Genomic DNA, 113,401 nt, shown 5'->3' with positions numbered 1-113,401 from the left:
ACGCCCGGCGCGATGCCCATGGCCTGCTGCAGGTAGAACGGGGAGATGACCGTGATGCCCGAGAGGGCGAGGAACACGCACACGGCCGTGAGCAGGCAGGCGTCAAAGCCGAGGTTCTTGAAGACGTCCATGTTGATGAGCGGGTCGGACTCGCGGCGCTCCACGACGACGAAGAGGACGAGCAGGACCGCAGCCGCGGCGAGCATGATCGCGTGCAGGGGCGAGAAGCCCTTCTGCATGAGGGTGATGGCGGCAAAGAAGAGCAGGATGGCGGGGGAGAGCAGGACGGCGCCCTTGACGTCGAAGCGCTTCCTCTCTGCGGGGCGGCGGTTGGGCAGGACCCTGAGGCCGACGAGGAACGAGACGACGCCGATGGGCACGTTGATGAGGAAGATGACGCGCCAGGGGGCCATGGAGACGAGGGCGCCTCCGATGGTGGGGCCGGACATGGCGCCGAGGGCGGTGAAGGTGGCCAGAAGCCCGAGGGCGCGGCCTCGGCTGTCGGCGAACATCTCGGTGATGATGCCCTGGTTGTTGGCCATGCTGGCAGCGATGCCGAGGCCCTGGACGGCGCGCGCGGCGATGAGGATGGGCAGGCTCGGCGCAAGCGCGCTCAGGAGCGACCCCACGGTGAAGGTGACGACGCCGAACTGGAAGACGCGAACCTTGCCGATCATGTCGCCGAGACGGCCGAAGGTGAGCAGGAACGCGCAGCTCACCACCAGCAGTGTGCTCGAGACCCACTGGACGAGGGCCATGTCCACCTCGAACGCGGTCTGCAGGGTGGGGAGTGCCACGTTGGCAATCGTGGTGTCGAGCATTTCCATGAGCGTCATGCACAGGATGACGATGAGGGCGAGGTTCTTCTGCCCCTTGGAGAGCTCTGCCGGGGACGAGGGCGATGTGCTCTGCTTGTTCACGCTGGTTCCTTTCGGTCTTGCCGTCGGGGGACTGACTTGGCGTACACGAATGTACGCCACGCGCAGCCATAAAATGACCAGATTAAGAAAATCGGTCACGTTTATTCGGTCAAAATGGAGGAGGGAGACGAGCGGGAGGTGATCATGCCGGCGATTTTTTCCGAGGAGGAGCGCAGGGGGCTGCGCCTTCGCATGCTGGACATCGGCTGGGAGCTGCTGCGCGACAAGGGCTTCCGCGCGCTGCGCGTGGAGGACGTGGCCCGGCGGGCGGGTCTCGCCAAGGGCACCTTCTACCACTTCTTCCCGTCCAAGGACGCCTTCCTTCAGGAGATGGTCGCAGAGAACCGGCGCGAGCTCTCCTCGGAGGTCGAGGGGCTGCTCTCCGACGAGGGCCGTCCCGACGAGGCGCGCGTCCGGGCGTGCCTGCACGAGGTGTGGAACAGCGATCGGCTGGTGTTTCGCTGTGTCGGGCTGGAGGATTACCGCAGGGTGTGCCTTACGCTGCCCGAGGGGTTCCAGCTGGGGCCCGTCGCGGGGAGCGGCATCATAGGCGGCCTGCTCGAGCGCGTTGCCCCCGGGCGCGACGCGGAGGCGCATGAGGTGGCGATGGCGCTGCAGCGCGTCGCGGCGCTCGCGCTCATGACCGAGGGGGTCTCCGACCGCGCCACACTCGACCGCGTCGTTGACATCTTGATTGACGATGCGGTCGACGTGCTCTTTGGGAGGCGGGATGCGTCCGGCGGGCCCGTGCGTGAGGGGGCGGGGCGCTCCTAGCCGTCGAGCGCCGAGCGCACCTCCTCGACATAGTCCTCCACGAGCTTGGGGACGCCCTGCGCGTCAAACTCGACCGCCGTGTCGCCGAGCAGGTCGTAGAGCTTCCCGTTGATCGCGTCGACCAGGAGGTCCGCTCCGGTGACGTCTGATGCACGCCCATCGATCAGGTCACGGAGAAATGCGAGCTCGTCCGCAGTGAGTGCCAGGGTATCGTTCTTCTCGTCTCGTGACGGCGCCACGGGCTCCGGTGCCAGGGGCTCTTCCTCGCGCTCCTCGTCGACGAGCAGGGCCTCGCGGGTCTCGGCGGCGCTTGCACGGATATTCGCGAGCTTGGCGAGGTCGATCTCTATGTGACGAGGGGCGTGCCTCTTGCGCCACGCAAGGTAGTCGCCAATCTCTCGGTCGATGATCTGCGTGAGGTACTTGGGATCGCCGCGCTCCTTGAGCTGGTGGGGATAATCGAGCGCCTGCCTGAGCCGCTGGTCGACGGCATGGAGGATCTGCCCGAGCTTTGCGCTGCGCGCACCGCCGTCATGGAGCGCGTCGAGCGACCAGATGCCGTTCTGGCAGAGGTAGCGGCAGGTCTCGTCGAGCTCGATGACGCAGTCCTCGTGCCTGTGGCTCGGGTAGAACACAGCCGAGGCAAACATCAGGTGAGGCATGGTGTGGCGTGTGCCAAAAAGGCTTGCGGAGAGGCCTTGGGTACGGCTTCTGTGGTAATAGCGCGCGAGCTGGCAAAAGACGCCGCAGGTGACGGCGACAAGTGCGTCCGGGTCGTCCTGGTGGAGCCGCGACTCCCGGAGGCGGTACGTCGAGAGTTCGTCAAGGGCGGAGAAGAGCGTGGGGTCCGTCCTGTCCACATACGGGTTGGTGCGCCGACTCCGTCCCTGCGCTGACGCGATCGCCGCAGACTCGGCGTGGGCGAGCGTGGCAACTGCACGGTCATGCGTGGTATTGAGGTAGGGTTCGGCAAGCTCGGCGGAGAGCCCGTGGTAGATGACGTAGTCCACGAGCCAGGGGCGCACGTAGCGGTCCGTGGTCGGCTCAAAGGTACGATACGTCTGCCAGAACGACTCGATGGCGCGAAAGGCGGGCTCACCGGGCTCCACGCCGATTCCGTTTATGAGCTCGTAGAGGTAGACGTATGCGAATGAGGCCGAGGTCCGCTCGATGTGGCCGGCGCGTACGCGCGAGCGCCAGGTGAAATAGCCGCGCAGCTGGGGATTGGTCATCGACTCGTAGGTTGGGAAGTACGTCTTGAACTCGCCCTCGTAGGGGAAGTCGTCCTCGTAGTCGACCATGAGGCGCGCCTGCTCGACGAAGAGCCGGGCGTCCGACCAGGAGCGCGCCTCGGGACGTCGGGCGAGCGCGCGCATCTCGCGGATGGGGTCGGGGAGGTAGCTCGAGAGCTGGGAGCCGCGCAGGAGGATGGGCTCGTCGGCATAGGTGCGCGCGGTCGCGAACGCGCGGCCGCCCTTGACGCGGGTCGCGGCGAGGATCTGCTCTATGATCGCGTCGACGTCCGGCATCGCACCTCCCTTGCCTCGATTTCCATCATACCCGGCCTTGGCGGGGCGTCCGAGCCATGCAAAACGAGCGCTCGTGTGATATCCGCGCGCGCTCGGGCGCAAAACGGCCGTTCGTGTGATGGGATTTTCGCCCCTACCGGGGAGCCCGAGCCGCAAATCCCCTGTTGAGTTATAGAATCTACAACTATATATTGAACTGGAGGCTCGTTCGGACCCGTTTTGCTATCACACGAGTGACCGTTTTGCGTCCGGTGGGGCGGATTCATCACACGAAGGGCAGTTTTGCATCGCGCACGAACACGAGGGAGTCGTCGGAGGAGCGCTCGGCGCTCAGCTCGTACCCGCGCTCGCGAAAGTCGCGCAGCTCGTTGACGGTCCTCACGCCGCGTTCGGCGCACCAGCGGATGAAGGTGCCGCGCGCCGCCTTTGCCTCGGTCGCCGGCTGGCGGAGCCGGCCGTCGCGCATTACGCCAAAGATGCAGGTCGTGACCTGAGGGCCGTCCGAGCGCACCCAGGGTGTGACGGCGCGCGCGTACTCGACGGAGGCGACGTTGACGATGGCGTCGCAGCCCTCGGCGGCGAGTGTCTCGTAGAGGGCGTCCCCCCAGAACTCGTAGAGGTTGCGAGCGCCGTCCACCGCAAGGCGCGCCTGCATCTCCAGGCGATACGGCACCACGCCGTCGAGCGGGCGCAGCATGCCGTAGAGGCCCGAGAGGATGCGCAGGTGCTCATCGAGCCATGCGAGCTCGCGCTCACTCATGACATGCGGCGCGAGGTGCGTGTATTGGATTCCCTCGTAGGCGACGACGGCGGCCGTCGTGTCGCGGGAGAGGTCCATGGTGCGGAACCGCTCGTAGTTGAGGTCCGCCAGACGGTCGCTGCATCCCCAGAGCGCCTGGGCCTCGTCGCGGGACAGCGCCCGCACGGCGCGCATCAGGGTCTCGGCGCGCTCCAGAAACGCCGGCTCGTGCACGGGCCAGGGCGGCGCGTCCTGCGCCCGCATCTTCTTTGCCGGGGAGATGATGAATCTCAGTGACATGACGCTCCTTTCGGGGACAATCCTAGCAGGCACCTAGGTCGGATGCCGGGGGAGGGACATGGCGCTCGGAGGAAAGAGGCTCGTGGCGGCCGCGCTGGCGGGCGGCTCGCTCGCTGCGGCGGCGGGCGGCTGGCTCTGGCGCACGCGCCCGCACGTCGTCTTGACCATGAGCGGGGTCGCGCTCGTCCAGACCGTGAGGGGCGAGGACGGCGAGCCCGTGCGCGTCCTGCGCACGGGCGCCGTCTATCAGTCCGCGACCTACCTCGACGCGCGCAGGATGGAGCCGGTCTTCGCGTACTATCGGGCCTTCGGCCGCCTCTTCGACCTGCGGCCCGACGCCCGTCGCGTGCTGGCGGTCGGGGGCGGCGGGTTCGCCTTCCCCAAGCTCGTCGCGGCGGAGCATCCCGGCGTGCGCACGGATGTGGTGGAGATCGACTCGGCGGTCATCCGCGCCGCGCGCCGCTGGTTCTTCCTCGACGAGGCCGTCGACCTGGCCCGAGCGCGCGGCGGCGACCTGCGCGTCATCTGCGACGACGGCCGCGCCTACCTCGAGCGCGCGGTCGGTCCCTATGATGCCGTGGTCCTCGACGCCTTCGTCGGCGCTCGGCCCGTGCGCTCGCTCGCCACGGTGGAGGCGCTGCGGCTCGTCCGCCGCGCGCTCGTGCCGGGCGGCGTCTGCCTCATGAACGTCGTCTCGCGCGCAAGCGGCTCCGATGTGGGCTTCCTGCGCTCGGTCACGGCCACCGCCCTCGAGGTCTTCCCTCACGTCGAGGTGACCCTCGCCACCGACGAGACGCACGCCGCAGAGGACAACTACCTCCTCGTGGCCTCCGACGCCCCGATCGGCCTGCCCGACGCCATCCCGTTCGACGAGGACTTTCTCGGGGACGTCCTGTTCGATATCTAAGCGTTGGCGACTAAGATTTTCTTAAGTCGGGTACACTACCCCACGTTCAACAACCTGCACGGAAAGGGGCGCGCCGCATGCGCAAGTTCAAGACAGAGAGCAAGAAGCTGCTCGACCTCATGATCAACTCGATCTACACCAACCGCGAGATCTTCCTCCGCGAGCTCATCTCCAACGCCTCGGACGCCATCGACAAGCTCTACCTCAAGAGCCTCACGGACAGCTCCGTGCAGGTCGACCAGGCCAACCTCGCCATCAACGTGGCCTTTGACAAGGACGCGCGCACCATCACCGTCTCGGACAACGGCATCGGCATGACGGCCGACGAGCTGGAGAAGAACCTCGGCACCATCGCCCACTCCGGCTCCGAGGAGTTCAAGGCCGCCAACGCCGAGGCCCAGGGTGACGCCGTGGACATCATCGGCCGCTTTGGCGTGGGCTTCTACTCCGCCTTCATGGTCGCGCGCGAGGTCACCGTGGTCACGCGCGCCTACGGCTCGGACGAGTGCAACCGCTGGACCTCGGACGGCATCGAGGGCTACACGATCGAGCCCGTCGCCGCCGACGACCCGGCCTATCGCGCCACCTGCGGCACCACGATCGTCCTCACCCTCAAGGAGAACGCCGAGGAGGCCAACTACGACGAGTTCCTCAGCGAGTGGAAGCTCAAGGAGCTCATCAAGAAGTACAGCAACTACGTGCGTCACCCCGTGCAGATGCTCGTGACCAAGAGCCGCCAGAAGGAGAAGCCCGCCGACGCCGGCGACGACTACAAGCCCGAGTGGGAGGACTACACCGAGCTCGAGACCATAAACTCCATGACCCCGATCTGGAAGAAGCGCTCCTCCGAGGTCACGGACGAGGAGTACGCCGAGTTCTACAAGTCCACCTTCCACGACTGGACCGACCCTGCGCGCACCTTCAGCCTCCACGCCGAGGGCACGCTCGAGTACGACGCCCTGCTCTTCATCCCCGGCCAGGCGCCCTTCGACCTCTACAGCCGCGACTACGAGAAGGGCCTCGAGCTCTACAGCTCCAACGTCCTCATCATGGAGAAGTGCGCCGACCTGCTGCCCGACTACTACAACTTCGTCCGCGGCGTCGTCGACTCCGCCGACGTCTCCCTCAACATCTCGCGCGAGACCCTGCAGCAGACCCGCCAGCTCCAGGCCATGGCCCGCCGCATCGAGAAGAAGATCACGGGCGAGCTCGAGGCGATGCGCGACAACGACCGCGAGGACTACGAGAAGTTCTTCGAGAACTTCGGGCGCGGCCTCAAGTACGGCATCTACTCCAGCTACGGCATGAAGAAGGACGAGCTCGCCGGGCTGCTCCTGTTCTGGAGCGCGCGCGAGCAGAAGATGGTTACGCTCCAGGAGTACGTGGCCGCCATGGCGGACGGCCAGAAGGCGATCTACTATGCCGCCGGCGACGACCGCGAGCGCCTGGCCAAGATGCCCGTCGTGGAGGCGGTGCTCGCCAAGGGCTACGACGTGCTGCTCTGCACGCAGGACGTGGACGAGTTCTGCTTCCAGGCCATGCGCGACTTCACGGCCACGGGCCTGCCCAAGACCTACGAGGACGACGCCGCGCGCGAGGCGGCGGAGAAGGCCGTGGCCGACGGCGCCGAGCCCGAGGTCGAGGACCGCACCGTCGAGCTCAAGAACGTGACCTCCGGGGACCTGGACCTTGCCTCCGACGAGGAGAAGAAGGAGGCCGAGGAGGCCACGAAGGCCAACGAGGGCCTGTTCGGCGCCATGAAGGACGCGCTGGGCGAGAAGGTCGAGAAGGTCGCGGTGTCCACACGCCTCGCCGCCGACGGCGCGCCGGCCGTGATCACCTCCGAGGGCCCGCTCAGCCTTGAGATGGAGAAGGTCCTCGCGGCCGGCCCCGAGTCCGGCGAGGCCCCCAAGGCCGTCCGCGTGCTCGAGGTCAACGCCAAGCATCCGGTCTTCGAGAAGCTCCGTGCGGCTCAGGACGCGGGCGACAAGGACAAGGTGGCGCTCTACGCCGGGCTGCTCTACAACCAGGCGCTGCTCGTCGAGGGCATCCTGCCCGAGGACCCCGTGGCCTTTGCGTCGCAGGTCTGCGAGCTGATGTAGCGATCGCTTCAGCGCGGGGGTGGCCCCGGCATAGGTCCGGCGCTCGGACAGCTTCTCCGCACCTTTGGTGCGGAGAAGAACTCGCGGCGGGCCTATGCCGGGGCCCGCGTTGTTGCGGCGTTTGGCGACGGAGACTTACTCGGTGCGCTTTCTTAGGGCTCTGGTGATTTCGCGGAGTGGCGGTGGCGTAAAGGGGACGGGCTTCTCTCCGTAGCGCTCCTGGCAGGCGTTGCGGGAGATGCGGTGGACCTCGGCGGCGAGGGCTTCGTCGCGCATGCGCGCGCAGATAAGCCCCGCAACCTGGTTCTCGGTGGCGCTGGGCTCCCAGCGGACGCCGGCGTGCCGGGCGGCGCGGCAGACGCGGGCCCAGGCAGCCCGCCAGGTCGTGACGCGTTGCCGCCGGGCGAGAAGGACGGCCGCAGCGCCGCCCGCTGCCACCAGGGCCAGGGCGAGAAGGGTGGGCGTAAGCCACGGCGTCGACGTGGCCTCGACCTCGTCGTTCTTCTCGGCAGGCTCGTTTTCCGCAGGTTCCTCCTCGGGCTGCGTGGGCGTCTGATCGGGGGCGTCCGGCGTATCGGCGGGCTCCTCCGGTTCCGGCTCGGGCGTCGGCGTTGCCGCGCCGTCGCCTGCGGACGGCGTCACGTCCACGCCCACCCAGCCGATGCCGTCGAGCCAGACCTCGGCCCAGGCGTGGAGCTGGCGCATCGTGACCAGGCGCTCCCCGTCCGCGTCCGTGCCGTCGCCCGGCGAAAAGCCCAGGGCCACGCGCGCCGGGACGCCCGCCTCGCGCGCGAGCAGGGCGAACGCCGTGGCGTAGTGCGTGCAGTAGCCGCTCCGCGCCTCGAGGAAGCTGCCGATCGCGTCAAGGTTGCCCTCGTCGCCGCCCGGCGCGTCGAGCGAGTAGGAGAAGCTGCCGTCCGTGAAGAAGCTGACGAGCCAGCGGACGACCTCCACCTGGTCGGAGAGGGTCTGCGGCGCGGCGTCGCCACGCGAGAAGGGGAGCTGGTCCACGACCTCGGCGACCTCGGGCGGGAGCTGCGCGGGCGCCCAGAGCATCCGCTCGTCGGGGGCCGCCGTCGCGGTGTCGTTGCGGCCGAGGTCCCGCGCGAGGTTTTCCAGGGAGGCCAGGTCCCGGACGGTCGTGATCGGCGCGACGTAGCAGCCCGCCGTCTCGTGGGCGGAGCCGTCGCCGCTCACGAGCGCGGTGCCCGGGGGCACGGGGCCGTCCGTTGCCGCTCCCTCCTCCAGCCGGAGCTCCGTCGTGACGAGCGGGGCGGCCGCCGGCGGGTCCGAGCGGACGCCGGCCCAGTAGAGGGGCGAGCTGTCCTCGAGCCCCGTGCCCGCGTCGCCGCCGAAGGACCACGTCTCCCCGTCAAAGCTGTCGAGGACGCTCAGGCGCAGGTAGAGAGGTTCGTCCGCCGTGGTCTCATAGGTGAGGACGCGCGCGCTCGACCGGTTGCGCAGGTCGCGCGAGAGCTCGACGAGCGGGTTCACGCGCGTCCCGCCCGAGTCCGAGGCCGACCAGGCCGTGAAGCTTCCCGAGGGAGCCAGCGCGCCCGAGGCCCAGCCCAGCGCCGCCGCGAGCAGCGCGACGGTGACGCCCCGTACAAGGCGTGGACGCACGGTCACGGAGATCCAGACGAGCAGGAGGCCCAGCGCGACGGCCGCGCCAACCCAGCCGGTCCGCGCGGCCGGACCCATGACGGACTGGTCCGCGGCGGAGAGCAGAAGCGGCACGAGCGCGACGGCCCCGCGCAGCGCGCGCGAGGAGGAAAGTGCGGCGAGAAGGGCCGCGAGGCCGGCGCCCATGAGGATGACGAGCAGGTCCCAGGTCTCGTCCGCGGCGCTCGAGGCGGCGCCGCCGAGCTGGTCCGCGCCCGTCTCGACGATGAGCCGGAGGGCGGCGAGGGGGTCCTCGAACGCGGTCGGCGCCTCGGGGCCTCCCCTGGCCAGGGGGCCGTGCCGCCCGTCGAGGATGCCCAGCGCGACGACCGCGCCCACGGCCAGGATCGCCGCGACGAGAAGTCCCGTGAGGGCGACCCGGGCGCCCCGGCCCGCGCCGCGCGCCCGCAGGTGCGCGCCGAGAAGCGAGCCGGCCGCCGCCCCGGCGACAAGGAGCGCGGGCACGCAGTCCTGCCAGGCCCCCTCGTAGAAGATGCTCCCGAAGGGAACCGTCGCGATCGCCGCGAGCGCGCAGCAGGCGAGAAGCGCCAGCAGCTCGCCGGCCGCGCGCGGGCGGGCGCGGCCCGTCGGTCCCGCAGGCGCCGTCGGGGCGGCGCCGTCCTTCTCGGCAGCCCCCTCGCGCGCCGGGCCGGCCGCCGCGTCGCCCTCGGCGCGCACCACGGTGACGGAGCGGCCGAGCGGGCCCCGGGACAGGGCGCGTGCCAGCGCGCCATCCGGGTCGCAGGTGACGAGCACGACGCGCCGGCGAGCGGAGCCGCCTCCGGCCAGGCGCGCCACCTCGCTCGCCCGCTGCGTGGCCTCACGCCCGTCCGCGCGCTCGCCCGTGACGGCGGCGCAGAAGCGCTCCTGCTGGACGGGCGTGCGCAGCGCCCGGACGCCGTCGGTGAGCAGGACGTCCGGCATGCGCTCCAGGCCCCGGAGCAGGGCGGCCGTCGTGGCGGCGAGCGCGTCGCCGTCCTCCGCGCCGAGCGTGTCGGCGACCACGAGCACCGGGGGTGCCTCCCGGCCCGAGCCCTCGAAGGACATGAGCTCGCCGTGGTGGGCGGACTGCCGCCAGGAGATCTGTCGGATGCCGTCGCCCCGCTCGTAGGGGCGCACGCTCGCCATGTCCGGCTCGGGGCTAGCGTCCACGAGCCGCGCCAGGGGCCGGTCGGCCGCGTGGCGCAGCAGCTCGGGGCTCACCGCGGGCGGGACGCGCAGCTCGCGACCGGTCGCCTCCACTCGCGTGGCGCGCCAGAAGCCGAGGGCGTCCGTCCAGGTAAGGCGCACGCTCTGCTGGCGGTAGAGGCCGCGCCGCCCGTCGGGGCGCGCCAGGCTCTCGAGGACCTTGCCGCGCTGGTCCACGCGCACCCAGGACTCCGTGCGCTCGCTCGCCTCCACGAGCCGCGCCGCCCGGCCGCACGCCCCCGCGCGCCGCGCGAGCAGGACCTCGGCTAGGCCCGTGAGGCAGCCGGCGAGCAGCGCCATGCCCCCGGCCGCCGGCGCGTGCCACCCGCCGACGAGCCCCGCCGCGAGCAGGGCCGCGCCGAGGGCGAGCTGGACGGCCCCGCGCCCCGTGAGGGCCAGCGTGCGGGCGTTCTTCTCGCCCCGGCGGCTCATCTGCGCCCGGAGCCCGGCGCGCTCACCTGCGAGATCAGCCGCGCGAGCACGGCGCGCTGCTGCTCGGCCTGCGGGGTGCCCGGCACGGCGTCGCGCAGCACGAGGCGGTGGGCGAGCACGGCGGGCGCGAGCGTGCGGACGTCCTCGGGGAAGACGGCGGTGCGCCCGTCGAGCAGGGCGTGCGTGCGGCTCATGGCCACGAGGGCGAGGCCCGCGCGCGGGGAGGCGCCGAGGCGCACCTCCGGGGCGCGGCGCGTGGCGTCGAGGATGGCCAGCGCGTAGGCGGCCACCTCCCCGCTCACGTGCACCTGGGCGGCCAGTGCCCGGAACGCCCGGACGTCGGCCAGCTCGCAGACGGGCCGCACGCGGGAGACGGGGTCCGTGCCCGAGGCGCCCGCGAGCATGGCCCGCTCGGCGGCGGCGTCCGGGTAGCCCAGGCTTGCGCGCACCATGAAGCGGTCGAGCTGGGCCTCCGGCAGCGGGTAGGTGCCCTCCATCTCCACGGGGTTCTGCGTGGCCATGACGAAGTAGGGGTCGGGCAGGTCGTAGGTGGTGCCGTCCACGGAGACGCGATGCTCCTCCATGGCCTCGAGCAGGGCCGACTGCGTCTTGGGGTTGGCGCGGTTGATCTCGTCGGCGAGCACCACGTCCGAGAAGAGTGGGCCGGGGTGGAAGGTGAACGAGCGCGCCTGCGGGTCCCACACGCTCACGCCCGTGAGGTCGCTCGGGAGCATGTCGGGCGTGAACTGGACGCGCGTGACGCGGGCGCGCACCACGCGCGCGAGGGCGCGGGCGAGCGTGGTCTTGCCCACGCCGGGGACGTCCTCGAGCAGCAGGTGGCCGCCCGAGAGCAGGCACATCACGGAGAGCGCGATCGTCTCCTGCCGGGCGCTGAGCGCGTCGGCGAGCTGCTCGGCCATCGCGTGGCCGAGGCGCGCGGCGGAACCGACGTCCATGCCTCACCTCCCCGCCGAATGCCTAAAAGGGGTCAGACCCCTTTTAGGCAAGTTTCAAGCGTGTGGCCGCTCCCCGAGGCCGCGATTCGGCGAACGGCGAATTGCTATGCTAGGGATTCGTGGGTTGACCGACCACAAGGGACGGGGGAGACATGGTCAAGACGCTGGTTCTCGTTCGGCACGGCGCTCCCGAGGCGACCTCGCCCTCCGGAAGCGACCTCGACCGCAGGCTCACGGAGTCGGGCGCCCGCTCGCTCAGGGCCGCCTACCCCCGCACGTTCGCCCTGCTCGGCGACGCCCCGCACGTCCGCGTCTGGAGCAGCCCCGCCGTCCGCGCGCTCGAGACGGCCGACGTCGTGGCCGCCGTCACCGGGGCCGAGGACATCGAGGTCCACCAGTCCCTCTACGCCCAGGACGGCGCCGCGTTTCTCGCCGAGCTCGAGGCGGCGGACGCGCCGTGCGTGATCGCCGTGGGGCACGCGCCCTTCGTGGACGTGCTCGCCTCCCGCCTCGTCGGCTCGTGCCCGTCCTTCGGCAAGGGCACCGCTGCCGCGATCGACCTGCCCGAGGGGCCGTCCGGTCGGGGCGTGCTGCGCTGGTACGTGGCCGGGCCGGAGTGCGCCTCCTGGGAGGAGCTCGCCGTCGTGGAGCGCGCCCTCGCCGAGTCCGCCGACGACCTCGTGGCCCGCGCCAAGGCGTTTCTCGCCGCGCCGGACGACCCGTCCGGGCTCCTGGAGTTCCGGGTCTCCATCCGCCGCGTGCGCTCGCTGCTGCAGTTCCTCGAGCCGTGGCAGACCAAGAAGCAGAACCGCCGCTCGGAGCACGTGCTCAAGGAGCTGCAGGTGGCCTCCGCGCGCCTGCGCGCCCTCGACATCCTCTCCGAAGCAGTGGACGGCCTCGTGGAGAGCGGCGAGCTGGGCGAGAACTGCCTGCTGCCGATGGCCTGCGCCAAGGAGCGCGCGCTCGAGTGCTCCTCGCTCGTCACGCTCATGCGCAAGCGCCACGCGGCGAAGGACCTCAAGCACCTCGCGCGCGACCTCTCCAGCCTGGGCTGGAAGAGCCGGGTGGCCGAGCGCGGGCTCACCGCGGAGGACTTCCGCGCTCGCTTTGACGCCCAGTTCAACGAGGTCGACGAGGACCTCTTCGGCCTCGACCTGCGCGACGGCGACGCCGTGTACGTGGCCCGGCGCGACACCAAGGAGATGCGCTACGTCGCCGAGCGCCTGGGCGAGGTCCTGGGCCCCGACCGCGCGCAGATGAGCGAGGCGCTCGACGAGATCCAGCGCGAGCTCGGGGCCCTCTCGGACGCGCGCAGCAACAAGCAGCTGGCCGAGGAGTGCGCCAAGAGCCCGCGCTTCCGGGGCGTCCGCGCCGACCTCGGCGTGGTGGCGCGCGACCAGGCCGAGGTCGTCTCCGCGATCACGTCCGGCATGGAGCGGCGCGAGGCCGACGGCCGGCCCGCCCGCACCTCGGAGGTCGCGGACGACGAGGAGGGCCAGGAGTGAGCGAGAAGGACGTGCGGGACGGCTGGCGCGTCGAGCGCGACTCGATGGGCGAGATGCTCGTGCCGGCGGACGCCCTCTGGGGCGCGCAGACCGAGCGCAGCCACGAGAACTTCCCGATCGGCACCGAGCGCATGCCCGAGGAGATCGTGCGGGCGTTCGCGCTGGTGAAGAAGGCGGCCGCGCGTGCCAACTGCGCGCTCGGGCGCCTCGGCGAGGCGGAGCGCGACCTGGTCTGCGCGGCCGCCGACGAGGTCCTGGCCGGCGCGCATGACGGGGACTTCCCGCTCGTGGTCTGGCAGACGGGCTCCGGCACGCAGTCCAACATGAACATGAACGAGGTGCTGGCCAACCGGGCCAACCAGCTCGCCGCCGAGAAGAACGTCACGCTGGAGCGGCCGCTGCACCCCAACGATTCCGTCAACATGAGCCAGTCCTCCAACGACACCTTCCCCACGGCCATGCACGTGGCGGCGGCGCTCGCGGTGACGGGGCGCCTGCTGCCCGCGATCGACCGGCTCACGGCCACGCTGCGCCGCCTGGAGGCGGAGAACGCCGGTGTGGTCAAGAGCGGGCGCACGCACCTGCAGGACGCGGTGCCCATCTCGTTCTCCCAGGAGATCTCCGGCTGGCGCGGCCTCGTCGAGGGTTCGCGCGAGGAGCTCGTGGCCGCGATGGGCGGCCTCTACCGCCTGGCGCTCGGCGGCACGGCGGTGGGCACGGGCCTCAACGCGCCCGCCGGTTTCGACGAGGCCGTGGCGGCGGAGCTCGCCGAGCTCACGGGCCTGCCCTTCGTGACGGACCCCAACAAGTTCCGCGCGCTCACGGGCAAGGATGCGCTCGTGTTCTCCCACGGCGCCGTGAAGGGCCTCGCCGCCAACCTGATGAAGATCGCCAACGACGTGCGCTGGCTCGCGAGCGGCCCGCGCCTGGGCCTCGGCGAGATCACGATCCCGGCCAATGAGCCGGGGAGCTCCATCATGCCGGGCAAGGTGAACCCCACTCAGTGCGAGGCCGTCACCATGGTGGCCGTGCAGGTCATGGGCAACGACGCCGCGATCGGCATGGCGGCCTCCCAGGGCAACTTCGAGCTCAACGTCTTCATGCCGGTCATCGCCTACAACTACCTGCAGTCCGTTCGCCTGCTCGCGGACGCGATCGTCTCCTTCGACGAGCGGTGCGTCTCCGGCATCACGGCCAACCGCGAGAAGATGGACGAGAACCTCCACCGCTCGCTCATGCTGGTGACCTGCCTCAACCCCCACATCGGCTACGACAACGCCGCGCGCGTGGCCAAGAAGGCCTTCGCCGAGGGCACCTCGCTCAGGGAGGCCTGCGTGGCGCTGGGGCTGCTCACGCCCGAGCGCTTCGACGAGGTCTTCCATCCCGAGCAGATGGTCTAGCCGGGCGTTCTTCTCGCCCGTCCCCGTCTGATCCTTATCTGGGCACACATTTTTAACCATATGCGCCCAGATAAGGGGCCGTGCCCGCGTTTGCGCAGGTCACGCGAACCCAGATAAGCCACACGCGCGTCGATGATTCGAGTTCTTTGCCCAGATAAGGCGACCGCCACCCAGGCGGGAGGGGGAGCCGAGTCCGGCGTGACGCGCGGAGGCGAGCGGCGCGCGCTATCATGGTCGGAGCCTACGAAAGGAGCCCCATGAGCGAGCAGAGCATCGGCACCCGCTGCGTCCAGGCCGGCTACACGCCGGGCGACGGCGAGCCGCGCCAGATTCCCATCGTCCAGTCCACCACCTTCAAGTACGCCACCTCCGAGCACATGGGTCAGCTCTTTGACCTGGAGGCCGAGGGCTACTTCTACACGCGCCTGCAGAACCCCACCAACGACGCCGTGGCCGCAAAGATCGCCGCGCTCGAGGGCGGCGTCGCAGCCATGCTCACGAGCTCCGGCCAGGCGGCCAACTTCTTTGCGCTCTTCAACATCTGCGAGGCGGGCAGCCACATCGTGGCGAGCTCGGCCATCTACGGCGGCACGTACAACCTGATCGCGCACACGATGGCCAAGATGGGCGTCGAGAGCACGTTCGTCTCGCCCACCTGCACGCCGGAGGAGCTCGCGGCGGCCTTCCGTCCCAACACGCGCGCCGTCTTTGGCGAGACGATCGCCAACCCCGCGCTGGACGTGCTGGACATCGAGCGCTTTGCCCAGGCCGCGCACGACCACGGCGTGCCGCTGATCGTGGACAACACCTTCCCCACGCCCGTCTTCTGCCGGCCCATCGAGTGGGGCGCGGACATCGTGACCCACTCCACCACCAAGTACATGGACGGCCACGGCGTGGGCGTGGGCGGCGCGATCGTGGACTCCGGCAACTTCGACTGGATGGCGCACGCGGACAAGTTCCCCGGCCTCACCACGCCGGACGAGTCCTACCACGGCATCGTCTACGCCGAGAAGTTCGGTCAGGCCGGCGCCTTCATCACCAAGGCCACGTCGCAGCTCATGCGCGACCTCGGCTCCATCCAGAGCCCGCAGAACGCCTTCTACCTCAACATGGGCCTCGAGAGCCTGCACGTGCGCATGCCGCGCCACTTTGCCAACGGCCTCGCCGTGGCGGAGTACCTCGCGGGCTCGGACAAGGTCACGAGCGTGCGCTTCCCGCACCTAGCTGGCGACCCGTACCACGAGCTCGCCCAGAAGTACCTGCCCGAGGGCGGCTCCGGCGTCGTGTCCTTCGAGCTGGCGGGCGGCCGCGCGGCGGCGGAGAAGTTCATGGCTGCCCTGCGTCTGGCCGCGATCGAGACGCACGTGGCGGACGCCCGCACCTGCTGCCTGCACCCGGCCTCCGCGACGCACCGTCAGATGAACGACGAGGAGCTGGTCGCGGCCGGCATCTCCCCGGCGATGGTGCGCTTCTCCTGCGGCCTGGAGGACAGCGCGGACCTCATTGCGGACATCGAGCAGGCGCTCGCCGCGATCTAGGTCCGCGGGTTTCTCGCGCGTTTCCGCCTCGTGGCGGCACGTTGCGAGGCTGCGTCAAAGGTTTCGATCTCGCCGCGCGGAGGTTACCGTCCGCGCGGCGAGTCGTTTCTCGGCGCTGAAAGGGAGCACTATCGGTCGGGTCACGTCCGAGCGACCGAGGAGGCTCTCATGTATGACAGCGGATCGACCGCCTTCATGCTCGTCTGCACGATGCTCGTCCTGTTCATGACGCCGGGGCTCGCGTTCTTCTACGGCGGCCTCGCACGCCGCAAGAACGTGGTCAACACGATGCTCATGTGCTTCGCCGCGATCGGCGTGGTGGGGCTCGTGTGGGTCCTCGCGGGATGGTCGTTCGCCTACGGCGGCGACGGCTCGCTCTCGTGGTTTGGCGGCTTCGACCAGCTGGGGCTTGCCGGAGCGGTTGACGGCATGCTGGCCGAGAAGGGCGCGGTGCCGGAGGGTGTCGCCTATCCGAGCATCATTGACGTGACCTTCCAGATGGCCTTTGCGATGATCACCGCCGCGATCGTGACGGGCTCGGTGGCCGGCCGCATGCGCTTCGGGGCGGTCGTGGCGTTTCTCGCCGTGTGGGCGCTCGTGGTGTACGCGCCGCTCGCGCACATGGTGTGGGGCGGGGAGGGCTCGCTCATCGGCGACGTGATCGGTGCGCTGGACTTTGCCGGTGGCGACGTGGTTCACATCAGCTCGGGCGTCACGGGTCTGATTCTGTGCCTGACGCTCGGCAGCCGGCGCGGCTTCGGGCTCACGAGCTACCGTCCCCACAACGTGCCGTTCGTGGCGCTGGGCGCGGGGCTCCTGTGGTTCGGGTGGTTCGGCTTCAACGGTGGCTCCGAGTTCGCGGCGGACGGCACGGCGGCTCTGGCAATCCTCAACACGGTCGTGTCGAGCGCGGCGGGCCTGGTCTCCTGGCTCGTGGTCGAGCGTCTCGCCACGGGCAAGCCCACGCTCGTGGGCGCCTGCACCGGCCTGGTCGCCGGTCTCGTGGTGGTGACGCCGGGCGCGGGCTTCGTGGAGCCGTGGGCGGCCGTCGTGATGGGGCTTCTCGTCTCTCCCGTCTGCTACTTCGCGATCTCGCACCTCAAGGCGCGCATCGGCTACGACGACGCGCTCGACGCCTTTGGCTGCCACGGCGTGGGCGGCATCCTGGGCGGCCTGCTCACCGGGCTCTTCTGCGTCCCCGAGCTTTCCTGGACCGGGCAGGGCGGGCTCCTCTACACCGGCGACCCGTCCCTCATGGTGAGCCAGGTGCTCGGCATCGTGGTGACGCTCGTCATCGTGGTCGCGCTCGACCTCGTTCTCATTGGGGCGCTGCGCCTCGTCTTCCGAGGCCGGCTGCGTGTGAGCGACCGTGACGAGGCGCTCGGTCTCGACGTCGCCGAGCACGGCGAGAGCGCCTACCCCGCATTCACCGGTCTCGACGCCTGAACCCTCGACAAGGAGCCAACCATGAAGAAAGTGACTGCCATCATCCGTCCCGAGAAGCTCGAGGAGCTCAAGGACGAGCTCAACCGGCGCGGTCTTCACGGCATGACCGTCTACGAGGTCCTCGGCTGTGGGATGCAGCACGGCTGGAGCGAGTACTATCGCGGCCGTGAGGTCATGCTCAACATGATCCCCAAGATTAAGGTCGAGCTCGTTGTCAACAACGCGCAGGTCGACGCACTTATCGACCTTATCTGCGAGGTCGCGCGCACCGGAGAGGTCGGCGACGGCAAGATCTTCGTCTACCCGGTGGAGGAGTGCGTGCGAATCCGCACCGGCGAGCGTGGCGTCAAGGCCGTCTAGTCCCGACGCCGCCCCGTGGCGGCGGCGTCCCTGAGGTTTGGGTTCAGCTTCTGGGCGCCATCCACGTAACCCGCAGGCGGGCACGTCGCTCACCTGCGGGTTTTCTGACTGGCTCACGAGTTGGCGCCGAACGATGAACCCAAACCTCCGTGAGGGGCGGGCGCGGGGGCGCTACTCGACCTTGAGGAGCTCGATGTTGAAGTTGAGCGCCTTGCCGGCCATCTCGTGGTTCATGTCAAAGGTGATGTTGCCGTCCTCCACGGCCGTGACCGTGGCCGGGAAGGGCTGGCCGGTGGGGGAGGAGAGCATCACGCGCGCGCCGACGGCGAGGTTTTCCGCGCCGGGCATCGCCGCGACGGGCACGGTCTGGACCAGGCGCTCGTCGCGCTCGCCGTAGGCCTCGGCGGGCTCGAGGCGCACGTCGACGACCTGACCCACCTCCATCTCGCGCACGGCCTCGTCGAAGCCCTTGATCATCTGGCCGGCCATGCAGGTGAAGGCCAGCGGCTCGCCGCGGTCGCGCGAGGAGTCGAACTTCGTGCCGTCGTCGAGCGTGCCCACGTAATGGACCTTGACCTTCTTGCCCTCGTTGCTCATGTTGCTCCCGTCTCTGGGGTCGGATGCTCCGACCCCAGATTCTGACAGATGTGCGCCGTCGGGACTAGTCGACGTCCGCGCTTTCCCAGATGGCGTCCCAGTAGTGCTCCGTCATGACCTGGTTGCGCGTGGCGTTCCAGGCGTCTGCGGTAAGAAGGTCGGCATTGAGTGGGAAGCCGAGGATGCCCTCCACGGTCGCTCGGTCAAAGACGTGCACGTCGCGGTCGAGCTCCCCATCGTCTTCGGTCTCCACCTCCACGATTCGCAGCGTCTGGAGGTCGCTCGTGACGGACATGGCCGCCACCACGTCGTAGACGAGCGCGCGGTCCACGCAGTCGTCGTCACGGGCGAGCGCGTCGCGGTCGTCGTAGGTGTAGGTCACCTCGATGGTTCCGGTGTCGGGCTCTGACAGCGCCTGGTGGGCGTAGAACCCGAGGGGCAGCGAGTTCATCATCGCAAGGAAGGGCTCGGAGCTCACGGTCATGCCCTCGTAGGCGGCGAGCTCGTCGGCAGAGTGCGCGTAGACCTCGGCATCGAGCCCGGTCGAGCCCTCGGTGGTGGCGCCGTATCCGTTGCCCGTGCCGTCCTGCGGGGCGGCGCCGGTGCCGTTCCCGTTGCCGCGCCCGCCGCCGGTCGTGGCGTCATCCTGGTACGCGGGGGAGTCGCCATCCGTGACCTGCTCGACGGTCGCGTCCGTCGTGCTGTCGTAGGCGGTGCGCGCGTCGTCCGTGTTCAGGAGGTTGAACGCCGTGACCACGACCATGCCCACGACCAGCACCCCGATCACGGCCGCCGCCACGATCGCCCCGGTCGACCAGCGCCTCCGTGGCGGCGTTAGCGCCTCGGCGGCGGGCGCCGCGACCGTGCGGTCGGCCGCTGCCGCGCCGTCCTTCTCGCCGTCCAACACGTCCTCCACGCTCGTCACGGCCTCGCAGGTGCGACGGTACGCCTCGTCCTCGTCCATCCCCTGCGCGACGTAGTCATCGAAGCGCGCCACGAGGTTGCCGTAGATCTCCTCCTTGAGCTCGATGGTCTCGGCGTCGAGCGTGCGTCCCTCAAAGAGGTGCTCGACGTGCATCCTGATGTCGTCCCTGCCGCTCATGAGTCACTCCCGTTCTGCCCGAGAAGCCTGTCGATGACGGTCCTGGCGTGGACCCAGCGCGCGGTGGCCTCCGCGAGCTCGCCGCGCCCGTCGTCGGTGATGTGGTAGTACTTGCGCCGCGCGCCCTGCGACTCGCTGCCCCAGTAGCTCCTGACGAGCCCCTGCCCCTCGAGGCGCTTGAGGCTCGTGTAGAGCGAGGGCTCCTTCATCTCGTACGCGCCCCCGCTCGCGACGGTCACGCCCTTGAGGATCTCGTACCCGTAGGAGTCTCCGTCCGCGAGCGCGCGCAGCACGATGGCGTCGATGTTGCCCCGGATCAGGTCGCTCTCCGCGTCTCGTACGGCCATGGGTCACCTCCCTTTTGCTCTGTTTTCAACAATACTATGTGTGTCGATATACATCACTAGACACTAAACTGTGAGCGGACCGTTTCCAGCGGCGAGAGGCACGTTCCCGGCCATGGGTTATCCTCTTGTAGAGGGAGGGTGGTCGGTTTGTCAGAACGCAGAGATGGCTTCGTCGGGGTGTTCGACTCGGGGGTCGGTGGGATCAGCGTGCTCCGTGCGCTCGTGGCGGAGCTCCCGCACGAGGACTTTCGCTTCTTCGGCGACTCCGCGAACGCCCCCTACGGCGAGAAGACCGAGGCCCAGGTGCTCGACCTCTCGCGCTCCATCGTCGAGGACCTGGTCGCACGCGGGGCCAAGGCCATCGTTATCGCCTGCAACACGGCGACCTCCGTCGCGGCGGCGACGCTGCGCGCCGCGTATCCCGACGTGCCGATCGTGGGCATCGAGCCCGCCCTCAAGCCGGCGGCGCGCGCCCTCCCGCACGGCCGCGTCCTCGTCATGGCGACCGAGGTCACCCTGCGCCTGGAGAAGTACCACGAGCTCGTGCGCGCCTGGGGAGGGGAGTGCGAGGTCATCCCGGTGCCCTGTCCCGGGCTCGCCGCCCGCATCGAGCGCGGCTCGCTCGACGCCCCCGACCTCGCGGAGATGATCGCCGGGTACGTGGGCGCGTACGCGGGCAAGGTCGACGGCGTGGTGCTCGGGTGCACGCACTACCCCTTCGTTCGCGGGCTGATCGCCGAGGCCCTGGGCGCCGATGTGCGCTTCTTCGACGGGGGCGCCGGAACCGCGCGCCAGCTCAGGGCCCGTCTCACCGACGCCGGCCTGCTCGCCGACCGCAATCGTGCGGGGCGCGTGGAGTTCGCCTCGAGCCTGGACACGCCCGAGGAGCTGGCGCTCTACCGGAGGTTCTTCTCGCTCAAGATCTAGCGGGCTCAAAGGTTGGGTACTTTTTCGCCGACCCCCGAAGTAGGGTGCGGTCAGGTGCCCGCAGACGTGCAGGTAGAAAAACGGCACCTCCCAAGTCGTACTTGAGAGGTGCCGAGAAAAGTACCCAACCTTTTGAGCGGGTCGGAATTACGCGCGCTTCTTGCCCCAGAAGAAGAGGGCGACGGTGCCGGGACCGGTGTGCACGCCGATGGTGGCGCCGATGGGGAAGATCTCGACCTTGCCGTCGAGGTTGGGGAACTTCGCCTCGATGCGGCGGGCGACCTCGCGGGCGTCGTCCTCGCACTCGGACTGGGAGATGAAGCACTTGCCGGAGTAGTCGAGGCCGCCCTCGGCGAGCTCCTCCATCTTCTCCACCACGCGGCTCACGGCCTTGGCCTTGGTGCGGATCTTCTCCTTGACTGCGAGCGAGCCGTCGGGCTCGACGTCCATGACCGGGCAGATCTTGAGCATGCCGCCCACGAGGCCGGCCGCCTTGGAGATGCGCCCCCCGCGCACGAAGAACGTGAGGTCGGACGAGAAGAACCAGTGCTGGACCTCGCCCTTGTGCTCCTCCGCCCAGGCGGCGAGCTCGTCGATGCCCATGCCGGAGTCGCGCAGGTCGGCCATCTTGTCCATGAGGAGGCCGTAGCCGGAGGAGGCCGCGATCGAGTCGATCACGATGACCTTGCGATCGGGATATTTCTCCGCAAGCTGGTCGCGCGCGGTGCAGGCGGAGTTGTAGGTGCCGGAGATGCCCGTCGAGAGCGTGACGTGCAGCACGTCCTTGCCCGCAGCGAGGAACTTCTCGAAGTGGGCCATGTAGTCGCCGGCGCTGATCTGCGAGGTCTTAGCCTCGGCGCCGGCGAGCATCTTGGCGTAGAGCTCGGCGGGCGAGTTGGTGGCGCCAAAGTCGTCCTTGCACACCTCGCCGTTGAGGTAGTAATTGAAGAAGATGTACTTGATGTCACGCGACACGAGCCAGTCGTGCGTGAGGTCGGCCGTGGAGCAGCAGCTGAGAACGTAGTCGGACATGGTACCCCCTTTGATTGTCTGCGACGTTCAGCATAGCGCACCCGACGCGTCTCCGTGGGCGGCGCTATGACCGGGCGTTGCGCTCCTCCTCGGCCGTAAGCTCCGCGACCTGGCGTCGTCGTGCGACGCTGACGGCAAGCGGCATGAGAAACACGAGCAGGCTCGCGGCCATGAGCGTTCCCTGGACCCCAAGGACGCGGGCGAGCTGCGAGGCGCAGAGAAGCGGGATTACGCCCGCCAGGTTGTTCCCCAGGGACATGGCGGCGTTCACGCTGCCGAGCACCTCGAGCGGGGCGTGCAGCTGCGTGAGCGTGGTAAGCAGGGGCATGAGGGCGCCAAAGGCGACGCCGAGAAGGACCTGGCCCACGCAGGCCACCGCGACCGAGCTCGTGCTCACGTAGACGAGGGCGAAGACTCCCTCCGAGGCGAGCACCGCGAGCAGCGTGCGCACGGTGACGCGCCGCGCGGGCAGGCGCAGCACCACGAGCGACCCCACGATGCCGCCCAGCCCGGCCGCCGACGAGAGCCACCCCATCCACTCCACGCCCACGTGCAGGACGTCGCGATAGTAGAGCGACTCGAGCGGGTCGAAGGCGCCGTAGCCAAAGTACGCGGCGAAGCAGCTCCAGAAGAGCAGCGCGAGCGCCGGCGTCGTGGAGATGGCGGCGAGCCCGGCGTTGAGCGCGGAGCGGTCCGGGCCCTCGCCGCGCGGCTCGCTGCGACGCGGCTCGCGGAGCGCCCGGAAGCCCGCCGCAGGCACGACCGAGAGCAGCGCGCAGGCCGCGAGCAGCAGGAAGACCGCCTGGGTGGAGACGGCCGCCGCGAGCGCCCCGCCGAGCAGGGGCCCCACGACCACGGCCGCGTTGGACACGGAGAAGACCACCGAGTTTATGTTCTTGAGCTCGGTGGGGTCGTCGGTGAGGTAGGAGGGGAACGCCTTGGCGACCATGTCGCCGAGGCCCCAGGCGAACCCGAACAGCGCCGCGCCGGCGAGCACGCCCACGACCGTGGAGGCCAGCACCTGGAACGCGAGCGCGGACGTGACGAGCCCGGCCACCACGAGCGCGAAGTAGCGCCGGGGGCCGATGCGGTCGAGCGTGGGGCCGCCCACGAGCGAGCCGGCGATCATGCAGCCGTTGAGCACGGCGATGCCGAGGACGTTGTCGCCCACGCCGCCGTCCATGGCATAGGTGAGCGTGCCCACGATGCCGATGAAGTAGCAGCACTGAACGCCCAGGTAGATGAAGAGGCGCATGAGGACGAGGCGCCTCGCCATGAGCGAGAGCGACCTCAGGCTGGTGAGGATGAACATGGTTGCTCCTGACGTCGAGACATGACGGGACGGCCGCTTGCGGCGGGCCCTGTCTCAGATGGGAAGCGTCAGGAGCAGCATAGAGGTTCCTCTCGGCGGCGTCTAGGCGAGGCCCGGAGCGCTAACAAGCGAGCGGGCGCGCTCGGCGAGCACGCGCACGGCCTCGTAGGGCTCCCAGACGTCCTCGACGGAGGCGTCCATCGGGCACTGCCCGTCCTTCGCGCGGTTGGAGATGTGCGGCACCAGGGTGTCGTAGCTCGTGGCGATGCCGGCGGCGAGAAGGACCGCGCGTCCGGTCCAGGACATGACGGGGGAAAAGACGGCGTCGGGGCCGAGCACGGCGTAGAGCAGCGCGGGAGCCTTGCCCACGACCTTGTCGGCCACCGAGAAGCCCGTGAGGTCGCGGCCCTCGCGGACCCAGGCGAGCAGAGGCTTGATCCCGCGCTCGGTGCAGGTGATCACTTCGTCGTCCCGGACGGCCACGAGCGTGGCGTCCTTGTTGGCGATGAGCAGGGCGCGGGCGAGGTCAAGGTCAGCGAGTTCCATCTCTTCAATCCTCCCGGACGAGTGGGTGAATTCAAGTCAGCGGGCACTCTACCACATTCACGGTACCCAGACATGCCGTTCACCGAAATCGATACCACGTGCGCGTTCTCCTCGTTCTCTGCGCAAAACAAAGCGGGCCGCCACCCGGAGGTGACGGCCCTCAGCCACAGACTCTGTGCGAGACGTGCTACTCGTTCAGCGCGGCGTTGACGGCGACGGCGCAGGCGACGGTCGCACCGACCATGGGGTTGTTGCCCATGCCGATGAGGCCCATCATGTCGACGTGCGCGGGCACCGAGGAGGAGCCGGCGAACTGGGCGCTGGAGTGCATGCGGCCCATGGTGTCGGTCATGCCGTAGGAGGCGGGGCCGGCGGCCATGTTGTCCGGGTGCAGGGTGCGGCCGGTGCCGCCGCCGGAGGCGACGGAGAAGTACTTCTTGCCGGCGAGCACGCGCTCCTTGAAGTAGGTGCCGGCAACCGGGTGCTGGAAGCGCGTCGGGTTGGTGGAGTTGCCGGTGATGGAGATGTCCACGTTCTCGTGCCACATGATGGCAACGCCCTCGCGGACGTCGTCGGCGCCGTAGCAGTTGACCTCGGCGCGCGGGCCGTCGGAGTACGGGATCTTCTCGACGATCTTGAGCTCGCTCGTGAAGTAGTCGAACTGGGTCTTCACGTAGGTGAAGCCGTTGATGCGGGCGATGATCTGGGCGGCGTCCTTGCCGAGGCCGTTCAGGATGACGCGCAGCGGCTTCTTGCGGGCCTTGTTGGCGTTGAGCGCGATGCCGATGGCGCCCTCGGCGGCCGCGAAGGACTCGTGGCCGGCCAGGAAGCAGAAGCACTCGGTGTCGTCACCGAGGAGCATGGCGCCCAGGTCGCCGTGGCCCTTGCCGACCTTGCGGTCCTCGGCCACGGAGCCGGGGACGCAGAAGGCCTGGAGGCCCTCGCCGATCATGGACGCGGCCTCAGAGGCGCTCTTGGCGCCCTTCTTGATGGCGATCGCGCAGCCGCAGACGTAGGCCCACTTGGCGTTCTCGAACGCGATGGACTGGACGCCCTCGACGATCTCGCGCGGGTTCACGCCCTTGTCGAGGCAGATCTGCTCGGCTTCCTCGAGGGAGGAGATGCCGTTCTCAGCGAGCACCTTGTTGATCTTGTCGATGCGGCGCTCATAGCCCTCAAACGAAACTGCCATTTGGTTTTCCCTCCCTTTCTACTCGTGAACGGGGAAGACGTCGGCGACCGTGTGGGTCTCCTCGTCCGTGCGCGGGTCGATGTACTTGGCGGCGTTCTCCCACTGGCCGTAGTGGCCCATGGCGCCGGCGATGGCGTCCTCGGGGGTCTTGCCGGCCTTGAGGGCCTCGGTGAACTTGCCGAGGTTCAGGAACTCGAAGGCGATGATCTCGTTCTTGTCGTTCAGGGCCATGCGGGTGACGTAGCCCTGGGCGAGCTCGAGGTAGCGGGCGCCCTTGGCCTTGGTGCCGAACATGGTGCCCACCTGCGAGCGCAGGCCCTTGCCGAGGTCGTCGAGGGAGGCGCCCACGGGCAGGCCGTCCTCGGAGAAGGCGGTCTGGGAGCGGCCGTAGACGATCTGGAGGAACAGCTCGCGCATGGCCACGTTGATGGCGTCGCAGACGAGGTCGGTGTTCAGGGCCTCGAGGATGGTCTTGCCCGGGAGGATCTCGGAGGCCATGGCCGCCGAGTGGGTCATGCCGGAGCAGCCGAGGGTCTCGACGAGGCACTCCTCGATGACGCCCTCCTTGATGTTAAGGGTGAGCTTGCAGGCACCCTGCTGGGGCGCGCACCAGCCCACGCCGTGCGTGAGGCCGGAGATGTCCTTGATCTCCTTGGCCTGGACCCACTTGCCCTCCTCAGGGATGGGCGCGGGGCCGTGATATGCGCCCTTGGCGACGGGGCACATATTCTCGACTTCTGCGGAATACTGCATGTAATGCTCCTCTCCGATACTCAGGTCGGTGCCATGCGACCGGCCCTAGTGCCAGTCTGCCTCTAGTTTACGGCAAATCGCCTGCCGAGAAGAACGTGGGGACGTGATTTGCCGTTCCGACGCTAGCGGAAGATCTCTCGGTGCGTGCCCGTGCGCTGAAAGACCGCGAGTCCGTCGCGAACGGCCCACACGAGCAGCCAGTCGCCGGCGTTGCAGACGTGGCACTCGTTCGAGCCCGCCCACGTCCCGGCGAGGCGGTGCATGTTGTGGTGGCGAACGAGCTCCTCGCGGGCCGCGAGGGTGTTCTCGAGGATGAGGCCGACGACCTCGTGCAGGGGCGCGGCGTCGATTCCCCGCTTGGCGAGGCGCTTGTAGTCCCGGTGGAACTTCGGGGTGAAGTCGGGGCGCAGGGGAGCCATCTAGGCCTCCAGGGCGGCGAACATCTCGGCAGCCGAGGAGTACCCCGTGCGCTCGCCGCGCGCGTGGGCGGCGAAGATCTCCTCGGACTCGCGGATCGCCTGGAGGGACTCCTCGTTGGGCTGCTCGCCGTCAAAGGTGATGGGGATCGAGCCGGTGCGGACCATGTACGTCCAGAAGGCGCGGGTCACCGACGCGAGGTCCAGCCCGAAGCTCTGCGCCACCTCGGCGGCCCGGGCCTTGAGGTTCTCGTCGACGCGGATCGCGTAGCTGGTCATCGGTGCCTCCTGTGTGATAAAGATCGCATGATGTACTACTCACATCGCATAATATACCATAGCCACGTCAGGGCTCGCGGAGCTATAATTCCGCGTCATGAGTGCCGAGAAGAACATCTGGGCCGCGGCGCGGCCGTCGCGTCGGGACGTCCCGCAGTGGGCGTGGAAGCTCCTGCTGGCGGCGTGCGCCGCCATCTGGGGCGGGTCGTTCGTGGTCATGAAGGACACGCTCGACGCGATCACGCCCGCGTGGCTCATGTTCGTGCGCTTTGCGCTGGCCTCCGTGCTCACGGCCGCCCTCTTCTGGCGGCAGCTGCGCGCCAACCTCGACGTGAGCCACCTCGCGATGGGCGCGATCCTGGGCCTGGTGTGGGGCGCCGCCTACGTGGTCCAGAACATCGGGCTCGACGACACCACGCCGGGGCGCAACGCCTTCCTCACGGCCACGTACTGCGTGATGACGCCGTTCATCAACTGGTTCGTCGCACGGCAGCGGCCGGGCAGCGGCAACGTCGTGGCGGCGCTTCTCGCCATCGTGGGCGTGGGCCTCGTGGCGCTGGGGGACGACCTCTCGCTCGCCATGAGCCGCGGCGACTGGCTCACGCTCGTGGGGGCGGTGCTCTTTGCGGTGCACATCGTGCTGGTGGCGCGCTTCTCATCGGCGCACGACGTGATGACGCTCACGGCGGTGCAGCTCGTGGTAGGCGCGCTCGTGGCGCTCGGCACGGCGCTCGCGCTCGAGCCGCCGCTCGACGCCGCGGCGCTCGCGAGGCCGGAGGTCTGGGGCGCGCTCGCCTACCTGGTGGTGCTCTCGTCCACGGTGTGCACCATCGGGCAGAACGTGGGGCAGGCCAACGTGCCTCCGGCGCAGGCGTCGCTGCTGCTCTCGCTGGAGAGCGTCTTTGCCGTGGTGGCGAGCGTGGTGTTCTACGGCGAGCTCGTCACGCCGAGGATCGCGCTCGGCTTTGCCACGATCTTCGTGGCCGTGGTCGTGAGCGAGCTGCTCGGGGGCCGCAGAAAGGGCAAGTAGTCGGGCTACGGAAGGGGCGCCCATGATCCAGGAGTTTGGCGCGGAGCACGCCTTCGACAACCATTTCGAGCCGCACGAGGCGGCCGACGGGGACTACCTGCTGCACTTCTCGGACGGCGGCTGCCTCGCGCGCGTGGCGGAGGGTCGGGTCGAGCTGCCCCGGATGGGCGCCTACCCGACGCGTCCCTCTCGCCTGACGTATCTCTTCTCGCTCGGGCAGGAGCGCTTCTTCCTCGCGCTGGACGACGTCGTGACCGCGCCGGCGGGCTTTGCCTACGAGGCCGTGAGCTGGCTGCGCCGCGCCGAGCCGCAGCACCTGCTCTTTGCGGCGGCCACGGCCTCCCAGCTGGACCGCTGGTATCGCGAGAACCGCTTCTGCGGCCGCTGCGGCCACCCCACCGAGATCGCGCCCACGAGCCGCGAGATCGTGTGCCCGGAGTGCGCGCGCATTGTCTACCCCAAGATCTGCCCGGGCGTCATCTGCGCCGTGACGCGCCTCGCCGACGACCCGGCCGACGACGCAATCGTGCTCACGCGCTACAACGGGCGCACGACGGCGCTCTGGGCGCTCGTCGCCGGCTTCACCGAGATCGGCGAGCCGCTCGAGGACACGGTGCGTCGCGAGGTCATGGAGGAGGTCGGCCTGCACGTCAGGAACCTGCGCTTCTACAAGAGCCAGCCGTGGAGCTTCACCGACACGCTCATGGTCGGCTTCTGGTGCGAAGTCGACGGGCCGAGCGACATCCGCGTGGACCACGACGAGCTCAAGGAGGCGCGCTGGTTCACGCGCGCCGAGATTCCCCTCGAGCGCACGGACGACCGCGCGTCCATGACGGGCGAGATGATCGAGCGCTTCCGCACGATGGGCCGCGCCGCCTGGGAGTAGGGCAGGGCTACTCGCCGACCTCCCCGAGGGTCTGCTCCTCGGCGAGCTCCTCGGGGGTCATGTAGTCGATGATGTCGCCGGGCTTGCAGCGCAGCACCTGGCAGAGCGCCTCGAGCGTGGAGAAGCGCATGCCGCGGATGTGGCCGTTCTTTATGTTGGACAGGTTGACCGTCGAGGTGCCCACGCGTTTGGCGAGCTCCGTGGAGGAAATCTTTCTTTCGGCCATGACGCGGTCGAGTCGTATGACGATGGGCACCTCATCACCTCTTTCAGTGGGGAACGTACCCGTCCATTCTACGCGATACTGTCCGAGTCCTCCTTGAGCAAGTTTCCGTAACGGGTCACGAGGGCCAGACAAAAGAGAAAGACGGCAAAGCTGAACATCAATGGGTTGATGCCGGGCTGTGAGGTCGCGCCAAAGGAGAGGGTCCCTCCCAGGAGCTGGACGTCGTAGCTCGGCGCGATTCCGAACAGGTCGAACATGGTGCTGAGGACGAGGAGCAGCCCCGCCGTGACGAGCCGCAGCGACTGGCCGCGCCCGAACGGGGAGCTGCTCCTCCCGAAGTGCCGGAGGAACTCGGCGAGAAGAACGGTCGTGGTGATGGCGGTCGCGTGCTTGAGCAGGCGTATCGCCACGGACGCGTCGCGGGGGAGGCCGTCTCGCACGGAGGCGGACACGCTGACGAGCGCGATGACGACGAACAGGGCCGCTATGGCGTACATGCAGACGGTACCGATGCGGGCCATTCGGCTGGCGCGGCGGTACTCTCCCAGAATCTCCTCGGACACGGGTTCCTCCTCAGGTTTAGACTCCGATTACGACGGGGCCGATATAGATGCAATCGGCACGGCTAACGGCGATCTCGAACAGCATCTCACCCACCTCCCTTCGTGCCGTATCGCTGCGACAGCTGGTCGGCGACGGCCTCGTAGTGCGAGCGCGAGAGCTCGCAGTACGGGTCCGGACCACGGAGGCCGCTGCCGGCCATGAGGGCGCGCGCCCGGCATCCGCCGCCGCAGAGGTGGCGGACCGAGCAGGCGGCGCACCGCTCGATCTTCTCGACGCCCAGCTCGCGCATCATGGATGCGACCTCGGACGACATGATCTTCTCGGGCGTGTCGGTGAACGCGTTGCCCATGGCGAGCCTGCGGTCGTGCAGCATGTGGCAGGGGTAGGCGGTGCCGTCGGCGGCGACGCTCAGGGTGCCGACGCCCGCGCCGCAGCTGCGCCGGGCGCAGAGCCTCGTGGCGCCCGCGCCGGCCGACTCGTCCCCGGGCAGGCCGCCCGCCGCGCAGCGCCGGCCGAGCTCGCGGAGCTGCGCCTCGCTCAGGGCCAGCTCGCCCATCCCGCACCCGTCGGCGGTGAGCAGGCTGTAGCCGAGCGTCGCGCCCAGCTCCTTGGCGAGCCGCTCGTAGCGGGGCATGTCCGCGAGGTTGGCGGCGTGCAGCGTGGGGATGATCCGGGCCTCGATGCCGGCGTCGCGCACCGCCCGGACGGCCGCGACGAGCCGGTCGAACCTCTGGGCTCCCCGCAGGTGGGCCGGCGCGTCGGCGGAGGGGCCGTCAAAGGCGACGCCCACGTACGAGACGAGGCCCGCCAGCGGGCGGACGTTCCCTTCGTTGACCAGAAGGCCGTTGGTGAGCACGGTTACGTCGGAGATGCCGGCGGCGCGGCAGCGCTCGGCGACGTCGGGGAGGTCGGCGCGCAGGAACGGCTCCCCGCCCGATATGACGAGCCGCTCGCACCCGAGGGAGGCGAGAAGCCCCAGGGCGGCGGCGAGCTCGTCGAGCGTCGGGTCGCCGACGCGGTTCCTGTCGTCGGCCTCGGAGTAGCAGAAGCGGCAGGAGAGGTTGCACCGCTGGGTCACGTGGAGGTAGGCGGAGCGGACGCGGGCGCGTCCGGGTTTGGGTCCCTCGAGGTAGCCGCCGCGCCGCAGATGGTCGACGAGCTCCCGGCAGCCGTCCGGGATCTCCTCCTCGGGGACGTCTCGCCCCGTCAGGGCGCGGCACGTCTCGGCCCCCTCGGGCGTGAGGCCGATGAGCCCTCCCGTCCGGAGGTTGCCCACCATCGGCACGCCCCCAAAGGAAAACAGCACCGTGTCGTGAGACAGCTTCATCTCGTCACCCCGTCTATAGCTGAAAGCTTACGTACGTTTCCTAGAGATGAACCAAATACAAACCCTGTACCACGTAATTCAAGCACTTTGCGGATGGGGTCAACATATGAATTTTGATTACATATATTGTAATATGGATGTGATGCGGGGCCGGGGGCGCCGCGTGGCGCGAGGCGGTTTGTTTCTGCCGCGAAATTATTTGCGCGCGGTTCGCGCGCTGTGAGAAACTGCTACGTATCAAACGAGTTGCGCCCGTCGGGGCGCCCGCTGCAAGGGGGTATGGCATGGTACGTCGCACGGCTGCCGTCGTCGAAGCGCCCGCGCGCGCCCATGTCCTTCTCGCCCTCAACCTACTCTCGCTACCGAGCGCGCGCTAGGACCCCGCTCGCCTGGCGCGCGCACGCGGCCCGACCCTGCCGGGCCCTTCTCGAGCGCTCACAATCCGACATGACGGCTGACGGGAAAGGCACACCATGACCAGGAAGATTCACATCTTTGACACCACCCTGCGCGACGGCGAGCAGAGCCCCGGCGCGTCCATGAACACCGAGGAGAAGCTCGTCATCGCCCAGCAGCTCATCCGCATGGGCGTCGACGTCATCGAGGCGGGCTTCCCCATCTCCTCGCCGGGCGACTTCCGCTCCGTGCAGGAGATCGGACGGCTGGCGGGCGACGACTGCGTGGTCTGCGGCCTGACGCGCGCCGTCGAGAAGGACATCGACCGCGCGGCGGAGGCGCTGGCTACCGCAAAGCGCCCGCGCATCCACACCGGCCTCGGCGTGTCGCCCTCCCACCTGCGCGACAAGCTGCGCATCACCGAGGACGAGTGCGTCGAGCGCGCCATCCACTGCGTGGAGTACGCCAAGAAGTACGTCGAGGACGTCGAGTTCTACGCCGAGGATGCGGGCCGCGCCGACCAGGCCTTCCTCGAGCGCGTGATCCAGGCCGTCGTGAAGGCCGGCGCCACCGTCGTGAACATCCCCGACACCACGGGCTACCAGCTGCCCGAGGACTTCGGCCGCCGCATCAAGGGCCTTAGCGACAACGTCGTCGGCATCGAGGACGTCATCATCTCCGTGCACACCCACAACGACCTCGGCATGGCCACGGCGCTCGCCCTCCAGGGCGTCAAGAACGGTGCCCGCCAGATTGAGTGCACGATCAACGGCCTGGGCGAGCGCGCCGGCAACACCGCGCTCGAGGAGGTCGTCATGGCCATCAAGATGCACGGGCAGGAGCTCGACGCCCACACCGACATCGTGACCACCGAGCTCACCCGCGCGAGCCACCTCGTCAGCCGCATCACGGGCATGAACGTCCAGGCCAACAAGGCCATCGTCGGCGCCAACGCGTTCGCGCACTCCTCGGGCATCCACCAGGACGGTGTCCTCAAGGCGCGCGACACCTATGAGATCATCGACCCCGCCGACGTGGGCGCGGCCGGCTCCGAGATCATCCTCTCGGCGCGCTCCGGCCACGCGGCGCTGCGCCACCGCCTGGCCGAGCTCGGCTACACCTTCGAGGACGCCGAGTTCGACGAGGTCTACCAGCGCTTCCTGGAGATCGCGGACCAGAAGAAGGAGGTCTACGACGAGGACCTCGAGTCCATGGTCCAGGAGCGCCAGCGCGACGTGGCCGCCGTCTACACGCTCGAGGCGCTGCAGGTCTCCTGCGGCGACCCGCTGATCCCCACGGCCACGGCCACGATCAGCGACGAGCTCGGCGTGCGCCACGTGGTGGCCGCGACCGGCGCGGGCCCCGTCGACGCCGCCTACCAGGCGATCGACAAGGTCGTGGCGGTTCACGGCGACCTCGCGGAGTTCTCCGTCAAGGCCGTCACCCGCGGCATCGACGCCATCGGCGAGGTCACGGTCCGCATCACCGCCGAGGACGGCAAGGTCTACACCGGGCGCGGCGCGGACAACGACATCATCGTCTCCAGCGCCAAGGCCTACGTGAACGCCATCAACCGCATGATCCAGACCGCCCGCTCCAAGGAGGGCAAGTAACGGATGTGGAAAGGGGACTGTCCCTTTTCCACGTCAGAAAGGAAGGAAGCATGGCGCGTCCCATGACCATGGCGGAGAAGATCCTGGCCGCCCACGCTGGGCTCGAGGAGGTCGTCCCCGGGCAGCTCGTCGAGTGCGACCTCGACCTCGTGCTCGCCAACGACATCACGGCCCCCATCGCCATCAAGACCGTGCGCGAGATCGGCGCCGGTGTCTTTGACCGGGACAAGATCTGTCTCGTGCCGGACCACTACGCCCCCAACAAGGACATCAAGAGCGCCGAGCAGACCAAGGTCACGCGCGACTTTGCCCACGAGTACCAGATCACGCACTACTACGAGCAGGGCTGCATGGGCATCGAGCACGCCCTCCTGCCCGAGCGCGGCGTCGTGGTCCCCGGCGACCTCATGATCGGCGCGGACTCCCACACCTGCACCTACGGAGGCATCGGCGCCTTCTCCACCGGCGTGGGCTCCACGGACGCCGGCGTGGGCATGGCCACCGGCCGCGCTTGGTTCAAGGTGCCCGAGACCATCCGCATCGTCGTGGACGGCGAGCTGCCCGAGGGTGCCAGCGCCAAGGACGTCATCCTCCACGTCATCGGCAAGATCGGCGTGGACGGCGCGCTCTACTGCGCGATGGAGTTCGCGGGCTCCACGATCGAGGCGCTCTCCGTGGAGGGCCGCCTCACGATCGCCAACATGGCCATCGAGGCGGGCGGCAAGGCCGGCCTCTTCGAGGTCGACGACACGTGCCGCGAGTACGTGAGCCGCCGCACCCAGCGTGCCTTCGTCGAGTACCACCCGGACGAGGACGCCCAGTACAAGCAGGTCATCCACATCGACGCCGCAGACATCGTGCCCACCGTGGCCTGGCCGCACCTGCCGAGCAACACGCGTCCGGTCGCGGAGAGCCGCGACGTCAAGATCGACCAGGTCGTCATCGGCTCCTGCACCAATGGCCGCATCGAGGACATGCGCGCGGCGGCCGAGGTGCTCTGCGGCCGCACCGTCGCCGACGGCGTCCGCTGCATCGTGATCCCCGCCACGCAGGGCGTCTGGCTCGAGTGCGTCCACGAGGGCCTGATGGACATCTTCATCAACGCGCACTGCGTCGTGTCCACGCCCACCTGCGGCCCGTGCCTGGGCGGCTACATGGGCATCCTCGCGGCGGGCGAGAAGTGCGTCTCCACCACCAACCGCAACTTCGTCGGCCGCATGGGCGACCCCACCTCGGAGGTCTACCTGGCGAGTCCCGCCGTCGCGGCCGCCTCGGCCGTCGCGGGCCACATCGCCCTGCCATCGGACCTGTAGGGCACGTCCGGGCGGCCCGGGGTCCTTCTCTCCAAGCTCAGCGCTCGCTGCGCTCGCTCACTTCGTGAATCGCTTGGCGAGAAGGACCCCGGGTCGCCCTTTTGCGTGTCGAGTGGACGCCCGGCAACATGGCCCACGACGGCGGCTCGTCGCCGGTGTGCGACTCGTACCGAGAGGGCGCATAATGGTGGCGAGAAGAACCTTGGCGCAAGGGAGGGGCCATGTACTTCATCGGCATCGATCTGGGGACGTCAGCCTGCAAGTTCCTGCTCATGGACGAGCGGGGCGAGATCCTCAACATCACGAGCAGGTCCTATGACGTCGAGTACCCGCGTCCCGGCTGGAGCCAGCAGGACCCGGCGGACTGGTGGCGCGCCGTGCGCGAGGGCGTGCCGGAGCTGCTCGCCGGGCTTGACGCCTCGCAGGTGGCGGGCATCGGCTGCGGCGGTCAGATGCACGGCCTCGTTGCCCTGGACGAGAGGGACCAGGTCATTCGACCCGCGATCCTCTGGAACGACGGCCGCACCGCCGCCCAGGTGCGCTACCTCAACGAGACCGTTGGCACCGGCCGGCTGCTCGAGCTCACCGGAAACATCGCCTACGCCGGCTTCACGGCGCCCAAGCTCCTGTGGATGCGCGACGAGGAGCCGGAGCTCTTCTCGCGCATCGCCCACGTCATGCTGCCCAAGGACTACGTGAACCACCTGCTCACGGGCGCCTACGCCACCGACGTCTCGGACGCGTCCGGGACGCTCCTCTTCGACGTGGCGCGCCGCGCGTGGAGCGAGGAGATGCTCGCGCTCTGTGGGCTCACGGCCGCCCAGATGCCGGAGGTCCACGAGAGCTACGAGCCCATCGGCACGCTGCTGCCGGAGGTCGCCGCCGAGCTGGGCCTGCCTGCGGGCGTGGTCGTGGCCGCCGGCGCCGGGGACAACGCGGCCGCGGCGGTGGGCACGGGCGCCGTCGGCGCGGGCACGATGAACATCAGCCTCGGCACCTCGGGCACCGTCTTCATCCCCACGACCGGCTTCGCCGCCGGGGTGGGGGACCGCATCCACTCCTTCTGCCACGCGGACGGGGCCTGGCACCTCATGGGGTGCATCCTCTCCGCCGCGAGCTGCAACGCCTGGTGGGTGAACGACGTCCTGGGCGCGGACGACATGGACGCCGAGCAGGCGGGGATCGACACCGGCTCCGCCGACGCCAGCCTCCCGTACTTCCTGCCCTACCTCATGGGCGAGCGCACGCCGCTGAACGACGTCAACGCGCGCGGCGCCTTCGTGGGCATGAGCATGTCGACCACGCGCTCGGACCTCACGCGCGCCGTGCTCGAGGGCGTGGCGTTCGCCGTGCGCGACTCCGTGGAGATCGCGCGCTCGCTGGGCGAGGGTGTCTCGTCCTCGACGGTCTGCGGCGGCGGGGCGAGAAGCGCGGCGTGGCTCCAGATGCTCGCGGACATCCTCGGCATCGAGCTCGTCCTGCCGGCGACGGAGCAGGGCCCGGGCTACGGCGGCGCCATGCTCGCGGCCGTCGCGGCGGGCGCCTACGAGTCGGTGGCCGCCTGCGCGGGCGCGATCGTGAGCGAGCGGGAGCGCGTCGTCCCCAACCCCGGGCTCGCCGACGCCTACGAGCGGCGCTACCGGGTCTGGCGCGGTCTGTACCCCGCGCTCAGGGAGAGCTTCGCGGCCGTCGCGGGAGAGGCGTGACCGCTCGTTCTTCTCGCCTGAGAGGGTGTTGTTTGCGCAGTGTTTATAAACGTTTACAGCCTCAATTCTCCCGCTTTGTGCCGCAACTGAGAGAATATCTACCGTTCGCAGAATTGCCCCGGTACTAAACATTATAAAAACGCTCGTCCGTACTAACGTAGGGAGGAGCAGAGAACCGGGGGCGCGGGCGTGCCGCGCCCGAAGGAGAGGAGCAAGCATGGCCATCAAGTCACCCAACATCCCCGACGTGAAGCTTGGCATCGTCGCCGTCTCGCGCGACTGCTTCCCGATCGAGCTCTCCGAGCGCCGTCGCGCCGCCGTGGCCGCCGAGGTGGCCAAGCTCGGCGTGGACGCCGTGGAGGTCAAGAAGACTGTCGAGTCCGAGGCCGACGTCGCCCCCGCGCTCGCCGAGGCCGTCGCCGCCGGTGCCAACGCGCTCGTGGTGTTTCTCGGCAACTTTGGCCCCGAGACGCCGGAGACCCTGCTCGTCAAGAAGTTCGACGGCCCGGCCATGTGCGTCGCGGCCGCCGAGGGCGACGGCGACCTCGTGAACGGTCGCGGCGACGCCTACTGCGGCATGCTCAACTGCAGCTACAACCTGGGCATGCGTCACCTCGCCGCCCACATCCCGGCCTACCCGGTGGGCACCGCCGCCGAGGTCGCGCAGATGATCAAGGACTTCGTGCCCGTGGCCCGCGTGGTCATCGGCGTGCGCAACCTCAAGATCATCACCTTCGGCCCGCGTCCGCAGGACTTCTTCGCCTGCAACGCCCCGATCAAGGGCCTCTACCAGATCGGCGTGGAGATCGAGGAGAACTCCGAGCTTGACCTGCTCGTCGCCTACAAGGCCCACGCCAACGACCCGCGCATCGCCGACGTCTGCGCCGACATGGCCGCCGAGATGGGCGAGGGCAAGTACTACCCCGACCTCCTCGAGCGCATGGCGCAGTTCGAGCTCACCCTGCTCGACTGGGCCGAGCAGCACAAGGGCGCCCGCAAGTACGTGGCCTTCGCCGACAAGTGCTGGCCGGCCTTCCCGGAGGAGTTCGGCTTCGAGCCGTGCTTCGTGAACTCGCGCCTGGCCACCCGCGGCATCCCCGTGGCCTGCGAGGTCGACATCTACGGCGCCCTCTCCGAGTACATCGGCATGTGCGCGTCCGACGACACCGTGACCCTGCTCGACATCAACAACTCCGTGCCCGCCTCCCTCTACGAGGAGCAGATCGCCGGCAAGTTCGAGCAGGACTGGAAGCTCACGGACACCTTCATGGGCTTCCACTGCGGCAACACCCCGAGCTGCAAGCTCTGCGCCGACCGCGCGGTCAAGTACCAGCTCATCCAGCACCGCCTGCTCGAGCCCGAGGGCTCCGAGCCCGACTTTACCCGCGGCACCCTCGAGGCGGACATCGCCCCGAGCGAGATCACGTTCTACCGTCTGCAGTGCGACTCCGACGGCGTCCTGCGCAGCTACGTCGCCGAGGGCGAGGTCCTGCCGGTCACGACGTGCTCCTTCGGCGGCCGCGGCGTCTTCGCGATTCCGGAGATGGGCCGCTTCTATCGTCACGTCCTCATCCAGAAGCGCTACCCGCACCACGGCGCGGTGGCCTTCAACCACTGCGGCCGCGCCCTCTTTGACGCCCTGCGCTTCCTCGGCGTCGAGGACATCGCCTACAACCAGCCCAAGAGCCTCCCGTACCCCACGGAGAACCCCTTCGCGTAAGGGCGCTCGCACGCTGACCTGAGGCAGGTTCCGGGGACGGGTTCCTCGAGCGAGACGAGTTCCGTTTCAGCTCGAAGAACCCGTCCCCCTTTCCGTAAGAGCTCCCTGGTCCCGACGCTAGAATGGCGCCAACGAAGGTGATCGGCGGGGCCCGTCATGTCGCGACGCACGAGGACGGTTCCCCCGCCACCCGCATGTTCTTCTCGACCAGAGGCCGTGGCGTCTGTCATCCGGCGAGTTCCGCAGCCGCGTTCTGCGCGGCGAGGACCTGTCCGAGTCGGGGGCAGACGCCACGGCCGGCCGTCCGCGACAAGAAAGGACAACGATGCAGTTCAAGGGAACCGTCTTCCGCTACGGGCGCGACATCGACACCGACGTCATCATCCCGGCGCGCTATCTCAACACGTCGGACCCGGCCGAGCTCGCCAAGCACTGCCTTGAGGACCTCGACCCCACGTTCGTGACGCGCGTGCAGCCCGGCGACATCGTGGTCGCGGACGAGAACTTCGGCTGCGGCTCCAGCCGCGAGCACGCGCCCGTGGCCATCAAGGCGGCCGGCGTGTCCTGCGTGATCGCCAAGAGCTTCGCGCGCATCTTCTACCGCAACTCGATCAACATGGGCCTGCCCATCCTCGAGTGCCCGGAGGCCGTCGACGCCATCTCCGAGGGCGACGTCGTCTCCGTGGACGCCGACACCGGCACCATCACCAACGAGACCACGGGCGCCACCTTCCACGCGCAGCCGTTCCCGCCGTTCATCCAGGAGATCATCAACGACGGCGGCCTCGTCGCGCGCACCAAGCGCGTGATGGCCGAGAAGGGCGGGAACTAGCCATGGCGTCCGCGACCTACCACGTCTGCACGCTGCCGGGCGACGGCATCGGCCCCGAGATCATCGCCGAGGGCAAGAAGGTCCTCGCGGCCCTGGGCGAGAAGTACGACGTCGAGTTCGTCTGCGAGGACCAGCTCATCGGCGGCGCGGCGATCGACGCCACCGAGGCCGCCGGCGGTCCCGTGAGCGCGTTGCCGCCCGAGACGCTCGAGGCGGCCCGTGCGGCCGACGCGGTCCTTCTCGCCGCCGTGGGCGGACCCAAGTGGACCGACACGCGCGTGGGCGCCGTGCGTCCGGAGCAGGGGCTGCTCGCCATCCGCAAGGAGCTCGGGCTCTACCTCAACCTGCGCCCGGTGCGCATGTTCTCCGCGTTGATCGGCGCCTCCACGCTCAAGCCCGAGGTGCTGGAGGGCGTGGACCTCATCATCGTCCGCGAGCTCACGGGCGGTCTCTACTTTGGCGGTCACGAGCGCACGATGGGCGTCGAGGGCGCCGGCGTGGGTGGCACCCGCGGTGAGTACGCGCGCGACATCCTGGAGTACAGCGAGTACGAGGTGGACCGCGTGGTGCGCTGGGCCTTCGACGCGGCGCGCCGCCGCCGGGGCGTGGTGCACTCGGTGGACAAGGCCAACGTGCTCGACACCTCCCGCATGTGGCGCGAGGTCGCGCACAACATCGCGGCCGAGTATCCCGACGTCACGCTCGAGGACATGTACGTGGACAACGCGGCGATGCAGCTCATCGCCAACCCGGCGCAGTTCGACGTGCTCGTGACCGAGAACACCTTCGGCGACATCCTCTCCGACGAGGCCTCCATGCTCACGGGCTCGCTCGGCATGCTCGCCTCCGCGAGCCTGGGCGACGGCACGGCGCTCTACGAGCCGAGCCACGGGTCGGCGCCCGACATCGCGGGGCAGGGGATTGCCAACCCGATCGCGCAGATCCTCTCCGTGGAGCTCATGCTGCGCTACAGCTTTGGCATGGACGAGGCCGCCGACGAGCTGGCCGCCGCGGTCACGCGCGTGCTCGACGAGGGCTGGCGCACCGTGGACATCGCCGACGAGGACACGCCGGAGGACCGCGTGCTCGGCACCGCCGCGATGGGCGACAAGATCGTGGAGGCCCTGGGCTAGGTCCCGACGGGGCGGCGGCCCTCGGTTCTTCTCGGCAACGGGCATTAACGCGCACGGTTTGCTTCAATCGAATATATTCGCAGTTGAGAATAACGCGCATGGCAAACCGTGCGCGTTATTTCTTACGCGCGGTTGAGCACGGCCTCCCACGGGACGCTCTCAAGCAGCTCGCGGGCGTATTGCCTGCCCGCTGGCCACGGGAGAAGCGACCAGATGAGCCTCTGGCGTCTCAGGGCCATCGAGCGGAGCTGAAGGCACAGTTTCAGGTGGGTGGCGCTCCGGTCGTCAAACTCCTCCATCGCGAGCGCCGCCTCGAGCATGACCGCGTCCAGGCCTCCCGGGGCAAACAGGTCGTTGGGCGTCACGGGAAGGATGACCCGCCCCACCGCGGCCAGCTCCCGGTTGCGTCTGAGGTCGTCGAGGTACTTCTCGCGCACGCTTCTCATTGCTTCGGACGGGTTGCCGTTCACGGCGGCCTCCACGATCGAGTCGAGGTCGAGGCGTGCATGGCTGTCATAGTTGAAGCCGACGTGGGTTCCCAGAATCTCGATGTCCGGCACGCGCGACCCCTTGCAGCCAAGGCGCACGAGCTCGGGTGTCGTCCCGTGTCTCACGTTGAGGGAGACGTCTCCGATGCCATAGCCGTTTGCCGACGTGGGCAGGCACGTCATCAGGGCAACGATCGCCTCCATGGGGGACCAGGCGTTGTCCCGCACCCACCTGAGGGACTGCCGGGCCAGGGTGACGCCCCTGCGCCTCCCGCATGCGCCCAGGTAGTCCGTGATCTTTTCGACGCTCGTGACCGGCGGGACGCCGTAGGCCGCCTCGTCGACGCGCGGGTCTTTTGCCGAACGGGAGTACGTGCCACAGAGTTCGCAGCCGAGAAGTGCGTGGACCTCGGGCGTCATGATGTCGGCGAGCTGGAGAAAGAGAAGCTCGGGACAGGGGATGCAGAGCCCATTTCCGAGTGAGACGAACGAGTCCTCGGGAAGACCGATTGGCTGCACGTGACACGAGAAGAACGACGCCCGCACGCGATTGCCTGCGCTCGGCACGACGACGTCGATGCTGCGCGCCTCGCTGGGGGCTGCGGCGAGTCCGAGCGCGTCGAGCGGGAGAGCGCTTCTCGTCCACCGCGCGCGAGGGGTGGGGTCCGGTTTGGGAAGCTCGTGCCGAAGGGCCGGGAGCGTCCCGCACGCGCAGCGGTAGACGCGAAGCGCGCGGAGCGCGGCCTGGTGACTCGGAGTGAGGAGCATGGTCCCTCCTTTGGGTTAACGCGCACGGTTTGCTTTGATTACGTATGTTCGCAGTTGAGAATAACGCGCATGGCAAACTGTGCGCGTTATGGTCGAGCGGGCGAGAAGAACGGCGTATGCTGACAGATGGCAACGTGACGAAAGGACGCCCATGACCTACGACTTCACCTCGATCCTCGACCGTGCCGGACATGACGCGCTCGCGCTGGACGCGATCGGCGTGCCGGGCTCGGGCTACCCGGCGCCGGAGGCCGGCTTCGATCCCATCCCAATGTGGGTCGCGGACATGAGCTTCCCCGTGGCGCCCGCGATTACGCGGGCGATCGAGGAGCGCCTGGCATACCCGACCTTCGGGTACTTCTCGCCCAGCGACGCCTACTACCGGGCGATCATCGACTGGCACCGTGACCGCAAGGGCGTGGCCGACCTCGAGCCCCGCCACATCGGCTACGAGAACGGCGTGCTCGGCGGCGTGGTCTCCACGCTCACGGCCTTCGCGGCGCCCGGGGACCCCGTGCTCGTGCACAGCCCGACCTACGTCGGCTTCACGCACGCGCTCGAGGACAACGGCTTCAAGATCGTGCGCTCGCCGCTCGTGCGCGACGAGGCCGGCGTCTGGCGCATGGACTTCGAGGACATGGAGCGCCGCCTTGCCGAGAACCGCATCCACGTGGCGATCTTCTGCTCCCCGCACAACCCCTGCGGACGCGTCTGGGAGCGCTGGGAGATCGAGCGCGCGATGGAGCTGTATGCGCGGCACGGCTGCGTCGTCATCTCCGACGAGATCTGGTCCGACATCGTCCGTCCCGGCGTGACCCATGTCCCCACCCAGTCCGTCTCCGAGGACGCACGCGAGCGCACCGTGGCCCTCTACGCGCCGAGCAAGACCTTCAACCTCGCGGGCCTCATCGGCAGCTACCACGTCATCTACAGCGACTACCTGCGCGACCGCGTGACGTCCAAGGGCGCCAAGACGCACTACAACAGCATGAACGTGCTCTCGCAGCACGCCCTCGTCGGTGCCTACGGCCCGGAGGGGCGCGCGTGGGCGGACGAGCTCAACCAGGTCATCGCCGGCAACGTGGACTGGGCGTGCGACTTCATCGAGCGCCGCCTGCCCGGCGTGGGCGTGTCGCGGCCCGAGGGCACCTACATGCTGTGGCTGGACTGCACGGCGTGGTGCGAGAAGAGCGGGCGCTCGATCGACGACCTCCTGCGCGCGGGATGGCGCGTGGGCGTCTACTGGCAGGACGGGCGTGCCTTCAGCGGCGCGTGTCACATCCGCATGAACCTTGCGCTGCCGCTCTCCCGCGTGCAGGAGGCCTTCGCGCGCCTCGAGCGCTACGTCTTCTAGGCCTCCCGCTCGCAGGTCGTCCTTACACGAGCTCGCCGCTCGCGAAGCCTCGGTCGACGTCGCGCTGGAGCCGCTCGGTGAGGCGGTTCTCGTCGTCGGGGACCTCGCGCGCGTAGGCGAGGAGCTGCCGCGCGCTGGCGATGGGGCGACGCCCCGCGAGGGCGGCCGCCTGCGCGGCGATCATCGGGACGGCCCATGACGCGGGCCGTGGGGAGAGGTGCAGCGTCTTGCCGTCCGTGACGATCCCGCCCTTGAACGGCAGCAGCGTGAGGAGCATCAGCGAGGGGATGTGGTGCACGTGCGAGTCGGCGGGGTCCTGCATCGCGCCGACCACGAAGAGCCGGTCCCGGTTCATGTAGACGGCGCGGTCCTCGTCGGCGTCCACGACGGTGAACATGTCACGCAGGGAGTGGCGCCAGGGCCGTGCGGTCTCGAGCTGCCGCTCCGAGAGCCCAAGCGGGTTGTCGCGCACGAAGTCGTCCACCAGCTGCCGATGGCGCCAGAGGGCCTCGCTCACCTGACCGCCGTTCTCGTAGAGCATGTCGGGGTTCTCGGGTCGCTCCCTGAGACGCTCGGGGGCGACCACGTGCAGTCGCTCGTTAGCGTAGACAAGCAGGGCATTCATGGTCGAGTAGAACAGGCGGGCGTCCTCGTCGTCCATGTGCGAGTATGGTGCCCGCGCGTCCCTGAGGACGTCGCCCACGGTCCTTGGCCTTCCCATGCATCCTCCTTCGGTCGTCGTGCGAAGGAGGCTATCAGGGTGGGGGAGGCCCTGCCCGACGGCTGGCTGTCGGCTCGCTCCGTCCCGAGCTCAGAGACGTTGGCGCGCCCACGCGCGCGAGGAACGAGTTCGCAGACGGCGCGTCCGGGCCCGCGAGCGGCAGGGTCTCGCCCGGCGTCTCCCGGGACCTGGCGCGCGGCGGTCGGGCGTGGCGCGCGCTCGTCCTAGTCCATGGTGTGCGTGGAGAAGATCGGCTCGTCCTCCCACCAGACGACGTCGTCGCCGGGCGCCTCGAGCGTGGCGGGCACGTCGATGAGCCGCTGGTTGGACGAGCCGCGGAAGCGCAGCGTGATGTCATGGAGGTCCTGGACGAAGGGCCCGTCCACCAGCACGTCCAGCGTGTCGAGCAGACGGTCGGTCACGTCTCCGAGGTTCCAGGCGCCGCCGGGCCTGAGCTGATCCCACGTGTGGCCCGAGAAGAGCCAGACGGACTTGCCGTCTCCAAAGCGCTCGCGCACCGCCTCCAGAAACCCCACGAGGCCCTGCTGGTTCTCGGGCTCCATCGGCTCGCCGCCGAGGATGGTGAGGCCGCCCACGTAGGGCACGTCCATCGAGTCCATGATCTTCTCGGCAACGTCTGTGGTGAACGGCTCACCGGCGTCGAAGTCCCAGGCCTCCTCGTTGAAGCAGTTGGGGCAGTGCAGGCGACACCCGGAGACAAAGAGCGTGGTGCGCACGCCCGGGCCGTTCGCGATGTCGCAGTACTTGATGTTCGCGTAGTTCATGGGTGTCCTCCCGGACGCGCTAGTTGCGGCCTCCATCTCAGGTGGAGCAAACGGACGTTTTTCAGCCCATTGTGCCCCGAAAACGTCTGTTTGCGCCACCTGAGCGGGCCTGCCTGGGCGAGAAGAACGTCGAGCAGAGACGACTCGCGGCGGACCCCCGAAAGGCGAGGTCCGCCGCGAGTTCTTGCCGTGCCCTGTGCGGCAAGCTGTCTGAGCGCCGGACCTCGCCTTTCGGGGGTCCGCAGACAGCCCTACAGGTGCAGCACGCGGTCCCTGATCTCCTCGGTGCGGCCCTGGTTCCAGAACTGCGTGCCGATGTAGCCGCAGGTGCGGCGCGCGACGTTCATCTTGGACTGGTCGCGGTTGTGGCAGTGCGGGCACTCCCACACGAGTTTGCCGTCGTCCTCCACGATTCTGATCTCGCCGTCGTAGCCGCACACCTGGCAGTAGTCGCTCTTGGTGTTGAGCTCGGCGTACATGATGTGGTCGTAGATGTACTGCATGACGGAGATGACGGCCTCGAGGTTGTCCTGCATGTCCGGCACCTCCACGTAGGAGATGGCGCCGCCGGGGGAGAGGCGCTGGAACTCGGACTCAAAGCGCAGCTTGGTGAAGGCGTCGATCTGCTCGGTCACGTGGACGTGGTAGCTGTTGGTGATGTAGCCCTTGTCCGTGATGCCCGGGATGATGCCAAAGCGGCGCTGCAGGCACTTGGCGAACTTGTAGGTGGTGGACTCGAGCGGCGTGCCGTAGAGCGAGTAGTCGATGTTCTCGGCGGCCTTCCACTCGGCGCACTTGTCGTTCATGCGCTGCATGACGGCGAGCGCGAACGGCGTGGCCTCCTCGTCGGTGTGGCTGTGGCCGGTCATGGCCTTGACGCACTCGTAGAGGCCCGCGTAGCCCAGAGAAATCGTGGAGTAGCCGCCGTAGAGGAGCTTGTCGATCTTCTCGCCCTTGTCCAGGCGCGCGAGGGCGCCGTACTGCCAGAGGATCGGCGCGGCGTCCGAGGTGGTGCCGAGCAGGCGCTCGTGGCGGCAGCGCAGGGCCCGGTGGCAGAGCTCCAGGCGCTCGTCGAAGATCCTCCAGAACTCGTCCATGTCGCGGTGGGCGGAGAGCGCCACGTCCACGAGGTTGATGGTCACGACGCCCTGGTTGAAGCGGCCGTAGTACTTGGGCTTGCCCGGCTCGTAGTTCTTGGCCTTGGCCACGTTGTCAAAGCCGTTGCCCGAGCGGTCCGGCGTGAGGAAGGAGCGGCAGCCCATGCAGGTGTAGCAGTCGCCGTTGCCCTCGGTCTCGCCCTTGGAGAGCTTGTACTCCTTCATCTTCTTCTCGGAGATGTAGTCCGGCACCATGCGCTTGGCCGTGCACTTGGCCGCGAGCTTGGTGAGGTAGAAGTACGGGGTGCCCTCGCGGACGTTGTCCTCCTCGAGCACGTAGATGAGCTTCGGGAAGGCCGGCGTGATCCAGACGCCCTCCTCGTTCTTGACGCCCTCGTAGCGCTGCTTGAGCATCTCCTCGATGCACATGGCCAGGTCGGCCTTCTCGCGCTCGTTCTTGGCCTCGTTGAGGTACATGAAGACCGTGATGAACGGCGCCTGGCCGTTGGTGGTCATGAGGGTGACCACCTGGTACTGGATGGTCTGGACGCCGCGGGCGATCTCCTCGCGCACGCGGCCCTCCACGATCTGGGAGAGCTTCTCCTCGCCGGGGTCCACGCCGATGGCCTCCATCTCGGCCTCTACCTGGCGGCGGATCTTCTGGCGCGAGACGTCCACGAAGGGCGCCAGGTGCGTGAGCGAGATGGACTGGCCGCCGTACTGGCAGGAGGCCACCTGGGCGATGATCTGCGTGGCGATGTTGCAGGCGGTGGAGAAGCTGTGCGGGCGCTCGATGAGCGTGCCGGAGATCACGGTGCCGTTCTGCAGCATGTCCTCGAGGTTCACGAGGTCGCAGTTGTGCATGTGCTGCGCGAAGTAGTCCGAGTCGTGGAAGTGGATGATGCCCTCGTTGTGGGCCTCGACGACCTCGGCGGGGAGCAGCTCGCGCATCGTGAGGTCCTTGGAGACCTCGCCGGCCATGTAGTCGCGCTGGACGGAGACCACCGTGGGGTTCTTGTTGGAGTTCTCCTGCTTGACCTCCTCGTTGTTGCACTCGATGAGCGCGAGGATTTTGTCGTCGGTCGTGTTCTTGTGGCGCTTCTGGTTCTGCACGTAGCGGTAGATGATGTAGCGGCGCGCCACCTCGAAGTGGTGCAGGCCCATCAGCTGGTCCTCGACGAGGTCCTGGACCTCCTCGACGGTCACGGTGTGGCCGGCCTCCATGCACTCGTCGGTGACGTTCAGGGAGGCGAACTTGATCTCGCGCTCGGTGAGGCGCTCGTTGGCGGGGACCTCGCCGTTGGCCGCGCGGATGGCGTTCTCGATCTTGGAGATGTCGAAGGCGACCTCCGAGCCGTTGCGCTTGATGATCTTCATGGTGCGTCGACCTTTCGCTGAAGAGGCGCTCCCGAGGGCGCGCCAGGGGTGCAAGTCGTGCGTGCGGAATCAACTATGCCACAACCGCTAGTGGTTTTGACCGACAAACATACTATATGTTGTTGACAAGTGGTCGAAAACATGTGGCTTGATGTTGATAACCCATATCACCGCAGGTAGTAAAAATGACGCAGAAAAAAGCTTTCGCCAATTGGTCCTCAAATTGTCCTTGATGTTTCCGTGAGCGGCTCGGCGAGCGGCGCGGCGCGCGCCTGCGCTAGAGTTAGGCGAGAAGGACGACGAGAGGGGAGTCATGGAGTTCTCCAAGAGGCTGGGCCTGTTCGGTGACGAGGTGTTCGCCGCGCTCAACGCGCGCCGGCGCGAGCTGGAGGCCGAGGGCCGTCGGGTCTTTGACCTCTCGGTGGGCACGCCGGACTTCCGCCCGCCCGAGCACGTGGTCGAGGCGCTGCGTGCGAGCGCGGCGGACCCCGAGAACTGGAAGTACTCGCTGCACGACAAGGACGAGCTGCTCGACGCCGTGTGCGCCTACTACGAGCGGCGCTACGGCGTGGCCGGGATTACGCGCGACATGGTGATGAGCTGCCGGGGCACCCAGGAGGGCCTCGTCCACGTGTGCGCGGCGCTCGCGGACCCCGGCGACGTGGCGCTCGTGCCCGACCCGTGCTACCCCGTGTTCCAGAACGCGACGCTGCTCGCCGGCGCGCGCCCGCACTACTACCGCCTCACGGCCGAGCACGACTTCCTGCCGCACCTGGCGGACGTGCCCGCCGAGGTGGCGGACGCCGCCAGGTACCTCATCGTGTCGCTGCCGGCCAACCCCGTGGGCTCGGTCGGAACGCCGGAGGTCTACGAGGAGGTCATCGCCTTCGCGCGCGAGCACGACCTGGTCGTGATCCACGACAACGCCTACTCCGACATCGTCTTCGACGGGCCGGCGGGCGGCTCGTTCCTGGCGTACCCCGGGGCGCGCGAGGTGGGCGTGGAGTTCCTCTCGCTCTCCAAGTCCTTCAACGTGACGGGCGCGCGCCTGTCGTTTCTGGTGGGCCGGCCGGACGTGGTGGCGGCCGCCCGCAAGCTGCGCTCGCAGATCGACTTCGGCATGTTCTACCCCGAGCAGGACGCGGCGATCGCGGCCCTCACCGGCCCGCGCGACTCCGTCGAGCGCCAGCGCCTGCTCTACCAGGAGCGGCGCGACGCCCTCTGCGACGGCCTGGAGTCGATCGGCTGGGAGCGGCCCAACGCGCACGGCTCGATGTTCGTGTGGGCCAAGCTGCCCGGCGGGCGCACGGACTCGGCGGCCTTCGTGCTCGAGCTCATGGAGCGCGCGGGCGTGATCGTGACGCCGGGCGCGAGCTTTGGCCCGTCGGGGGAGGGTTATGTGCGGATGGCGCTCGTCATGCCGCCCGACGAGCTGCGCGAGGTCGTCGCGGCGATCGCTGCGGCCGGGATTTAGGGGGTTGTCGTGAACGAGAGCGAGTTCGTCGAGCTGGTGGCCGCGTCGCGGACGTACCGACGCTTCGACGAGGGGCGCCCGGTTCCCGAGGCAATGCTGCGGGCGCTCGTGGGGGCGGCCCGCCTGGCACCGACCGCCAACAACACGCAGCTGCTGCGCTTCCATCTGAGCACGGGCGCCGAGGCGCTCGAGGTCGAGGCGCACCATCGCTGGGCCGGCCTGCTCAAGGAGTGGGACGGTCCCGCAGCCGGCGAGCGCCCGACGGCCTACGTCACGATCGCGGGGCCGGCGGGCTCGCGCGCGAACGCCCTGCGCAACCAGGACGCGGGCATCGCGGCCCAGACGATCATGCTCGCCGCGCGGGCGGCGGGGCTCGCGGGCTGCATGGTCGCGAGCTTCGACGCCGGGCTCGCCGGGCTTCTCGGCCTTGACGATAAGGGCCTCGAGCCGCTGCTCCTCTGCGCCCTCGGCTACCCTGCGGCGGACGAGACCGTGGTCCTCGAGGAGGCGGACGCCGAGCGCGGCGTGGCCTACTGGCGCGACTTCGAGACCAACACGCATCACGTGCCCAAGCTGGGGGTCGACGACCTTCTCGTCTAGGAACATCCGCCCTTGTCACGTGGTGTTCCGAGAATCGCCGCCCTTGTCGCGAGCGGTTCTAGAAAACGTGGACCTTGCTGCGACGGCTTCTAGGAAAACGCGGGATTGCGCGTTCTGGAGGGAATTTGTCTAGCTTTTGGGGACCTTGCGCGGCGGACGGGCCGTCCAACTGCGCAAGGTCCCCACTTTCTAGAAGCGCCTGCGACAAGGGCGCCATTTTCTAGACGGGCGAGAAAGACGGGCGAGAAGGACGGCGTCGCCCGTACCCTAGCAGAGCTCGGTCACGGCGTCGAAGGCGACCTCGCTCGCCTCGATCGCGTCGCGCCCGCCGAAGACGCAGACGCCGCTCGGCGCCTCGGCGTCGGCGAGCGCCGCGGCGAGTTCGCGCACGTCGTCGGCCGTGGCGGCGAGCTCCTGCGCGCGGACCTCGTCGCGCCAGGCGGCGGGCCGGCCGTTGAAGCGGGCCACGTCCTGGCGCCGCGCGAGCTGGCGGGGCTTCACGGGCGCGTCGTGAGCGGCGACCGTGGCCACGACGTAGCCGTCGAGCTCGTCCTTGGTGGGCCGCCAGCCGGCGAGCCACGCAGCCGCGCCGTCGTAGCGCCCGAGCGTGGCGTCCACTGAGGGGTCGCGGTACGACCAGAACTGCCGCAGGCCCTCGGTCGAGCGCTTGAAGCCCACGCCGTAGGCGCCGCCCTTCACGCGCACCTCGTTCCAGAGGTAGTCGTAGGTGAGCGCGCGCGTGGCCACCTGCCAGGTCCCGATGCTGCCGGGGTCGACGGCGGACGGCGCCGAGGCGCGCGCGACGTAGGCCACGTCGGAGGGGATGACAAAGGCCTCGCGGCGCGGTGTCGGCGCGGGAACGACGAGGCGGTCCCCGGCGTCCTCCGCAGGGACCAGGCCGAGGGTGCCGCCGCGCTCCCAGAAGCGGGCGCGGTCGCCGGCCGGCCCGGTGAAGCTCACGGTCACGTTGTCCGCCGCGAAGACGCGCCGCGCGACGCCCGCGAGGCGGCCCGGCAGCTCGGCGGCCCGCTCGTCCCAGTGCTCGAGCAGCTCGCGCAGGAAGAGGTAGTAGTCCAGCCCGCCCATCGCGCTCGAGGCCACGGCGGCGGCCGAGAAGTACGTGCCCGTGCGGCCGAGGGCAGCGGCATGCCCGGAGCTCAGGTAGTACTGCTCGAGGGCGACGCGGCGCTGGGTCAGGATGTCGCGGATCCGGGCGAGGTCGGTGAAGTCCGTCTCGCCCCAGACCTCGGCGGGGAGCTCCGTGAGGGCGTCGGCCTTCTCGGAGAGCGCGGAGGCGCCCACCACCAGCGTCGGCGCGGCGAAGGAGAGGTCGTCGTCGCGCGTGTGGGTCTCGACGAAGAAGTCGAGCCCGCCGAGCCGGGTCTCCACGAGGGTGTCGAGGTCGGAGGCGCTGTGGCGCGCCGTGGCGAGCCGGCCGAGGAGGTCCGTCAGCAGGCCGGCGTAGGGGAGCTCGGCAAAGTCGAGACGGCGCAGGTCAAAGTAGTGATAGACGTAGTCGATCCCGTGGGTGTCGAGCTCGTGGGCCACGCAGGGCAGCGGCGCCGCCACGTCGAGCGGGGCGGGCTCGGCGGGTGCCGGGCCGATGTCGGACGGCCTGAGCTGGGGGAGCGTCGCGAGCGCCTCGGGCGAGTCCGGCGCCTCCTGCTCCGCGCGCAGCGCCGCGACCTCGGCGCGGACGGCCTCGAGGTCCTTCTCGCCCATGCCGGCGCGCAGGCGCGCGAGCTCGGCCGCCTCCTCGTCCGCGTCGCCCTCCTCCACGGGCACGAGCTCGACCTCGGCGCAGTGCGCGCTCTCGCAGACGAGCTCGCGCAGCAGCCGCTCGAAGAGCCCCTCGGCAAGGCCGCGCTTGAGCGTGGCGAGCGCGTCCTCGTAGCGCAGGTAGTCCACGGGCCGCGCGTCGTCATAGAGCCAGCTCGACATCGCCTGCATGGCGAGCGCCACGCCGTCAGGGTAGCCGCCCCAGTCGCCCTCGCGCAGGTTGAACTCGGCCTGGGCGAGCGAGGCTTCGAGCTTGTCGCGCGGGATGCCGCCCTCGGCAAGCTCGGCGCAGGTGGACTCCACGAGCGCGCGGAACCTCTCGCCCGCTCCCGGCCTCAGGCCCTTGAGCGTGAACATGACCTGCGGCTGGAGCACGCCGTCGATGAGCGTGGCGGAGAAGTCGTCTGCGAGGCCTGCGTCCAGCACGCGCCGCTTGAGGGGCGCCTCGTTGGAGCCGCAGAGGGCGTCGAGCAGGACGTCCGCCGCGAGCACGCGCGTGCGGTCGGCCGCCGTGCCGATGACGTAGGAGAGCCCGACCTCGGAGTTGCTCGGCGCCGTTGCCATGCGGACCTCCGTTCGCTCGGCGCGCACGGGTGCCTGGGGAGCGAGCTCGTTCGGCGCGCCCGCCCCGCGCTCGGTGGCGCCGCGCAGGGCCTCGTCCACGAGGGCGAGCTCGCGGTCCACGTCCAGATCGCCGTAGAGAAAGACGTAGGCGTTGGACGGCGCGTAGTGGCGCGCGTGGGTGTCCAGGAAGGCCTCGTAGGTGAGGGTGGGGATGGCGCGCGGGTTGCCGCCCGACTCAAAGCGGTAGCACGTGTCGGGGAAGAGCCGGCGCGTGAGGGCCTGGTAGAGCACGTCGTCGGGGTCGGACATCGCGCCCTTCATCTCGTTCAGGACCACGCCGTTGTAGCTGAGGGTGCCGCCGTCCGCCGCCTCCAGGTGCCAGCCCTCCTGCTCGAAGATGCGCCGGCGGTGCCAGATCGCGGGGTGCAGCACCGCGTCCAGGTAGACGCTCATGAGGTTCTCGAGGTCGGCCGTGTTGGTCGAGGCCACCGGGTACATGGTCTTGTCGGGGAAGGTGAGTGCGTTGAGGAACGTCTGCATGCTCGTCTTGAGCAGGTTGACGAAGGGCTCCTTCACCGGGTAGCGCTCCGACCCGCACAGCACCGAGTGCTCCAGGATGTGAAAGACGCCCGTGTCGTCGGCGGGCGGCGTCTTGAAGCTGATCGCGAAGGCCTTGTTGACGTCCGCGCAGGCCAGCCACAGTGCGCGGGCGCCGGTGGCCTCGTGGTGCATGACGTAGGCCGTCCCGGAGAGCTCGGGCAGCGGCTCCGCGGACGTGACGGTGAAGCCGGCGTGGCGCGTGCCCGCGGCGAGCTCGGCGCGCGGCTCTGTGAAGTTCTTCTCGGCCATGTTCTTCTCCTTGGACGCAAATCTCTCAGCGTCGAGCATAGCGCAGGCGGGCCGTGGTAGGCTATCGACCGCTGTGCGAGGAAGGGGGACGCGTGGGCGAGAAGGACGACGAGCAGAGACGGCGCATCCGGCGCGGCATCGTGGCGACGCTGGTGGGCGGCACGCTCTGGGGCCTCAACGGGACCGTCTCCAAGTGGCTCATGGACACCTACGCGATCGACCCGCTGTGGCTCGTCTGCGTGCGCGAGCTCACGGCCTGCTGGCTCTTCCTCGCCGCCGCGGCGCTGACCGCGCGCGGCCGCGAGCAGCTGGCGGGCGTGCTGAGAAGCCCGAGCGGCCTGGCGCAGGTTCTCGGCGTGAGCTTTGCGGCGATTCTCTTCTCGCAGGTCGCCTACCTCGAGGCGATCGACTGGACCAACTCCGCCACGGCCACGATCATGCAGAGCCTGGGCATGGTGCTCGTGCTGGCGTACGTGTGCCTCAAGATGCGCCGCCGCCCGCGCCGCCGCGAGCTTCTGGGCGTGGGCCTCGCGCTTGTGGGGACCTACCTCGTGGCCACGGGCGGCAACCCCGGTCAGCTCAACCTCCCGCCGGAGGGCCTCGCGTGGGGCCTGGGCTGCGCGGTCGCGGCGGCGTGCCTTGCGGTCCTGCCCGCCGCGCCGATGGCGCGCTGGGGCAACTTCACGGTGAACGGCCTGGCGTTTCTGGTCTCGGGTGCGGTGCTCTCGGCGTGGTACCGGCCGTGGGAGCACATGCCGGCGCTCGACGGCCTGGCGGTCGCGGTGCTCGCGCTCTGCGTGGTGGCGGGGACCTTCGGCGCCTACGCGCTCTACCTGCAGGGCGTCAAGGACGCGGGCTCCATGCGCGCGAGCCTGCTCGGGACCATCGAGCCGGTCACGGCCACCGTCGCCTCGGTCGTGTGGCTGGCCACGCCCTTCTCGGGCGCGGAGCTCGTGGGCTTTGCCCTCATCATCGTGATGGTCTACCTCACGGCGTAGGGCACGGGGAGCCGATCCGGGAAACGCCGCCCTTGGTACGGAGCGTTCTAAAAAAGTGGGGACCTTGTCCCGGCGCGTTCTAGAAAAGTTCGGCCTTGTTCCCCGTTGGACCGCATATCCGTGGCAAGCCCGACGATTTCCGGAGCAAATTGCGACAAGGGCGGCGATTCCTGGAACTCGGTGGGACAAGGCCCGGATTTCTTAGAAGCGCGCGCGACAAGGTCGCCAATTCCCGGGCGCCCCCGCGACAAGGGCGGCGATTCCTAGATGCGCTGCATGTTGGCCAGGACGCTCGTGTACCAGTGGTCCGCGTTGGGCGGGCAGTACTTGAGGGCGCCGGCGTAGGTGAGCTGGCCGCCGTAGCCCGCCGCGAGGCCGGCCACGTGGTCCCAGATGGCCTCCTCCCAGCTGCCCCAGCTGGAGCTGCCCCAGCCCCAGGCGTTGTGGGGGAGGAAGCAGTAGCGGCCCTGCGTGCTCTCGACCATGGAGATCGCGGGCGAGAAGCGCGGGTCCACGCCGTACTCCCAGGCGGCCTCGGCGAAGGTGCGGCCCTGCCCGGCGAGGGGGGAGCCGGCGAGGTAGGCGTCGATGCGCGACGCCCAGCTGCTGATGAAGGACTCGCGGTCCATGTTCCAGTCGACGCTGCCGGCGTTGGGCGAGGAGGGGACCTCGACCGGCGCCTGGTTGCCGGACTCTGTGGTGAAGGAGTTGCCCTGGTCCTTCTGGGCCGCCTCGAGCGCGGCCTGGCGCTCGGCGGCCTCGGCGGCCTCCTGGGCGGCGATCTGCGCCTGGAGCTCGGCGCGGGCGGCGTTGGCGGCCTCGAGCGCGGCCTCGGCCTCGGCCTGCTGCTCCTCCGCCTCCTCCATCTGCGAGCTGAGGCTGGCGCGCGTCATCTCGAGCTCGCCCTCGAGCGCGACGAGCTCGTCGAGGGCGTCGGTGCTGCTGGACTGGATGACGTCGAGGTACTGCACCGTGGAGAGGAGGTCGTAGAAGTCATCGGAGGCGAGCAGCAGCTCCACGAGGCCGCCGGAGCTCTGCTGCATCTTGTAGAGGGTGCGCATGGACGACGCGGCGCGGTCCCGGGCGTCCGGCAGCTCCGCCTCGATCTCGGCGATGCGGTCCTCGTTCTCGTCGATCTGGCCCTGGATCTCCTCGACCTGGGCGGTGGCTGCCTCGTAGTCCGCGTTGCCCTGCTCGATCTGCTGCTGGATCTCCTGGAGCTCGCCCATCGGGTCGGCGGCGGCCACGGTGGGCCGGGCGACGAACGGGCACGCCGCACAGGCGAGAAGACCGGCGAGAAGGACGCCAAAGACTCTCGTTCCCGTGCGTTTACCTGCTATCACGTCAGAATTCCTCCGTCGTTGGGCGACCGGTCGGGACGGGCGCACGAGCGTACAGACCCTCCCATTCTACCTACGGGCGGCGGGAAACACCGTTTCTGCACGAGTCGGCCCCGCCGTGCGACGGGGCCGACGGGAGGCCATGCGGGCCGTGCGGGACGTCCGGCTACTTGATGATCAGGGTGTCGCAGTCGGTGTTGCGGGTGAGGAAGGTGGAGATCGAGCCGAGGATGGCGTACTTGATCGAGGAGAGGCCGCGCGCCCCGCAGATCACGAGGTCCGGCTGGATCACGTCGAGCATCTCGTCCTTGAGGGTCTCGCGGATGCGCCCGGCGCGCACGAGCACCTCGACCTTCTTGATGCCCGGCATCCCCTCCGCCACGCGGACCTTCTCGGCGATGGACTCCCGGAAGGTACGCTCCAGGCTGGGGACAATGTCGACGGGGTAGGTCCCCGCCGCCTCGAGCGCGGTGGAGTCGATCACGTGTCCGATGTAGAGCTCGGCCTCGTCGTTCGCCGCCATGACGATGGCGCGGTCGAGCACCTTGTCCTGCTCGTCCGAGCCGTCGAGGGAGACGAAGATCTTGTCGTAGCCGAGGTCCTGGTAGGAGGTGGTTGGTTCGGTCATGGTGGGCTCCTTCCGCTGCGGGCCGTTTCGGAGGCTGCGGCTCTTATTCCCCACGGGGCGCCGTCCGGCAGCTCGGGACCGCCAAACGGCGTAGATTTTCGGTGGCGGGACGCCGCGCGGGCGCCGCTTGCGCCACTATAGGAACGCTGTCGGCTGAAGGAAGGACCATGGACCTCATAGAGCTCGTCAAGGCTGCGGTGTACGGCGTCGTGGAGGGCGTGACCGAGTGGCTGCCCATCTCGTCCACCGGGCACATGCTGCTGCTGAACCAGTTCCTCGCCATGGACGTCTCCGAGGACTTCTGGAACATGTTCCTCGTGGTCATCCAGCTCGGCGCGATCCTCGCCGTCTGCGTGATGTTCTTCCACCGGCTCAACCCCTTCTCCCCGAGCAAGAGCGCGGGCGAGAAGCGCGACACGTGGTCGCTCTGGGGCAAGACGATCGTGGCCTGCATCCCCGCCGCCGCGATCGGCATCCCCATCGACGACTGGATGGAGGCCAACCTCGGCAGCCCCTTCGTGATCGCGGCGGCGCTCGTCGTCTACGGCGTCGCCTTCATCGTGATCGAGACCGTGCGCGAGCGCCGCGCCGCCTCCCTCGCCTCCTCCGGCCGGCACTTCTCGGCCCCCGACCTCGGCGACGCCCCCACGCGCTCCGAGCTCGCCGACGCCGGCGCCCGGGTGCGGACGCTCGAGGCGCTCGACTGGAGGACCGCGATCGGCATCGGCCTCTTCCAGGTGCTCTCGATCGTGCCCGGCACGTCGCGCTCCGGCTCCACCATCATCGGCGGGCTCCTGCTCGGCTGCTCGCGCACCGTGGTCGCCGAGTTCACGTTTTTTCTCGCCATCCCCGTCATGTTCGGCGCGAGCGGCCTGCGCCTCGTGAAGTACTTCCTCGCGGGCAACGCGCTCTCGGGCACCGAGGCGGCCGTGCTCGGCGTGGGGTGCGTCGTGGCGTTCCTGGTCTCGCTCGCGGTCATCCGCTTCCTCATGGCGTTCGTGCGCCGCCACGACTTCAAGCCGTTCGGCTGGTACCGCATCGTGCTCGGCGTCGCCGTGATCGCCTGGTTCGCCCTCGTCGGCTAGGGGGTTGCCGTGAAGACCAGCCGCCGCGCGCACCTCGCCGCGCTTCTCGTCCTGCTGCTCGCCCTCGCGTGCGCGCTGGGGGCCGCGCCCGCGCCCGCCGCCGCAGAGGACGCGCCCGAGGCGACCTGGTCCGCCGACGAGCCGCCGGCGCTCTCCTGCACCCGGGCCCTGCTCGTCGAGCGCGAGACCAACACGACGCTCTACGCGCAGGGGGCCGACGAGCGCGCCTACCCCGCCTCGATCACCAAGGTCATGACGGCGCTCCTGGTGCTCGAGAACGCCGACCTCGACGACATGGTCACCGTGGAGGAGCACGACCTCGACGAGGTCACCTGGGACAGCTCGGTGGCGGGCCTCAAGGTGGGCGACACGCTGAGCGTCCGCGACCTTCTGGCCTGCCTGCTCATCCCCTCCGGCAACGACGCCTCCTACGTGCTCGCGCGCTACGTCGCGGGCGGGGACTGGCACGACTTCGTCGACATGATGAACGAGCGGGCAGTCGAGCTCGGGTGCACGGGCACGCACTTCGTCAACCCCTGCGGCCTGCACGACGACGACCACTACTCGACGGCCCACGACCTCCTGCTCATGTTCGAGGAGGCGCTCAAGCACCCCGAGTTCGCGGAGATCGCGGGCAGCGCGACCTGGGACATCCCCGCCACGGGGGACAACGAGGCCCGCACGCTCGAGAACACCGACACGCTGCTCGACCCGGAGAGCCCCGTCTACATGGGCGACGCGATCGTGGCGAGCAAGACTGGCTCGACCTACGACGCGGGCCGCTGCCTCATCACCGAGGCGCAGCGCGACGGCCGGACCCTCATTGGCGTCGTGCTCGGCGCGCCGATGGAGGAGGACGCCGACGGCGTGGCGGGCAGCTTCTACGACATGCGCTCGCTTCTGGAGTGGGGCTTCGGGGCCTGGCGGACCGGCGACGTCGTGCGCATCGGCGACGTCGTGGGCGAGGTCGGGGTGACCCTTTCGAGCGACGGCGAGAAGGTCGACGCGGCGGCCACGACGACCATCTACGCCACGGTCCCGGCCGACACCACGATCGACGACCTGACGCTCACGCCGTCGTGGAGCGGCTCGATCCAGGCGCCGGTCAGCGAGGGCCGCGAGCTCGGCACGGTCTCGGTCGCCCTTGGCGAGCGGCGGCTCGGCACGGTCTCGGCGGGCGTGGCGCACGCGATGTCCCTCTCGATCCCGGCCTATGTGGACTGGTGGGTCACCAACAACCCGACCCTCGTCATGTACGCCGTCGCGGCGGTGGTCGCGCTGGTCCTTGTCGTCGGGCTCGTGGCGGGCGTTCACGCCCACGTGCACCGTCGCCGGGCCGCCGACGCTCGCCGTCGCGGCGCCGGGCCGTCGCGCCGGAAGGCGACCCCTGCGCAGCGCGGCCGGCACGGCGGCAGCCACCTGCGGCGCTAGCGTCATGACCGAATAGCGCCCGCGTCTCCCGAAAGGCTCTCCATGATCCGCATCCTCTTTGTCTGCCACGGCAACGTCTGCCGTTCGACGATGGCCCAGTTCGTGATGGAGGAGCTCGCCCGCCGCGTCGGCCGCGCGGACGAGTTCACGATCGACTCCGCCGCGACGAGCCGCGAGGAGCTCGGCAACCCGCCCCATCACGGGACCGTGTCCAAGCTGCGCGCGGAGGGGATCCCGGTCGGGCGGCACCGGGCGCGGCAGGTCAGGCGCGACGAGTACGGCTCGTGGGACCACATCATCTATATGGACGCGGAGAACGCCCGGGGCCTGCGGCGGATCCTCGGCGCCGACCCGGACGGCAAGGTGAGCCGGCTGCTCGACTGGACCGGCCGGCCCGGCGACGTGGCCGACCCCTGGTACACCGGCGACTTCGACGCCACGTACCGCGACGTGCTCGCCGGGTGCGAGGCGCTGCTCGCCGCGCTGTGAGGAGGCCTATGAACGAGAGGAACAGGAGGCCGTCGGCCGTTCGTGGGCTCGTCGCGGCGGCGCTCGCCGGCAGGCTGCTGCCGGCGGTCCTGGGGCCGCAGCGCGACCTGGGCTCCGAGGAGCTGGGGCCCTACCTCGGCGGGGGCGGCGACGCGCGCGTGCGCGACATGTCCCCGGGCCTCTCCGCGCACGAGGGGGAGGTCATGGAGTGGGACCGCGCCGAGGAGGCCGACCGTACCTGGCGCTGGCTGCATCAGCTGCCCGCAGGCGTGGAGGACGTGTCCGTGGCCTCCGACGACGGGACCCGCCTCGTCGGCCACGCGCTCGCGTGCCGGCCGGACTCCCCGCGCTGGGTCGTCTTTGCCCATGGCTACCACGACAACTGGCGCGCCGGCCTCACCTTCGCCCGGCGGCTTGCCGACATGGGCTTCAACCTGCTCTTCTGCGACCTGCGTGCCCACGGGGCGAGCGGCGGGGACTGGGTGGGCTGCGGCTGGCTCGACCGGCGCGACCTCGTGGCGTGGGCCCGCTGGGTCACGGCCCGGGCGGGGGAGGGCGCCCGCGTGGCGCTCATGGGCATCTCGATGGGCGCCGCCTCCTGCCTCATGGCTTCTGCCGAGAAGGACCTCCCGCCGCAGGTCTTCGCCTGCGTGGCGGACTCGGGCTACGCCGACTTCTGGCGCGCGGCGGAAAACGTCGTGGAGACGGGCTCGCTCGGGACGCCACCGGTCGCGGCGCACCCGCTGCTCGACGTCGCGCGCCGCCGGCTCCTGCGCGCGCCCGGCGGGTACGACCTGCGCCTCGCCCGTCCGGTCGACGCGCTCGCGCACGTGCGGGTGCCGGTGCTGCTGCTCCACGGCGAGCTCGACCGCGTGGTCCCCGTCGCGATGGCCCATGAGCTCGCGGCTGCGGGGACGGGCCACGAGCTCGTGACCTTCTCGGGCGCTGGTCACTGCTGCTCCGTCTTCGCCGACCCGGGGCGCTACTGGGGCGCCGTGGGCGCGTTTCTCGGCCGTTGGGCGGAGCGATTCTAGGAATCGGCGTTCTTGTCGCCGCGCGGTCCGGGAATCGCCGGGGTTGTTCCGGCGGCGTCCGGGAATCGCCGCCCTTGTCGCGAGCCCTTCCGAAAATCGCCGGGGTTGTCCCGGTGGCGTCCCGGAATCGCCGCCCGTGTACCGCGCGACTCTAGGAATTCCCGCCCGTGCGCACCTGTAGGCCGGTTCCGGTGGCCAAGGTCCCGTTTTCTTAGACACCCATGCGACAAGGGCGCGAATTATGAGAATCCGCTGGTACAAGGCCGTCTTTTCCTAGAAGGCCACGCCTCGGTATGCCGTGATTGTAGTTTCAAACCGAAATAGTTGCTACCGTTAACCGACGAATAGTTACCGCTGGCAACTATCCGATTGCCCCGTTAATAGTTAATAGCAACAATCAAATCACGAACAGGGACCTGAAAAGCGGCCCCGACAATCACGCGAGAGGAAACGACATGAGGTATCTGCTTCTGGTGAGCCACGGCACGTTCGCGCCGGGCCTGCACAGCGTGCTCGACATGCTGGTGGGCAAGCGCGAGGACATCCTGAGCTGCAGCCTGCGCGACGGCGAGGGCGCCGACGAGTACGTCGCCGAGCTGGAGAAGGTGGTCGAGAAGATCGGCGAGGGCGACGAGGTCATCGTCATGGGCGACATCATCGGCGGGTCCCCGCTCACCAACGCCCTCAACGTGCTCGCCGGGCGCGGGCTGCTCGCCCGCACGCGCGCCTTTGGCGGCGTGAGCCTGCCGATGGCGCTCACGGCGGCCTTTGACCTGCAGACGGACGATCCGATGGCCCTCTGCGCCTCCGCTGTCTCCGAGGGCCAGGCGGCCATGCGCGAGGTCGAGCTCGACCTCGGCGACAATGACGAGGACGAGGACCTCTAGTAAGAAGCGCGGCGGAAGGTCCGCTGCATGAGAGAAGGAGCAGACATGGCAGTTTCGTTCGTTCGCATCGACGACCGCATGATCCACGGTCAGACCGTCACGCGCTGGGCGGTCGAGTACCCCTGCGACGGCATCATCGCCGTCAACGATGCCGCGGCGTCCAACCCGGTGCTCAAGAGCGCCTACAAGAGCGCAGCGCCGGACAAGAAGACCTTCGTCTGGACGATGGACCACTTCAAGGAGAAGGCCCAGACCGTCCTCGACAGCAAGACCCGCTACTTCCTGATCACCAAGAACCCGGTGGACATGGCCGAGATCCTCGTGAACTTTGGCTTTGTGCCCGATGACGTCAAGACCGTCATCGTGGGGCCCTGCAACGACCGTCCCGGCACCACCAAGATCGGCAACAACCAGTCCATCACCCAGGAGGAGGCCGACGCCCTGGAGGCCATCTCCAAGAAGGGCTACGCCGTGGACTTCCGCCTGATCCCCGACAAGGAGACGGGCCCCTGGGACAAGTTCCGCGGCCAGTTCGGCTACACCGACTAGCCCTCGCTTCGTGCACGACATCGGGCGCCCGCCCGGGAGGGCGCCCGGTGACAGGCTGCAGGAGCCCTCACGGGCCCACGCACTAGAAAGGTGGTACGTATGGTAATCAACGCGTTCCAGGCCGCATTGCTCGGACTGTTCGCCTGCCTGGCCTCGATGCCCGGCCTCGGCGGCACGTCCATCGGCAACTACACGCTCGGCCGCCCGCTCGTCGCCGGCCTGGTGGTCGGCATCATCCTGGGTGACGTCACCGACGGCATTCTCGTCGGCATGGCCATCCAGGTGGTCTACATCGCCCTCGTCACCCCCGGCGGCACCGTCTCGGCCGACGTCCGCGCGGCCTGCTACATCGGCATCCCGCTCGCCCTCATCGCCGTCAAGGCCCAGGGGCTTGACGCCGGCAGCGCGGAGGCTGCGGCCCTCGCGACCTCGCTCGGCGCCACGTGCGGCACCCTCGGCGCCATCCTGTTCTACGGCACCGCGACGATCAACCTGGCCTGGCAGGCCATGGGCTGGAAGTGGCTCGAGAAGGGCGACACCCACAAGCTCTACCTCGTCGACATGGTCCTGCCCTGGATCTCCCACATCATCTGCTCCTTCCTGCCCACGTTCCTGCTCGTCTACTTTGGCGGCGACGCGGTGAACAACCTGCTGGCGAGCCTGCCCATGGACGGCATCCCCATGAAGACCCTGTTCGCCGTGGGTTCGCTGCTTCCCTGCGTCGGTATCGCCATCCTGCTCAAGCAGGTCATCACCAAGGCCACCGACTTCCTGCCGTTCTTCTTCGGCTTCACGCTCGCTGCGGTCATGGGCTGCAACCTCATCGCCGCCTCCGCGATCGCCTGCTTCTTCGCGCTCATCAACTACGAGATCACTACGCTGCGCCTGAAGGTCGAGCGCGTGGGCGCCGCAGGTGCGCTCAACGCCTCCACCGTTGACGACGAGGATGAGGAGGACATCTAATGGCTGACACCACCGCCGATCAGAAGGACGGCCGCAAGGTCTCCAAGAAGGCCCTCGCCAAGTCCTTCCGCAACTGGTACTACGGCAACCTCACGTGCTTCTCGCAGGAGCACATGCAGACCTTCGGCTACCTGGTCTCCATGCTGCCGATCGTCGAGGACCTCTACGACAATAAGGACGACCAGACCAAGGCCCTCCAGACCTACTCCGCGTTCTTCAACACCGAGCCGCAGATCGGCACCATGATCGTCGGCGTCACCGTGGGCCTCGAGGAGGCGCGCGCCAACGGCCAGCCCGTCGATGACGATACGATCAACGGCATCCGTGCCGGCCTCATGGGCCCGCTCGCCGGCATCGGCGACTCCCTGATCGTGGGCACGCTGATCCCGATCCTGCTCGGCATCGCCATGGGCCTCTCCGAGGGCGGGTCCGTGCTCGGCCCGATCTTCTATATCGTGGTCTGGAACCTGCTCGCCTACTTCGGCATGCGTTTCGCCTACTACCAGGGCTACAAGCTCGGCGGTGATGCCGTGGAGGCCCTCGTGGGCCCCAACGCCCAGGCCCTGCGCGAGGCCATCGTGATGGTCGGCACGATCGTCATCGGTGCGGTTGACGCCACGTGGGTCTCCATCACCACGGCCCTCACGCTCCCGGGCGGCGGAACCCTGCAGGGCACGCTCGACGGCATCTACCCCAAGCTGCTGCCCCTGATCTTCACGGTCTTCTGCTGGTGGCTCATGTCCAAGAAGAAGGTCAGCCCGATCATCACGATGCTCATCCTGCTCGTGATCGCCTTCCTCGGCGCGTGCTGTGGCTTCTTCGGCGCCGCCACGATCGCCACGGCCGCGTAAGGCCCGCACGACCGCTGAACGCTCGCTTGAGCGTCCTCCTTCAGAGCCCGGGCCGCATCTCCCCTGCGGCCCGGGCAGCCCCATAGAGAGGAACTCCCATGGCACTCGACACCTCCAACTGGACCCGCGACGACCTCATCCGCGAGGCCAAGCTCCAGACCGACGCCATCCAGCGCCTCAACGTCTGGCTGCGCATCGGCTACTCGCTTCTGGCCATCGGCTTCATCGTGGGCTACTGGGGCTTCTACGGCGGGGGCGGGACGGGCTTTGGCGTGCTGGGGGTCGTGCTGCTCGTCGTGGGGGCGCTCGTCTCGGCGGTCCTCAAGGTGGGGACCACCAACGCTAAGAAGAACGTGAGGAACATCCTCGCGGCTGCCGGCGTGGACCTCGACGAGTGGGCCCTCGAGCACGGGAAGGGCAAGGGCGGCGAGAAGAACGCGAAAGGCGAGAAGAACGACAAGAGCGAGGAGAACGACAGCTAGCCGGTGGCATCGTGGGGATAACCGGAGAATGCGCGCGACGATCAAGTGAGAGAAGATCATGGCATACGACAGACATCCGACCGTGCGCGTGCCCGGGCACCGGGCGATCGTGGGCTATGACGCCCTTCTCGCCGAGCTCTCTAGGCGCGTGGGGGAGGTCCGCGCGCAGAACGGCGGGCGCTGCGTCCTGGTGTGCGACTCCTATCCCGGCGTCTGGGATGACGAGGTCATCTCGCAGATGGTCCGCCTGCGCCCGGACGCGGTCGTGGACACGCGGACGCTCTTTCCCGAGCCCGCCGAGCTTACGCGTCGCATGGAGCCCTTCCTGACGGACGACCGGGTCTTCGGCCGCATGTGCTTTTGCGGGCTCGAGGAGTTCATGGACGCCCGCGCCCTTCTCGCTGCGCGCTGGCGCGTCGAGGGCGTGAGCGGCCTCGTGCTCGTCTGCGGCTTTGGGGCGGCGCTCGTGCATCCCGGCGATGTGCTCGTCTACCTGGACGTGACGCGCTGGGAGATTCAGCTGCGCTACCGCGCCGGCATGCCCAGCTACGGCTGCGACAACGGGGACGAGGACGTGCTGCGCAAGGTCAAGCGCGGCTACTTCGTGGAGTGGCGCGTCGCCGACCGGCACAAGGCGGGCCTGCTCGGACGGGCGGACTACGTGGTGGGGACCGACGAGCGGGGCGTCCCGCGGGCCATGACGGGCGCGGCGCTCCAGGAGGCCCTCGACGCGGCGTCCAGTCGCCCCTTCAGGACCGAGCCCTACTTCGACCCGGGCGTCTGGGGCGGCCAGTGGATGCGCGAGCGCTTTGGCCTGCCCGCGGACGCGCCCAACTACGCCTGGTCCTTCGACGGCGTCCCGGAGGAGAACGCGATCGCCTTCGATCTGGAGAGCGGCGTCGTGCGCCTGCCCGCCATGGACCTCACGCTCCTGAGGCCACGCGCGCTTCTCGGCGAGGGCGTCTACGCGCGCTTTGGGGCGGAGTTCCCCATCCGTTTTGACCTGCTCGACACCATGGGCGGGCAGAACCTGAGCCTGCAGGTCCATCCCACGACGGACTACATCCGCCGGGAGTTCGGCATGGCCTACACGCAGGACGAGAGCTACTACCTCCTGGACGCGGAGGAAGGGGCCTGCGTCTACCTGGGCCTTCGCGAGGGGGTGGACCCAGGGGAGATGATGGGCGCGCTCGAGGACGCCAACGCCGGCGGCGCCCCCTTCGATGCCGAGCGCTACGTCAACCGCGTCCCGGCACGGCCGCACGACCACTTTCTCATCCCGGCGGGCACGGTCCACTGCTCGGGTGCGGGGACGATGGTGCTGGAGATCAGCGCCACGCCGTACCTCTTCACCTTCAAGCTCTGGGACTGGGGTCGGCTCGGCCTTGACGGGCGTCCCCGCCCGGTGCACCTGGAGCATGGGGGCAAGGTCATCCGCTGGGACCGCACGACCGAGTGGGTGGAGAAGAACCTCGTCAACCGCGCGCATGACGTCGACGAGCCCGGCGGCGCCGACCGCGTGGAGGTGACGGGCCTGCATGAGCTCGAGCCCATCCTGTGCCGGCGCTACACGGTGGCGCCCGGCGGGTCGGCGCGCCTGGACACGCGCGGGACGCTCAACGTGCTCAACCTGGTGGCGGGCGCGGAGGCGGTGGTCAGAAGCCCCGGGGGCGCCTTCGAGCCCCTGACGGTGCACTATGCGGAGACCTTCATCGTGCCGGCCGCCGTGGGGGCCTACGAGGTCAGGCCCGCGGCCGGCTGCGAGGGTCCAATCATGTTCGTGCGCGCGAGCGTGCGCGGGACGGAAGGTGGTCACCATGACGAAGAGGGCTGACAGCGGGCGAGAAGAACGTGGGGGCAGCCTGCCCGCGGTCGTGTTCAGCGACGTTGACGGGACGCTGCTCGACGGCTCGCATCGCGTGAGCCCACGCACGGCCGCGGCGGTGCGCGGGCTCGGAGCGCGCGGCGTCCCGTTCGTGCTCGTCTCGGCGCGCATGCCCGAGGCGCTCGAACAGATTCGCCGCGAGCTCGGCAACGCGGGGCCCGTCGTGTGCTACGGGGGCGCCTACGTGCTCGACGCCGCCGGGGCGGAGCTCCTGAGCAGGCCCATCGCGCTCGGGTGCGCGCTCGAGGTGCGTGACTACGTGGTCTGCGCCCTGCCGGACGTCTGCTGCATGGCGTATGGCTATCACACGTGGGTGACGTCGGACCGCTCGGACCCGCGCGTGGCGCGCGAGGAGCGCATCGTGGGCGTGGAGTCCGTCGAGGGAACGCTCGAGGAGCACTTCTCGGAGCGGGGCCTCCACAAGTTCCTCCTCGTGGGGGAGCCGGCCTCGGTGGAGCGGGCGGAGCGCGAGCTGGGCGCGGCGTTCCCCAACCTCGCCGTGGTGCGCTCGTCGCCCATCCTCTGCGAGGTGATGGACGGCCGCGTGAGCAAGGCCGAGGGGGTCGAGGCCGTCTGCCGGCATCTGGGGGTAAGCGCCGCGGACGCGGCCGCCTTCGGCGACGGCCGCAATGACATCGACATGCTGCGCGCGGTGGGGGAGAGCTGGGCCATGGCAAACGCGCCCGCCGAGGTGCGCGACGCCGCGTCGCGGGTGACGGCGTTCGACAACGACCACGACGGCCTCGCCGAGACGATCTTCTCGCTTATTTGAAAGAGGTGAACGAAATGCGAGGCACGGGGAAAGTTGCTACTATTAACCAGTCAGAGGACGTGCTTGACGCGTCCGCTCCGCCGCGTTTCGATGAAAGGGCCCGCTGCAAGCAGATGGATTACGAGGACGCCGCAAAGAAGCTCATCATGTACTCCCGGGGGGTCGCCAAGGGCTCCATCGGGACGGCGTACGGCATGTCGATGGGCGAGGACCCGGTGCTCGAGTACATCTCGCGCCAGGACGAGGCGATGACGCCCTCCGAGCTCGCCAAGACGCTCGGGTACACGCGGCCGCGCATGACCCGCATCATCGACTCGCTCGAGGAGAAGGGCTACGTGGTCCGCGAGCAGGACAAGGAGGACCGGCGCCGCGTGCTCGTCTACTGCACCGACGAGGGCCGCTGCCATGCCAACGAGGACAGCTCCGATGGGGTCTCGAGCCTTGCCGCCACGCTGAGCAAGATGGGGGAGCACGATGCCCGCGAGCTGCTGCGCGGCCTCGAGATTGCCTACAGCCTCACCTACGACAAGGACGACATCTTCGGCGGCGTCAAGAAGCGCAAGTAGCCGACCTGCCGGATGCTGACAAAGGTGTCAGGGCAGTTTGTTATGAAAAACATGACAAACTGCCCTGACACCTTTGTCAGCATTTGTCGGGTAGCCAGATCCCGGCAATTGCCGTCCGGTCATGCCGCTACACTCGTAGGGCACGCAGTCACCGAGAAGAACGTGGGGGCTTCATGACCCAGAACCAGCAGACCCTCTTTTCGCCGACGCCCATCCCGGCCTCGGCGCCCGCCATCGACCTGGAGGGCCTGAACCCCGCCCAGCGCGAGGCCGTGGAGTGCACGCGCGGTCCGCTTCTGGTGCTCGCGGGCGCGGGCTCGGGCAAGACGCGCGTGCTCACGTACCGCATCGCGCACATGATCGCGGACGAGGGCGTGCGCCCCTGGCAGGTCCTGGCCATCACGTTCACCAACAAGGCTGCGGCCGAGATGCGCGAGCGCCTGGAGGCCCTGCTCCCGTACGGCACGCGCGGCATGTGGGTCTGCACGTTCCATGCCATGTGCGTGCGGATGCTGCGCGAGGACCCGGAACTGGTGGGCTACCGGCCCAACTTCACGATCTACGACGACGATGACTCGCGCCGCCTGGTCAAGACCATCATGGCGGATCTGGACCTGGACCAGAAGCAGTTCCCGATGAACTCCGTGCGCGCCAAGATCTCCGCTGCCAAGAACGCGCTCGTGGGCCCGGACGAGCTGGCGAGCTCCTCCAATCCGGCGGACCGCGCCGCCGCGCGCGTCTACCGCGAGCTGGACCGCCGCCTCGCGCGCGCCAACGCGATGGACTTCGACGACCTGCTGGTCAAGACCTTCGAGCTGCTCTCCAAGCGCCCCGAGGTGCTGGAGCGCTACCAGGACCGCTTCCGCCAGATCAGCGTGGACGAGTACCAGGACACCAACCACGTCCAGTACGCGATCACCAACCTTCTGGCCGCGCGCCACCGCAACCTCATGGTCGTGGGCGACGACGACCAGTCCATCTACAGCTGGCGCGGCGCGGACATCCAGAACATCCTGGACTTCGAGAAGGACTACCCGGATGCCCACGTGGTGCGCCTGGAGCAGAACTACCGCTCGACGGGCCACATCCTGGCCGCAGCCAACGCCGTGGTGGCCAACAACGCGCGCCGCAAGCCCAAGCGCCTGTTCACGGACGCGGGCGACGGCGAGAAGATCCGCGTGTTCCAGGCGTCCGACGAGCGTGACGAGGGTCGCTGGATCGGCTCGGAGATCGAGAAGCTCCATGACGGCGGTACGAGCTACGACGACATGGCCGTCTTCTACCGCACCAACGCGCAGTCGCGCATCCTTGAGGACATGTTCCTGCGCGCGGGCGTGCCGTACAAGATCGTGGGCGGCACGCGCTTCTTCGACCGTGCCGAGGTCCGCGACGTCATGGCCTACCTCAAGCTCGTCGTGAACCCAGACGATGACGTGGCGGCGCTGCGCGTGGTCAACACGCCGCGCCGCGGCATCGGCACCACCTCGATCAACAAGATCCGCGAGCTGGCGGCCGACGAGCGCATCTCGTTCTTCAGCGCCTGCGAGATGGCAATCGCCGAGGAGGGGCTGCTCGGGGCGAAGGTGCGCTCGGCGCTGGCGGAGTTCACCGGCACGATCGAGGCGGCGCGCCACTTCACCGGCGAGCTCGCGGACGTGGTCGAGGCCATCGTGGACCGCTCCGGTCTCGTGCGGGCGCTCGAGGCCGAGCACTCCGTGGAGGCCGACGGCCGCATCGAGAACATCAAGGAGTTCATGGGCGTCGCCGCCGAGTTCGACGAGACGCACGACGCGGTGGAGACGCTCGAGAGCCTGGCGCAGCTGCGCGCGGCGGGGGCGCTCGACGCGGAAGGGCCCGGGGCGGCGTCCCCGACGGGCTCCGCGCTCGCTTCGCTCGCTCGCCAAGGCGAGTCGCCCTCTGGGGACGTCGCCCCGGAGCCTGCCCCTCTTAGGCCGCCCGTCGCGTCGGAGAAGCTGCCGGCGCTCATCGAGTGGCTGGCGCTGCGCTCTGACCTGGACTCTCTGGCCGGCCAGACGCATGCGGTCACGATGATGACGATCCACTCGGCGAAGGGCCTGGAGTTCCCGGTTGTGTTCGTGGCCGGCATGGAGGAGGGCATCTTCCCGCACGCCTCCTACGAGAGCGACGAGGCGAGCGTGGAGGAGGAGCGCCGCCTGGCCTACGTGGCTATCACGCGCGCCCGCAAGCGGCTCTACCTCACGCACGCCACTACGCGGCGCACCTTTGGGTCCGTGGCCGCCAACGCGCCGAGCCGCTTCCTGCGGGAGATCCCCGAGGCCGACGTGGAGCGCGTGGGTGTGGGCTCGTCCGGCTTTGCCGGCGTGGGCTGGGAGAAGCGCGGCGACCGCCACGGCACCTTCGGCAGCGGGCGCGGCTCGGAGGTCTACGGCGGGCACGTCTTTGGGTCGCGCACGCGCTCCACGGGCGGCGGGGCGGCGCGTCCGAGCGCCCCGGCCGGTCCTAAGCCGGACGCCGCGCGCGCGGCTGCGACCTTTGCCCCCGGCGACAAGGTCTCGCACAAGACCTTCGGCCCGGGCGTGGTCGTCGCGGCCTCGGGCGACACGATCGAGGTTCGCTTCACCCGCACGGGCACGACGAAGAAGCTCCTCAAGGGTTTTGCGCCCATCGTCAAGATCGAGGGGTGACGCGAGAGGCTGCCCTGTCCGGCTTGCCCCCCGCGATTTATGCGAACGCATAAACAGCGCCTCCATCTCGGTTGATTTATGCGAACGCATAAATTAGGATGGTCATGACACGTTTTTATGCGGACGCATAAAGGAGCGGGTATGAGCCAGGTGAGAAGCTCTGCGGACCTGGGCGAGGTCATCCGCGCGGAGCGTCGACGCCAGGGCATGACGCAGGCGGAGCTCGCCGGTCTTGCGGACGTCGGCGTCACGTTTCTGTCGCAGCTCGAGAACGGCAAGGGGTCGGCGGAGGTCGGCAAGGTCCTGCAGGTCCTGACCATGCTGGGAGTCGACGTCCTTGTCGAGCCGAGGGGCTGAGATGCCGGCCCATCTCGTCTATCGGCTCGACCGGGCAATCCCCGTCCTCGTGGGAACGCTTGGCGAGTCCGGTGAGTCCTTCTCGTATGATGCCGGCTACCTGGCAAAGCCCGGGGCCACCCCACTGTCCCTCTCGCTCCCCCTGAGGGAGGGGAGGTTCGACGGGACAGAGCTTCGCCCCTACTTCGAGGGGCTTCTCGCCGAGGGTCGCGCGCGGGCCGCCCTGGCTGCGGAGCTCGGCCTTGCCGAGGAGGACTGGGTCGGCATGCTGGTCGCCTGCGGAAGGGAGTGCGTCGGCGACGTGCTGGTGCTCGATCGCCCGCCTGAGCTTCCGCTGGACGTCGGGGAATACGAGACGCTCGACGAGGGCGCGCTGCGCGGGATGTTCCTCGACGACCCGAGCGTGGCGCGCGAGAACGTCGTGACGCGTCTCTCGCTGGCGGGCACCCAGTTAAAGACGGCGCTCGCGTGGGACGGCGAGGCGACGGGGGGCGGGCGCTGGCTTCGCCCCGTCGGCCTGTCCGCGAGTACGCACATCCTCAAGGCGAGTCATCTGCGCGACCTGCCGGAGATAGAGTTTCTCTGCATGTCCTCCGCGCGTCGCTGCGGGCTGGATGTCGTCGACGTGCGGCTTCTGGGATTTGGGAATCCCGTGCTGGCCGTCGAGAGGTTCGACCGGCTGGTGTCGCGCACGGCCGGGGGCATGGCGATCTCCCGGGTCCATCAGGAGGACATGGCCCAGGCGCTGGGGGTCACCGGGGGCTCCAAGTATGCCGAGCTCGGTGGCGGTAGCATCCGTGTGATGGCGGAGCTCCTGAGGAGGCGCGGCACACGACCCGCAGGCGACGTGGCGCGCCTGGCCCAGACGGTGTGCCTCAACTATCTCGTGGGAAACTGCGATGCCCACCTCAAGAACTTCTCGATGCTTCACGACGGCCCGGATCGCGGCGGAGGGGCGCTGGTCTCCCTTGCGCCCGCGTATGACATCGTGAGCACGACCTGCTTCCCCAAGCACCCAAGGCGTCTCGCCATGCGCGTCGGCGACGCGCGGACGATCGACGAGGTGACGCCCGCCAGCTTCCGTGTGCTCGCCGCCGACCTGGGGATCAGGGATGCGGCGCTCAGACGTCTGGCGAGCCCGCTCGTCGAGGGGCTGGTCGGGGGCGTTCGCGGTGCGGCGGAGGGTGCGTTCGGGGACGTGCTGGAGTCGACGCCCTACGTCGCCGAGGACCTGATCGAGGACATGGCGCCCCGCGTGAGGATACTGAGCGAGTATTGTCTCGGACGAGACGCGTAGCGAACGGAGGAAGGGACGATGGAGCATCTCATCGGCGTTGACCTGGGCGGGTGGCTCGACCGGGGCGCGACGCTCGTCGTGGCGGTCGTCATCGCGCTCGTGATTCAGCGCGTCGTGGTGCGTCTCATGCACCGCGCGCTCGACGCCTCCAACCTGCCGAGCGCCTCGATCTTCATCAATATCGTGCGCGGGCTCATCTGGGCGTGCGCGCTGCTGAGCGTGCTGCAGCCGGTCTTTGGCGTGGACCCCGCCGGCTTTGTCGCTGCCCTCGGCGTGGTCTCGCTCGCCGTCTCGCTCGGCATGCAGGACACGATCTCCAACATCATAAGCGGCATCAGCCTTATGGTGAGCAAGTCCGTGCAGCCCGGCGACTACATCACGGTCGGGGGCGTCACCGGCGAGGTGACCGACGTCACCTGGCGCTCCACCACGGTGCGCATGCGCGGCGGCGCGGAGGAGGTCATCCCCAACTCGGTGCTCTCCAAGACCGCGCTCACGCGTATCACGGGCTGGAGCGCCGGCTACTGCGGCGTGCCGATCGCGGTGGTGCCCGGGGCCGACCTCAACGCCGTGGCGGACGAGTGCTGCCTCGTGGCGGCGCGCGAGCTCGCCGATCTTCTCGACCCCGCGTTCGAGACCGACGTGGTCTTCTCGGCCTTCACGGCATATGGCACGCAGGGGGAGATTCGCCTGCACGTGCTGCCCGACGTGGTCTTCTCGGCCGCGCAGGACCGCCTGGCGCGTGCGCTCTCGGGGCGTCCCTGGCTCGCGAGCGCGCTGTAGCGGGCGCGGCGCGTCTAGGAATCGCGGGGGTTGTCCCGGGGTGGTCTAGAAAATCGGGCCCTTGTCCCGGCGGCTTCTAGAAAGTCCGGCCCTTGTTCCCAGGGTGCATCGGGAATCCAGGGGTTTTGTGTCGCGTACAGCCTTCCCGTGGAACAAGGACGCAGATTTCTAGAGCTCCTTGGAGCAAGGGCGGGTTTTCCTAGAATGCGTTGGAACAAGGTCCGCAATTCTTAGGGCGCACCGGGACATGGTCGGCAATTCCTGGAGCCGCGCGCCCTGTCTACCCCTCCGTCACGTCCTCGATCTGAAAGATCGGCTCCGAGAGGCGCGGGTCCGCGGCGATCTGCTCGGCGGTCGGCGTGGGGTACTCGTGCCAGGGAAGCTCCTCCTCCAGGCACTGCGAGAAGTCGTCGTCGATGGCGAGCAGCGCGTCGAAGCGCTCGGAGACCACCTGCTCGTAGCCGTCCACCAGGGTGATGCGGTAGCCCCGCGTCTGCGCGCCGCCGCCCGAGAAGGTCGCGACCGCCTCCAGCCGCGCCTGCTCGAAGGCGTCCTCCGCGCAGATGAAGGAGTTCAGGTAGAGCGAGCGCTCCCACGCGACGAAGCCCTCCGTCGTGGCGGCGTGCGCGCGGAAGCTCTCGAGGTAGGCCTCGTGCGCGGCCTCGATCTGGGGTTGCAACGCCTGGCGGTCCGCCTTCGCCCGTGCGTCAAGCTCCTCGACGCGCCGGAGGTGCTGCTCGTCCGTCTCGCCCTCGCGCTGGTCGTACTCGCTGTTGTCGGGGGCCCACGACGTCTGGAGCTCCAGCCACGCCTTGAGCAGCGTGAGCGTCTCGTCCGCCGCCCAGTAGGCATCCTCGTTGTCGATTGTGAGGTAGGCGGCGCCGTTGTCCGCGTCGGGGGCGCAGTCGACGGTGAACGAGTCAACGCCGCCCTCCTCGGTGGAGAGCGAGACGACGGGATACTCGTAGATCGGCTCGTGCACGCTCGGCCGGTCGACCTTTTCCACAGGGCTGTTCGTCACGCGGTACGTCACGGACGCGAGGCCGTCGCCGCTCGCGCTGAGGTTGAGCGAGAGCACGAGGCAGCTTCCGTACGTGCCGTCCTGCGGCATGAGGCCGTCGGGCGTGGCCTCCACGGCGACGGCCTCGCCCGTCTCGGCCGCCTGGGCGATGACCAGGCCAAAGGCGCTCTCGGCGACTCCGTCCTCCGGCCGCAGGAGCGCCGGCAGCCCCAGCGCGAGCCCGGCCGTGACGGCGCACCCTGCGGCCCCGACGAGCGCGGCGCGACGGGTGACAAGAACGCGGCGCTCCGGCTCCGCCTCCCGCGCCCGCAGCTCGTGCACGCGATCGAGCACGGCATCGTCAAGCCCGGCGCTCGGGCGCACCCCCCCAAGGAACCGGCTCAGACGCTTCTCCACGTGGTTCTTCTCGCTCATGACGTACCTCCCAGGTAGACCCTCAGCTTCCCCATCGCACGCGAGAGGCGCGTGCGCACCGCCGACTCCGAGATGCCGCACGCGGCCGCGATGGCGTCCGCGGGCAGCTGCTCCACGTAGCGCAGGTGGATGACCGCCCGGTAGCGCTCGGGGAGCCGCTGCACGGCCTTCCAGATCTGGGCGTCGGTCCAGGGCGCCTCGTCCTTCTCGCCCTGCGCCACCTCGATCCCCAGCGCGTCGAACGACTGCGCGTGCCGCCGCCACCACGAGCGCGTGAGGTCCCGGCAGCGGTTGAGCGTGGCGCGCAGCAGCCACGCGCGCAGGTGGTCGGAGTCGGCGAAGTCCGTGTCGCTGCAGGCCAGCGCCACAAAGACGTCCTGGTAGACGTCCTCGGCGTCGGCGCGCGAGCCGGTCTGCGCGAGCGCCAGCCTGAGCACGCTCGCCCCGTGCCCGCGCATCGCCTCCCGCAGGAACGCGTCGTCTCTCGTCACGCGTCTGGGCATCCCGTTCCTCTCGTCGTCGTGGTCTACCTGGAACACGGGGCTGCGCTCAGTTTGTCCCAAACTTTTGCGCGAGGCGGGGGAGCGCGGTCCGTGGGCTACACTGGGGGCGAGAAGAACCGCGTCGCAGGGAGCCTCATGGACAAGATCGCCAGCTTCACCGTCAACCACCTCGTGCTCGAGCCCGGGGTCTACGTGAGCCGCGTGGACGCCGACGCGGCCACGGGTGCCGTGGTCACCACGTTTGACCTGCGCCTCACCGCGCCCAACCGCGAGCCCGTGATGGACACGGCTGCCGTGCACGCGATCGAGCACCTGGGCGCCACCTACCTGCGCAACGACCCCGCCTGGCGCGACCGCGTGGTCTACTTCGGGCCGATGGGCTGCCGCACGGGCTTCTACCTCATCCTCTTTGGCGAGCACACCTCCGCCGAGGTGGCGCCGCTCGTGCGCGCGACCTTCGAGTTCGTCCGTGACTTCACGGGTGAGATCCCCGGTGCGCGCCCGGAGGAGTGCGGCAACTGGCACGACGCGGACCTCGCGGCTGCGCAGTGGTGGGCGCGCCGCTACCTCACGAACACGCTCGAGCACATCGACGAGGCGCACCTCGTCTATCCGGAGGGCTAGGGGGATCACATGAAGATCGGCATCATCGGGGCCATGGACGTTGAGGTGGAGCTGCTGCGCGAGCGCCTGCTCGACCAGGAGGTCACCTCGGCCCTGGGCATGGACTTCTACGAGGGACGCCTGGGCGAGAAGGGCGTGGTCGTGGTCAAGTGCGGCATCGGCAAGGTTAACGCCGGCGTCTGCGCCCAGGCGCTCGTGGACCGCTTTGGCGTGACGCACCTGATCAACACCGGCATCGCCGGCTCGCTCGACCCGGAGGCGCTCGACGTGGGCGACCTCGTGGTGGCCACGGACTGCGTGCAGCACGACTTCACCGTGGCGCCGCTCGGCTACGCGCCCGGCCTCATTCCCGGCCGCGACCGCGTGGAGTTCGTCGCCGATGCGCGGATGCGTGCGGCCGCGCTGGAGGTCGCCGCGCAGGTGGCGCCCGAGGTGCGCGCCGTGCCCGGCCGCGTGGCCTCCGGCGACCAGTTCATCTCCGCCGAGGCGGACCGCGAGCGCATCGTGGACACCTTCGGCGCGCTCTGCTGCGAGATGGAGGGTGCTGCGATCGCCCAGGTGGCAACGCTCAACGGCGTTCCCTTCGTCGTGGTGCGCGCCATCTCGGACAAGCCCGGCACCGAGGGCCAGACCGTCACCTACGCCCAGTTCGAGCAGGCCGCCGCCCACCACTGCGCGAAAATCGTCGCCCACCTGGTCGCCGCGCTGTAATTACCTTCGGTTCCATGGCCCGCAGCGACGAACGCCGCCGGAGGGGCGAGAAGGTCCGCCGCGAGTTCTTGCCGAGCGCCCTTCTCGGCAAGCTGTCCGAGCGCCGGACCTTCTCGCCCCTCCGCCCCGCGAGCTCGTCACATGCCCATGACCGCCATGCCCACGAGCGTGGGGCCCGTGTGCACGAGTAGGTCGGCGGAGATGCCGCAGCTGATGAGCTCGACGGCGTTGTCCACGCGCTCGCGCAGGCGCGCCTCGAGCTCCCCGCGCAGCGCCGGGTCGTAGGTACAGACGGCCAGCCGCACCTGTCGCCAGCGCGCCGCCTGCTCGGCGACGAGGTCGATCTGCGTCCTCAGCGCCTTCTGCCAGCCGCGCGGCTTCTTCTCGATCACGTACTTGCCCTCGGCCTCGTCGCAGGTGAGGACCGGCTTGATGTTGAGCACGGAGCCCACGCGGTAGACGGCCTCGCTGATGCGCCCGCCCTTGCGCAGGAAGTCCAGCTTCTGCACCGAGAAGTACACGCGCACGCGCTCGCTCACGGCCGTGAGCACGCTGCCGAGCCGCTCGAGCGGCATCCCGGCCTCCACCTGGCGCACCGCCTCCATGACGACCATGCCCGCCGCCACGCCGATGCTTTTGGTGTCCACCACCACGACGGGGAAGTCGTCCATCTGCCGCGCGACCATGCTCACCGTCTCGTGCGTGGCGGAGAGCCCGGAGGAGATGGTCACCACCACGGCGCCCGCATAGCCGTCGCGCCGGGCCTGCTCGAGGGTGTCCTGGATCTTCATCGGGGAGGGAAGCGATGTGGTGGGAATCTCCTCCTCAAAGCGCCGCACCACGTCCTCGGTCGTGATGTCCACGCCGTTCTCGTAGCTGGAGCCGTCCGAGTAGTTGATGCGCAGCGGGATGACGCGCACGTCGTGCTCCCTGACGAAGTCTGCGGGCGTGTCCGTGCCCGAGTCGGTGATGACGGCGATGCGCTGGTCGTTCATGGTCCCCCCAAAGCGTGTCGAGGCTGACGTTCGCTATGATGGGAGCGTACCGCCCCCAAACATGGTATTCAATACTAGATTGTCTGCTTTTCGGTAACTGCACAGGAGGGGCACATGGGCGAGAAGGACAAGATCGTCGCGCTCCCGCACGTCGACGTCGAGGCACGCCGGGCGCTCGCGGAGCGCATGCGCGCGCTCCACATCACCCGCATCGGCGAGATGCCGCGCATCGAGCTCTACCTCGACCAGGTGCTCACCCTCGTGACGCAGGAGCTCGAGTTCATGCGGGTCCCCGGCGACGCGACGGTGACCGGCTCGATGGTCAACAACTACGTCAAGCAGGGCGTCATCCCTGCGCCGCGCAAGAAGCGCTACACGAGGCGCCACCTGGCCTCCCTGCTCTTTGTCTGCGCGTTCAAGCGGGTGTTCTCCATCGCGCAGGTGAAGCAGCTCATGGAGCGCATCTACGCCTCGGGGGTCGACCTCGCCTGGCTCTACGACGAGACCTGCGGCCTGCTCGAGCGCTCGCTCGCCGCGTGTTTCTCGCCCGCGTCGGAGGAGGGGGCGTTCGACCCCGGCATCGGGGAGCCGCACGGCGAGAAGAGCCTCGACCCCGAGCTCGCCCGCCTGATCGAGGCCGCCGTGGCGTCGCTCGCCACGCGGGTCTACGTCGAGCAGACGCTCCTGCTCGACGCCGGGGGCGAGCGACGATGACGCGGCCCGGGGCCATCTTCGACGAGCCTGCGGTCGTGCGGCGCCTGGAGCGGCGCGGCTCCCTCGCCCGGGTGACCGGCAACGGCACGGTGGCCGCCGCGGTCATGGTGGGCGCGGCCCTTCTCGCCCTCCTGGTGGCCAACTCCCCGCTCTACGAGGGTGTGGAGCACGTCCTCGCGCTGCCGCTCTCCGTGGGCGCGGGCCGCCTCTCGGTCTCGCTCACGGTCGAGCAGTTCGTGAACGACTTCCTGATGGCGGTCTTCTTCCTGCTCGTGGGCATCGAGCTCAAGTACGAGATGACGGTGGGGCAGCTCCGGCGCCCGCGCCAGGCGGCCCTGCCCATGCTCGCGGCGGTGGGCGGCGTGGCGGTGCCGGCCCTGATCTACCTTGCCGTCAACGTGGCGTCCGGCGGAGAGCCGCAGGGCTGGGCCGTGCCCATCGCCACCGACATCGCCTTCGCGCTCGGCGTGGTGTCCCTGCTCGGGCGGCGCGTCTCGCCCGAGACCAAGGTCTTCTTCCAGACGCTCGCCATCGCCGACGACATCCTCGCCATCGTGGTGATCGCGCTCTTCTACGGTCAGACGCCCGACCTCGCGTGGTGCGCGGCGTCGCTCGCGCTCGTGGCGGTGCTCGCGGCGCTCAACCGGGCGCGCGTCTACTCCGTGGGCCCCTACGTGGCCGTTGGCCTTGTGCTGTGGGCGTGCATGTTCAACTCAGGCGTCCACGCCACGCTCGCGGGCGTGATCCTTGCCTTCGCGCTGCCGAGCCGCTCCGACGTTCGCCTCTCCGAGCTGGGCGGCTGGCTCGGCGAGCGCGCCCGGGACCTCGACGACACCTACGACGACGCCCATCACGTCCTCGGCCAGCACGACTTCACCGAGGGCGCCTGGCGCGTCGAGCGCGTCATGCACCACGTGACGCCGCCGCTGCAGCGCATGGAGCGCTACGTCTCGGTCGCAGTGAACTTCTGCGTGCTGCCGCTCTTTGCCTTCGTGAACGCCGAGCTGCACCTCGTGGGCGCCAGCCTGCCCTCCGTGCTCACGAGCCCCGTCGCGCACGGGGTCTTCCTCGGCGCCGTCGTGGGCAAGCCGGCGGGCATCATCGGCATGACGGCGCTGCTCGTGCGCCTGGGCTTCGCACGCCTGCCGCGCGGCATGGACTGGCCGCAGGTGGTCACCGTCGGCCTCATGGGCGGCGTGGGCTTCACGATGTCGATCCTCATCACCGGCCTCGCCTTCGCCGATCCCGCCAACGCGATCGCGGCCAAGTGCGCGATCCTTCTGGGCTCGCTCGCGTCCGCCCTGCTCGGCACCCTCTTCGGCCGCCTGTTCCTCAAGCCGGGAAAATCGGTCCGGGCGAAGGGGTATCCTAGGGGGAAGCGCCCTCGGAACGGCGTCTGATTGGAGACTCACATGCGCGGACTCAAGCGTCTCTGCACGGTCATCTTCGTGCTTGCGGACCTCTTCGCCCTCGGGGCGCTCACGCTCACGTGGTACGGCCCGTGGACGGATGCGGCCACGTCGCTGCTCTACCTCGAGCCCTACGCGCTCGCGGTCTTTGCGTGCCTGGTCGTGAGCGGTTTGGGCCTGCTCGTCCTTCTCGTCCGCGCGCTCTTTGCCGGCCGGCGCGTGCGCACGGTCGAGGTCGCCTCGGTGGACGGCGGCGTCATCTCCGTCACCCGCGACGCCATCGCCGCGCAGGCCTCCCACATCGTGGAGGCGGACGGCACCTGCACCGCCGCGCGCGTCCGCGTGGACGCCAAGCCGCGCGGCCACGTCCGCGTGCACGTGCGCGTGCTGCCGCGCCAGACGGTCGACGTGGTGGCCAAGGGCGCCGAGCTGCACACGGAGCTGGTGGACGGCCTCGCCGCCGTCTGCGGCGACACCGTCGAGAACGTGAGCCTGGAGTTCGTGGAGCCCGAGTCCGTGACGCTCGCGGCGCATGAGGAGGGCGTCGAGGCCACGGCCGAGGCGGCGCCCGAGCCCGCGGCGGCGTCCCCGGACGACACCACGAGCGAGATCACCGTCTCCATGGGCCCCGCCCGAGAGACCGAGAGGGAGGCGTAAGCCATGGCGGACGAGAGGACCCCGCGACCCAGGATAGAGCTGGACGAGAAGGGCGGGCGCCCCGCGCCGGACGCCCCCGAGGCGCCGGCGGACGACGGCTCCTACACCGTCGGGGAGGCCGTGCGCGACGGGTCGGCGCGCCTGTCCGCCTGGGTGCGCCGGACGTTCCCGGGGCACGAGCACGCCTTCTGGGGCGGCGTCCTCGGGTTCGTCGTTGCGGTGCTGTTTTTGGTGCTCGGCCTGTTCAAGGCCCTCGTGATCGTGGCGCTCGTGACCGTGGGCGTGGCGATCGGGCAGGCGCTCGACGGCGACTCCAAGATCATGGACCTGGTCCGTCGGCTCTTTTCACGTAACTAGCGGCTGCGAGTTCTGGCCACGGGCGTCGCGCGCCCCGGCAGCGAGGAGTGGGACATGAGCAAGACCGAAGACAAGACGCTTTCCAAGGACGCCGAGAAGGACGGCGCGCTCGCCGTCGCGGACGAGCCCCAGACGGCGCTCGCCGAGACCGACGCCGCAGGCACCGACATCGAGGCGCTCACCGACGACGAGGACGTGGACTCCGAGGACTCGCTCACCTTCTCCAACGGGGTCATCGAGAAGATCGTCGCGATCGCCATGCGCGAGGTCCCGGGCGTGGTCGGCATGAAGGGCACCTGGTTCAACCGCGTGCAGGACGCCTTCGGCGCGAGCGACTCCACGGCGGGCGTGACCGTCGAGGTCACCCCCGAGAGCGCCGTGCGCGTGAACATCTCTGTGCTGATCGAGTACGGCGCGTACGCCCCGCAGGTCTTCGAGGACGTCAAGCGCGCCGTGGTCAAGCAGGTCACGGGCATGACGGGCCTCGAGGTGGCGGGCGTCAACCTGCGCATCGAGGACGTCCTCACGCCCGAGGAGATCGAGCAGCGCTCGCGCAAGCCGCGCCGGGACGAGCCCGAGGACGACGAGGAGTAGCCGGCCGCGACCTGCGGGGGAGAAGGACATGCGTGATCGCGTGAGCATCGGGGCCGTGGAGGCGGCCGCGCGGGCCAACAACCGCCCGGGGCCGGACCACATGAACTGCGGCGAGTCCGTGATCGCCGCGCTCTGGGACGCCTTCGAGCCGGACTTCCCGCGCTCGGTCGTGGCGGCGGGAGCCGGCATGGGCGCCGGGGTCGGCGGGTCGGGCTGCATCTGCGGGGCGCTCGCCGGCGGCGTGGCGTTTCTCGGCCTCATGCTGGGGACCAAGGAGCGCGCCAAGCCGCTCGCGGCCGAGCTGCACGACGCCTTCTGCGTGGGCACGGGGCACCGGACGCCCTGCTGCCGCGTGCTCACGCGCGGCATGGAGTGGGGGAGCGCCGAGCGCGTGGCCGGCTGTCAGCAAAACTGCGCGATCGCGGCCGGCGAGGCCGCCCGCATCCTCTGCCGCGAGCTCGGCGTCCGCGCGGAGGCCTAGGACTGCTCGCACGACCTGCGGCCGCCACGCGCCGACGGGCGGGCGTCGTGGGCACCGGGCCCGGTCCGCGCGGCCGTCGGGGTTTCAGCGCACCTCGTGGGGGGTCTCGCCGTCTGCGGAAAAGGCGATGAGCGCCTCAACGTTGCTGCGCACCATGCCTGCCACGTCCTCGCCGGTGTAGAACGCCATGTGCGGCGAGACGATGACGTTGGGGAAGGCGCAGAGGATCGCGCGATCGCGGTTGGGCAGGGCGTCGCGGCTGCGGTCCAGGTAGCAGAGACCCTCCTCGTGCTCGATGGTGTCGAGCGCGGCCCCGCCGAGGTGCCCGGACTCGATGGCCGCCACGAGCGCCTCCGTGTCGACGAGGCTCCCGCGCGCGGCGTTCACGAGCACGGCGCCGGGCCTCATCTGCGCGAGCTCAGCAGCCCCGATCATGTGGTGGTTCTCGGGCAGGCCCGGCGCGTGGAGGGTGACCACGTCCGAGCTGGCGAGCAGCTCGGGCAGGCCCACGTACGTGGCGAGCCCCGCGAGCTCGTTCTTCTCCACGGGGTCGCACGCGAGGACGCGGCAGCCAAAGCCCTGGAGGTGGCGCACCACGCAGGCGCCGATCGCGCCCGTGCCCACCACGCCCACGGTGCAGCTCGAGAGGTCGCGTCCGATCTTGCCGACGAGCGAGAAGTCCTGCGCCGCCGCGCCGCGCATCACGAGCTTGACCTTGCGGAGCGCCATGAGCATCAGCATGATCGTGTAGTTTGCCACGCCCTCGGGCGGGTAGGTCGCGTGTCCCACGCGAATGCCCAGCTCGTGCGCCGCAGCGAGGTCGATGTGGTCGTAGCCGATCGAGCGCGTGGCGAGCCCGCGCACGCCGAGCTCGCGGTACGCGGCGAGCAGCTCGGGCGTCATGGGGTTCGTGATGATGGAGACGCCGTCCGCGCCGGCGGCGAGCGGGGCGTTGTCGAGGGTGGGGTAGTCGGCCGTCCAGCCGTACTCAAAGCCGAGCTCGCGGCTGAGCTCGTCGAGATACCCCAGCTCGTCATAGGGGCGCAGCGCGTAGGCAAAGATCTTCATGTCCCACTCCCTTGTCTGTGAATTGGGGACAGTCCCCAATTTACACCCTCTGCGGTTGCCGCTGCGCCCCGTCCGCCGCCCTCGCTCTTATCTGGGCAAACTTCTTCAACCAAAACTGCCCAGATAAGCAAATCGTTCAAGATAACGCCAGCTCAGCGAAGCCCAGATAAGGGGCTCAAGAGGAGTGGTTCAAATTATGTGCCCAGATAAGGCGGGTTCCGGATGCGGTGGGACCGCTGTTGCGGTGGGCGGAGCTAGGCGAGCGCGCCCCAGCATTCGAGAGCGATGGCGGCGAGCGCCGCGACGAGTAGGCACGCGTCCGCGACGCCGCCGGTCTTGCACAGGTCGGCGGCGAAGCCGTGGCGCAGCGGCCAGAGGAGACGCAGACCGCGGTGGTTGAGCGCGTCGAGCGCGAGGTGCGTGGCAAAGCCGAGCGCCACGGAGGGCGCGAGCGGCGGGCAGACGAGGTGCGTCGCCACGGTGAAGCCCGCGAGCGCGAGCAGCGAGTGCGCGAAGGAGCGGTGCGCGGAGAGCCACGCCGCGCACGCGAGGGCGAGAAGAGCGACAGCCCCGAGCAGGACCGGCCCGAGACCGCGCTCCGTTGCCGCCCGCATGAGCACGCCGCCGCGTGCGGCGTCGAGCGCCAGCGCGCAGACGAGCAGCACGGCGGCGCCGACGCGGGCAAGACGCTCGCGCCAGGGGTGCGCGGTGTCGCGGACGTCGAGGTCGGGCAGGACGGCGCCCACCGCCCCGCCTGCTGCGGCGACGGCCAGGCCCGTGAGCCCCGCCGTCGGCCCTGCGGCCACGAGCGCCGCCGCCACGCCGACCGCCAGGTGCGTCCTCCCGGTCACGACCCCTCCGTTCTTCTCGTCCCGCGTCTTTCTCGTCGCTTCCACGCTCTCCCAGCCTACCCGAATCCCCCTTGGCTATCTGGGCAAACTTCTGGAATCACTTCGACCCAGATACGACCGCCCCGCGACAAACGGGCAGGTCATCGCGACCCAGATAAGTCCGTGCCCCGGAACTCGTTCGAAGTGTTTGCCCAGACAAGTCCACGGGGGCCGGCACGCGCGTGCTACACTGTCACCGACAGCGGGGGGCTGGCGCACGCCGGCTGAGATAGGGCCCAGCAACGCGGCCCTGACCCAGGAACCTGATCCGGGTAATGCCGGCGTAGGGACGAGCTTCGCGCGCAGCGCAGGGCGCCTACGACAGACGGGGTGCCCAGGGCACCCGGAAGGGAGGGCGCGTGAACTGCTCGGTCGCGATCCAGTTCCTGCCCATGGACGCCACCACCGACGACGCCACGTGCGACGCGGTGGATGCGGTCATCGCCTACATCGACTCCACGGGGGTCGACTACTTCGTCGGCCCGTTCGAGACGGCGATCGAGGGCGACTACGAGACCTGCATGGAGATTCTCAAGAACTGCCAGCTCGTGGGCGCCAAGGCGGGCTGCAGTCACATGATGACCTACGCCAAGATCAACTTCCGGCCCGAGGGCGACGTCATGTCCACGGACCGCAAGATCGGCAAGTATCACCCCGGCGACCCCGAGTTCGCCGAGAAGAGCGTCGAGGCGGCGTAGCGTGTCCGCGCCGAGCAAGGCCCGCCGCGTCGCCGTGCCGCTGGTCGCGCTCGCGGCGCTGCTCGTGGTCTGGGAGCTGGCCGTGGACGTGGGCCTCGTGCCCAACTTCCTGCTGCCCACGCCGGTGCAGGTGGTCGCGGCCCTCGTGGAGGACGCCCAGCTCATCGCCGGGCACTGCGTCGTGACGCTCGCGGAGGCCGCCGCCGGCCTTGCCGCAGGCGTGGCCCTGGGCTTTGTCTTTGCGGTGCTGATGGACCGCTTCGAGACGTTCTACCTGGCCTTCGAGCCGCTCATGACCGTCTCGCAGACCATCCCCACCGTGGCCATCGCGCCGCTTCTGGTGCTGTGGCTCGGCTACGGGGCGCTGCCCAAGATCGTGCTGGTGATCCTCTCCACGTTCTTCCCGATCACGGTCTCGCTGGTCTCGGGCTTCCGCTCGGTGGACCCCGACGTCATCGACCTCATGCGCACGATGAACGCGTCGCGCCGGCAGATCTTCTGGTACGCCAAGCTGCCCGCCGCAGCCGAGCAGTTCTTCTCGGGTCTGCGCATCTCGGCGACCTACGCCATCGTCGGCGCGGTCATTGCCGAGTGGCTCGGCGGCAACGCGGGCCTCGGCGTCTACATGACGCGCGTGCGCAAGTCCTTCTCCTACGATCGGCTCTTTGCGTCGATCATCGTCATCACGGCCCTGTCGCTGGGCCTCATGAAGCTCGTCGAGCTCGCCCAGCGCGCGTTCATGCCCTGGAAGAGGGCGGAAGGGAACAACAATGACCGATAAGAACCTCACGAACCTCAACCGTCGCCAGTTCCTCGCGGTTGCCGGCGGCGCTGCGGCCACGACCGCGCTCGCCGCGTGCGGCGGCACGTCCGACCAGTCCGCCACCGGCGGCTCCGAGGGCGGCGCGGGCGACACGACCAAGATCTCCTTTGTCCTGGACTACACCCCCAACACCAACCACACGGGCATCTACGTGGCCCTCGACCAGGGCTACTTCGCCGACGAGGGGCTCGAGGTGGAGATCGTCCAGCCGCCCGCGGACGGTGCGGACGCCCTCATCGGCGCCGGCGGCGCGCAGATGGGCGTCTCCTACCAGGACTACATCGCCAACAACCTGGCCTCCGACCAGCCGATGCCCTACTCGGCCGTGGCCGCCGTCATCCAGCACAACACCTCCGGCATCATGAGCCGCGAGGAGGACGGCATCACGCACCCGGCTGCCATGGAGGGCCACACCTACGCCACCTGGAACATGCCCGTCGAGCAGGCCACGGTCGAGCACTGCGTGGAGGCCGACGGCGGCGACTGGTCCAAGGTCGAGCTCGTGCCCTACGAGGTGGACGACGAGGTCAGCGGCCTGCGTGCCAACATGTTCGACACCGTGTGGGTCTACGAGGCCTGGGCCGTCCAGAACGCTGTGGTGCAGGACTTCCCGTACAACTACTTCAGCTTCATCTCGATCGACCCGGTCTTTGACTACTACACGCCGGTCATCGCCGCCAACGATGACTTTGCCAAGGACAACCCCGAGGCCGTGAAGGCGTTTTTGCGCGCGGTCAAGAAGGGCTACGAGTACGCCGTGGAGAACCCCGACGCCGCAGCCGACATCCTCTGCGCGCAGGTGCCCGAGCTCGACGCCGACCTCGTCCACCAGAGCCAGACCTACCTCGCCGACCAGTACGTGGCCGACGCCGAGAGCTGGGGCGTCATCGACCCCGACCGCTGGGCGGCCTTCTACCAGTGGCTGAACGACAACGACCTGGTGGCCAACAAGCTCGATGTCAACGCCGGCTACGACCTCTCCTTCCTGGAGTAGCGCATGACCACAGCTGGCGAGAAGAACGCGCAGACCCCGGCCCTCTCCGCCGAGGGGCTCACGCTCTCCTGGGACGGGGAGCACGTCGTCGTGGAGGACGTCACCGTTGACGTGGCGCCCGGCGAGGTGTGCTGCCTCGTCGGCCGCTCCGGCTGCGGCAAGACCACGATCCTGCACGCGCTCGCCGGCCTCACGACGCCCCTTTCCGGTCGCGTCCTCCTGCACGGGGAGGACGTGACCGGGCGCCCGGGGCGCGTGAGCTACATGCTGCAGAAGGACCTGCTGCTGCCGAGCCGTCGCATCATCGACAACGTGTGCCTGCCGCTCGTGCTCGCGGGCATGTCGCGCGATGAGGCGCGCGCGAAGGCGGCGCCGCTCTTCGAGCGCTTTGGTCTCGCGGGCTGCGAGCTCAAGTGGCCGAGCGAGCTCTCCGGCGGCATGCGGCAGCGCGCGGCGTTCCTGCGGACCTACCTCATGGGCGCGGACGTGACGCTGCTCGACGAGCCCTTCTCCGCGCTCGACGCGCTCACGCGCACGGACGTGCGCCGCTGGTTCGTGGACGTGGCCGCGGAGCTGGGGCTCTCCGCGCTCGTGATCACGCACGATGTGGACGAGGCCGTCTCCATGGCGAGCCGTATCTACGTCCTTGCGGGCGCGCCGGCGGCCGGCGAGCCGAGCCACGTGGCCGGCATCGTGCCCGTTGAGCGTGTGGCGTCCGAGAGCTTCGAGCTCACCGACCAGTACCTCGCCGCCAAGCGCGCCGTGATGGCCCTTCTCGGCTGATTGCCGTCGGGTGTTTTGCGAATAGCATACACTGGGCGTGGAAACCTGAAAGTTCTTCTCGGCGTTTACGGTTTTTGCGTTACCCAGTGTATGCTATTGAGCGAGAAAAACGGCCGCCCCCAGCCAAAGCCGGGGCGGCCGTCGTTGCAGCAGCCGAATGCCCTACGCGAGCTTCAGGAACTCCCGGTAGCCGCGATACGCCTCGTAGACGTCGGCCTTGCTCGTGGCCTCCCACGGCGCGTGCATGGAGAGCACGGGCACGCCGCAGTCGATCACGTTCATGCCGTAGGTGGCCAGGATGTAGGCGATCGTGCCGCCGCCGCCCGCGTCAACCTTGCCGAGCTCGGCGGTCTGGAAGTGCACGCCGCCCTCGTCCATCACGCGGCGGATGGTGGCCACGTACTCGGCGTCCGCGTCGTTGGAACCGGACTTGCCTCGGCTGCCCGTGTACTTGTTGAACGTGAGGCCGTGACCCAGGTAGCAGCTGTTCTTGGGCTCAAAGACGCTGGCGAACGTGGGGTCAAAGCCGGCCGAGACGTCGCTCGAGAGCATGTTGGAGGCGGCGAGGCAGCGGCGCAGCGCGAGCGGGCCGCCCTGGCCGGCGAGCTCGAGCACCTCGGCCATCGTGTCCTCGAAGAAGTGGCTGGTCATGCCGGTCGCGCCCACCGAGCCGATCTCCTCCTTGTCCACGAGCAGGCAGACGGCCGTGCGCGCGGGCGCCTCGGCGTCGAGCTGCGCCACGAGGCTCGTGTAGGCGCAGGAGCGGTCGTCCTGGCCGTAGCCGAGGATCATCGAGCGGTCCAGGCCCAGGTCGCGGGCGGCTCCGGCGGGCACGACCTCGAGCTCGGCGGAGAGCAGGTCCTCCTCCTCGATGCCGAGCTGCTCGCGCAGGATGTCCAGCACGCCGGCCTTGACCGGGGACTTCTCGGCGTCCTCGTCCTTCTCGCCGTCCTTCTCGTCGATCACGACCGGGCGGTTGCCCACCAGGACGTCCAGCATCTCGCCCTCGATGACCTCGGAGGCCTTCTTGCCCATCTGCTGGCTGCCCAGGTGGGGGAGGAGGTCCGTGATGCAGAAGACCGGGTCGGCCTCGTCCTCGCCGATCACCACGTTCACGACGCTGCCGTCCTTCTTGGCCACGACGCCGTGGATGGCGAGCGGCATGGTGACCCACTGGTACTTCTTGACGCCGCCGTAGTAGTGCGTGTCCAGCGTGACGAGCTCGTTTCTCTCCTCGACGGGGTCCTGCTTGACGTCCAGGCGCGGCGAGTCGATGTGGGCGCCCAGGATGTTGACGCCGCGCTCCAGCGGCTCGGTGCCCAGGTGCAGCAGCATGAGGCTCTTACCGCGGTTGACGGCGTAGACCTTGTCGCCGGGCTTGAGCTCGTCGCCGGCCTCCAGACGGCTCGCCAGGCTCACGTAGCCGGCCTCCTCGGCCATGGTCACGGACGCGGCGCAGCACTCGCGCTCGGTCTTGTTGTCGGAGATGAAGGCCTTGTAGCCCTCGCAGAGGTAGTGCAGCTCGTCGAGCTGCTCGGGGGTGTAGTCCTTCCAGGCGTTCGGACGCTCCATGTGGCTCCCTTCTCGATCGTTGTGCCGCAGATGATTCTACCCACTCGGGCGGCGGGCGAGAAGGACGGGCGAGAAGGACCGGTGGTCGGGTCAGCTCGTGGGCGCGGTGCCGGAGGTCGGGTCGGACGGAGCGGCGCTCCCGCCGTCTGTGGGCTGGCTCCCGTCGGTTGAGTCGCCGGTGTCCGGCGTGGTGGTGCCGTCCTGCGTGTCCGGGGCGTCGTCGGTCGGGGACGAGGTGGCGCCGTCGTCCGTGGGCGCGGACGGCGCGGGCGCCGCGTCGTCCTCGGCGGGCTCGCCGCTATCCGTCTCGTCTGCGGTGTCGTCCTCGGGCGTGGCCTCTGGGGCTGGGGGCTCGCTGGGCTGCTGCGCACCCTCCTCGACGACCGGCGCGCTCGCCTGCGGCTTGGTCCCGATGCCGGAGCCCTGCGTGGCCAAGCTCACCACGAGCGCGAAGGCGAGCACGGCCACGACGCCCGCAGCGGCGGCGATGAGCGCCACGCGGCGGCGGGTGCGCGTGCGCTCGCGCTCGTGGGCGGCGTCGCGCACCTCGGGCGGGGCGACTGGCGTGCCCGTGGGCGCGACCTCCTCGACCTGCGCCCGGCCGGAGACCGAGCGCGCCGGCCGCGGGCGCGTCTCGCTCGCGTCCTCCGGGCCGTCGGTCCCGAGCGCGCGGAGCTTCTCGGCGGACGAGGTGAGGATGTTGCGGTAGACCTGCGTGGCCACGGCGGAGGCCACCGCGCCGACGACGGCGCCGATGATCGACCCGGCGATGCCGATCTGCGTGGAGAGGGCAAACGACGTCGCGGCGGCGAGCGCCGTCGCGAGCAGCTGGGAGACGGAGAAGTCCCCGAGGATGCCGCCGGACCGCTCGTTCTTCTCGGCCATGAGGCTCCTTCCGTGAACGATTTCACACCTCAACCGTACCCGTTGCGGCCTCTGACGTGCGGCGGCGCGCCAAACGCCACGAAGACCTTACAAGCCGGCGGAAAAAGCCGCTCCTGCGGGCCCCATACCAGCTGGTCTGGGGTAGAATAGAGCCGGTTCTGCCCAACGTGTTTTTCAACAACGTATGGAGGTCAACATGCTCGTCAACGCCACTGCCATGCTCCAGGCCGCCGAGAAGGGCCGCTACGCCGTCGGCGCGTTCAACACCAACAACCTCGAGTGGGCGTCCTCGATTCTCGACGCCGCCGAGGAGCTGCAGTCCCCGGTCATCATCCAGTGCACCTCCGGCGCCGCCAAGTGGCAGATCAGCTACAAGGTCGTCGCCGACATCGTGAAGCAGCTCGTCGAGGACAAGAACATCACCGTGCCCGTGGCGCTGCACCTCGACCACGGCACCTACGAGGACGTCTTCAAGTGCATCGAGGCCGGCTTCACCTCCGTCATGTACGACGGCTCCCACGAGGAGACCTTCGACCTCAACCTCAAGCGCACCGAGGAGGTCGTGAAGGCCGCCCACGCCAAGGGCATCTCCGTCGAGGCCGAGGTCGGCGGCATCGGCGGCGTCGAGGACGGCGTCGCCTCCAACGGCGAGCTGGCCGACCCGCAGCAGTGCAAGGCCATCGCTGACCTGGGCGTCGACTTCCTGGCCTGCGGCATCGGCAACATCCACGGCATCTATCCCGAGAACTGGGCCGGCCTCTCCTTCGAGCGCCTCGGTGAGATCAAGGCCCTGACCGGCGACCTGCCGCTCGTCCTGCACGGCGGCACCGGTATCCCCGTGGACCAGATCCAGAAGGCCATCTCCCTCGGCATCTCCAAGATCAACGTCAACACCGACCTCCAGGTCGTCTTCGCCGAGGCCACCCGCAAGTACATCGAGGCCGGCAAGGACCAGCAGGGCAAGGGCTACGACCCGCGCAAGCTCCTCAAGCCCGGCCGCGACGCCATCGTCGAGCGCACCAAGGAGCTCATCGTCGAGTTCGGCTCCGAGGGCAAGGGCTGGGCGTAGGCTCACGTCCGGCGCATCGCCGCATGAAGGCGCCCGGTCCCGCAGCGCGCGGGGCCGGGCGTTTTTGTATGGACGGCTTTGTCTCGCTCAAGTGGAGCATACGGACGTTTTTCTCGCCAAAGGGGGCGGAAAACGTCTGTCTGCTCCACTTGAGTCAAGGCGGCGGGCGAGAAGAACGTGCGGCCGAGACCGCGTCGCGCTACATCGGCTTGGCGGTGCAGGGGGCGTCGTCGCCGGAGCCCGGGTCGCGCACGAGGTCGGCGAGCGTCTTGGAGTCCAGGTAGCTCGCCGTCACGCGGCCGAGGTCGCGCCAGACGCCCACGGTGGGACAGGTGCCGACCTGCGGGCAGATCTCCTCGTTGGTGCAGTCGAGGCAGCTCACCGGCGCGAGCGAGCCCTCGGCGGCGCGCAGCAGCTCGCCAAGCGTGTAGTCCTCCGGGGCGCGCGTGAGCTTGTAGCCGCCGCCCTTGCCGCGCTGGCTCTCCACGTAGCCGGCCTTGTGCATGAGGGAGATGACCTGCTCGAGGTACTTGCGCGAGATGTGCTGGCGGCGCGCGACGTCGCCGAGCGACACCCAGCCGTCGTGCGCGGCGAGGTCGGCCATCGCCCGCAGCGCGTACATCCCCTTGGTCGAGAACATCCCCGCCATCTCATCACCTCCATGTGGAAAAGGGACAGTCCCTTTTCCACATCACGCGCGGGCCTCGAGCATCTCGTCGAGGGTGCGCCAGGCAAGTTCGGCGCACTTCACGCGCGCCGGCATGTGCGCGATGTCGCGCAAAAGCACGCCGTCCTCCAGCGCCTCGAGCGCGGCCTCGTCGGTCTCCTCGCCGCGAACCATGCGCATGAACAGTCCACAGAGCTCGCGCGCCTCCTCGGGCGTCTTGTCGATCATGAGGTCGCTCATGATGTCCGCGCTCGCCTGGGAGATGGCACAGCCGTGACCGGTGAACGCCGCCTCCTCGATGGTGCCGTCATCAGCGAACTTCACCGAGAACGTGAGCTCGTCGCCGCAGGAGGGGTTCACGCCCTCGTGGCTGCAGTCGGCGTCCTCCAGCTGGTACTTGTAGTCGGGGTGCGAGACGTGGTCCATGAAGGCCGCGTTGTAGAGGTCAGTTGCTGCCATGGAAGATCCCCCAGACCTGGCTAAGGCCGTCGACGAGGTGGTCCACGTCGGCGGCGTCGTTGTAGAACGCGAGGCTCGCGCGGCAGCAGGCGAGGTTCTCCACGCCGAGCCACGCGAGCAGCGGCTGCGCGCAGTGGTGGCCGGCGCGGATGCACACGCCGGAGGCGTCGAGGATGCTCGCCACGTCGTGCGGGTGAACGCCGCGCACGTTGAAGCTGATGACACCGTGGTGGCGCGCTGGGTCAGGGCTGCCGATAAGATCGACGAAGCCCAGCTCGCCCAGGCGCTCGAACGCGTAGGCCACGAGCGCCGCCTCGCGCTCGGCCACGGCATCAAGGCCCACGGTTTCCGTGAGGTAGGCAAGGGCGGCGCCAGTGGCATAGATGCCGGCGGCGTCCTGCGTGCCGGCCTCGAACTTCTCGGGCACGGGCGCCCACGTGGCGTCCTGCTCGCGCACGGAGTCGATCATCTCGCCGCCGGTGAGCATCGGCGGCATCTGGTCGAGAAGGTCATGGCGGCCCCAGAGCACGCCCACGCCCATCGGGCCGAGCGCCTTGTGGCCGGAGAAGGCCAGGAAGTCCGCGCCCAGCTCGTCCACGTTCACGCGCAGGTGCGGGACGGACTGCGCGGCGTCCACGACCATCACGGCGCCCACGGCGTGCGCGGCGTCCGCGAGCCTGCGAACGGGCAGCTCGCAGCCCATGACGTTGGAGACGTGCGCGGCCGCCACGATGCGCGTGCGCGGCCCGATCTTCTCGGCGATCTCCGCGTCCGTGAGCGTGCCGTCCTTCTGCGGGTAGAGGTAGACGAGGCGCGCCCCGGCCGCGCGACAGGCCTCCTGCCACGGGATGAGGTTGGAGTGGTGCTCCATGATCGTGATGGCCACCTCGTCGCCGGGGCCCAGGACGAGCGGGGCGTACGACTTGGCCACGAGATTGAGCGATTCGCTCGTGTTGCGCGTGAAGACCACGTCCCGCGCGTCGGGCGCGCCGATGAGCGCCGCCACCTGCGCGCGCACAGCGGCGATCGCCTCGGTGGCCGCCACGGAGAGGCTGTAGAGCCCGCGCAGCGGGTTGGCGTTCATGGTCTCGTAGAAGCGACGCTGGGCGTCCAGCACGCAGGCGGGGCGCTGCGCGGTGGCCGCGCTGTCGAGAAACGCGATCTCGGGGTGCGCCGCCAGGAGCGGGAAGTCCGCGCGATAGGGGTTCTCCCGGATGTCCATCACGCCTCCCCATCCTCATCAAAAGTTTCTGTTAATTGGGGACTGTCCCCAATTAACAGACGGGCTTCGGGGCAGGGGGCGTGGAGGAGGGCGTCCTCGTAGACGGCCTGCACGAAGAGCCGCTCGGCGTCCGCGCGGGAGAGGCCCCGGCTGGCGAGAAACGCGAGCTGCTCGGGGCTCACCGAGCCGATCGTGGCGCCGTGGTTGCCGGCGACGTCGTCCTCGTCGCAGAGGATCGTGGGCAGCGTCTTGTTGACCACGTCGTCGCCCAGCACGAGCACGGTCTCGGCCTCGTTGCCCTGTGCGCCCTTGGCGCCGTGGACGAGGTCGATCGTGGTGCGCAGGGACTTCTTGGCCGCGTCCTCGAGCACGCCGTTGTAGGCGAGCTCGGAGCGCGTGTCGCGCCCGCGCTGGCGCACGACCTCGTTCACGTCCAGGACCTCCGTGCCGGCCGCGTGATAGCGGCAGCCGAGGTCGATCCGTGCGCGGTCGCCGGCGAGGTCACAGGCCAGTCCCAGCGCGACGGTCCCGCCGCCGAGCAGGTACTGGCGCACGTCCACGCGGGCGTCGCGCGCGGCAGTGATGCCCACGCTCTCGAGGTGCTGCTGGGCGGCGCCCGCGCTCACGTACTCGTGCAGGTGGACGCGCGCGCCGCGCTCGGCGATCACGCGCAGGAGCGACGCGGACGTGCCCGCCGCGTCGTCCTTCTCGCCCGCGCCCGCCACCACGACGATGGTGACCTCGGCCCCGGCGCGGACCATGACGCCCGTGTCGGCGACCTCGCCCGCGCCCACGGAAACCACGATCGGCTCCTCGCGCTTCTCGCCGCGCGGGACCTCCACGTAGCGGGCGCCCTTCGCCTGGGACTCCACCCAGTCGGTCACGGCGCGGCCCATCCCGCACTCCACGCCCTCGAAGAGGCGCGGCAGCGAGAAGTACACGTCGCCGGCGCGGCCGGGCGCGGGCACCGTGAGCGTGATGTCGTTCGTGCGCAGGCGGTTCCACGTCTGCGCGGGGGCCACGTTGACGCGCTCGAGGGTGAGCTCGGGCGCGGCGCCGGTGGCCTCGGCCACGAGTGCGCCGTTCTTCTCGGCCGTCATCCTATGGCCCCTTCCATCTCGAGCTTGATGAGGTTGTTCATCTCCACGGCGTACTCCATCGGGAGCTCCTTGGAGACGGGGTTGGCAAAGCCGTTGACCACGAGCGTGCGCGCCTCGGCCTCGGAGCAGCCGCGGCTCATGAGGTAGAGCACCGTGTCGTCCGAGATGCGGCCGATCGTGGCCTCGTGGCCCACCTGCGCGGTGGCGTTGCGGACGTCCATCGCGGGGATGGTGTCGGAGCGGGAGATGTCGTCGAGCATGAGGCTCTGGCAGCTCACGCTGCAGCGCGCGCGGTCTGCCCGCCGGCCGATCACCACGGAGCTGCGGAACGTGTTCACGCCGCCGTCCTTGGAGATCGACTTCGTGCTCACGGACGCCGTGGTGTCCGCGCCGTTCATGATGACCTTGCAGCCGGTGTCCAGGTCCTGCGTGGCGCCGGCGAAGGTGATGCCGGTGAACTCGCAGCTGGAGCGGTCGCCCGCCATGACGGTGGTGGGGTAGAGGTAGCTCACGTGGCTGCCAAAGCTGCCGGAGACCCACTCCATCTTGGCGTCGGCGCCGATCGTGGCGCGCTTGGTGTTGAGGTTGTACATGTTCTTGGACCAGTTCTCGATCGTGGAGTAGCGCAGGCGCGCGCCGTCCTTCACGAAGAGCTCCACCGCGCCGGCGTGGAGGTTGGCCTCGTAGTACTTGGGCGCCGAGCAGCCCTCGATGAAGTGCAGGTCAGCGCCCGGCTCTACGATGATGAGCGTGTGCTCGAACTGTCCCGCGCCCGCTGCGTTGAGGCGGAAGTAGCTCTGCAGCGGGTAGGGCAGCGTCACGCCGGCGGGTACGTAGACGAAGGAGCCGCCGCTCCACACGGCGTAGTGCAGCGCCGCGAACTTGTGGTCGGTGGGCGGGATCAGCGTGCCGAAGTACTGGTGCACCACGGGCTCCCACTGCGGGTCGTGGAGGGCGTCCTCGATCGTGGTGTAGACCACGCCCTGCTTGGCCACGTCCTCGCGCATGTTGTGGTAGACGATCTCCGAGTCGTACTGGGCGCCCACGCCGGCGAGGCTTTCGCGCTCCGCCTCCGGGATGCCCAGGCGCTCGAAGGTGTCCTTGATGTCGGCGGGCACGTCGTCCCAGCTCTTGGCCTGCTTGGTCTTGGGCGAGACGTACGTGGAGATGTGGTCTAGGTCAAGGCCGGCGATGCTCGGGCCCCAGTTGGGGGCCATCGGGCGGCGGTGGTACTCCTCGAGCGCGGAAAGGCGCATCTCGAGCATCCACTCCGGCTCGTCCTTCTTGGCGGAGATCGCGCGGACGATCTCCGGCGTCAGGCCGTCGTCGTAGCGCTCGTAGCCCTCCTCGGACTTGGTGAAGTCGTAGAGGGAGCGATCGACGTCGGCGACCTCGGTGCGGCGGCGCTGGTCGCTCACTGGGCGTCACCCGCCTTGGGGCAGCCCGGGCACTCGGCGCAGCTCTCGGCGTCCTGGCCGGCCGCCGCGCCCGTGAAGCGCTCGAAGCCGTTCTTGTCGATGTCCGCGATGAGCTCGGCCGGGCCCTCGGCCACCATGCGGCCGTGGACCATGACGTGCGTGCGGTCCACCTCAAGGCGCTCGAGGATGCGCGTGTTGTGCGTGATCACAATCAGCGCGCCGCCCACCTGCTCGCGGTAGGCCTGGATGCCGCGGCTCACGATGCCCAGCGCGTCCACGTCAAGGCCGGAGTCCGTCTCGTCGAGGATGGCGAGCTTGGGCTGGAGCAGCAGCAGCTGCAGCATCTCGATCTTCTTCTTCTCGCCGCCGGAGAAGCCCACATTGAGCTCGCGCATGAGAAAGCCCTGGTCGAGCTCCAGCTGGTCGGCGATCTCCCCTACGCGCTGGCGGAACTTGCGCGCGGTGGTCTTGAGCTCAGGGCGCATCTGGCAGATCGAGCGCAGGAAGCTGTAGAGGGGCACGCCGGGCACCTCGACGGGCGCCTGGTAGGAGAGGAAGATGCCGGCGAGCGAGCGCTTGTCGGCGGAGAGCTCGGTCACGTCCGCGCCGTCGAAGGTGATGGAGCCGCCGGTCACGCGGTAGGCCGGGTCGCCCATGATGACGTGGCCGAGCGTGGACTTGCCGGCGCCGTTGGGTCCCATGAGGACGTGGCACTCGCCCGCGCCCACGGCGAGGTCGACGCCGTGCAGGATGGGCTTGTCCTCGGTCCCCGCCGAGAGGGAGCTCACGTTGAGCAGCTGAGTGGACATGGGTCCGCCTTTCTTCTCGCGGACCGCGGGGCCCGCGCCTTTTTCGCCTAATTCATAGTAATGAGTGGGGAATTAAAGGCAAGGGCCGGGCGAGAAAAACGTGGCTTCGTTACAAGTGCGTGTCGGCCGCACGGGTGTTTGCGGCCGCGTTACGGCGCCGCGCCGCGTGCCGCAGCGGGAACTACCATGTGCGGGGACGTGCGAAGGGGAGGTTCCTGCTGGCATGGATGCGTGGAAGCGGCTCGGCGGCTTCATCGGGAGCCACATGGCGTTCGTCTCGCCCGCGTGCGTGGTGCTGGGCGTGCTGTTCCCGCAGATCGGGGTCATGCACCCGCTGGTCACGCCGCTCTTTGCTTTCATGACGTTCCAGAGCGCGCTCTCCAACACCTTTGCCAACCTCGCGCGGACGGTGCGCCACCCGGTGCCCATGGTGGTCTCGCTGGCGCTGGCCACGGTCGCCATGCCGTGCGCCGCGTGCGCGCTGGCGACGGCGCTCTTCGGCGCGGACCCCAACCTCGTCTGCGGGGTCGTGCTCGAGTACAGCGTGCCGGTGGCGGTGGTCGCGGCCATGTGGACCAACATGCTCGGCGGCGACCCGGCGCTCTCGCTCGCCACGATCCTCGTCTCCACGGTGGCGGCGCCGTTCACGATTCCGCTCACGCTGCACCTGCTCCTGGGCCAGACGGTGGAGGTGGACGCCGCGCGGATGATGGGGGAGATGGTGGTCTCGATCGCGCTGCCGGCGCTCGCGGGCACGCTGGCCAACGACGTCTCTCACGGGCGCGCGGCGCGCGAGCTCTCCCCGGTGATCGCGCCAGCGGCCAAGATCGCGCTCGTGCTGGTGATCCTGACCAACGCCACCGGCGTGGCGCCCTACGTGCGCCACCTCACGCCCACGCTCGTGGCGGTGGCGGCGTTCATCGCCGTGTTCGCGACGTGCGGCTACGCACTGGGGCTGCTCGTCGCGCGCCTGCTGCGCCGCCCGCACGACCAGGCGGTCTCGATGACCTACCTCGTGGGGATGCGCAACATCTCGGCCGGCGCCGTGATCGCGGGGGAGTACTTCCCCGGCGAGGTGATGTTCCCCGTGGTCATCGGGACCCTCTTCCAGCAGGTGCTCGCCGCGCTCTACGGGAGCCTGCTGCGGCGGCTGGGGCGAGCCGAGCGCGCGGCGGAGCGCGACGGGGAGCGGGGCGACGCGGCCTAGCGGTGGCGGTACATCCGCGGGCGCGGCTTTCCGTCGTCGAGAATGACGGCGAGCCCGGCGATGACGACGAACGCGATGAAGATGAGCTTCTTCATGGTGACCTCCTTCGTGGTTGCTGGCTCAATCCTCGCAGGGGTGCCGTCGCGGGGCCATCGATGCGGCTTACTGTGGGCTTTCACTTTCGTAAGGTTGGGGCGTGGCGCTCGCTTCTCGCCAATACGCGACTTCCAACAAATGAGACGCCAAAAACGTTGGCAATCGCGTATCGACGGAAGCCAATACGCGATTGCCAACGGAATTGGGCGCCAAAACGTAGGAAAGCGCGTACTGGCGAGAAGGGCATCGGGTCACGTCCGGTTGTGGGGCACAGGACGCATGCGTTGCCGAGAAGAGCGTCAAGCGCGGTGCCCAAAACGGGAAGATTTCAGCGGGGATACGGCCTCGTGCGCGCGCGGGTGGCCCGTGTCGGCCTGTCGTAGAATGGGGCGCAGTGTAGATAGGAGGACCCATGCCCCTAACCAGAGAAGACGTCGCGGGCATCGCGGACTACGCGCGGATCGCGCTCACGCCCGAGGAGCTCGACGAGATGACCGCGTACATGAACGACGCGATCGACCTGCTGGAGCCCATCCGCCAGTACGACCTCGAGGGCGTGGAGCCCACGTTCCACCCCATCGGGGACCTCTCCAACGTGATGGCGGACGACGTGCCGGACGACGCGGTGCGCCACCTGCCCGTGGACGTGGCGCTCTCAAACGCCGGCGCCTCCCGCGACCGCAGCTTCCGCGTGCCGTCCATCCTCGGCGAGGCGGGAGGTGACGCGTAATGGCCAACTTCGACCAGCTCTCCGCGCGCCAGATCGCGGCGGGCGTCGCAAACGGCGACTTCACCGCAACCGAGGTGGCCCGCGCCGCGCTCGACGCCGTGAAGGCCCGCGACGGCGAGGTCAAGGCGTTTCTGCAGGTCTCCGCGGACCTCGCGCTCGCGGCCGCCGAGGCCACGGACCAGGCCCGCGCGGCGGGCGAGAAGCTCGGTCCGCTCGCCGGCGTGCCCGTGGCCTTCAAGGACAACATGCACCTCGTGGGCACCCGCACCACCTGCGCCTCGCGCATGCTCGCCAACTACGAGTCCACGTTCACGGCCACCTGCGTCCAGCGCCTGCTCGACGCCGGTGCCACGCCCGTGGGCAAGACCAACATGGACGAGTTCGCCTTCGGCAGCTCGACCGAGTCCTCCGCCTTCCACCCCACGGCCAACCCCTGGGACACCGCGCGCGTGCCGGGCGGCTCCTCGGGCGGCTCGGCCGCAGCCGTCGCCGCCGGCGAGGTCACGGTCTCCCTGGGCTCGGACACCGGCGGCTCCATCCGCCAGCCGGCCTCGCTCTGCGGCGTCGTGGGCCTCAAGCCCACCTACGGCGCGGTCAGCCGCTACGGCGTGGTGGCCTTCGGCTCCTCGCTCGACCAGGTCGGTCCCTTCGGTCGCCGCGTCGAGGACGTGGCCCTGGCCATGAACGCGCTCACGGCCGGCGGGCGCGACCCGTGGGACTCCACGAGCCAGCCCTGCGAGACCGATTTTCTCGCCCACCTGGATGACCCCATCGAGGGCCGCAAGGTCGGCGTCGTGCCCGCGCTCATGGAGGCCGCCGGCCTCACCGACGAGGTGCGCGACGCCGTCACCGCCGCCGGTCGCGCGCTGCAGGACCAGGGCGCCGAGCTCGTGGAGGTCGACCTCCCCAACATCGCCTCCGCCATCGCCGCCTACTACGTGATCGCGCCGTGCGAGGCCTTCTCCAACCTCGCGCGCTTCGACGGCGTGCGCTACGGCTACCAGGAGCAGGGTTGTGCCACGCTGGCCGAGCAGACCTCGCTCTCCCGCGCGCACGGCTTCGGCGAGGAGGCCAAGCGCCGTCAGATGCTGGGCGCCTACCTCCTCTCCAGCGGCGTCTACGACACGTACTACTACCCGGCGCAGCAGGTCCGTACCCTCATCACGGCCGACTACGCCCGCGCCTACGAGCAGTGCGACGTCATCCTCATGCCGGCCGCGCCGCGCACGGCGTTCAGGTTCGGCGAGCTGAGCGATCCCACGCAGATGTACGCATCCGACCTGTTCACGATCTCCAACAACATCGTCGGCAACGGCGGCATCTCGGTGCCGCTGGGCCTGGGCGCGCAGTCCGGCCTGCCGGTCTCCGCGCAGCTGCAGGGCCCGGCCTTCGCCGACGCCACGCTGCTCACGTTCGCGCGCGCGATCGAGCGGTCCTTCTCGCCCGACGGCGCGGGGGCCCCCGTCGCGCCCGCCTGTGCCGGGAAGGGGGGTGAGCTCGCATGAAGAAGCTCGCCGAGGTCCTGCGCGACTGGGAGGCCGTGATCGGCCTCGAGGTCCACACCGAGCTCACCGCGCTCGAGACCAAGATGTTCTGCAACTGCCGCCTCAGCCACGACGACCCGCCCAACACCAACGTCTGCCCGGTCTGCCTGGGCATGCCGGGCGCCCTTCCCGTCCCCAACGAGAAGGCCATCGAGTCGATCGTCATGGCGGGCCTGGCCACCAACTGCGAGATCCAGCGCCACTCCATGTTCTACCGGAAGCACTACTTCTACCCGGACATGGCCAAGAACTTCCAGACCACGCAGGGGCCCGTGGCGTTCTGCATGCACGGCCACCTGGACCTGGAGGTTGCCGGCGCCGGCGCCAAGGAGCGCCCGGACTCCACGGTCGAGAAGAACGACGACGGCAGCTACGTGGCGCCCATCCGGATCCTGCGCATCCACATGGAGGAGGACGCCGCCAAGATGGTCCACGTGGGCGGCGAGGAGGGTCGCATCACGGCGGCCACCGAGTCCCTCATCGACTACAACCGCTGCGGCACGCCGCTCATCGAGCTCGTTACCGAGCCCGACCTGCGCACGCCCGAGGAGGCGCGCCTCTTCATGGAGAAGCTGCGCCAGACGTTCCTCACGCTCGGCATCTCCGACTGCTCGCTCGAGAGCGGCTCCATGCGCTGCGACGGCAACATCTCGCTGCGTCGCCGCGGCGAGACGAAGTTTGGCACCAAGACCGAGATGAAGAACATAAACTCGTTCAAGAGCCTGCACGACGCGCTCGAGTACGAGATCTGCCGCCAGGCCGAGGTGCTCGAGGAGGGCGGCATCGTCTATCAGGAGACGCGCCACTGGGAGCCCTCGCGGCGCCGCACCGTGGTCATGCGCGTCAAGGAGACCGCGGACGACTACCGCCTCTTCCCGGACCCGGACCTCGCGCCGTTCGACCTCTCCGACGAGTTCGTCGAGCGCTGCCGGGCGCGGATCCCGGAGCTGCCGGACGCCAAGCGTGACCGCTACATGGCCGACTACGGCCTCAAGCGCGCCGACGCCGCCCAGCTCGCGGGCGACCCGACGGTCGCGGCCTTCTTCGAGCAGACGCTGTCCGCGGCGGGCGAGAAGAACGTGGAAACCGTGGCCAAGGTCATGGTGAACCTCGTGCCCAGCTACGACGCCCTCACGCCGGCGCAGGTCGCGAGCCTGTCGGGGCTTCTCGCCGAGGACGCGATCACGTTCGCCCAGGCGCGCGAGGTGCTCGACGCGGTCAACGGCACCGAGGAGGACCCGGCCGCCTACGTGGACGCCCACGGCATGCGCCAGTCCACGGACGCCGGCGCGCTCGGCGCCATCGTGGACGAGGTGCTGGACCGCTGCACAGACCAGGTCCAGCAGTTCCGCGACGGCAACAAGAAGGTGCTCGGGTTCCTCGTGGGCCAGTGCATGAAGGCGGCAAAGGGCTCGGGCAACCCCAAGGCCTTCAACAAGATGCTCGCGGAGCGGCTCGAGTCGTAGGGGCCCGGGGCAGACGGGGAGACCCCGTCCCTTCGTACGCGGGACTGCGCTGCGCGGAAGATCCCGCTTAACGAAGGGGCGGGGTCTCCCCGTGCGCCCGCCCGTACTTCTCGGCCGCTCCTTCGGACAAGTGATGTTCAAGTGGAGCATACGGACGTTTTTTGGGCCTCTGGCAGCCAGAAACGTCCGTATGCTCCACTTGAGTTGCGGCGTGCCTCTCGCTGACCTGACCGGTGCAACCTGCTAGACTTCCGAGCCGAAGGGCGTGGTCGCGCGCGGAGGGGAGCCAGCGGTGGGCGAGAAGGACGTGCAGGTCGAGGAGACTGTCGAGCCGGTCGCGGGGGAGATGACGCCCGACGAGGCGCGCCGGGCGGAGAAGCTCTCGCGTCGGCGTATGGCCTACAGCTTTCCGCAGTTCTTTGGCCTGCTCAACGCGGGCCTCATCCTCACCGCCGTGGCGCTCGTGCTCTTCAAGACGCCCAACCACCTGGCCTTCGGCGGGACCACGGGCTTTGCGATCCTGCTCAACACCGCGCTGCCGGCGCTTCCGGTCTCGGCGTACATGTGGATCCTGAACGCCGTGCTCGTTCTTCTCGGCCTGGTCTTTCTGGAGCGCAGGGCGGTGCTGTGGAGCGCGTTCGCGTCGTTCGCGCTCTCCGGCTACACCTCGCTCTTCGAGTGGCTGTTCCCGGTCACGGCCTCCATCACCGGCGACCTGTGGCTCGACGTCTGCTTTGCGGTGCTGCTGCCCGCCGTGGGCTCGGCGCTGGTCTTTGACATCGGCGCGTCCACCGGCGGCACGGACATCCTGGCCATGATCTTGCGCAAGCGCACGGACCTGGAGATCGGTAAGGCGCTCTTTGCCGTGGACGTGGCCGTGGTCGTGGCGGCGATCGGGCTCTACGGGGCGCGCGTGGGCCTCTACTGCGTGCTCGCGCTCATCGGCAAGACGTTCGTGGTGGACGGCTTCATCGAGTCCATCCGCCAGCGCAAGGTCTGCCAGGTCATCTGCGACCACCCGCGCGACGTGGAGGAGTTCATCGTCAAGAAGCTCGGCCGCACGGCCACGGTGCAGTTTGGCTGGGGCGCCTACTCCGGTAGGCGACAGACCATCCTCACGAGCGTACTCTCACGCCGCGAGGCCATGAAGCTGCGCCTCTTTGTCCGCGCGCAGGACCCGGGTGCCTTCATCACGATCACGAGCAGCTCGGAGATCATCGGTCGCGGCTTCCGCGGCGTGAACTAGCTGGTGTGACGTCGGGCGAGAAGCGCCTGCGCGAACGCGTACCCGATGTGGCTACAAAGGTGTATGCTGTAGCTACGTTGAGGGAGGCTGATATGACGGAGCTTTCTGCGGTGGGCGTCCGTGAGGCGAAGAACCGATTCAGCGAGCTGACTGCGCAGGTCAACGAGCTGGGGTCAACACTTGTGGTGCTCAAGAACAACAGGCCGTGGGTCACCATCCACCCGGCTGACCCCGAGGCGGCCAGCCGTCGCGCGCGCCTCGAGCGCCTTCACGCGCTCACGGCCGCCATCGAGCAGGATGTCTCGCGTGAGCCGGCTTGGGCATCGGACAAGAGCGACCGCGAGCTGCTCGACGAGGAGCGGGCGAGGCGCTTTGGCTAGGGTCGTGCTCGACACCAGCATCATCCTCGACTACCTCAGCGCGACGCGCGAGAGGCACCACGATGCCGTCGACCTGCTCGAGGCGCTACTCTCCGCAGAGGATAAGACGCCCGTGATCCTCGCGGCCGGCATCAAGGACGCCTACTACATCCTGTGTCGTCACTATCACGACGAGGGGCTCGTGCGGGCGCGGCTGGACGACTTCCGAGCGCTGATGGAGGTGGCCGAGCTCACGGGTCCCGTCCTGGACGCGGCCTTCGCGTCGGACGAGCCGGACCTCGAGGACGGCATCGTCCGCGCGACGGCGGAGCTTCTGGGCGCCGAGGCAATCGTCACGCGCGACGCGTCGGCCTATCGCGGGTCGCGCGTCCCCAGCATGGACGCCCCCGCGTACTGCGCCGCGCTCGGGTAGCGCGCCGAGAGCTCTTCGCAGGCGCCCGGCTACGCCTCCTTGGGGCCGTTCTTGGCCTCGTCGAGGTAGCTGTAGAGGGTGTACTTGGAGATGCCGAAGTACTTGCACACCTTGTAGCCTGACTTGGTGATGAGGAAGGCGCCGGTGTCGTTGAGGTAGCGAATGGCCTGGACCTTCTCCTCGCGCGTCATGAGGGCCACGGGCGTGCCCACGAGCTCCACGCTCTGCTCGATGAGGTCGTCGAGCAGGTCGGCCACGTTGCGGACGATGGGCTCGGGCTCGTGCGCGCCGGGCTCGGGCTCGGTGTCGCAGAGCTCGGAGAGAAGCCCCCGCGTCGCGCGCAGGAGGGTGATGTCGTAGTTGATGGCGAGGATGCCCACGGCGTTGCCCGCGTCGTCGTTGATGAAGATGGTAGAGGAGCGCAGAATCTTGCCGTCCGCCGTCCTGGTGAGGTAGCCGATGCGGTCCTCGAAGTGCCGGCCCTTGCTCGCGTGCAGGGTCTCGAGCACCACGCGGGAGGGACCGTCGCCCACCTTGCGGCCGGTGACGTGGCCGTTCTCAATGGCAACGATGGGGTGGGAGGGGTCGGACGTGAGGTCATGGATGACAACCTCGCAGCCGCTTCCAAACTGCAGGGCGATCGCCCTGGCAAGGCGACGGTAGAAGTCGAGTTGCGTGCGGTCCATTGCGTCCTCCCCCTGAGTGATTGGAATCGTTATTTTAACGTAACTATAACCGCAAAGAAACGCCCTCACCTGCCGTTCGCCCGCCGCTTCCTACCGTCTGACAGATTTTTTTGCTAGCAGACATTTTGTAAGAATTCCGACATCATCCAACCTCATAATAGGAATTGACACGGCGCCGGGGGCATGTCGACGCATGTCGGGGACATGTCCGGACGTCTTCTCGCACGGGTATGCGACGGCGATTGGAGAGACATGGTTCTCGTGGGAAACGGACGCGTCATCACGCGCGACCCTGCAAGCCCCTACTTCGAGCATGGTGCCGTTCTGATCGACGGAGACAAGATCGCGGGCGTGGGCGACGAGGCCGCCCTGCGCGCCGCCAACCCCGCTGCGGAATACGTGGACGCCCACGGCGGCGTCATCATGCCGGGCCTGGTGAACTGCCACACCCACATCTACTCCGGCCTGGCGCGCGGCCTCTCCATCAAGGGCTGCAACCCGCACAACTTCCTGGAGAACCTCGAGCAGCAGTGGTGGAAGATCGACGACAACCTCACGCTCGACGGCACGCGCGCGAGCGCCTACGCCACCGTGCTGGACAGCCTGCGCGACGGCGTGACCACAATCTTCGATCACCACGCGAGCTTCTGCGAGATACCGGGCTCGCTCTTTGCGATCAAGGACGTCTGCGAGGAGACGGGCATCCGCGCGTGCCTCTGCTACGAGACCTCCGACCGCCGCGGCGACGAGAAGCGCGACCAGTCGATCGCCGAGAACGCCGAGTTCGCGCAGTGGGCCGCCCGGGCCCAGGCCGAGGGCAACTCCATGATCGCCGCGATGTTCGGCGGGCACGCCACCTTCACGCTCTCCGACGAGACGATGGACAAGATGGCCGAGGCCAACGCCGGCCTCACCGGCTTCCACATCCACGTCTGTGAGGGCATGAACGACGTCTGGGACAGCCGTCTCAACCGCGGCGGCATCTCGCCGATCGAGCGGCTGCTGCAGCACGACCTCCTGGGCCCGCGCACGATGCTCGGCCACTGCATCCACGTCACGCCCGCCGAGATGGACATCATCAAGGAGACCGGCACCCACATCGTCAACAACCCCGAGTCCAACATGGGCAACGCCGTGGGCTGCGCGCCGGTGCTCGAGTTCTTCCGCCGCGGCATTCCGGTGCACATGGGCACGGACGCCTACACGCACGACATGCTGGAGAGCCTCAAGGTCTTCCTCATCATCCAGCGTCACAACGCGGCCATGCCCAACGTGGGCTGGGTCGAGGCCATGACGATGCTCTTCCAGAACAACCCCGCCATGGCGAGCGCCTACTTCGGGCGCGAGATCGGCGCGCTCAAGCCGGGCGCTGCGGCCGACGTCATCGTGATGGACTACCCGGTCTTCACGCCCTTCTCGGACGAGAACATCGACGGCCACATGCTCTTCGGCATGATGGGCAAGAACTGCCGCACCACCATCGTCAACGGCAAGGTGCTCTACAAGGACCGCGAGTTCGTGGCCTTTGACGAGGAGCGCATCAACGCCTGGACCCTCGAGCAGTCAAAGAAGCTCTGGGGCACGCTGAACGAGCGCACGTACTAGGACCGACGGCCTCCGCGGGGCCGATTCATCCTTCGCCGGCGCGCGGTCTCGCCGGTGCACCACATGTGGAAAAGGGACTGTCCCCTTTCCACATCGGAGAGGAGCAACAATGAGCGACGTCATGAGGCCGATGCCGTTTGCGCAGGTCATGGACTGGGTCCTGACCGAGCACGAGACCCAGGGCGCCATCTTCGGCGTGCGCAAGGCCTACCACCACGAGGGCGGCGCCGAACCCATCTTTGCCGAGAGGATCGAGACGCCCTTCGGCCCGGCCGCCGGCCCCAACACCCAGCTCGCGCAGAACATCATCGCCTCCTACGTGGCCGGCTCGCGCTTCTTCGAGCTCAAGACCGTGCAGGTCATGGACGGCGAGGAGCTCTCCGCCTGCGTGAACAAGCCCTGCATCGTGGCCGAGGACGAGTGCTACAACTGCGAGTGGTCCACTGAGCTCACGGTGCCGCAGGCCTTCGCCGAGTACGTCAAGGCCTGGTGGGCGTGCAAGCTCATCGCCCGCGAGTACGGCCTCGGGGACCCGGACGGCTTCGTCTTCAACATGTCCGTGGGCTACAGCCTCGAGGGCATCAAGTCCGAGAAGGTCGACCGCTACATCGAGGGCATGAAGGACGCCTCCGGCACGGAGGTCTGGGCCGAGTGCCGCGACTGGGCCCTCGCTAACCTCGACCGCTTCGCCAACGTGGACGCCGACTTCGTGAACGGGGTCTCCCCGCAGGTGTCCACCTCCGTCACCGAGTCCACGCTCCACGGCTGCCCGCCGGACGAGATCGAGCGCATCGCCACCTACCTCATCACCGAGAAGGGCGTGAACACCTACATCAAGTGCAACCCGACGCTTTTGGGCTATGACTTCGCGCGGTCGCGCCTGAACGAGCTCGGCTTTGACTACATCGTCTTCGACGACACGCACTTCCGCGAGGACCTGCAGTGGGTCGACGCCGTGCCGATGTTCGAGCGCCTGATCAAGCTCTGCGCCGAGAAGAACCTCGCCTTCGGCGTCAAGCTCACCAACACGTTCCCGGTGGACGTCACGCGCGGCGAGCTTCCGAGCGACGAGATGTACATGTCCGGCCGCTCGCTCTTCCCGCTCACGATCGAGCTGGCGCGCCGCATCGCCCGCCAGTTTGACGGGCGCCTGCGCATCTCCTACTCCGGCGGCGCCGACGCGCGCAACATCCGTGACCTCTACGCGGCCGGCATCTGGCCGATCACCATGGCGACGAACGTCCTCAAGCCGGGCGGCTATGAGCGCTTCTTCCAGATCGCCGGTCTTCTCGCCGGCGCGCCGCGCGCAGACGTCGTGGACGTGGACGCCGTGACCGAGCTCGCGGCCCGCGTGGCCTCCGGGCCTGACTACCAGAAGCCCATCAAGCCGGCCAAGCCGCACAAGATCGACGCGGAGCTGCCGCTCATGAGCTGCTTCACGGCGCCGTGCCGCACCGGCTGCCCCATCCAGCAGGACATCCCGGCCTACCTCTCCCGTGTGGACGAGGGCAAGTTCGCCGAGGCCCTGCAGATCATCGTGGAGCGCAACGCCCTGCCGCACATCACCGGCAACCTCTGCCCGCACCCCTGCGGTGCCAAGTGTGAGCGCGCCTTCTACGAGCCCGACGGCGCGCGCATCCGCGGTCACAAGCTGGACGCCGCGCGCGGCGGCTTCGACGAGGTCGTAAAGAAGCTCCGGGCGGACGGTCCGACTCGGCTTGCCTCTGCGGCCGACAAGAACGTGGCGGTCGTGGGCGGCGGCCCGGCGGGCCTGGCCACGGCGTTCTTCCTCACGCGCGCCGGCGCCAAGGTGACGATCATCGAGCGCACGGGGAGTCTCGGCGGCGTGGCGCGCCACGTCATCCCGAGCTTCCGCATCTCTGACGACGACATCGACAAGGACGTGGCGCTCTGCCTCGCCTTTGGCGCGCAGGTCCAGATGGAGCGGGAGGTCACGAGCGTGGCCGAGCTCTTCGACGAGGGCTTCACCGACGTCGTGGTGGCCACGGGCGCGTGGGCGCCGGGCAAGGTGGGCCTCAAGGCCGGCGAGGAGATCGACGTCCTGGAGTTCCTCGAGGCCGCCAAGTCCGGCGAGCCGATGGAGCTGGGCACCGACGTGGTGATCGTGGGCGCCGGCAACACCGCGATGGACGCCGCGCGCGTGGCCAAGCGTGCCGAGGGCGTGCAGAACGTGCGCATCGTCTATCGCCGCACCAAGAAGGAGATGCCGGCGGACGAGGAGGAGCTGCAGCTGGCCCTCGAGGAGGGCGTGGAGCTGATGGAGCTTCTCGCCCCGGTCGGCGTGGAGAACGGCGTGCTCACCTGCGACGTCATGCGCCTCGGCGAGCCGGACGAGTCCGGGCGCCGTCGCCCCGAGCCCACGGGCGACACCGTGGACGTCCCGGCCACGGCCGTGATCTGCGCCGTGGGCGAGCAGATCGAGCGCGGGCTCTACGAGGGCGCGGGCGTGGAGACGGACCGTCGCGGACGCCCGGCCGGCACCGCCACCGGCGTGGACCACGTTTGGGCCGCCGGCGACTGCCGCCGCGGGCCGGCCACCTTCGTGGAGGCCATCGCCGACGCGCAGGCCGTGGCGCGCGATCTGGCCGGCGTCGACTTCAACAGGTACGCCGAGAAGAACGTCCGCGCGGACAAGCTGGACGCCATCATGGCGCGCAAGGGCGAGGTCTGCCTCGATGTGGCCGGCTGCACCACGAGCCGCTGCCTGGGCTGCGCCACCGTCTGCGAGGTCTGCTGCGACGTCTGCCCCAACCGCGCGAACGTTGCCATCAAGGTTCCGGGCCTCGCGCAGCAGCAGGTCGTCCACGTGGACGGCATGTGCAACGAGTGCGGCAACTGCGCCGTCTTCTGCCCGTGGAGCGGCCGTCCGTACAAGGACAAGCTCACGCTCTTCTGGAGCGCCGAGGACATGGACGCGAGCGAGAACCGCGGCTTCCTCCCGCTGCCCGACGGCACGTTCCGCGTGCGCCTGGCCGGCTCCGACGGCGTCTACGACGTGGACGACGCCGCCTGCGGCCTGCCCGAGGACGTGCGCCTCACCATCCGCGCGGTCCGCGACGACTACGCCTACCTGCTGGCCAAGTAACGACCATCCCCCTGTGTCCGGTTTGTGCCGGGTACGAACCGGACACAGGGGGCCCTGCTCGCCGAGAGGGGCGGCGCGAGGGGCGACCTGTCGGCGAGAGGAGTCGGCAGAAGCTGGAAAGAGGGGAGAGACATGGGTGAGAAGCGCTCGCGCAGGCCGCGTCCCGTGGCGTTCGTGCGCTGCGGCGGCGGCACCCCCGCGATCGAGGGCGGAGCGTGCTGCGAGCACGGCTGCGTTGGCTGCGGGGTCTGCGTCGAGGCCTGCCGCTTTGGTGCCGTGAGCATCGGCGAGCGCGGCGTTGCCGTTGTGGACCGCGAGGCGTGTCGCGGCTGCGGTCTTTGCGCACGCTCCTGTCCGCAGGGCGTGATCGAGATGGTCGACCCCGACCAGCGCATCACCGTGCGCTGCGTGAGCCCCGACCCGGGTCCCGTGGCGCGCAAGGTCTGTGCCACGAGCTGCATCGGCTGCGGCCTCTGCGCGCGCTCCTGCCCCCTGGGCGCCATCCGCGTCGTGGACGGCTGCGCGCGCATCGACCATGCGCTCTGCATCTCGTGCGGCATGTGTGCGACCAGGTGCCCGCGCGGCGCCATCGCCGACGCGTTCGGCCTCTTTGCGAGCAGGTAGGAGGGTCATCATGACTGCAAGCGCAAGCGCCGAGTACCGCTTCACCGTCAACGGCGAGGAGCGCGTCACCCACGAGGACAAGCCGCTCCTTCGCTACCTGCGCGACGACCTCCACATCACAAGCGCCAAGGACGGCTGCTCCGAGGGTGCGTGCGGGACCTGCACCGTGCTCGTGGACGACCGCGCCACCAAGGCGTGCGTCCTCACCACGCGCCTGGCCGCGGGACACGACATCGTGACCGTGGAGGGCCTGCCCGCGAGGGAGCAGGAGGCCTTCGTCTATGCCTTCGGCGCCGTGGGGGCGGTGCAGTGCGGCTTCTGCATCCCCGGCATGGTCATGAGCGGGGCGGGCCTCATCCATCACGTCCCCGACCCCACCGAGGACGAGGTCAAGCGCGCCATCCGCGGCAACGTCTGCCGCTGCACCGGCTACAAGAAGATCATCGAGGGCATCCTGCTTGCCGCCAGGGTGCTGCGCGGGGAGGCCCAGATCGACGAGGCCCTCGAGCGCGGCGACACCTACGGCGTGGGCGAGCGGGCCTTCCGCGTTGACGTTCGCCCCAAGGTCCTGGGCTATGGCAAGTACCCGGACGACATCGACGAGCGCGACTATCCCGACCTCGCCTACGCAAGCGCGGTGCGCGCCGCCCACCCGCGCGCCCGCGTGCTCAGGATCGACGCCTCCAAGGCCGAGGCCGTGCCGGGCGTCCTGGGCGTCCTCACGGCGCGCGACGTGCCGGTCAACCAGGTGGGCCACCTCATTCAGGACTGGGACGTCATGATCGCCGAGGGCGACGTCACCCGCTGCGTGGGCGACGCGATCGCCCTCGTGGTGGCGGAGAACGAGGCGGCGCTCGCGCGCGCCAAGAGGCTCGTGAAGGTCGACTACGAGGTGCTCGAGCCTGTCCGCTCCATCGCCGAGGCCCGCGCCGAGGGCGCGCCGATCCTCCACAGGAGCTACCACGCCTTCGGCAACGAGGTCCTTCTCGAGAACAACATCTGCCAGCAGCGCCACGTGACCCGCGGCGACGCGGCCGCGGCGCTCGCGAGCTCCGCCCACACCGTGACGCGGACCTTCGAGACGCCCTTCACCGAGCACGCGTTCCTGGAGCCGGAGTGCGCCGTCGCCCACCCGTACAAGAACGGCGTGTGGGTGCAGTCCAGCGACCAGGGCGCCTACGACTCGCGCCACGAGATCGCCCACATGTTTGGCTGGGACGACGAGCAGGACCGCGTGGTCGTGGAGACCATGCTCGTGGGCGGCGGCTTCGGCGGCAAGGAGGACGTCTCCGTGCAGCATCTGGCCGCGCTCGCCGCCTACCACTTCCAGCGCCCCGTCAAGTGCAGGCTCACGCGCCAGGAGTCCATCAACTTCCATCCCAAGCGCCACTACATGGAGGGGACCTTCACCCTCGGCTGCGACGAGAACGGCATCTTCACCGGCCTCGACTGCGAGATCAACTTCGACACCGGCGCCTACGCGAGCCTGTGCGGCCCGGTCCTCGAGCGCGCCTGCACGCACTCCGTGGGGCCCTACCGCTATCAGAACACCGACATCCGCGGCTACGGCTGGTACACCAACAACCCGCCCGCAGGGGCGTTCCGCGGCTTTGGCGTGTGCCAGAGCGAGTTCGCGCTCGAGTGCCTCATCGACCTTCTCGCCGAGAAGGTCGGCATCTCGCCGTGGGAGATTCGCTTCCGCAACGCCATCGAGCCGGGCGAGGTGCTGCCCAACGGCCAGATCGCCGACTGCTCGACGGCGCTCAAGGAGACCCTGCTCGCCGTCAAGGACGCCTACGAGGCCCATCCCGGGCACGCGGGCATCGCCTGCGCCATGAAGAACGCCGGCGTGGGCGTGGGGCTGCCGGACGCCGGGCGCTGCCTCATCCGCGTCGAGGGGGGCGTGGCGGTGGCCTACGCCGCCACCTCGGACATCGGCCAGGGCTGCAACACCGTCTTTCTCCAGGACATCGTCGAGGCCACGGGCCTGCCGCGCACGCAGGTCGCCAACGGCGAGTGCTCCACCGAGGCCGCGCCGGACTCCGGCACCACCTCCGGCTCGCGCCAGACCGTCGTGACGGGCGAGGCCGTGCGCGGCGCCGCCTTCCTGCTGCGCGACGCGATGCTGCGCGTGGAGGCGGGCGAGGGCGCGCCCGAGGGGCCCGTCCGCGCCCGGGGCGACGGCATCACCTCCGAGTATCTGGACGGCACGCCCTACGAGGGCTGGGGCGCCCACCTTCGCGCCGGCGAGGGCCTGCACCCCAAGGACCCGTCGTCCGCCATCCGCGCGCTCGAGGGCTGCGAGTTTGGCTACGAGTACCTCGAGAAGACCGACAAGCTCGGCGCGGACGTGCCCAATCCCAAGAGCCACATCTGCTACGGCTTTGCCACGCACGTGGTGATTCTGGACGATGACGGCCGCGTGAGCGAGGTCTGGGCCGCGCACGACGCCGGCAAGGTGGTGAACCCCATCGCCATCCAGGGCCAGATCGAGGGCGGCGTGCTCATGGGCATGGGATACGCGCTCAGGGAGCGCTTCGACCTCAAGGACTGCGTGCCGCAGGAGCGCTTTGGCACGCTGGGCCTCTTCCGTGCCCCCGACATCCCCGACATCCACGCGATCTACGTCGAGAAGGACGAGCTGCTCCCGGTGGCCTACGGCGGCAAGGGCATCGGCGAGATCGCCACGATTCCCACTGCCCCGGCGGTGCAGAACGCCTACCGCGCCCTCACCGGCCGGCTCCAGACGAGGTTGCCGCTCGATGACACGCCCTATGCGAGGAAGTGAGGCGAGGGTTGCGATGACGTGACCAGGGGGACGAAACCGCGCGGTGCAGGTACTATAGCTGGGTGGGACGACACAGGACCCTGAAAGGTGGTAGGTATGGCCGAGTTGCTGAGAATGACGAACATCAGCAAACGCTTCGGTTCGTTCTACGCGAACAAGAACGTGAACCTGGAAGTGGAGCGGGGCGAGGTGCACACGCTGCTCGGCGAGAACGGCGCGGGCAAGTCCACGCTCATGAACGTCCTCATCGGCCTCTATCAGCCGACGGAGGGAACGATCGCCCTCAACGGGAAGGAGGTGAGGATCGCCTCCCCGGCGGACGCCGTGGCCCAGGGCATCGGCATGGTCCACCAGCACTTCATGCTGATCGAGAACATGACGGGCCTCGAGAACATCATCCTCGGCGACAAGCGCCACAAGTCCCCGATGCTCCAGAAGGCCGACGACCGCAAGGCCATCGAGGAGCTCATGGAGCGCTACGGCCTCGAGATCGACCTCGACGAGCGCGTGGGCGAGATGTCCATCGGCATGCAGCAGCGCGTGGAGATCATGAAGGTGCTGTTCCGCGGCGCTGAGCTGCTCGTCCTCGACGAGCCCACGGCCGTTCTCACCGACCTCGAGGTCCAGGGCCTCTTCGACATCATGAACTCGCTCACCGACGAGGGCAAGTCGATCATCTTCATCTCCCACAAGATGCGCGAGGTCATGCAGATCTCCGACCGCGTGACGGTGCTGCGCCGCGGCGAGTCCGTCGAGACGGTGCGCGTGGCCGACACCACCGAGCAGGAGCTCGCCGACCTCATGATCGGACAGAAGTTTACCGAGAGCGTCTACGAGAAGGTCGAGAAGCCCGGCGAGCCCGAGCTCACCCTCAAGGACGTCTCCTATCACCCCGAGGTCAAGCACGGCGGCCTCAAGGACGTCTCGCTCACCATCCACCGCGGCGAGATCCTGGGTGTGGCCGGCATCGACGGCAACGGCCAGACCCCGCTCGCCGAGCTCGTGACCGGTCTCATCTCCCCGGAGTCCGGCGAGGTCAGCGGCCCTGACGGCGCCAAGATCGCGCTCTTCTCACCGGACGCCTTCATCAGCGCGGGCGTGGGCAACATCCCCGAGGACCGCAACAAGATGGGCCTCGTGGGGGACATGACCGTGGCCGAGAACCTCGTGCTCAAGCAGACCACCTCGGACCGGTTCTCCTCCGGCCACGGCGCGTGGCTCAAGATGGGCGCCATCGCCGAGTTTGCCGAGGAGAAGCGCCAGGAGAACGACATCCGCTGCACCTCCGTCAACCAGACGGCGCGCAGTCTCTCGGGCGGCAACCAGCAGAAGGTCATTCTCGCCCGCGAGCTCGACGGCTCGCCCTCGCTGCTCGTGGCCGTCTACCCCACGCGCGGCCTCGACATCGGCGCCACCGAGTTCATCCACAACCAGATCGTCGCCCAGCGAGACGCGGGCTGCGCCGTTCTGCTCATCTCGGCCGACTTCGACGAGGTCCTCAAGCTCTCGGACCGCATCGTCGTTCTCTTTGAGGGCGAGGTCATGGGCACCTACCCCGGCGCCAACCCGCCCATCAAGGAGATCTCGCTCGCCATGGCAGGGAAGTAGGAGGTAACAACGGTGACCAAGTCAAAGCACACGCTCAGCGCGGAGGAGCGGCGCGAGAGGACCCTCATGGTCCTCACGCCCATCGCCTCGGTGCTGCTCGCTCTCATCGTGGGCGCCATCATCATCGCCTGCCTGGGCAAGAACCCGCTGCAGGGCTACGCCGCGCTGCTCCAGGGCTCGCTCGGCGACCTGCCCAAGATCGGCAAGACCCTCGAGCGCGCCTGCCCGCTCATCTTCACGGGCCTCGCGGCCGTCTTCGCCTACAAGTGCGGCGTCTTCAACCTCGGCGGCGAGGGACAGTTCATCATGGGCGGCTGCGCCACGGCCCTCACCGTCTTTGGGCTGGGGCTCACCGGCCCGGCGGCGCTCGCGCTCGGCCTCATCGCCGGCATCGTGGTCGGCGGCATCTGGGGCCTGCTCCCGGGCATCATGAAGATCACGCGCGGCCTCAACGAGATGATCACCACGATCATGCTCAACTACGTGGCCATGTACTTCATGGAGTTCGTCTTCAAGAACCTCTTCTCCGACCAGGGCCTGCCCAAGACGCCCGCCATCCCCAAGGACGGCCGCCTGCCCGAGCTCCTGAGCGCCCACATCGGCGTGCTCATGGCCATCGTCCTGGGCCTCGTCATCTGGTACGTGCTCTTCCGCACCTCCTTCGGCTTCAAGATCCGCGCCACGGGCATGAACCAGGTCGCCGCGCGCGTGAACGGCTTCCCGGTGCGTCGGCTCGTCCTGCTCTCCTTCATCATCTCCGGCGCCATCGCCGGCATGGGCGGCTCGATCGAGCTTCTGGGCAAGGCGCCCTACCGTCTCGCCGACGGCTTTGGCTCGGGCTTTGGCTTCGACGGCGTGGCCATCGCGCTCATTGCCCAGCTCAACCCGGTTGCCGCCATCGTCGTGGCCATCCTCTTCGGCATTCTCTCCACGGGCGGCACCATGATGCAGAGCGTCATCGGCGTCCCCACGGCCATCATCGACATCACGCGCGGCCTCATCATCATCTTCGCGGTGGCCGGCATGGCCATGATCAAGCTCCCCGCCATCAAGGCCTTCATCGCATCTATGGGCTCCAAGACCAAGAAAGTCGAGGCGAACGCGTAATGGATGCCTTCATCACTGCCCTGCCTACGATTCTCAAGGCAATGGCGATGGGCGCCGTGCCCATCCTCCTGGCGTCCCTCGGCGAGCTCTTCTCCGAGCGTGGCGGCCTGGTCAACATCGGACTCGAGGGCATCATGGCCATCGGCGCCTTCGTGGGCTTTGCCGTGGCCAAGGTCTCGGGCAACCTGTGGCTGGGCTTTCTGGTGGCCATGCTCGCGGGCATCGTCATCAACATGATCTACGCCTTCTGCACGGTCACGCTCTGCTCCGACCAGGTGGTCACGGGCATGGCGATCAACATCCTCGCGCCCGCCATCGCCCTCTTCGGCTACAACCTCTTCGTGGGCGCCAACCCCGCCAACGCCACCGGCGAGCAGATGGCGAGCCTCGCCATCCCCGGGCTCTCGCAGATCCCCTTCATCGGTGACGCCCTCTTCAACCAGACGCCTGTGGCGTACCTGGCCTTTCTCCTGGTGCCCTGCGTGGCCGTCTTCTTCAGCCGCTTCCGCGCCGGCCTCTCCTTCCGCTCCGTGGGCGAGAACCCCCAGGCGGCCGAGACCCTCGGCATCAACGTCGTGCGCATGAAGTACGTGGCCTGCATCGTGTGCGGCGCGCTCGCGGCCGCAGGCGGCGCCTTCCTCACGCTGTGCTACACGCCCATCTACACCGACGGCATCGTCATGGGTCGCGGCTTCATAGCCCTGGCGACGCTCATCTTCGGTCGCTGGAACGCCTTCGGCGTCCTTGGCGCGAGCCTGCTCTTCGGCTTCTTCGACGGCACGAGCGTGGCGCTCCAGGCCCAGTTCCAGGCCGCGCCCATCATGTTCTTCAAGATGATCCCGTACGTCTTCACCATCGTGGCGCTCATCTTCTTTGGCTCCAGGAGCGCCGGCCCCAAGGCGAGCGGCAAGCCGTACCTGCGCGAGCAGCGCTAGCGCGGGCGCGTGGGACCAACGCGGCCCGCAGGCGCCGGCATCACGTCTGCGCGGGCGGGCCGACTTGCTTTATCATAAAAAGAGGGGCGCTGTCGGTCCCGCAGCACGGGCCGCAGAGGGTGACAGGGAACGCGCCCAAAGACGTTGGACGCAATGGTAACGAGAAAGGACCAAGATATGAGCGAGAACAACACCAGCCAGCTCGGCTCCATGATGGTCTCGAGGCGCGCCGCGCTGGGGCTCGGCCTCGGCAGCGCCGCGGCGCTGGCCCTCGCCGGTTGCGACAGCGGCCAGGGCACGGAGGGCGACGCCTCCGAGGGCGGCGAGAAGAGCTACCGCGTTGCCATGATCATGAGCGGCATCATCACCGACGGCGGCTGGGACCAGGGCCACTACGAGTCGCTCCAGCGTGCGGTGGACAGCCACCCCAACTGGGAGATGCTCGAGCCCAAGGAGAACACCGCCGACGCCGACGCGGCCACCGCTGCCCAGACCTACGTTGACATGGACGTTGACCTCATCGTGGGCAACGGCAACCAGTTTGCCTCCACGTGGGCCGAGGTCATCACCGAGGCGGCCGAGACGCACCCCAACGTCCACTTCCTCATCACCAACACCGACCCCGAGACCGAGATGACCGACTGCGAGGTCATGGACAACGTCGAGACCGTGCTTCCCGACTTCGTCCAGACGGGCGCGCTGGCCGGCGTGGTCGCGGGCCTCATGACGCAGACCAAGTCCATCGGCTTCATCGGCGGCATGCGCCTGCCCTCCACCACCACCAAGTACTCCGCCTACCTCGCCGCGGCCCAGAAGGTCAACGAGGGCGTCACCGGCCAGTACAACTTCGAGGCCGGCTTCACCGACGCCTCCTTCGGCACCAAGCTCACCGAGCAGTGGATCAACTCCAACAACGTTGACGTCATGTGGGGCGACGCCTCCGCCGTCGACAACGGCGCCCGCCAGGCGCTCGAGGCGGCCGGCGCCGACACCCA

Annotated in this window: 104 protein-coding genes (1 of these 104 cut by a window edge); 65 read left to right on the top strand and 39 right to left on the bottom strand. The window is 69.0% G+C overall.

The window, feature by feature from the left end; genetic code table 11:
* Positions 1–920: the 5' portion of an MFS transporter gene (locus tag H6A07_RS02310; protein WP_204813007.1), read on the bottom strand. 529 nt of this gene lie to the left of the window's left edge; only the first 920 of its 1,449 coding nucleotides appear in the window; it begins with the start codon at positions 918–920; the stop codon falls past the left edge of the window.
* A gap of 144 nt (positions 921–1,064) precedes the next feature.
* Here H6A07_RS02310 and H6A07_RS02305 point away from each other — a divergent pair, with 144 nt between their 5' ends.
* Positions 1,065–1,694: a TetR/AcrR family transcriptional regulator gene (locus tag H6A07_RS02305; protein WP_204813005.1), complete on the top strand. Its 630-nt coding sequence runs from the start codon at positions 1,065–1,067 to the stop codon at positions 1,692–1,694.
* On the opposite strand, the gene H6A07_RS02300 is transcribed toward H6A07_RS02305, so the two are convergent.
* On the bottom strand, positions 1,691–3,223 hold the full coding sequence (locus tag H6A07_RS02300; RefSeq protein WP_204813004.1) for a TerB N-terminal domain-containing protein: 1,533 nt from the start codon (positions 3,221–3,223) through the stop codon (positions 1,691–1,693). The two genes, H6A07_RS02305 and H6A07_RS02300, sit on opposite strands and share 4 nt — an antisense overlap.
* Positions 3,224–3,488: 265 nt before the next feature.
* Positions 3,489–4,262 (bottom strand): peroxide stress protein YaaA, encoded by a 774-nt coding sequence (yaaA, locus tag H6A07_RS02295; protein WP_239471002.1) that lies wholly within the window; start codon positions 4,260–4,262, stop codon positions 3,489–3,491.
* 58 nt (positions 4,263–4,320) lie between these two features.
* Between yaaA and H6A07_RS02290 the strand changes: the two genes are divergently transcribed.
* Positions 4,321–5,169 carry a spermidine synthase gene (locus H6A07_RS02290; protein ID WP_204813003.1) on the top strand — a complete coding sequence of 283 codons (849 nt, stop codon included), beginning with the start codon at positions 4,321–4,323 and terminating at the stop codon, positions 5,167–5,169.
* A gap of 77 nt (positions 5,170–5,246) precedes the next feature.
* Positions 5,247–7,271, top strand: a complete 2,025-nt coding sequence (gene htpG / locus H6A07_RS02285; protein WP_204813002.1) for a molecular chaperone HtpG — start codon at positions 5,247–5,249, stop codon at positions 7,269–7,271.
* A gap of 135 nt (positions 7,272–7,406) precedes the next feature.
* Here the strand turns inward: htpG and H6A07_RS02280 are convergent, their stop codons facing one another.
* Together H6A07_RS02280 and H6A07_RS02275 are read right to left on the bottom strand one after the other, a co-directional pair.
* Positions 7,407–10,553, bottom strand: coding sequence for a transglutaminaseTgpA domain-containing protein (locus H6A07_RS02280; RefSeq protein WP_204813001.1), 3,147 nt, complete (start codon positions 10,551–10,553; stop codon positions 7,407–7,409).
* Positions 10,550–11,509 (bottom strand): AAA family ATPase, encoded by a 960-nt coding sequence (locus H6A07_RS02275; RefSeq protein ID WP_204813000.1) that lies wholly within the window; start codon positions 11,507–11,509, stop codon positions 10,550–10,552. Before H6A07_RS02275 ends, H6A07_RS02280 begins: the two co-directional genes overlap by 4 nt.
* Positions 11,510–11,661: 152 nt before the next feature.
* Here H6A07_RS02275 and H6A07_RS02270 point away from each other — a divergent pair, with 152 nt between their 5' ends.
* The 5 genes from H6A07_RS02270 (at position 11,662) to H6A07_RS02250 (ending at position 17,761) form a co-directional block, all read left to right on the top strand.
* The gene (locus H6A07_RS02270; protein WP_204812999.1) at positions 11,662–13,014 is read left to right on the top strand and encodes a CHAD domain-containing protein; all 1,353 of its coding nucleotides are present in this window, start codon (positions 11,662–11,664) and stop codon (positions 13,012–13,014) included.
* Entirely contained in the window at positions 13,011–14,414 is a 1,404-nt protein-coding gene (gene fumC / locus H6A07_RS02265; protein ID WP_342636538.1) for a class II fumarate hydratase, read from the top strand. Before H6A07_RS02270 ends, fumC begins: the two co-directional genes overlap by 4 nt.
* 257 nt (positions 14,415–14,671) lie before the next feature.
* The gene (locus H6A07_RS02260; RefSeq protein ID WP_204812997.1) at positions 14,672–15,955 is read left to right on the top strand and encodes an O-acetylhomoserine aminocarboxypropyltransferase/cysteine synthase family protein; all 1,284 of its coding nucleotides are present in this window, start codon (positions 14,672–14,674) and stop codon (positions 15,953–15,955) included.
* A 168-nt stretch (positions 15,956–16,123) separates the two neighbouring features.
* Positions 16,124–17,401 (top strand): ammonium transporter, encoded by a 1,278-nt coding sequence (locus tag H6A07_RS02255; protein WP_204812995.1) that lies wholly within the window; start codon positions 16,124–16,126, stop codon positions 17,399–17,401.
* A gap of 21 nt (positions 17,402–17,422) precedes the next feature.
* A complete protein-coding gene (locus H6A07_RS02250; protein WP_204812993.1) occupies positions 17,423–17,761 on the top strand; it encodes a P-II family nitrogen regulator in 339 nt (112 codons plus the stop codon).
* Positions 17,762–17,932: 171 nt separating this feature from the next.
* Here the strand turns inward: H6A07_RS02250 and H6A07_RS02245 are convergent, their stop codons facing one another.
* From H6A07_RS02245 to H6A07_RS02235, 3 genes are all read right to left on the bottom strand, one after another.
* A complete protein-coding gene (locus H6A07_RS02245) occupies positions 17,933–18,358 on the bottom strand; it encodes an FKBP-type peptidyl-prolyl cis-trans isomerase (RefSeq protein ID WP_204812991.1) in 426 nt (141 codons plus the stop codon).
* A 64-nt stretch (positions 18,359–18,422) separates the two neighbouring features.
* Positions 18,423–19,460 (bottom strand): hypothetical protein, encoded by a 1,038-nt coding sequence (locus H6A07_RS02240; protein WP_204812988.1) that lies wholly within the window; start codon positions 19,458–19,460, stop codon positions 18,423–18,425.
* Complete coding sequence (locus H6A07_RS02235; RefSeq protein WP_204812986.1) at positions 19,457–19,807, bottom strand: PadR family transcriptional regulator; 351 nt, start codon at positions 19,805–19,807, stop codon at positions 19,457–19,459. The genes H6A07_RS02240 and H6A07_RS02235 overlap by 4 nt, the downstream gene beginning before the upstream one ends.
* Positions 19,808–19,954: 147 nt before the next feature.
* On the opposite strand from H6A07_RS02235, the gene murI reads away from it, so the two are divergent.
* Positions 19,955–20,734, top strand: coding sequence for a glutamate racemase (murI, locus tag H6A07_RS02230; RefSeq protein ID WP_204812984.1), 780 nt, complete (start codon positions 19,955–19,957; stop codon positions 20,732–20,734).
* 147 nt (positions 20,735–20,881) lie between these two features.
* Here the strand turns inward: murI and H6A07_RS02225 are convergent, their stop codons facing one another.
* From H6A07_RS02225 to H6A07_RS02195, 7 genes are all read right to left on the bottom strand, one after another.
* Entirely contained in the window at positions 20,882–21,766 is an 885-nt protein-coding gene (locus tag H6A07_RS02225) for a DegV family protein (RefSeq protein ID WP_204812982.1), read from the bottom strand.
* 64 nt (positions 21,767–21,830) lie between these two features.
* Positions 21,831–23,078, bottom strand: a complete 1,248-nt coding sequence (locus H6A07_RS02220) for an MFS transporter (protein ID WP_204812980.1) — start codon at positions 23,076–23,078, stop codon at positions 21,831–21,833.
* 102 nt (positions 23,079–23,180) lie between these two features.
* Positions 23,181–23,624, bottom strand: coding sequence for a DUF1893 domain-containing protein (locus H6A07_RS02215; RefSeq protein ID WP_204812978.1), 444 nt, complete (start codon positions 23,622–23,624; stop codon positions 23,181–23,183).
* 187 nt (positions 23,625–23,811) lie between these two features.
* Positions 23,812–24,816, bottom strand: a complete 1,005-nt coding sequence (locus H6A07_RS02210) for a GGGtGRT protein (protein ID WP_204812970.1) — start codon at positions 24,814–24,816, stop codon at positions 23,812–23,814.
* Between the two features lie 18 nt (positions 24,817–24,834).
* Positions 24,835–25,569 (bottom strand): iron-sulfur cluster assembly scaffold protein, encoded by a 735-nt coding sequence (locus tag H6A07_RS02205; protein WP_204812968.1) that lies wholly within the window; start codon positions 25,567–25,569, stop codon positions 24,835–24,837.
* 122 nt (positions 25,570–25,691) lie between these two features.
* Entirely contained in the window at positions 25,692–25,988 is a 297-nt protein-coding gene (locus tag H6A07_RS02200) for a type II toxin-antitoxin system RelE/ParE family toxin (protein ID WP_204812966.1), read from the bottom strand.
* A complete protein-coding gene (locus H6A07_RS02195) occupies positions 25,989–26,264 on the bottom strand; it encodes a type II toxin-antitoxin system RelB/DinJ family antitoxin (protein ID WP_204812964.1) in 276 nt (91 codons plus the stop codon).
* A gap of 97 nt (positions 26,265–26,361) precedes the next feature.
* Here H6A07_RS02195 and H6A07_RS02190 point away from each other — a divergent pair, with 97 nt between their 5' ends.
* Entirely contained in the window at positions 26,362–27,294 is a 933-nt protein-coding gene (locus H6A07_RS02190) for a DMT family transporter (protein WP_204812962.1), read from the top strand.
* A 22-nt stretch (positions 27,295–27,316) separates the two neighbouring features.
* A complete protein-coding gene (nudC, locus tag H6A07_RS02185) occupies positions 27,317–28,180 on the top strand; it encodes an NAD(+) diphosphatase (RefSeq protein ID WP_204812960.1) in 864 nt (287 codons plus the stop codon).
* 7 nt (positions 28,181–28,187) lie between these two features.
* On the opposite strand, the gene H6A07_RS10295 is transcribed toward nudC, so the two are convergent.
* From H6A07_RS10295 to H6A07_RS02170, 3 genes are all read right to left on the bottom strand, one after another.
* Entirely contained in the window at positions 28,188–28,436 is a 249-nt protein-coding gene (locus H6A07_RS10295) for a helix-turn-helix domain-containing protein (protein WP_204812957.1), read from the bottom strand.
* A gap of 38 nt (positions 28,437–28,474) precedes the next feature.
* Positions 28,475–28,969: a hypothetical protein gene (locus tag H6A07_RS02175; RefSeq protein WP_204812956.1), complete on the bottom strand. Its 495-nt coding sequence runs from the start codon at positions 28,967–28,969 to the stop codon at positions 28,475–28,477.
* An 86-nt stretch (positions 28,970–29,055) separates the two neighbouring features.
* Positions 29,056–30,297: a radical SAM/SPASM domain-containing protein gene (locus tag H6A07_RS02170; RefSeq protein WP_204812953.1), complete on the bottom strand. Its 1,242-nt coding sequence runs from the start codon at positions 30,295–30,297 to the stop codon at positions 29,056–29,058.
* 473 nt (positions 30,298–30,770) lie between these two features.
* Between H6A07_RS02170 and H6A07_RS02165 the strand changes: the two genes are divergently transcribed.
* The 6 genes from H6A07_RS02165 (at position 30,771) to leuB (ending at position 39,010) form a co-directional block, all read left to right on the top strand.
* Positions 30,771–32,306, top strand: coding sequence for a 2-isopropylmalate synthase (locus tag H6A07_RS02165; RefSeq protein ID WP_204812951.1), 1,536 nt, complete (start codon positions 30,771–30,773; stop codon positions 32,304–32,306).
* A 50-nt stretch (positions 32,307–32,356) separates the two neighbouring features.
* Complete coding sequence (gene leuC, locus H6A07_RS02160; protein WP_204812950.1) at positions 32,357–33,619, top strand: 3-isopropylmalate dehydratase large subunit; 1,263 nt, start codon at positions 32,357–32,359, stop codon at positions 33,617–33,619.
* A gap of 221 nt (positions 33,620–33,840) precedes the next feature.
* Positions 33,841–35,325, top strand: coding sequence for a xylulokinase (xylB, locus tag H6A07_RS02155; RefSeq protein ID WP_204812948.1), 1,485 nt, complete (start codon positions 33,841–33,843; stop codon positions 35,323–35,325).
* Positions 35,326–35,542: 217 nt separating this feature from the next.
* Positions 35,543–37,045, top strand: coding sequence for an L-fucose/L-arabinose isomerase family protein (locus H6A07_RS02150; RefSeq protein ID WP_204812946.1), 1,503 nt, complete (start codon positions 35,543–35,545; stop codon positions 37,043–37,045).
* A 325-nt stretch (positions 37,046–37,370) separates the two neighbouring features.
* Positions 37,371–37,877 (top strand): 3-isopropylmalate dehydratase small subunit, encoded by a 507-nt coding sequence (gene leuD, locus H6A07_RS02145; RefSeq protein ID WP_204812944.1) that lies wholly within the window; start codon positions 37,371–37,373, stop codon positions 37,875–37,877.
* A gap of 2 nt (positions 37,878–37,879) precedes the next feature.
* Positions 37,880–39,010, top strand: coding sequence for a 3-isopropylmalate dehydrogenase (gene leuB / locus H6A07_RS02140; RefSeq protein WP_204812942.1), 1,131 nt, complete (start codon positions 37,880–37,882; stop codon positions 39,008–39,010).
* A gap of 122 nt (positions 39,011–39,132) precedes the next feature.
* Here the strand turns inward: leuB and H6A07_RS02135 are convergent, their stop codons facing one another.
* Positions 39,133–40,266: a hypothetical protein gene (locus H6A07_RS02135; protein ID WP_204812940.1), complete on the bottom strand. Its 1,134-nt coding sequence runs from the start codon at positions 40,264–40,266 to the stop codon at positions 39,133–39,135.
* 151 nt (positions 40,267–40,417) lie between these two features.
* Between H6A07_RS02135 and H6A07_RS02130 the strand changes: the two genes are divergently transcribed.
* Entirely contained in the window at positions 40,418–41,620 is a 1,203-nt protein-coding gene (locus tag H6A07_RS02130) for a MalY/PatB family protein (protein WP_204812938.1), read from the top strand.
* 22 nt (positions 41,621–41,642) lie between these two features.
* Here the strand turns inward: H6A07_RS02130 and H6A07_RS02125 are convergent, their stop codons facing one another.
* The 3 genes from H6A07_RS02125 to nrdD all read right to left on the bottom strand — a co-directional run bounded on the left by H6A07_RS02125 (position 41,643) and on the right by nrdD (position 45,600).
* A complete protein-coding gene (locus H6A07_RS02125; RefSeq protein WP_204812936.1) occupies positions 41,643–42,341 on the bottom strand; it encodes a hypothetical protein in 699 nt (232 codons plus the stop codon).
* A 224-nt stretch (positions 42,342–42,565) separates the two neighbouring features.
* A complete protein-coding gene (gene nrdG / locus H6A07_RS02120) occupies positions 42,566–43,126 on the bottom strand; it encodes an anaerobic ribonucleoside-triphosphate reductase activating protein (protein WP_204812934.1) in 561 nt (186 codons plus the stop codon).
* Between the two features lie 251 nt (positions 43,127–43,377).
* Positions 43,378–45,600, bottom strand: a complete 2,223-nt coding sequence (nrdD, locus tag H6A07_RS02115; RefSeq protein ID WP_204812932.1) for an anaerobic ribonucleoside-triphosphate reductase — start codon at positions 45,598–45,600, stop codon at positions 43,378–43,380.
* Positions 45,601–45,913: 313 nt separating this feature from the next.
* Here nrdD and H6A07_RS02110 point away from each other — a divergent pair, with 313 nt between their 5' ends.
* Both H6A07_RS02110 and H6A07_RS02105 read left to right on the top strand, forming a co-directional pair.
* Positions 45,914–47,074, top strand: coding sequence for a pyridoxal phosphate-dependent aminotransferase (locus H6A07_RS02110; protein WP_204812931.1), 1,161 nt, complete (start codon positions 45,914–45,916; stop codon positions 47,072–47,074).
* A 9-nt stretch (positions 47,075–47,083) separates the two neighbouring features.
* Positions 47,084–47,674, top strand: coding sequence for a nitroreductase family protein (locus tag H6A07_RS02105; RefSeq protein WP_204812928.1), 591 nt, complete (start codon positions 47,084–47,086; stop codon positions 47,672–47,674).
* 267 nt (positions 47,675–47,941) lie between these two features.
* On the opposite strand, the gene H6A07_RS02100 is transcribed toward H6A07_RS02105, so the two are convergent.
* The gene (locus tag H6A07_RS02100; protein WP_204812926.1) at positions 47,942–50,866 is read right to left on the bottom strand and encodes an insulinase family protein; all 2,925 of its coding nucleotides are present in this window, start codon (positions 50,864–50,866) and stop codon (positions 47,942–47,944) included.
* A 92-nt stretch (positions 50,867–50,958) separates the two neighbouring features.
* Between H6A07_RS02100 and H6A07_RS02095 the strand changes: the two genes are divergently transcribed.
* A complete protein-coding gene (locus H6A07_RS02095; protein WP_342636537.1) occupies positions 50,959–51,864 on the top strand; it encodes a DMT family transporter in 906 nt (301 codons plus the stop codon).
* Between the two features lie 263 nt (positions 51,865–52,127).
* On the opposite strand, the gene H6A07_RS02090 is transcribed toward H6A07_RS02095, so the two are convergent.
* Both H6A07_RS02090 and H6A07_RS02085 read right to left on the bottom strand, forming a co-directional pair.
* Positions 52,128–53,207, bottom strand: a complete 1,080-nt coding sequence (locus H6A07_RS02090) for a coiled-coil domain-containing protein (protein ID WP_239471001.1) — start codon at positions 53,205–53,207, stop codon at positions 52,128–52,130.
* A gap of 163 nt (positions 53,208–53,370) precedes the next feature.
* Positions 53,371–53,832, bottom strand: a complete 462-nt coding sequence (locus H6A07_RS02085) for a universal stress protein (protein ID WP_204812922.1) — start codon at positions 53,830–53,832, stop codon at positions 53,371–53,373.
* A 167-nt stretch (positions 53,833–53,999) separates the two neighbouring features.
* On the opposite strand from H6A07_RS02085, the gene H6A07_RS02080 reads away from it, so the two are divergent.
* From H6A07_RS02080 to H6A07_RS02005, 16 genes are all read left to right on the top strand, one after another.
* Entirely contained in the window at positions 54,000–54,917 is a 918-nt protein-coding gene (locus H6A07_RS02080; RefSeq protein WP_204812920.1) for an undecaprenyl-diphosphate phosphatase, read from the top strand.
* A gap of 9 nt (positions 54,918–54,926) precedes the next feature.
* Positions 54,927–56,348 carry a serine hydrolase gene (locus H6A07_RS02075; protein ID WP_204812918.1) on the top strand — a complete coding sequence of 474 codons (1,422 nt, stop codon included), beginning with the start codon at positions 54,927–54,929 and terminating at the stop codon, positions 56,346–56,348.
* 42 nt (positions 56,349–56,390) lie between these two features.
* Positions 56,391–56,837 (top strand): low molecular weight protein-tyrosine-phosphatase, encoded by a 447-nt coding sequence (locus H6A07_RS02070; protein WP_204812916.1) that lies wholly within the window; start codon positions 56,391–56,393, stop codon positions 56,835–56,837.
* A gap of 8 nt (positions 56,838–56,845) precedes the next feature.
* Complete coding sequence (locus H6A07_RS02065; protein ID WP_204812914.1) at positions 56,846–57,871, top strand: alpha/beta hydrolase; 1,026 nt, start codon at positions 56,846–56,848, stop codon at positions 57,869–57,871.
* 455 nt (positions 57,872–58,326) lie between these two features.
* On the top strand, positions 58,327–58,758 hold the full coding sequence (locus tag H6A07_RS02060) for a PTS sugar transporter subunit IIA (RefSeq protein ID WP_204812912.1): 432 nt from the start codon (positions 58,327–58,329) through the stop codon (positions 58,756–58,758).
* A gap of 45 nt (positions 58,759–58,803) precedes the next feature.
* Positions 58,804–59,307, top strand: coding sequence for a PTS system mannose/fructose/N-acetylgalactosamine-transporter subunit IIB (locus H6A07_RS02055; protein WP_204812910.1), 504 nt, complete (start codon positions 58,804–58,806; stop codon positions 59,305–59,307).
* 99 nt (positions 59,308–59,406) lie between these two features.
* Positions 59,407–60,270 (top strand): PTS mannose/fructose/sorbose/N-acetylgalactosamine transporter subunit IIC, encoded by an 864-nt coding sequence (locus tag H6A07_RS02050; RefSeq protein WP_204812908.1) that lies wholly within the window; start codon positions 59,407–59,409, stop codon positions 60,268–60,270.
* Positions 60,270–61,121: a PTS system mannose/fructose/sorbose family transporter subunit IID gene (locus H6A07_RS02045; RefSeq protein WP_204812906.1), complete on the top strand. Its 852-nt coding sequence runs from the start codon at positions 60,270–60,272 to the stop codon at positions 61,119–61,121. The genes H6A07_RS02050 and H6A07_RS02045 overlap by 1 nt, the downstream gene beginning before the upstream one ends.
* Positions 61,122–61,219: 98 nt before the next feature.
* Positions 61,220–61,603: a hypothetical protein gene (locus tag H6A07_RS02040; RefSeq protein ID WP_204812904.1), complete on the top strand. Its 384-nt coding sequence runs from the start codon at positions 61,220–61,222 to the stop codon at positions 61,601–61,603.
* Positions 61,604–61,661: 58 nt separating this feature from the next.
* Complete coding sequence (locus H6A07_RS02035) at positions 61,662–63,437, top strand: class I mannose-6-phosphate isomerase (RefSeq protein ID WP_204812902.1); 1,776 nt, start codon at positions 61,662–61,664, stop codon at positions 63,435–63,437.
* Positions 63,421–64,260: a Cof-type HAD-IIB family hydrolase gene (locus H6A07_RS02030; RefSeq protein ID WP_204812900.1), complete on the top strand. Its 840-nt coding sequence runs from the start codon at positions 63,421–63,423 to the stop codon at positions 64,258–64,260. The genes H6A07_RS02035 and H6A07_RS02030 overlap by 17 nt, the downstream gene beginning before the upstream one ends.
* A gap of 113 nt (positions 64,261–64,373) precedes the next feature.
* The gene (locus H6A07_RS02025; protein ID WP_204812898.1) at positions 64,374–64,826 is read left to right on the top strand and encodes a MarR family winged helix-turn-helix transcriptional regulator; all 453 of its coding nucleotides are present in this window, start codon (positions 64,374–64,376) and stop codon (positions 64,824–64,826) included.
* 173 nt (positions 64,827–64,999) lie between these two features.
* Positions 65,000–67,492, top strand: a complete 2,493-nt coding sequence (locus tag H6A07_RS02020) for an ATP-dependent helicase (protein WP_204812896.1) — start codon at positions 65,000–65,002, stop codon at positions 67,490–67,492.
* Positions 67,493–67,633: 141 nt separating this feature from the next.
* The gene (locus H6A07_RS02015) at positions 67,634–67,849 is read left to right on the top strand and encodes a helix-turn-helix domain-containing protein (protein ID WP_204812894.1); all 216 of its coding nucleotides are present in this window, start codon (positions 67,634–67,636) and stop codon (positions 67,847–67,849) included.
* Position 67,850: 1 nt separating this feature from the next.
* On the top strand, positions 67,851–69,146 hold the full coding sequence (locus H6A07_RS02010) for a HipA domain-containing protein (RefSeq protein ID WP_204812892.1): 1,296 nt from the start codon (positions 67,851–67,853) through the stop codon (positions 69,144–69,146).
* A gap of 18 nt (positions 69,147–69,164) precedes the next feature.
* The gene (locus H6A07_RS02005) at positions 69,165–69,929 is read left to right on the top strand and encodes a mechanosensitive ion channel family protein (RefSeq protein WP_204812889.1); all 765 of its coding nucleotides are present in this window, start codon (positions 69,165–69,167) and stop codon (positions 69,927–69,929) included.
* A gap of 280 nt (positions 69,930–70,209) precedes the next feature.
* Here H6A07_RS02005 and H6A07_RS02000 read toward each other — a convergent pair whose 3' ends face one another.
* Positions 70,210–71,364: a hypothetical protein gene (locus H6A07_RS02000; protein WP_204812887.1), complete on the bottom strand. Its 1,155-nt coding sequence runs from the start codon at positions 71,362–71,364 to the stop codon at positions 70,210–70,212.
* The gene (locus tag H6A07_RS01995; protein ID WP_204812886.1) at positions 71,361–71,867 is read right to left on the bottom strand and encodes an RNA polymerase sigma factor; all 507 of its coding nucleotides are present in this window, start codon (positions 71,865–71,867) and stop codon (positions 71,361–71,363) included. The genes H6A07_RS02000 and H6A07_RS01995 overlap by 4 nt, the downstream gene beginning before the upstream one ends.
* A 135-nt stretch (positions 71,868–72,002) precedes the next feature.
* On the opposite strand from H6A07_RS01995, the gene H6A07_RS01990 reads away from it, so the two are divergent.
* Positions 72,003–72,491 (top strand): S-ribosylhomocysteine lyase, encoded by a 489-nt coding sequence (locus tag H6A07_RS01990; protein WP_204813355.1) that lies wholly within the window; start codon positions 72,003–72,005, stop codon positions 72,489–72,491.
* Between the two features lie 9 nt (positions 72,492–72,500).
* A complete protein-coding gene (locus H6A07_RS01985) occupies positions 72,501–73,202 on the top strand; it encodes a 5'-methylthioadenosine/adenosylhomocysteine nucleosidase (RefSeq protein WP_204812885.1) in 702 nt (233 codons plus the stop codon).
* Between the two features lie 137 nt (positions 73,203–73,339).
* Here H6A07_RS01985 and H6A07_RS01980 read toward each other — a convergent pair whose 3' ends face one another.
* The gene (locus tag H6A07_RS01980; RefSeq protein WP_204812884.1) at positions 73,340–74,197 is read right to left on the bottom strand and encodes a DegV family protein; all 858 of its coding nucleotides are present in this window, start codon (positions 74,195–74,197) and stop codon (positions 73,340–73,342) included.
* A 114-nt stretch (positions 74,198–74,311) separates the two neighbouring features.
* Here H6A07_RS01980 and H6A07_RS01975 point away from each other — a divergent pair, with 114 nt between their 5' ends.
* From H6A07_RS01975 to H6A07_RS01950, 6 genes are read left to right on the top strand one after another with little or no spacing between them, the layout of a single operon-like run.
* Positions 74,312–74,911: a DUF1836 domain-containing protein gene (locus H6A07_RS01975; protein WP_204812883.1), complete on the top strand. Its 600-nt coding sequence runs from the start codon at positions 74,312–74,314 to the stop codon at positions 74,909–74,911.
* Positions 74,908–76,311, top strand: a complete 1,404-nt coding sequence (gene nhaA, locus H6A07_RS01970) for a Na+/H+ antiporter NhaA (RefSeq protein ID WP_204812882.1) — start codon at positions 74,908–74,910, stop codon at positions 76,309–76,311. The genes H6A07_RS01975 and nhaA overlap by 4 nt, the downstream gene beginning before the upstream one ends.
* Positions 76,312–76,323: 12 nt before the next feature.
* Positions 76,324–76,977, top strand: a complete 654-nt coding sequence (gene amaP / locus H6A07_RS01965) for an alkaline shock response membrane anchor protein AmaP (protein WP_204812881.1) — start codon at positions 76,324–76,326, stop codon at positions 76,975–76,977.
* Positions 76,978–76,980: 3 nt separating this feature from the next.
* Positions 76,981–77,334 carry a DUF2273 domain-containing protein gene (locus H6A07_RS01960; protein ID WP_204812880.1) on the top strand — a complete coding sequence of 118 codons (354 nt, stop codon included), beginning with the start codon at positions 76,981–76,983 and terminating at the stop codon, positions 77,332–77,334.
* 54 nt (positions 77,335–77,388) lie between these two features.
* Positions 77,389–77,928 (top strand): Asp23/Gls24 family envelope stress response protein, encoded by a 540-nt coding sequence (locus tag H6A07_RS01955; RefSeq protein WP_204812878.1) that lies wholly within the window; start codon positions 77,389–77,391, stop codon positions 77,926–77,928.
* Between the two features lie 28 nt (positions 77,929–77,956).
* Positions 77,957–78,409 carry a C-GCAxxG-C-C family (seleno)protein gene (locus H6A07_RS01950; RefSeq protein WP_204812876.1) on the top strand — a complete coding sequence of 151 codons (453 nt, stop codon included), beginning with the start codon at positions 77,957–77,959 and terminating at the stop codon, positions 78,407–78,409.
* 84 nt (positions 78,410–78,493) lie between these two features.
* Here H6A07_RS01950 and H6A07_RS01945 read toward each other — a convergent pair whose 3' ends face one another.
* The gene (locus H6A07_RS01945; RefSeq protein WP_204812874.1) at positions 78,494–79,477 is read right to left on the bottom strand and encodes a D-isomer specific 2-hydroxyacid dehydrogenase family protein; all 984 of its coding nucleotides are present in this window, start codon (positions 79,475–79,477) and stop codon (positions 78,494–78,496) included.
* 254 nt (positions 79,478–79,731) lie between these two features.
* The gene (locus H6A07_RS01940; protein ID WP_204812872.1) at positions 79,732–80,328 is read right to left on the bottom strand and encodes a metal-dependent hydrolase; all 597 of its coding nucleotides are present in this window, start codon (positions 80,326–80,328) and stop codon (positions 79,732–79,734) included.
* A 398-nt stretch (positions 80,329–80,726) separates the two neighbouring features.
* On the opposite strand from H6A07_RS01940, the gene H6A07_RS01935 reads away from it, so the two are divergent.
* From H6A07_RS01935 to H6A07_RS01920, 4 genes are read left to right on the top strand one after another with little or no spacing between them, the layout of a single operon-like run.
* The gene (locus H6A07_RS01935; RefSeq protein ID WP_204812870.1) at positions 80,727–81,065 is read left to right on the top strand and encodes a thiamine-binding protein; all 339 of its coding nucleotides are present in this window, start codon (positions 80,727–80,729) and stop codon (positions 81,063–81,065) included.
* Between the two features lies 1 nt (position 81,066).
* On the top strand, positions 81,067–81,846 hold the full coding sequence (locus H6A07_RS01930; protein WP_204812868.1) for an ABC transporter permease subunit: 780 nt from the start codon (positions 81,067–81,069) through the stop codon (positions 81,844–81,846).
* On the top strand, positions 81,836–82,882 hold the full coding sequence (locus H6A07_RS01925) for an ABC transporter substrate-binding protein (protein WP_204812866.1): 1,047 nt from the start codon (positions 81,836–81,838) through the stop codon (positions 82,880–82,882). Before H6A07_RS01930 ends, H6A07_RS01925 begins: the two co-directional genes overlap by 11 nt.
* Positions 82,883–82,885: 3 nt before the next feature.
* Positions 82,886–83,665, top strand: coding sequence for an ABC transporter ATP-binding protein (locus H6A07_RS01920; RefSeq protein WP_204812864.1), 780 nt, complete (start codon positions 82,886–82,888; stop codon positions 83,663–83,665).
* A gap of 162 nt (positions 83,666–83,827) precedes the next feature.
* Here the strand turns inward: H6A07_RS01920 and H6A07_RS01915 are convergent, their stop codons facing one another.
* Both H6A07_RS01915 and H6A07_RS01910 read right to left on the bottom strand, forming a co-directional pair.
* Positions 83,828–85,237: an aminopeptidase gene (locus tag H6A07_RS01915; RefSeq protein ID WP_204812857.1), complete on the bottom strand. Its 1,410-nt coding sequence runs from the start codon at positions 85,235–85,237 to the stop codon at positions 83,828–83,830.
* 90 nt (positions 85,238–85,327) lie between these two features.
* Positions 85,328–86,122, bottom strand: coding sequence for a hypothetical protein (locus H6A07_RS01910; protein ID WP_204812855.1), 795 nt, complete (start codon positions 86,120–86,122; stop codon positions 85,328–85,330).
* 196 nt (positions 86,123–86,318) lie between these two features.
* On the opposite strand from H6A07_RS01910, the gene fba reads away from it, so the two are divergent.
* Positions 86,319–87,191: a class II fructose-1,6-bisphosphate aldolase gene (gene fba, locus H6A07_RS01905; protein ID WP_204812853.1), complete on the top strand. Its 873-nt coding sequence runs from the start codon at positions 86,319–86,321 to the stop codon at positions 87,189–87,191.
* A gap of 199 nt (positions 87,192–87,390) precedes the next feature.
* On the opposite strand, the gene H6A07_RS01900 is transcribed toward fba, so the two are convergent.
* The 6 genes from H6A07_RS01900 to sufC are packed head-to-tail and all read right to left on the bottom strand — an operon-like array spanning position 87,391 to position 92,866.
* Positions 87,391–87,840 (bottom strand): RrF2 family transcriptional regulator, encoded by a 450-nt coding sequence (locus H6A07_RS01900; RefSeq protein ID WP_204812851.1) that lies wholly within the window; start codon positions 87,838–87,840, stop codon positions 87,391–87,393.
* A gap of 42 nt (positions 87,841–87,882) precedes the next feature.
* Entirely contained in the window at positions 87,883–88,317 is a 435-nt protein-coding gene (gene sufU, locus H6A07_RS01895; RefSeq protein ID WP_204812849.1) for a Fe-S cluster assembly sulfur transfer protein SufU, read from the bottom strand.
* Positions 88,304–89,539 carry an aminotransferase class V-fold PLP-dependent enzyme gene (locus H6A07_RS01890; protein ID WP_204812848.1) on the bottom strand — a complete coding sequence of 412 codons (1,236 nt, stop codon included), beginning with the start codon at positions 89,537–89,539 and terminating at the stop codon, positions 88,304–88,306. The genes sufU and H6A07_RS01890 overlap by 14 nt, the downstream gene beginning before the upstream one ends.
* Complete coding sequence (locus tag H6A07_RS01885; RefSeq protein WP_204812846.1) at positions 89,539–90,639, bottom strand: SufB/SufD family protein; 1,101 nt, start codon at positions 90,637–90,639, stop codon at positions 89,539–89,541. Before H6A07_RS01885 ends, H6A07_RS01890 begins: the two co-directional genes overlap by 1 nt.
* On the bottom strand, positions 90,636–92,057 hold the full coding sequence (sufB, locus tag H6A07_RS01880) for a Fe-S cluster assembly protein SufB (protein ID WP_204812844.1): 1,422 nt from the start codon (positions 92,055–92,057) through the stop codon (positions 90,636–90,638). The genes H6A07_RS01885 and sufB overlap by 4 nt, the downstream gene beginning before the upstream one ends.
* Positions 92,054–92,866 carry a Fe-S cluster assembly ATPase SufC gene (gene sufC, locus H6A07_RS01875; RefSeq protein WP_204812842.1) on the bottom strand — a complete coding sequence of 271 codons (813 nt, stop codon included), beginning with the start codon at positions 92,864–92,866 and terminating at the stop codon, positions 92,054–92,056. Before sufC ends, sufB begins: the two co-directional genes overlap by 4 nt.
* Before the next feature lie 223 nt (positions 92,867–93,089).
* On the opposite strand from sufC, the gene H6A07_RS01870 reads away from it, so the two are divergent.
* From H6A07_RS01870 to H6A07_RS01840, 7 genes are all read left to right on the top strand, one after another.
* A complete protein-coding gene (locus H6A07_RS01870) occupies positions 93,090–94,073 on the top strand; it encodes a bile acid:sodium symporter family protein (protein ID WP_204812840.1) in 984 nt (327 codons plus the stop codon).
* Positions 94,074–94,581: 508 nt separating this feature from the next.
* Positions 94,582–94,899, top strand: a complete 318-nt coding sequence (gatC, locus tag H6A07_RS01865; protein ID WP_204812838.1) for an Asp-tRNA(Asn)/Glu-tRNA(Gln) amidotransferase subunit GatC — start codon at positions 94,582–94,584, stop codon at positions 94,897–94,899.
* The gene (gatA, locus tag H6A07_RS01860) at positions 94,899–96,404 is read left to right on the top strand and encodes an Asp-tRNA(Asn)/Glu-tRNA(Gln) amidotransferase subunit GatA (protein WP_204812836.1); all 1,506 of its coding nucleotides are present in this window, start codon (positions 94,899–94,901) and stop codon (positions 96,402–96,404) included. The genes gatC and gatA overlap by 1 nt, the downstream gene beginning before the upstream one ends.
* Positions 96,401–97,909: an Asp-tRNA(Asn)/Glu-tRNA(Gln) amidotransferase subunit GatB gene (gatB, locus tag H6A07_RS01855; protein ID WP_204812834.1), complete on the top strand. Its 1,509-nt coding sequence runs from the start codon at positions 96,401–96,403 to the stop codon at positions 97,907–97,909. Before gatA ends, gatB begins: the two co-directional genes overlap by 4 nt.
* Positions 97,910–98,201: 292 nt before the next feature.
* Positions 98,202–99,155, top strand: coding sequence for a YitT family protein (locus tag H6A07_RS01850; RefSeq protein WP_342636536.1), 954 nt, complete (start codon positions 98,202–98,204; stop codon positions 99,153–99,155).
* Positions 99,156–99,247: 92 nt separating this feature from the next.
* Complete coding sequence (locus H6A07_RS01845) at positions 99,248–99,535, top strand: type II toxin-antitoxin system Phd/YefM family antitoxin (protein WP_204812832.1); 288 nt, start codon at positions 99,248–99,250, stop codon at positions 99,533–99,535.
* Positions 99,528–99,947 (top strand): PIN domain-containing protein, encoded by a 420-nt coding sequence (locus H6A07_RS01840; RefSeq protein WP_204812829.1) that lies wholly within the window; start codon positions 99,528–99,530, stop codon positions 99,945–99,947. Before H6A07_RS01845 ends, H6A07_RS01840 begins: the two co-directional genes overlap by 8 nt.
* A gap of 29 nt (positions 99,948–99,976) precedes the next feature.
* Here H6A07_RS01840 and H6A07_RS01835 read toward each other — a convergent pair whose 3' ends face one another.
* Positions 99,977–100,633, bottom strand: a complete 657-nt coding sequence (locus tag H6A07_RS01835) for a helix-turn-helix transcriptional regulator (RefSeq protein ID WP_204812827.1) — start codon at positions 100,631–100,633, stop codon at positions 99,977–99,979.
* A gap of 252 nt (positions 100,634–100,885) precedes the next feature.
* On the opposite strand from H6A07_RS01835, the gene ssnA reads away from it, so the two are divergent.
* From ssnA to H6A07_RS01795, 8 genes are all read left to right on the top strand, one after another.
* Positions 100,886–102,238 carry a putative aminohydrolase SsnA gene (ssnA, locus tag H6A07_RS01830; RefSeq protein WP_204812825.1) on the top strand — a complete coding sequence of 451 codons (1,353 nt, stop codon included), beginning with the start codon at positions 100,886–100,888 and terminating at the stop codon, positions 102,236–102,238.
* A gap of 109 nt (positions 102,239–102,347) precedes the next feature.
* A complete protein-coding gene (gene ygfK / locus H6A07_RS01825; protein ID WP_204812823.1) occupies positions 102,348–105,344 on the top strand; it encodes a putative selenate reductase subunit YgfK in 2,997 nt (998 codons plus the stop codon).
* 132 nt (positions 105,345–105,476) lie between these two features.
* On the top strand, positions 105,477–105,968 hold the full coding sequence (locus tag H6A07_RS01820) for a 4Fe-4S binding protein (RefSeq protein WP_204812821.1): 492 nt from the start codon (positions 105,477–105,479) through the stop codon (positions 105,966–105,968).
* Between the two features lie 10 nt (positions 105,969–105,978).
* Entirely contained in the window at positions 105,979–108,756 is a 2,778-nt protein-coding gene (gene xdh, locus H6A07_RS01815) for a selenium-dependent xanthine dehydrogenase (protein WP_204812819.1), read from the top strand.
* Between the two features lie 96 nt (positions 108,757–108,852).
* Positions 108,853–110,364, top strand: coding sequence for an ABC transporter ATP-binding protein (locus H6A07_RS01810; protein WP_204812817.1), 1,512 nt, complete (start codon positions 108,853–108,855; stop codon positions 110,362–110,364).
* A 12-nt stretch (positions 110,365–110,376) separates the two neighbouring features.
* Positions 110,377–111,471: an ABC transporter permease gene (locus tag H6A07_RS01805; protein ID WP_342636535.1), complete on the top strand. Its 1,095-nt coding sequence runs from the start codon at positions 110,377–110,379 to the stop codon at positions 111,469–111,471.
* Entirely contained in the window at positions 111,471–112,406 is a 936-nt protein-coding gene (locus H6A07_RS01800) for an ABC transporter permease (protein WP_204812815.1), read from the top strand. The genes H6A07_RS01805 and H6A07_RS01800 overlap by 1 nt, the downstream gene beginning before the upstream one ends.
* A gap of 177 nt (positions 112,407–112,583) precedes the next feature.
* Positions 112,584–113,401 (top strand): BMP family lipoprotein (locus H6A07_RS01795; RefSeq protein ID WP_204812813.1); only part of this gene is annotated, 818 nt, incomplete at its 3' end.

Origin of the sequence: Olsenella uli (assembly GCF_016899935.1) — a bacterium.
Classification (GTDB): domain Bacteria; phylum Actinomycetota; class Coriobacteriia; order Coriobacteriales; family Atopobiaceae; genus Thermophilibacter; species Thermophilibacter uli_B.
This window is presented reverse-complemented; position numbering and strand designations above follow the sequence as displayed.

Coding starts and splice junctions, on each gene's coding strand:
- H6A07_RS02305 (WP_204813005.1), top strand. CDS start 1,065: ATGCCGGCGATTTTTTCCGAGGAGGAGCGCAGGGGGCTGCGCCTTCGC.
- H6A07_RS02300 (WP_204813004.1), bottom strand. CDS start 3,223: ATGCCGGACGTCGACGCGATCATAGAGCAGATCCTCGCCGCGACCCGC.
- yaaA (WP_239471002.1), bottom strand. CDS start 4,262: ATGTCACTGAGATTCATCATCTCCCCGGCAAAGAAGATGCGGGCGCAG.
- H6A07_RS02290 (WP_204813003.1), top strand. CDS start 4,321: ATGGCGCTCGGAGGAAAGAGGCTCGTGGCGGCCGCGCTGGCGGGCGGC.
- htpG (WP_204813002.1), top strand. CDS start 5,247: ATGCGCAAGTTCAAGACAGAGAGCAAGAAGCTGCTCGACCTCATGATC.
- H6A07_RS02280 (WP_204813001.1), bottom strand. CDS start 10,553: ATGAGCCGCCGGGGCGAGAAGAACGCCCGCACGCTGGCCCTCACGGGG.
- H6A07_RS02275 (WP_204813000.1), bottom strand. CDS start 11,509: ATGGACGTCGGTTCCGCCGCGCGCCTCGGCCACGCGATGGCCGAGCAG.
- H6A07_RS02270 (WP_204812999.1), top strand. CDS start 11,662: ATGGTCAAGACGCTGGTTCTCGTTCGGCACGGCGCTCCCGAGGCGACC.
- H6A07_RS02260 (WP_204812997.1), top strand. CDS start 14,672: ATGAGCGAGCAGAGCATCGGCACCCGCTGCGTCCAGGCCGGCTACACG.
- H6A07_RS02255 (WP_204812995.1), top strand. CDS start 16,124: ATGTATGACAGCGGATCGACCGCCTTCATGCTCGTCTGCACGATGCTC.
- H6A07_RS02250 (WP_204812993.1), top strand. CDS start 17,423: ATGAAGAAAGTGACTGCCATCATCCGTCCCGAGAAGCTCGAGGAGCTC.
- H6A07_RS02245 (WP_204812991.1), bottom strand. CDS start 18,358: ATGAGCAACGAGGGCAAGAAGGTCAAGGTCCATTACGTGGGCACGCTC.
- H6A07_RS02240 (WP_204812988.1), bottom strand. CDS start 19,460: ATGAGCGGCAGGGACGACATCAGGATGCACGTCGAGCACCTCTTTGAG.
- H6A07_RS02235 (WP_204812986.1), bottom strand. CDS start 19,807: ATGGCCGTACGAGACGCGGAGAGCGACCTGATCCGGGGCAACATCGAC.
- H6A07_RS02225 (WP_204812982.1), bottom strand. CDS start 21,766: ATGTCCGACTACGTTCTCAGCTGCTGCTCCACGGCCGACCTCACGCAC.
- H6A07_RS02220 (WP_204812980.1), bottom strand. CDS start 23,078: ATGTTCATCCTCACCAGCCTGAGGTCGCTCTCGCTCATGGCGAGGCGC.
- H6A07_RS02215 (WP_204812978.1), bottom strand. CDS start 23,624: ATGGAACTCGCTGACCTTGACCTCGCCCGCGCCCTGCTCATCGCCAAC.
- H6A07_RS02210 (WP_204812970.1), bottom strand. CDS start 24,816: ATGGCAGTTTCGTTTGAGGGCTATGAGCGCCGCATCGACAAGATCAAC.
- H6A07_RS02205 (WP_204812968.1), bottom strand. CDS start 25,569: ATGCAGTATTCCGCAGAAGTCGAGAATATGTGCCCCGTCGCCAAGGGC.
- H6A07_RS02200 (WP_204812966.1), bottom strand. CDS start 25,988: ATGGCTCCCCTGCGCCCCGACTTCACCCCGAAGTTCCACCGGGACTAC.
- H6A07_RS02195 (WP_204812964.1), bottom strand. CDS start 26,264: ATGACCAGCTACGCGATCCGCGTCGACGAGAACCTCAAGGCCCGGGCC.
- H6A07_RS02190 (WP_204812962.1), top strand. CDS start 26,362: ATGAGTGCCGAGAAGAACATCTGGGCCGCGGCGCGGCCGTCGCGTCGG.
- nudC (WP_204812960.1), top strand. CDS start 27,317: ATGATCCAGGAGTTTGGCGCGGAGCACGCCTTCGACAACCATTTCGAG.
- H6A07_RS02170 (WP_204812953.1), bottom strand. CDS start 30,297: ATGAAGCTGTCTCACGACACGGTGCTGTTTTCCTTTGGGGGCGTGCCG.
- H6A07_RS02165 (WP_204812951.1), top strand. CDS start 30,771: ATGACCAGGAAGATTCACATCTTTGACACCACCCTGCGCGACGGCGAG.
- leuC (WP_204812950.1), top strand. CDS start 32,357: ATGGCGCGTCCCATGACCATGGCGGAGAAGATCCTGGCCGCCCACGCT.
- xylB (WP_204812948.1), top strand. CDS start 33,841: ATGTACTTCATCGGCATCGATCTGGGGACGTCAGCCTGCAAGTTCCTG.
- H6A07_RS02150 (WP_204812946.1), top strand. CDS start 35,543: ATGGCCATCAAGTCACCCAACATCCCCGACGTGAAGCTTGGCATCGTC.
- leuD (WP_204812944.1), top strand. CDS start 37,371: ATGCAGTTCAAGGGAACCGTCTTCCGCTACGGGCGCGACATCGACACC.
- leuB (WP_204812942.1), top strand. CDS start 37,880: ATGGCGTCCGCGACCTACCACGTCTGCACGCTGCCGGGCGACGGCATC.
- H6A07_RS02135 (WP_204812940.1), bottom strand. CDS start 40,266: ATGCTCCTCACTCCGAGTCACCAGGCCGCGCTCCGCGCGCTTCGCGTC.
- H6A07_RS02130 (WP_204812938.1), top strand. CDS start 40,418: ATGACCTACGACTTCACCTCGATCCTCGACCGTGCCGGACATGACGCG.
- H6A07_RS02125 (WP_204812936.1), bottom strand. CDS start 42,341: ATGGGAAGGCCAAGGACCGTGGGCGACGTCCTCAGGGACGCGCGGGCA.
- nrdG (WP_204812934.1), bottom strand. CDS start 43,126: ATGAACTACGCGAACATCAAGTACTGCGACATCGCGAACGGCCCGGGC.
- nrdD (WP_204812932.1), bottom strand. CDS start 45,600: ATGAAGATCATCAAGCGCAACGGCTCGGAGGTCGCCTTCGACATCTCC.
- H6A07_RS02110 (WP_204812931.1), top strand. CDS start 45,914: ATGGAGTTCTCCAAGAGGCTGGGCCTGTTCGGTGACGAGGTGTTCGCC.
- H6A07_RS02100 (WP_204812926.1), bottom strand. CDS start 50,866: ATGGCCGAGAAGAACTTCACAGAGCCGCGCGCCGAGCTCGCCGCGGGC.
- H6A07_RS02085 (WP_204812922.1), bottom strand. CDS start 53,832: ATGACCGAACCAACCACCTCCTACCAGGACCTCGGCTACGACAAGATC.
- H6A07_RS02080 (WP_204812920.1), top strand. CDS start 54,000: ATGGACCTCATAGAGCTCGTCAAGGCTGCGGTGTACGGCGTCGTGGAG.
- H6A07_RS02070 (WP_204812916.1), top strand. CDS start 56,391: ATGATCCGCATCCTCTTTGTCTGCCACGGCAACGTCTGCCGTTCGACG.
- H6A07_RS02065 (WP_204812914.1), top strand. CDS start 56,846: ATGAACGAGAGGAACAGGAGGCCGTCGGCCGTTCGTGGGCTCGTCGCG.
- H6A07_RS02060 (WP_204812912.1), top strand. CDS start 58,327: ATGAGGTATCTGCTTCTGGTGAGCCACGGCACGTTCGCGCCGGGCCTG.
- H6A07_RS02055 (WP_204812910.1), top strand. CDS start 58,804: ATGGCAGTTTCGTTCGTTCGCATCGACGACCGCATGATCCACGGTCAG.
- H6A07_RS02050 (WP_204812908.1), top strand. CDS start 59,407: ATGGTAATCAACGCGTTCCAGGCCGCATTGCTCGGACTGTTCGCCTGC.
- H6A07_RS02045 (WP_204812906.1), top strand. CDS start 60,270: ATGGCTGACACCACCGCCGATCAGAAGGACGGCCGCAAGGTCTCCAAG.
- H6A07_RS02040 (WP_204812904.1), top strand. CDS start 61,220: ATGGCACTCGACACCTCCAACTGGACCCGCGACGACCTCATCCGCGAG.
- H6A07_RS02035 (WP_204812902.1), top strand. CDS start 61,662: ATGGCATACGACAGACATCCGACCGTGCGCGTGCCCGGGCACCGGGCG.
- H6A07_RS02030 (WP_204812900.1), top strand. CDS start 63,421: ATGACGAAGAGGGCTGACAGCGGGCGAGAAGAACGTGGGGGCAGCCTG.
- H6A07_RS02025 (WP_204812898.1), top strand. CDS start 64,374: ATGGATTACGAGGACGCCGCAAAGAAGCTCATCATGTACTCCCGGGGG.
- H6A07_RS02020 (WP_204812896.1), top strand. CDS start 65,000: ATGACCCAGAACCAGCAGACCCTCTTTTCGCCGACGCCCATCCCGGCC.
- H6A07_RS02015 (WP_204812894.1), top strand. CDS start 67,634: ATGAGCCAGGTGAGAAGCTCTGCGGACCTGGGCGAGGTCATCCGCGCG.
- H6A07_RS02010 (WP_204812892.1), top strand. CDS start 67,851: ATGCCGGCCCATCTCGTCTATCGGCTCGACCGGGCAATCCCCGTCCTC.
- H6A07_RS02005 (WP_204812889.1), top strand. CDS start 69,165: ATGGAGCATCTCATCGGCGTTGACCTGGGCGGGTGGCTCGACCGGGGC.
- H6A07_RS02000 (WP_204812887.1), bottom strand. CDS start 71,364: ATGAGCGAGAAGAACCACGTGGAGAAGCGTCTGAGCCGGTTCCTTGGG.
- H6A07_RS01995 (WP_204812886.1), bottom strand. CDS start 71,867: ATGCCCAGACGCGTGACGAGAGACGACGCGTTCCTGCGGGAGGCGATG.
- H6A07_RS01990 (WP_204813355.1), top strand. CDS start 72,003: ATGGACAAGATCGCCAGCTTCACCGTCAACCACCTCGTGCTCGAGCCC.
- H6A07_RS01985 (WP_204812885.1), top strand. CDS start 72,501: ATGAAGATCGGCATCATCGGGGCCATGGACGTTGAGGTGGAGCTGCTG.
- H6A07_RS01980 (WP_204812884.1), bottom strand. CDS start 74,197: ATGAACGACCAGCGCATCGCCGTCATCACCGACTCGGGCACGGACACG.
- H6A07_RS01975 (WP_204812883.1), top strand. CDS start 74,312: ATGGGCGAGAAGGACAAGATCGTCGCGCTCCCGCACGTCGACGTCGAG.
- nhaA (WP_204812882.1), top strand. CDS start 74,908: ATGACGCGGCCCGGGGCCATCTTCGACGAGCCTGCGGTCGTGCGGCGC.
- amaP (WP_204812881.1), top strand. CDS start 76,324: ATGCGCGGACTCAAGCGTCTCTGCACGGTCATCTTCGTGCTTGCGGAC.
- H6A07_RS01960 (WP_204812880.1), top strand. CDS start 76,981: ATGGCGGACGAGAGGACCCCGCGACCCAGGATAGAGCTGGACGAGAAG.
- H6A07_RS01955 (WP_204812878.1), top strand. CDS start 77,389: ATGAGCAAGACCGAAGACAAGACGCTTTCCAAGGACGCCGAGAAGGAC.
- H6A07_RS01950 (WP_204812876.1), top strand. CDS start 77,957: ATGCGTGATCGCGTGAGCATCGGGGCCGTGGAGGCGGCCGCGCGGGCC.
- H6A07_RS01945 (WP_204812874.1), bottom strand. CDS start 79,477: ATGAAGATCTTTGCCTACGCGCTGCGCCCCTATGACGAGCTGGGGTAT.
- H6A07_RS01925 (WP_204812866.1), top strand. CDS start 81,836: ATGACCGATAAGAACCTCACGAACCTCAACCGTCGCCAGTTCCTCGCG.
- H6A07_RS01920 (WP_204812864.1), top strand. CDS start 82,886: ATGACCACAGCTGGCGAGAAGAACGCGCAGACCCCGGCCCTCTCCGCC.
- H6A07_RS01915 (WP_204812857.1), bottom strand. CDS start 85,237: ATGGAGCGTCCGAACGCCTGGAAGGACTACACCCCCGAGCAGCTCGAC.
- H6A07_RS01910 (WP_204812855.1), bottom strand. CDS start 86,122: ATGGCCGAGAAGAACGAGCGGTCCGGCGGCATCCTCGGGGACTTCTCC.
- fba (WP_204812853.1), top strand. CDS start 86,319: ATGCTCGTCAACGCCACTGCCATGCTCCAGGCCGCCGAGAAGGGCCGC.
- H6A07_RS01900 (WP_204812851.1), bottom strand. CDS start 87,840: ATGGCGGGGATGTTCTCGACCAAGGGGATGTACGCGCTGCGGGCGATG.
- sufU (WP_204812849.1), bottom strand. CDS start 88,317: ATGGCAGCAACTGACCTCTACAACGCGGCCTTCATGGACCACGTCTCG.
- H6A07_RS01890 (WP_204812848.1), bottom strand. CDS start 89,539: ATGGACATCCGGGAGAACCCCTATCGCGCGGACTTCCCGCTCCTGGCG.
- H6A07_RS01885 (WP_204812846.1), bottom strand. CDS start 90,639: ATGACGGCCGAGAAGAACGGCGCACTCGTGGCCGAGGCCACCGGCGCC.
- sufC (WP_204812842.1), bottom strand. CDS start 92,866: ATGTCCACTCAGCTGCTCAACGTGAGCTCCCTCTCGGCGGGGACCGAG.
- H6A07_RS01870 (WP_204812840.1), top strand. CDS start 93,090: ATGGATGCGTGGAAGCGGCTCGGCGGCTTCATCGGGAGCCACATGGCG.
- gatC (WP_204812838.1), top strand. CDS start 94,582: ATGCCCCTAACCAGAGAAGACGTCGCGGGCATCGCGGACTACGCGCGG.
- gatA (WP_204812836.1), top strand. CDS start 94,899: ATGGCCAACTTCGACCAGCTCTCCGCGCGCCAGATCGCGGCGGGCGTC.
- gatB (WP_204812834.1), top strand. CDS start 96,401: ATGAAGAAGCTCGCCGAGGTCCTGCGCGACTGGGAGGCCGTGATCGGC.
- H6A07_RS01845 (WP_204812832.1), top strand. CDS start 99,248: ATGACGGAGCTTTCTGCGGTGGGCGTCCGTGAGGCGAAGAACCGATTC.
- H6A07_RS01835 (WP_204812827.1), bottom strand. CDS start 100,633: ATGGACCGCACGCAACTCGACTTCTACCGTCGCCTTGCCAGGGCGATC.
- ssnA (WP_204812825.1), top strand. CDS start 100,886: ATGGTTCTCGTGGGAAACGGACGCGTCATCACGCGCGACCCTGCAAGC.
- ygfK (WP_204812823.1), top strand. CDS start 102,348: ATGAGCGACGTCATGAGGCCGATGCCGTTTGCGCAGGTCATGGACTGG.
- H6A07_RS01820 (WP_204812821.1), top strand. CDS start 105,477: ATGGGTGAGAAGCGCTCGCGCAGGCCGCGTCCCGTGGCGTTCGTGCGC.
- xdh (WP_204812819.1), top strand. CDS start 105,979: ATGACTGCAAGCGCAAGCGCCGAGTACCGCTTCACCGTCAACGGCGAG.
- H6A07_RS01810 (WP_204812817.1), top strand. CDS start 108,853: ATGGCCGAGTTGCTGAGAATGACGAACATCAGCAAACGCTTCGGTTCG.
- H6A07_RS01800 (WP_204812815.1), top strand. CDS start 111,471: ATGGATGCCTTCATCACTGCCCTGCCTACGATTCTCAAGGCAATGGCG.